Source organism: Corynebacterium sp. HMSC11E11 (assembly GCF_001807025.1).
GTDB classification, from domain to species: domain Bacteria; phylum Actinomycetota; class Actinomycetes; order Mycobacteriales; family Mycobacteriaceae; genus Corynebacterium; species Corynebacterium freneyi.
This window is the reverse complement of sequence record NZ_KV787131.1, coordinates 1-91,517: the sequence shown is the minus strand read 5'-3', so window position 1 is coordinate 91,517 and position 91,517 is coordinate 1. Positions and strand designations below refer to the sequence as shown.

Annotated in this window: 90 protein-coding genes and 1 pseudogene; 23 read left to right on the top strand and 68 right to left on the bottom strand. The window is 69.9% G+C overall.

What is annotated here, in order from left to right; all coding sequences use genetic code 11:
- The 4 genes from HMPREF3121_RS04760 to rimP all read right to left on the bottom strand — a co-directional run.
- Nucleotides 1–289 (bottom strand): translation initiation factor IF-2 N-terminal domain-containing protein (locus HMPREF3121_RS04760; protein WP_210387250.1); only part of this gene is annotated, 289 nt, incomplete at its 3' end.
- A gap of 125 nt (nucleotides 290–414) precedes the next feature.
- Complete coding sequence (locus tag HMPREF3121_RS04755) at nucleotides 415–774, bottom strand: YlxR family protein (protein WP_070520351.1); 360 nt, start codon at nucleotides 772–774, stop codon at nucleotides 415–417.
- Nucleotides 775–911: 137 nt separating this feature from the next.
- Nucleotides 912–1,898, bottom strand: a complete 987-nt coding sequence (gene nusA, locus HMPREF3121_RS04750; protein WP_070520349.1) for a transcription termination factor NusA — start codon at nucleotides 1,896–1,898, stop codon at nucleotides 912–914.
- Entirely contained in the window at nucleotides 1,895–2,470 is a 576-nt protein-coding gene (rimP, locus tag HMPREF3121_RS04745) for a ribosome maturation factor RimP (protein WP_070520346.1), read from the bottom strand. Before rimP ends, nusA begins: the two co-directional genes overlap by 4 nt.
- A gap of 42 nt (nucleotides 2,471–2,512) precedes the next feature.
- Between rimP and HMPREF3121_RS04740 the strand changes: the two genes are divergently transcribed.
- Nucleotides 2,513–3,460, top strand: a complete 948-nt coding sequence (locus HMPREF3121_RS04740) for a DUF4439 domain-containing protein (RefSeq protein ID WP_083291275.1) — start codon at nucleotides 2,513–2,515, stop codon at nucleotides 3,458–3,460.
- Here the strand turns inward: HMPREF3121_RS04740 and HMPREF3121_RS04735 are convergent.
- On the bottom strand, nucleotides 3,453–5,204 hold the full coding sequence (locus tag HMPREF3121_RS04735) for a proline--tRNA ligase (protein WP_070520341.1): 1,752 nt from the start codon (nucleotides 5,202–5,204) through the stop codon (nucleotides 3,453–3,455). The two genes, HMPREF3121_RS04740 and HMPREF3121_RS04735, sit on opposite strands and share 8 nt — an antisense overlap.
- Before the next feature lie 101 nt (nucleotides 5,205–5,305).
- Between HMPREF3121_RS04735 and HMPREF3121_RS04730 the strand changes: the two genes are divergently transcribed.
- The gene (locus HMPREF3121_RS04730) at nucleotides 5,306–6,037 is read left to right on the top strand and encodes a YaaA family protein (RefSeq protein WP_070520338.1); all 732 of its coding nucleotides are present in this window, start codon (nucleotides 5,306–5,308) and stop codon (nucleotides 6,035–6,037) included.
- On the opposite strand, the gene cobA is transcribed toward HMPREF3121_RS04730, so the two are convergent.
- The 7 genes from cobA to mqo all read right to left on the bottom strand — a co-directional run bounded on the left by cobA (nucleotide 6,034) and on the right by mqo (nucleotide 13,241).
- On the bottom strand, nucleotides 6,034–7,113 hold the full coding sequence (gene cobA / locus HMPREF3121_RS04725) for a uroporphyrinogen-III C-methyltransferase (RefSeq protein WP_070520335.1): 1,080 nt from the start codon (nucleotides 7,111–7,113) through the stop codon (nucleotides 6,034–6,036). The two genes, HMPREF3121_RS04730 and cobA, sit on opposite strands and share 4 nt — an antisense overlap.
- Before the next feature lie 44 nt (nucleotides 7,114–7,157).
- Complete coding sequence (locus tag HMPREF3121_RS04720; protein ID WP_070520333.1) at nucleotides 7,158–8,543, bottom strand: cobyrinic acid a,c-diamide synthase CobB; 1,386 nt, start codon at nucleotides 8,541–8,543, stop codon at nucleotides 7,158–7,160.
- Complete coding sequence (gene cobO / locus HMPREF3121_RS12360) at nucleotides 8,537–9,157, bottom strand: cob(I)yrinic acid a,c-diamide adenosyltransferase (RefSeq protein WP_070520389.1); 621 nt, start codon at nucleotides 9,155–9,157, stop codon at nucleotides 8,537–8,539. Before cobO ends, HMPREF3121_RS04720 begins: the two co-directional genes overlap by 7 nt.
- Before the next feature lie 33 nt (nucleotides 9,158–9,190).
- Nucleotides 9,191–9,820, bottom strand: coding sequence for a hypothetical protein (locus tag HMPREF3121_RS04710; RefSeq protein WP_070520330.1), 630 nt, complete (start codon nucleotides 9,818–9,820; stop codon nucleotides 9,191–9,193).
- Nucleotides 9,817–10,515, bottom strand: coding sequence for a vWA domain-containing protein (locus HMPREF3121_RS04705; RefSeq protein WP_141742970.1), 699 nt, complete (start codon nucleotides 10,513–10,515; stop codon nucleotides 9,817–9,819). The genes HMPREF3121_RS04710 and HMPREF3121_RS04705 overlap by 4 nt, the downstream gene beginning before the upstream one ends.
- 49 nt (nucleotides 10,516–10,564) lie before the next feature.
- A complete protein-coding gene (locus tag HMPREF3121_RS04700; RefSeq protein ID WP_070520327.1) occupies nucleotides 10,565–11,638 on the bottom strand; it encodes a magnesium chelatase ATPase subunit I in 1,074 nt (357 codons plus the stop codon).
- A 94-nt stretch (nucleotides 11,639–11,732) separates the two neighbouring features.
- On the bottom strand, nucleotides 11,733–13,241 hold the full coding sequence (gene mqo / locus HMPREF3121_RS04695) for a malate dehydrogenase (quinone) (RefSeq protein ID WP_371327320.1): 1,509 nt from the start codon (nucleotides 13,239–13,241) through the stop codon (nucleotides 11,733–11,735).
- Between the two features lie 117 nt (nucleotides 13,242–13,358).
- On the opposite strand from mqo, the gene HMPREF3121_RS04690 reads away from it, so the two are divergent.
- Together HMPREF3121_RS04690 and mtr are read left to right on the top strand one after the other, a co-directional pair.
- The gene (locus tag HMPREF3121_RS04690) at nucleotides 13,359–14,378 is read left to right on the top strand and encodes an alpha/beta hydrolase (RefSeq protein WP_224371871.1); all 1,020 of its coding nucleotides are present in this window, start codon (nucleotides 13,359–13,361) and stop codon (nucleotides 14,376–14,378) included.
- Between the two features lie 37 nt (nucleotides 14,379–14,415).
- Nucleotides 14,416–15,822, top strand: coding sequence for a mycothione reductase (gene mtr, locus HMPREF3121_RS04685; protein ID WP_070520321.1), 1,407 nt, complete (start codon nucleotides 14,416–14,418; stop codon nucleotides 15,820–15,822).
- A 10-nt stretch (nucleotides 15,823–15,832) separates the two neighbouring features.
- On the opposite strand, the gene HMPREF3121_RS04680 is transcribed toward mtr, so the two are convergent.
- The 6 genes from HMPREF3121_RS04680 to dxr all read right to left on the bottom strand — a co-directional run bounded on the left by HMPREF3121_RS04680 (nucleotide 15,833) and on the right by dxr (nucleotide 23,868).
- Nucleotides 15,833–17,317, bottom strand: coding sequence for a cobyric acid synthase (locus HMPREF3121_RS04680; protein WP_070520318.1), 1,485 nt, complete (start codon nucleotides 17,315–17,317; stop codon nucleotides 15,833–15,835).
- A gap of 4 nt (nucleotides 17,318–17,321) precedes the next feature.
- Complete coding sequence (gene map / locus HMPREF3121_RS04675) at nucleotides 17,322–18,230, bottom strand: type I methionyl aminopeptidase (protein ID WP_070520380.1); 909 nt, start codon at nucleotides 18,228–18,230, stop codon at nucleotides 17,322–17,324.
- Nucleotides 18,231–18,261: 31 nt separating this feature from the next.
- A complete protein-coding gene (locus HMPREF3121_RS04670) occupies nucleotides 18,262–20,112 on the bottom strand; it encodes a penicillin-binding transpeptidase domain-containing protein (protein ID WP_070520315.1) in 1,851 nt (616 codons plus the stop codon).
- Nucleotides 20,113–20,217: 105 nt separating this feature from the next.
- Complete coding sequence (gene ispG, locus HMPREF3121_RS04665) at nucleotides 20,218–21,378, bottom strand: flavodoxin-dependent (E)-4-hydroxy-3-methylbut-2-enyl-diphosphate synthase (protein ID WP_141742969.1); 1,161 nt, start codon at nucleotides 21,376–21,378, stop codon at nucleotides 20,218–20,220.
- An 82-nt stretch (nucleotides 21,379–21,460) separates the two neighbouring features.
- Nucleotides 21,461–22,693 (bottom strand): M50 family metallopeptidase, encoded by a 1,233-nt coding sequence (locus HMPREF3121_RS04660; protein WP_070520309.1) that lies wholly within the window; start codon nucleotides 22,691–22,693, stop codon nucleotides 21,461–21,463.
- Nucleotides 22,690–23,868 (bottom strand): 1-deoxy-D-xylulose-5-phosphate reductoisomerase, encoded by a 1,179-nt coding sequence (gene dxr, locus HMPREF3121_RS04655; RefSeq protein WP_070520306.1) that lies wholly within the window; start codon nucleotides 23,866–23,868, stop codon nucleotides 22,690–22,692. The genes HMPREF3121_RS04660 and dxr overlap by 4 nt, the downstream gene beginning before the upstream one ends.
- A gap of 129 nt (nucleotides 23,869–23,997) precedes the next feature.
- Between dxr and HMPREF3121_RS04650 the strand changes: the two genes are divergently transcribed.
- On the top strand, nucleotides 23,998–24,471 hold the full coding sequence (locus HMPREF3121_RS04650; protein ID WP_070520304.1) for a DUF2631 domain-containing protein: 474 nt from the start codon (nucleotides 23,998–24,000) through the stop codon (nucleotides 24,469–24,471).
- A 91-nt stretch (nucleotides 24,472–24,562) separates the two neighbouring features.
- Here HMPREF3121_RS04650 and rlmN read toward each other — a convergent pair whose 3' ends face one another.
- Entirely contained in the window at nucleotides 24,563–25,660 is a 1,098-nt protein-coding gene (rlmN, locus tag HMPREF3121_RS04645; protein ID WP_070520379.1) for a dual-specificity RNA methyltransferase RlmN, read from the bottom strand.
- Nucleotides 25,661–25,726: 66 nt separating this feature from the next.
- Here rlmN and HMPREF3121_RS04640 point away from each other — a divergent pair, with 66 nt between their 5' ends.
- Nucleotides 25,727–26,152, top strand: coding sequence for a LapA family protein (locus HMPREF3121_RS04640; RefSeq protein WP_224371859.1), 426 nt, complete (start codon nucleotides 25,727–25,729; stop codon nucleotides 26,150–26,152).
- A gap of 36 nt (nucleotides 26,153–26,188) precedes the next feature.
- Here the strand turns inward: HMPREF3121_RS04640 and HMPREF3121_RS04635 are convergent, their stop codons facing one another.
- The 5 genes from HMPREF3121_RS04635 to rpsB all read right to left on the bottom strand — a co-directional run bounded on the left by HMPREF3121_RS04635 (nucleotide 26,189) and on the right by rpsB (nucleotide 30,340).
- Nucleotides 26,189–26,986, bottom strand: coding sequence for a phosphatidate cytidylyltransferase (locus HMPREF3121_RS04635; RefSeq protein ID WP_083291282.1), 798 nt, complete (start codon nucleotides 26,984–26,986; stop codon nucleotides 26,189–26,191).
- A 141-nt stretch (nucleotides 26,987–27,127) separates the two neighbouring features.
- The gene (gene frr, locus HMPREF3121_RS04630; RefSeq protein WP_035120830.1) at nucleotides 27,128–27,685 is read right to left on the bottom strand and encodes a ribosome recycling factor; all 558 of its coding nucleotides are present in this window, start codon (nucleotides 27,683–27,685) and stop codon (nucleotides 27,128–27,130) included.
- 65 nt (nucleotides 27,686–27,750) lie between these two features.
- Entirely contained in the window at nucleotides 27,751–28,485 is a 735-nt protein-coding gene (gene pyrH, locus HMPREF3121_RS04625; protein WP_070520296.1) for a UMP kinase, read from the bottom strand.
- 112 nt (nucleotides 28,486–28,597) lie between these two features.
- On the bottom strand, nucleotides 28,598–29,425 hold the full coding sequence (gene tsf, locus HMPREF3121_RS04620) for a translation elongation factor Ts (RefSeq protein WP_070520295.1): 828 nt from the start codon (nucleotides 29,423–29,425) through the stop codon (nucleotides 28,598–28,600).
- Between the two features lie 111 nt (nucleotides 29,426–29,536).
- Nucleotides 29,537–30,340, bottom strand: a complete 804-nt coding sequence (rpsB, locus tag HMPREF3121_RS04615; RefSeq protein ID WP_070520292.1) for a 30S ribosomal protein S2 — start codon at nucleotides 30,338–30,340, stop codon at nucleotides 29,537–29,539.
- 354 nt (nucleotides 30,341–30,694) lie between these two features.
- On the opposite strand from rpsB, the gene HMPREF3121_RS04610 reads away from it, so the two are divergent.
- A complete protein-coding gene (locus HMPREF3121_RS04610) occupies nucleotides 30,695–31,231 on the top strand; it encodes a peptidoglycan DD-metalloendopeptidase family protein (RefSeq protein ID WP_141742968.1) in 537 nt (178 codons plus the stop codon).
- Nucleotides 31,232–31,252: 21 nt separating this feature from the next.
- Here HMPREF3121_RS04610 and HMPREF3121_RS04605 read toward each other — a convergent pair whose 3' ends face one another.
- The 8 genes from HMPREF3121_RS04605 to rplS all read right to left on the bottom strand — a co-directional run bounded on the left by HMPREF3121_RS04605 (nucleotide 31,253) and on the right by rplS (nucleotide 37,938).
- On the bottom strand, nucleotides 31,253–32,248 hold the full coding sequence (locus HMPREF3121_RS04605) for a tyrosine recombinase XerC (protein ID WP_083291273.1): 996 nt from the start codon (nucleotides 32,246–32,248) through the stop codon (nucleotides 31,253–31,255).
- Between the two features lie 196 nt (nucleotides 32,249–32,444).
- Complete coding sequence (gene dprA / locus HMPREF3121_RS04600; protein WP_070520290.1) at nucleotides 32,445–33,599, bottom strand: DNA-processing protein DprA; 1,155 nt, start codon at nucleotides 33,597–33,599, stop codon at nucleotides 32,445–32,447.
- On the bottom strand, nucleotides 33,596–35,137 hold the full coding sequence (locus HMPREF3121_RS04595; protein ID WP_070520288.1) for a YifB family Mg chelatase-like AAA ATPase: 1,542 nt from the start codon (nucleotides 35,135–35,137) through the stop codon (nucleotides 33,596–33,598). Before HMPREF3121_RS04595 ends, dprA begins: the two co-directional genes overlap by 4 nt.
- On the bottom strand, nucleotides 35,138–35,515 hold the full coding sequence (locus HMPREF3121_RS04590) for a YraN family protein (protein ID WP_070520287.1): 378 nt from the start codon (nucleotides 35,513–35,515) through the stop codon (nucleotides 35,138–35,140).
- Between the two features lie 122 nt (nucleotides 35,516–35,637).
- Complete coding sequence (locus HMPREF3121_RS04585; protein WP_035120814.1) at nucleotides 35,638–35,943, bottom strand: DUF2469 domain-containing protein; 306 nt, start codon at nucleotides 35,941–35,943, stop codon at nucleotides 35,638–35,640.
- Between the two features lie 34 nt (nucleotides 35,944–35,977).
- Nucleotides 35,978–36,622, bottom strand: a complete 645-nt coding sequence (locus HMPREF3121_RS04580; RefSeq protein ID WP_070520371.1) for a ribonuclease HII — start codon at nucleotides 36,620–36,622, stop codon at nucleotides 35,978–35,980.
- A 40-nt stretch (nucleotides 36,623–36,662) separates the two neighbouring features.
- The gene (gene lepB, locus HMPREF3121_RS04575) at nucleotides 36,663–37,496 is read right to left on the bottom strand and encodes a signal peptidase I (protein WP_070520285.1); all 834 of its coding nucleotides are present in this window, start codon (nucleotides 37,494–37,496) and stop codon (nucleotides 36,663–36,665) included.
- A 100-nt stretch (nucleotides 37,497–37,596) separates the two neighbouring features.
- Nucleotides 37,597–37,938, bottom strand: a complete 342-nt coding sequence (gene rplS / locus HMPREF3121_RS04570; protein ID WP_035120812.1) for a 50S ribosomal protein L19 — start codon at nucleotides 37,936–37,938, stop codon at nucleotides 37,597–37,599.
- Between the two features lie 211 nt (nucleotides 37,939–38,149).
- Between rplS and HMPREF3121_RS04565 the strand changes: the two genes are divergently transcribed.
- Nucleotides 38,150–39,142 (top strand): DUF1648 domain-containing protein, encoded by a 993-nt coding sequence (locus HMPREF3121_RS04565; RefSeq protein ID WP_083291272.1) that lies wholly within the window; start codon nucleotides 38,150–38,152, stop codon nucleotides 39,140–39,142.
- Nucleotides 39,143–39,148: 6 nt separating this feature from the next.
- On the opposite strand, the gene HMPREF3121_RS04560 is transcribed toward HMPREF3121_RS04565, so the two are convergent.
- The 3 genes from HMPREF3121_RS04560 to HMPREF3121_RS04550 all read right to left on the bottom strand — a co-directional run bounded on the left by HMPREF3121_RS04560 (nucleotide 39,149) and on the right by HMPREF3121_RS04550 (nucleotide 43,729).
- Nucleotides 39,149–40,804 (bottom strand): HNH endonuclease signature motif containing protein, encoded by a 1,656-nt coding sequence (locus tag HMPREF3121_RS04560; RefSeq protein WP_070520279.1) that lies wholly within the window; start codon nucleotides 40,802–40,804, stop codon nucleotides 39,149–39,151.
- Between the two features lie 263 nt (nucleotides 40,805–41,067).
- Nucleotides 41,068–41,418, bottom strand: a complete 351-nt coding sequence (locus HMPREF3121_RS04555; RefSeq protein WP_070520276.1) for a hypothetical protein — start codon at nucleotides 41,416–41,418, stop codon at nucleotides 41,068–41,070.
- Nucleotides 41,419–41,437: 19 nt separating this feature from the next.
- Nucleotides 41,438–43,729, bottom strand: a complete 2,292-nt coding sequence (locus HMPREF3121_RS04550) for a Tex family protein (protein ID WP_070520273.1) — start codon at nucleotides 43,727–43,729, stop codon at nucleotides 41,438–41,440.
- 79 nt (nucleotides 43,730–43,808) lie between these two features.
- On the opposite strand from HMPREF3121_RS04550, the gene HMPREF3121_RS04545 reads away from it, so the two are divergent.
- From HMPREF3121_RS04545 to HMPREF3121_RS04530, 4 genes are read left to right on the top strand one after another with little or no spacing between them, the layout of a single operon-like run.
- Nucleotides 43,809–44,897, top strand: coding sequence for an ATP-binding cassette domain-containing protein (locus HMPREF3121_RS04545; RefSeq protein WP_070520270.1), 1,089 nt, complete (start codon nucleotides 43,809–43,811; stop codon nucleotides 44,895–44,897).
- The gene (locus HMPREF3121_RS04540) at nucleotides 44,894–45,664 is read left to right on the top strand and encodes a hypothetical protein (protein ID WP_070520268.1); all 771 of its coding nucleotides are present in this window, start codon (nucleotides 44,894–44,896) and stop codon (nucleotides 45,662–45,664) included. The genes HMPREF3121_RS04545 and HMPREF3121_RS04540 overlap by 4 nt, the downstream gene beginning before the upstream one ends.
- Before the next feature lie 6 nt (nucleotides 45,665–45,670).
- Nucleotides 45,671–46,042, top strand: coding sequence for a GntR family transcriptional regulator (locus HMPREF3121_RS04535; RefSeq protein ID WP_070520267.1), 372 nt, complete (start codon nucleotides 45,671–45,673; stop codon nucleotides 46,040–46,042).
- 1 nt (nucleotide 46,043) lies between these two features.
- Complete coding sequence (locus HMPREF3121_RS04530; protein ID WP_070520264.1) at nucleotides 46,044–47,021, top strand: DUF1648 domain-containing protein; 978 nt, start codon at nucleotides 46,044–46,046, stop codon at nucleotides 47,019–47,021.
- On the opposite strand, the gene HMPREF3121_RS04525 is transcribed toward HMPREF3121_RS04530, so the two are convergent.
- The gene (locus HMPREF3121_RS04525) at nucleotides 46,954–47,664 is read right to left on the bottom strand and encodes a phosphatase PAP2 family protein (RefSeq protein WP_083291271.1); all 711 of its coding nucleotides are present in this window, start codon (nucleotides 47,662–47,664) and stop codon (nucleotides 46,954–46,956) included. The genes HMPREF3121_RS04530 and HMPREF3121_RS04525 overlap by 68 nt on opposite strands.
- Nucleotides 47,661–48,005: a hypothetical protein gene (locus HMPREF3121_RS04520; RefSeq protein ID WP_070520258.1), complete on the bottom strand. Its 345-nt coding sequence runs from the start codon at nucleotides 48,003–48,005 to the stop codon at nucleotides 47,661–47,663. Before HMPREF3121_RS04520 ends, HMPREF3121_RS04525 begins: the two co-directional genes overlap by 4 nt.
- Before the next feature lie 99 nt (nucleotides 48,006–48,104).
- On the opposite strand from HMPREF3121_RS04520, the gene HMPREF3121_RS04515 reads away from it, so the two are divergent.
- The gene (locus HMPREF3121_RS04515; RefSeq protein ID WP_070520252.1) at nucleotides 48,105–48,431 is read left to right on the top strand and encodes a cupin domain-containing protein; all 327 of its coding nucleotides are present in this window, start codon (nucleotides 48,105–48,107) and stop codon (nucleotides 48,429–48,431) included.
- Between the two features lie 24 nt (nucleotides 48,432–48,455).
- Here HMPREF3121_RS04515 and trmD read toward each other — a convergent pair whose 3' ends face one another.
- From trmD to rpsP, 3 genes are all read right to left on the bottom strand, one after another.
- Nucleotides 48,456–49,328 carry a tRNA (guanosine(37)-N1)-methyltransferase TrmD gene (gene trmD / locus HMPREF3121_RS04510; protein WP_070520368.1) on the bottom strand — a complete coding sequence of 291 codons (873 nt, stop codon included), beginning with the start codon at nucleotides 49,326–49,328 and terminating at the stop codon, nucleotides 48,456–48,458.
- A 5-nt stretch (nucleotides 49,329–49,333) separates the two neighbouring features.
- Nucleotides 49,334–49,885 carry a ribosome maturation factor RimM gene (gene rimM / locus HMPREF3121_RS04505; RefSeq protein WP_035120921.1) on the bottom strand — a complete coding sequence of 184 codons (552 nt, stop codon included), beginning with the start codon at nucleotides 49,883–49,885 and terminating at the stop codon, nucleotides 49,334–49,336.
- Between the two features lie 229 nt (nucleotides 49,886–50,114).
- Complete coding sequence (rpsP, locus tag HMPREF3121_RS04500) at nucleotides 50,115–50,612, bottom strand: 30S ribosomal protein S16 (RefSeq protein ID WP_070520250.1); 498 nt, start codon at nucleotides 50,610–50,612, stop codon at nucleotides 50,115–50,117.
- Nucleotides 50,613–50,888: 276 nt separating this feature from the next.
- On the opposite strand from rpsP, the gene HMPREF3121_RS04495 reads away from it, so the two are divergent.
- Together HMPREF3121_RS04495 and HMPREF3121_RS12700 are read left to right on the top strand one after the other, a co-directional pair.
- A complete protein-coding gene (locus HMPREF3121_RS04495) occupies nucleotides 50,889–53,018 on the top strand; it encodes an acyltransferase family protein (RefSeq protein WP_070520247.1) in 2,130 nt (709 codons plus the stop codon).
- Nucleotides 53,015–55,171: an acyltransferase family protein gene (locus HMPREF3121_RS12700; protein ID WP_070520244.1), complete on the top strand. Its 2,157-nt coding sequence runs from the start codon at nucleotides 53,015–53,017 to the stop codon at nucleotides 55,169–55,171. Before HMPREF3121_RS04495 ends, HMPREF3121_RS12700 begins: the two co-directional genes overlap by 4 nt.
- A gap of 21 nt (nucleotides 55,172–55,192) precedes the next feature.
- On the opposite strand, the gene ffh is transcribed toward HMPREF3121_RS12700, so the two are convergent.
- The 7 genes and pseudogenes from ffh to smc form a co-directional block, all read right to left on the bottom strand.
- A complete protein-coding gene (gene ffh / locus HMPREF3121_RS04485; RefSeq protein ID WP_070520238.1) occupies nucleotides 55,193–56,800 on the bottom strand; it encodes a signal recognition particle protein in 1,608 nt (535 codons plus the stop codon).
- A 71-nt stretch (nucleotides 56,801–56,871) separates the two neighbouring features.
- Nucleotides 56,872–57,212 (bottom strand): annotated as a pseudogene (locus HMPREF3121_RS04480) (P-II family nitrogen regulator).
- Between the two features lie 53 nt (nucleotides 57,213–57,265).
- Nucleotides 57,266–58,606: an ammonium transporter gene (locus HMPREF3121_RS04475; protein WP_070520234.1), complete on the bottom strand. Its 1,341-nt coding sequence runs from the start codon at nucleotides 58,604–58,606 to the stop codon at nucleotides 57,266–57,268.
- A gap of 123 nt (nucleotides 58,607–58,729) precedes the next feature.
- The gene (gene ftsY / locus HMPREF3121_RS04470) at nucleotides 58,730–60,238 is read right to left on the bottom strand and encodes a signal recognition particle-docking protein FtsY (protein WP_070520231.1); all 1,509 of its coding nucleotides are present in this window, start codon (nucleotides 60,236–60,238) and stop codon (nucleotides 58,730–58,732) included.
- Between the two features lie 27 nt (nucleotides 60,239–60,265).
- Nucleotides 60,266–61,351, bottom strand: a complete 1,086-nt coding sequence (locus tag HMPREF3121_RS04465) for an ABC transporter permease (protein ID WP_070520223.1) — start codon at nucleotides 61,349–61,351, stop codon at nucleotides 60,266–60,268.
- Nucleotides 61,348–62,265: an ABC transporter ATP-binding protein gene (locus tag HMPREF3121_RS04460; RefSeq protein ID WP_070520220.1), complete on the bottom strand. Its 918-nt coding sequence runs from the start codon at nucleotides 62,263–62,265 to the stop codon at nucleotides 61,348–61,350. The genes HMPREF3121_RS04465 and HMPREF3121_RS04460 overlap by 4 nt, the downstream gene beginning before the upstream one ends.
- 29 nt (nucleotides 62,266–62,294) lie before the next feature.
- The gene (smc, locus tag HMPREF3121_RS04455; RefSeq protein WP_070520218.1) at nucleotides 62,295–65,786 is read right to left on the bottom strand and encodes a chromosome segregation protein SMC; all 3,492 of its coding nucleotides are present in this window, start codon (nucleotides 65,784–65,786) and stop codon (nucleotides 62,295–62,297) included.
- Between the two features lie 74 nt (nucleotides 65,787–65,860).
- On the opposite strand from smc, the gene HMPREF3121_RS04450 reads away from it, so the two are divergent.
- On the top strand, nucleotides 65,861–66,370 hold the full coding sequence (locus tag HMPREF3121_RS04450; protein ID WP_070520215.1) for a hypothetical protein: 510 nt from the start codon (nucleotides 65,861–65,863) through the stop codon (nucleotides 66,368–66,370).
- Nucleotides 66,371–66,383: 13 nt separating this feature from the next.
- Here the strand turns inward: HMPREF3121_RS04450 and HMPREF3121_RS04445 are convergent, their stop codons facing one another.
- From HMPREF3121_RS04445 to HMPREF3121_RS04380, 14 genes are all read right to left on the bottom strand, one after another.
- A complete protein-coding gene (locus HMPREF3121_RS04445; protein ID WP_070520213.1) occupies nucleotides 66,384–66,665 on the bottom strand; it encodes an acylphosphatase in 282 nt (93 codons plus the stop codon).
- Complete coding sequence (locus HMPREF3121_RS04440; RefSeq protein WP_070520365.1) at nucleotides 66,662–68,140, bottom strand: alanine/glycine:cation symporter family protein; 1,479 nt, start codon at nucleotides 68,138–68,140, stop codon at nucleotides 66,662–66,664. The genes HMPREF3121_RS04445 and HMPREF3121_RS04440 overlap by 4 nt, the downstream gene beginning before the upstream one ends.
- 5 nt (nucleotides 68,141–68,145) lie before the next feature.
- Nucleotides 68,146–69,417, bottom strand: a complete 1,272-nt coding sequence (locus tag HMPREF3121_RS04435) for a glycosyltransferase 87 family protein (RefSeq protein WP_083291269.1) — start codon at nucleotides 69,415–69,417, stop codon at nucleotides 68,146–68,148.
- A complete protein-coding gene (gene mutM / locus HMPREF3121_RS04430) occupies nucleotides 69,414–70,262 on the bottom strand; it encodes a bifunctional DNA-formamidopyrimidine glycosylase/DNA-(apurinic or apyrimidinic site) lyase (RefSeq protein WP_070520211.1) in 849 nt (282 codons plus the stop codon). The genes HMPREF3121_RS04435 and mutM overlap by 4 nt, the downstream gene beginning before the upstream one ends.
- A 9-nt stretch (nucleotides 70,263–70,271) precedes the next feature.
- Entirely contained in the window at nucleotides 70,272–71,000 is a 729-nt protein-coding gene (rnc, locus tag HMPREF3121_RS04425; RefSeq protein ID WP_070520209.1) for a ribonuclease III, read from the bottom strand.
- The gene (locus tag HMPREF3121_RS04420) at nucleotides 70,997–71,590 is read right to left on the bottom strand and encodes a YceD family protein (protein ID WP_070520207.1); all 594 of its coding nucleotides are present in this window, start codon (nucleotides 71,588–71,590) and stop codon (nucleotides 70,997–70,999) included. Before HMPREF3121_RS04420 ends, rnc begins: the two co-directional genes overlap by 4 nt.
- A 50-nt stretch (nucleotides 71,591–71,640) precedes the next feature.
- Nucleotides 71,641–72,417 carry a DivIVA domain-containing protein gene (locus HMPREF3121_RS04415; protein ID WP_070520205.1) on the bottom strand — a complete coding sequence of 259 codons (777 nt, stop codon included), beginning with the start codon at nucleotides 72,415–72,417 and terminating at the stop codon, nucleotides 71,641–71,643.
- Between the two features lie 74 nt (nucleotides 72,418–72,491).
- A complete protein-coding gene (coaD, locus tag HMPREF3121_RS04410) occupies nucleotides 72,492–72,965 on the bottom strand; it encodes a pantetheine-phosphate adenylyltransferase (protein WP_035122160.1) in 474 nt (157 codons plus the stop codon).
- Complete coding sequence (rsmD, locus tag HMPREF3121_RS04405; RefSeq protein ID WP_070520203.1) at nucleotides 72,962–73,540, bottom strand: 16S rRNA (guanine(966)-N(2))-methyltransferase RsmD; 579 nt, start codon at nucleotides 73,538–73,540, stop codon at nucleotides 72,962–72,964. Before rsmD ends, coaD begins: the two co-directional genes overlap by 4 nt.
- A complete protein-coding gene (locus tag HMPREF3121_RS04400; RefSeq protein ID WP_083291279.1) occupies nucleotides 73,537–73,791 on the bottom strand; it encodes a biotin/lipoyl-containing protein in 255 nt (84 codons plus the stop codon). Before HMPREF3121_RS04400 ends, rsmD begins: the two co-directional genes overlap by 4 nt.
- 44 nt (nucleotides 73,792–73,835) lie before the next feature.
- On the bottom strand, nucleotides 73,836–76,001 hold the full coding sequence (locus tag HMPREF3121_RS04395; protein WP_070520201.1) for an ATP-dependent DNA helicase RecG: 2,166 nt from the start codon (nucleotides 75,999–76,001) through the stop codon (nucleotides 73,836–73,838).
- A gap of 12 nt (nucleotides 76,002–76,013) precedes the next feature.
- Nucleotides 76,014–77,603, bottom strand: a complete 1,590-nt coding sequence (locus tag HMPREF3121_RS04390) for a DAK2 domain-containing protein (protein WP_083291278.1) — start codon at nucleotides 77,601–77,603, stop codon at nucleotides 76,014–76,016.
- A gap of 10 nt (nucleotides 77,604–77,613) precedes the next feature.
- Nucleotides 77,614–78,300, bottom strand: coding sequence for a uracil-DNA glycosylase (locus HMPREF3121_RS04385; RefSeq protein ID WP_070520197.1), 687 nt, complete (start codon nucleotides 78,298–78,300; stop codon nucleotides 77,614–77,616).
- Nucleotides 78,300–79,250: a thiamine-phosphate kinase gene (locus HMPREF3121_RS04380; protein WP_070520195.1), complete on the bottom strand. Its 951-nt coding sequence runs from the start codon at nucleotides 79,248–79,250 to the stop codon at nucleotides 78,300–78,302. Before HMPREF3121_RS04380 ends, HMPREF3121_RS04385 begins: the two co-directional genes overlap by 1 nt.
- Nucleotides 79,251–79,348: 98 nt before the next feature.
- Here HMPREF3121_RS04380 and HMPREF3121_RS04375 point away from each other — a divergent pair, with 98 nt between their 5' ends.
- Entirely contained in the window at nucleotides 79,349–80,293 is a 945-nt protein-coding gene (locus HMPREF3121_RS04375) for a DUF3515 domain-containing protein (protein ID WP_070520194.1), read from the top strand.
- 2 nt (nucleotides 80,294–80,295) lie between these two features.
- On the opposite strand, the gene HMPREF3121_RS04370 is transcribed toward HMPREF3121_RS04375, so the two are convergent.
- Both HMPREF3121_RS04370 and HMPREF3121_RS04365 read right to left on the bottom strand, forming a co-directional pair.
- On the bottom strand, nucleotides 80,296–81,411 hold the full coding sequence (locus HMPREF3121_RS04370) for a D-alanine--D-alanine ligase family protein (RefSeq protein WP_070520192.1): 1,116 nt from the start codon (nucleotides 81,409–81,411) through the stop codon (nucleotides 80,296–80,298).
- Between the two features lie 76 nt (nucleotides 81,412–81,487).
- Nucleotides 81,488–82,486 carry an NAD(P)H-dependent glycerol-3-phosphate dehydrogenase gene (locus HMPREF3121_RS04365; protein WP_070520357.1) on the bottom strand — a complete coding sequence of 333 codons (999 nt, stop codon included), beginning with the start codon at nucleotides 82,484–82,486 and terminating at the stop codon, nucleotides 81,488–81,490.
- A 173-nt stretch (nucleotides 82,487–82,659) separates the two neighbouring features.
- Here HMPREF3121_RS04365 and HMPREF3121_RS04360 point away from each other — a divergent pair, with 173 nt between their 5' ends.
- Nucleotides 82,660–83,637: an NUDIX hydrolase gene (locus tag HMPREF3121_RS04360; protein WP_083291277.1), complete on the top strand. Its 978-nt coding sequence runs from the start codon at nucleotides 82,660–82,662 to the stop codon at nucleotides 83,635–83,637.
- A 9-nt stretch (nucleotides 83,638–83,646) separates the two neighbouring features.
- On the opposite strand, the gene HMPREF3121_RS04355 is transcribed toward HMPREF3121_RS04360, so the two are convergent.
- From HMPREF3121_RS04355 to leuC, 3 genes are all read right to left on the bottom strand, one after another.
- Nucleotides 83,647–83,985, bottom strand: a complete 339-nt coding sequence (locus HMPREF3121_RS04355) for an HU family DNA-binding protein (RefSeq protein WP_070520189.1) — start codon at nucleotides 83,983–83,985, stop codon at nucleotides 83,647–83,649.
- A gap of 184 nt (nucleotides 83,986–84,169) precedes the next feature.
- On the bottom strand, nucleotides 84,170–84,763 hold the full coding sequence (gene leuD, locus HMPREF3121_RS04350; RefSeq protein ID WP_070520187.1) for a 3-isopropylmalate dehydratase small subunit: 594 nt from the start codon (nucleotides 84,761–84,763) through the stop codon (nucleotides 84,170–84,172).
- A 40-nt stretch (nucleotides 84,764–84,803) separates the two neighbouring features.
- The gene (gene leuC / locus HMPREF3121_RS04345; protein ID WP_070520354.1) at nucleotides 84,804–86,234 is read right to left on the bottom strand and encodes a 3-isopropylmalate dehydratase large subunit; all 1,431 of its coding nucleotides are present in this window, start codon (nucleotides 86,232–86,234) and stop codon (nucleotides 84,804–84,806) included.
- Between the two features lie 114 nt (nucleotides 86,235–86,348).
- On the opposite strand from leuC, the gene HMPREF3121_RS04340 reads away from it, so the two are divergent.
- From HMPREF3121_RS04340 to HMPREF3121_RS04330, 3 genes are read left to right on the top strand one after another with little or no spacing between them, the layout of a single operon-like run.
- A complete protein-coding gene (locus tag HMPREF3121_RS04340; RefSeq protein ID WP_070520185.1) occupies nucleotides 86,349–87,074 on the top strand; it encodes an IclR family transcriptional regulator in 726 nt (241 codons plus the stop codon).
- Nucleotides 87,074–88,333, top strand: a complete 1,260-nt coding sequence (locus tag HMPREF3121_RS04335) for an MFS transporter (RefSeq protein ID WP_070520184.1) — start codon at nucleotides 87,074–87,076, stop codon at nucleotides 88,331–88,333. Before HMPREF3121_RS04340 ends, HMPREF3121_RS04335 begins: the two co-directional genes overlap by 1 nt.
- A gap of 28 nt (nucleotides 88,334–88,361) precedes the next feature.
- Nucleotides 88,362–89,045, top strand: coding sequence for a metal-dependent transcriptional regulator (locus HMPREF3121_RS04330; protein ID WP_070520182.1), 684 nt, complete (start codon nucleotides 88,362–88,364; stop codon nucleotides 89,043–89,045).
- A 3-nt stretch (nucleotides 89,046–89,048) separates the two neighbouring features.
- Here HMPREF3121_RS04330 and HMPREF3121_RS04325 read toward each other — a convergent pair whose 3' ends face one another.
- The gene (locus HMPREF3121_RS04325; protein WP_070520180.1) at nucleotides 89,049–89,546 is read right to left on the bottom strand and encodes a flavin reductase family protein; all 498 of its coding nucleotides are present in this window, start codon (nucleotides 89,544–89,546) and stop codon (nucleotides 89,049–89,051) included.
- Nucleotides 89,543–89,950 (bottom strand): pyridoxamine 5'-phosphate oxidase family protein, encoded by a 408-nt coding sequence (locus HMPREF3121_RS04320; RefSeq protein WP_035122131.1) that lies wholly within the window; start codon nucleotides 89,948–89,950, stop codon nucleotides 89,543–89,545. Before HMPREF3121_RS04320 ends, HMPREF3121_RS04325 begins: the two co-directional genes overlap by 4 nt.
- A gap of 104 nt (nucleotides 89,951–90,054) precedes the next feature.
- Between HMPREF3121_RS04320 and nrdI the strand changes: the two genes are divergently transcribed.
- Nucleotides 90,055–90,504 (top strand): class Ib ribonucleoside-diphosphate reductase assembly flavoprotein NrdI, encoded by a 450-nt coding sequence (gene nrdI / locus HMPREF3121_RS04315; RefSeq protein WP_035122129.1) that lies wholly within the window; start codon nucleotides 90,055–90,057, stop codon nucleotides 90,502–90,504.
- A complete protein-coding gene (nrdF, locus tag HMPREF3121_RS04310; RefSeq protein ID WP_070520179.1) occupies nucleotides 90,501–91,490 on the top strand; it encodes a class 1b ribonucleoside-diphosphate reductase subunit beta in 990 nt (329 codons plus the stop codon). Before nrdI ends, nrdF begins: the two co-directional genes overlap by 4 nt.
- Nucleotides 91,491–91,517: the final 27 nt, after the last annotated feature.

The following is a 91,517-nucleotide window of genomic DNA, read 5'->3' as shown; positions in this document are numbered from 1 at the left end:
CCTTCGGGGCGGGCTTGGGGCCCGGCTTGGCCGCACCCGGCTTCGGGCCCGGCTTGGCGGCGGCACCCGGCTTCGGGCCGGGCTTGCCGGTAGCCGGCTTCGCGTCGCCGTCGGCTGGCTTGGCCTCCTTGGCCGCGTAGAGCTGCTTCATGCGCCTGACGACGGGGGGTTCCACCGTCGACGACGCGGTCTTGACGAATTCGCCCTGCTCCTTGAGCTGGGCGAGAAGTTCCTTGCTGGTGACCCCGAGCTGCTTTGCGAGCTCATGGACACGGAGCTTTCCGGACACTTTTCTCCTCACTTGCGGAGTCGAACAGTGCCGGGCGGGTTCGTTTCCCCGCGCATTGGCCTACTGCCGACTCCCGTTATCGGTTGCCGTTCATCGCTGATGCTTCATCGTGCGCTCATCAGTGTTCAGGTCTTTCCGTTGGTCGGTTCCCGGTCGCCGGATCCGAGGCGTGCGGCATCGGTTTGCGCCTCGAGGGTTTCGAGGTACTCGCGGACCGGGTTCGCGTCCGCGTTGGCGGACACCTTCAATGCGCGGCCGAACGCGCGGCGCTTGTCGGCCACCGCCCATGCGTCGAGCGTGGGGGTGATCCAGGCACCTCGTCCCGACATTCGTCGTCGGGGATCGGGGACGACGCGGGTGGCGTCGCCGTCACGGCGGGCCACCATCCGCAGCAGTCGCCCTTCGGGCAGCTTGGTGCGGGTGGCGATGCAGGTTCGTTCGCGTTCGACGGAGTGCGGGGCGTGGTCGTCCCGGATCGTCGTCATGCGCAAACGCACCTGTCCTTTCACCGTCTCGTCTTCGTTGGCCGTCTTACAGCCTAACCCGAAACGGGCCCCGAATCCCAACCCCGGGGTTTTCCGGCGCGGCGGGACGGTCGCTTTACGACGGCCCGCCGGGGCGCTTATTCGGCGTCGGAGTGGATGTCGATGCGCCAGCCCGTCAGTCGCGCGGCGAGGCGGGCGTTTTGGCCTTCGCGGCCGATGGCGAGGGAGAGCTGGTAGTCGGGGACGACGACCCGGGCCTGCCGCTCCTCCTCGTCGAGGATCTCGACGGAGACGACCTTGGCCGGGGCCAGGGCGTTGCCGACGAACTTCGCGGGGTCCTCGTCGTAGTCGATGATGTCGATCTTCTCGCCGCCGAGTTCGTTCATGATGGCGCTGACGCGCTGGCCGCGCGGGCCGATGCAGGCGCCCTTGGCGTTGAGTCCCTTGACGGTGGCGCGGACGGCGACCTTGGAGCGGTGGCCGGCTTCGCGGGCGATGGAGACCAGCTCGACGGCCTCGTCGGCGACCTCGGGCACCTCGAGTTCGAACAGCTTGCGCACGAGCTCGGGGTGGGTGCGCGACAGGTTGATGGCCACGCCGCGCGGGGTCTTGTTGACGCCGACGACGTAGCACTTGGTGCGGTCGCCGTGTTCGAGGGTTTCGCCCGGCAGCTGTTCGGCCGGCAGGAGGATGCCGTCGCGGCCGTTGGCCTCGGAGCCGATGTGGACGATGACGATGCCCTTGTCGTTGGCGCGGACGTCGCGCTGGACCACGCCGGAGACGATCTGGTTTTCCAGGTCAGCGTACTCGCCGAAGACCTTGTCGCTTTCGGCGTCGCGCAGCCGCTGGAGGATGGTCTGCCGCACGGGGTAGGCGGCGATGCGCCCGAAGTCCTCGGGGGTGTCGTCCCATTCGGCGACGAGGTTGCCCTCTTCGTCGCGTTCCTGGGCGAAGACCGTGACCTCGCCGGTGTCGTAATCGATGTCGACTCGCGCGTACTCAGCCGGCGAGTCGGTGCCCCGGTAGGCCTCCCGCAGCGCGCGGCCGAGCAGGCCCATCATTTCGCCGAACGGGATGTTGCGTTCCTTTTCCAGCGTGCGCAGGGCGGCGAGTTCGATCTTCACTTGTCCAGTTCCTCCAGCCGGGTCACGGCGTCGTCGAAATCCAGTCCGGCCAGGTCGAGCTCGACCGCCGGTGCCTTAGAGAACTCAATTTCTACCACCGCCTGCGCGACCATGGCCAACTCGAGAATCGCGCCGGTCGCCTTGGGGCGGCCCTTGGGTCCGGTGGAGGTGACGATGATCACCCGGTCGCCGTCTTCGTCGAACGCGCCGATGCGGCCGACCAGCTGGCCGCCGTCGTCGAGCCGGATGCGGACCAGGCGGTTGCGGTTGCGGCGCCAGTGCCGCGGGGCGGTCAGCGGCGCCGACACTCCGGGCGTGCTCACTTCGAGGGTGTATTCCTTCTCGCCGAAGTCGATCTCGCCGGCCGCCTCGGCTTCGTCGAGGGCCGCGGAGATGTCGCGGGTGACGGCTTCGATGGCGTCGAGGTCGGGGGCGTCGTCGCCGTCGACGAGCACGGTGACCCGCGACATGCGTCCGGCGCCGGTGACCTTCAGGTCCTCGATGTCGAGGCCGCGGGCGGCGGCTGCGGGGCGGATGACGTCGGCGATTGCTTCTGCGGGGGGAAAGGCCATGCCGTGCAGTCTAGCCCCCGCCGACCGTGGCACGATGGACGCGTGATTGACCCGACTGCTCCCCTGCCCCGCCGCGCGTTCCTCGCGGGTGCCGCGGGCCTCGGCGGTGCGTTGACGCTGGCCGCCGCGGGCTGCTCCCCCATTTCCGGCCCTTCCGCGGATCCCGTGGTGGAGGCGGCGTGGGCGCTGGCCCTGCGCGACGTCGACGTCCTCGGCGACGCGGCACCGGCTGCCGCGGATGTGCGCCGCACCCAGGCCGATGCGTTGGCCGCGGAGGTCACCCGCGCGTGCGGAGTCCTCGACGACGGCACTTCCCCGGAGGAGTGCGTCGCCGCCCCGTCTCCCCTGCCGGCGGCTCCGGCCCCGGCCGATGCGGAGTCGGTTCTGCGCGATTCCCGCGGCTCGTCTTTGCTTTACGACGCCCTGTCGTCCGGCCGTGCGCTGCGCGACCCGTACGAGGCGGCGTTGGTCTCCGCCGTCGACGGCGGCGTGGTGCTGTCGCTGCGGGGACTGGACGTCGGCTGGCGTGACCTCGTGCCCGAACACGCCGACGAAGAGGGAATCGACGGCGACGACGCCGCAGCCTTCGCCGACGCCCTCATCGCCGAATACGCGCTGGTCTACGGCATGGGCGTGGCGGCTCCCCGCATCGCACCGGAGTTGCGCGAATCGACGGCGACCAGCGCCGACCGCCACCGCATGCTGCGCGATCGGGTCATCTCGATGCTCGAGGACGCCGACGTGGCCGTGCCGGTCGCCGAACCCGGGTACTCCGTCGTCGACGGCGCCCCCGACCCGGAGCGGGACGCCGCCGGGTTCGCCGCGGCACTCGAGGATTCCTGCGCCGAGGCCTGGCGGCGCGCGCTCATGGAGGCGAAAGAACCCGCCGCCCGCGCGTTTGCGCTGCAGGCGGCGGGTCTGTGCCACGCCGGTGGTGCGGTCTTCCGCGGCGACGGAGCCGCCGCACTGCCGGGCCTGTCGGCTACTTGATCAGGGCCAGCACCGAGTCCACGGCGTCGTCGTAGTCGATCTCGGCGGTCTCGCCGCCCATGCGGTCGCGCAGCTCCACCTTGTGGTCGGCGAAGCCGCGGCCGACGACGACCACGACGGGCATGCCCAGCAGCTCGGAATCCTTGAACTTCACGCCCGGGCTGACCTTGGGGCGGTCGTCGAAAAGCACGGACACGCCGGCGGCGTCGAGCTGCTCGGCCAGCTTCTCCGCCGCCTCCGCCGCCGCGGCATCCTTGTTCGCGATGACGACGTGCGCCTGGAACGGCGCCACCGACGCCGGCCAGCGCAGGCCGCGGTCGTCGTGAAGCTGCTCGGCCAGCACCGCCACCAGACGCGACACGCCGATGCCGTAGGAACCCATCGTCGGACGGGAACGCTTGCCGTTGACGTCGAGGATGTCGACCTCGAAGGCATCGGTGTACTTGCGGCCCAGCTGGAAAATGTGGCCGATCTCGATGCCGCGCCGCAGCGTCAGCGTGCCCTCGCCATCCGGCGCGGCGTCGCCCTCGCGGACCTCGGCGGCCTCGATGGTGCCCGTCGGGTGGAAATCGCGGCCGCAGACCAGATCGACGACGTGGCGGTTGGCTTCGTCGGCGCCGGTGATCCAGGCGGTGCCCTCCACGACGCGGGGGTCGACGTACAGCGGGACCTCGTTGGCCGCCAGACCACGCGGGCCGATGTAGCCCTTGACCAGGAAGGGGTTCGCCGCGAAGTCCTTGTCCTCCAGCAGCCGCACCTCGGCGGGCTCCAGGCCGGCCTCGACGCGCTTCATGTCCACCTCGCGGTCGCCGGGCACGCCGATGCCGGCCAGCTCCCACTCGCCGCCCGGCTGGCGGATGGCGACCATGACGCACTTGAGGGTGTCGGCGGCGGTGACCTCGCGGCCCAGGCCCGCCTCCTCGGAGTTCGCCCACTCGACCAGGGCGTCGATGGTGGTGGCTTCCGGGGTGACGTGGACGACGGCCTCCGGCTTGCCCTCGATGGGCTCGGCCGGCGGGGCCGGGGTGGTCACGGCTTCGACGTTGGCGGCGTAGTCGGAGGCGGTGGAGCGCACGAACGTGTCCTCGCCGGACTCCGACACCGCCAGGAACTCCTCCGACGCCGAACCGCCCATCGCGCCGGACGTCGCCGAGCAAATGACGTACTCCAGGCCCAGACGGTCGAAGATGCGCCGGTAGGCGCCGCGGTGCAGCTGGTACGACTCCTCCAGGCCCTCGTCGTCCATGTCGAAGGAGTAGGAGTCCTTCATGATGAACTCGCGGCCGCGCAGGATGCCGGCGCGCGGGCGGGCCTCGTCGCGGTACTTGGTCTGCACCTGGTACAGGGTGACCGGGAAATCCTTGTAGGAGCTGTACAGGTCCTTGACGGCCTGGGCGAACATCTCCTCGTGCGTCGGGCCGAGCAGGTAGTCGGCCTTCTTGCGGTCCTTGAGGCGGAACAGGTCGTCGCCGTACTCGGTCCACCGGTTGGACACCTCGTACGCCTCGCGCGGCAGCAGCGCCGGGAACGCGATCTCCTGGGCACCGATGCCGTCCATCTCCTCGCGGATGACGGTCTCGATGTTGCGCAGCACCTTCAGGCCGAGCGGCAACCAGGAGTAGATGCCGGGGGCGTGGCGCCGGATGTAGCCGGCGCGGACGAGAAGCTTGTGGCTGGGCACTTCGGCATCGGCCGGGTCGTCCCGCAGCGTGCGCAGGAACAGCCGAGACATACGCGTGATCATGGCGGCTACTCTACCGCCCGCGGCATACGGCGGCGGGCATGGGGCGGCCCGTGCGTCGGCGGTCGTCGGGCACGGAATCGGGACGGTTAAAGTCGGTGTCCATGTTGATCCTTTTGCCGCCGTCCGAGTCGAAGTCGACCGGCGGTTCGGGCGCACCCCTGGATCTGGCGGGCCTGTCGTGGCCGGAGCTGACCGACGTGCGCCGGACCATCGCCGACGACCTCGTCGCCCTGTCCGCCGACCGCGACGCCGCCATGGCCGCGCTGAAGCTCGGGCCGAAGCTGGTCGGGGAAGTCGACGCCAATGCCGCGTTGTTCACGTCCCCGACCATGCCCGCCTTGGATCGGTACACGGGCGTGCTTTACGACGCACTCGACGCGGAAACCCTCTCCTCGGCCGCCCGGAGCCGGCTGGCCGTCGGTTCGGCGTTGTTCGGCGTCGTGGGAGGCGAAGACATGATCCCCGCGTACCGGCTGTCGGGCGGCTCGAAGCTGCCCGGTGCCGACGGGGCCGCCCCCACCATGCGCGCCCGCTGGGGCACGGCCATCACCGAGGCGCTGACCGGCGGCGACCACGGGCTCATCGTCGACCTGCGGTCGGGCGCCTACATGAACCTGGGCAAGGTCCCCGGTGCGGTGACGGCCACGGTGCTCACAACGGAGGGCAAGGTCGTCTCGCATTTCAACAAGCACCACAAGGGTCTGCTCGCCCGCGCCCTGGCGGAGGCGGCGGGACCGGTCGACTCGCTCGACGACGCCGTCGCCGTGGCCCGCGACGCCGGACTCGATGCGAAGGCCGACGACGGCGGGATCGTCGTGACCGTGCCCGCCTAACGGCCCAGGGCCACCACGTCACCGATGATGATGACGGCCGGGGGCTTGACCTCCCGCCCGACGAGGGTCTCGCCGAGGGTGCCCAGATCGCAGTGCAGCACGCGCTGGTTTTCGGTCGTGCCCTCCTGGATGATCGCGGCGGGCGCGTCGGCGGCGCGGCCGGCGGCGATGAGCGCCTCGGCGATCTTCGGGCCGTTCTTCACGCCCATGATCACCGCGAGCGTGCCCTTGAGCTGCCCCAGCGCTTCCCAGTTGACCAGCGACGTCGGGTGCCCCGGCGGCACGTGGCCGGAGACGATGGTGAAGTCGTGGTTGACGCCGCGCTGGGTGACTGGGATGCCCGCGGCGGCCGGCACGGAAATCGCCGAGCTGATGCCGGGCACCTCGGTGACGGGGATGCCGGCCTCGCGCAGGGCCGACAGTTCCTCGAACCCGCGGCCGAACAGGTACGGGTCGCCGCCCTTGAGGCGCACGACGAACAGGCCCTGCCGCGCGCGGTCGATGAGCAGTTCGTTGATGCGCTCCTGCGCCATCGCACGGCCGTAGGGCAGCTTCGCGGCGTCGATGATCTCGACGTCGACGTCCAGCTCCCCCAGCAGAGACAGCGGGCCGAGGTGGTCGGCGAGGACGACGTCGGCCAGGCGCAGCAGGCGACGCCCCTCCACCGTGATGAGGCCGGGGTCGCCCGGCCCGCCGCCGACGAGGGCGACGGTGCCGGCGAGGTGACCGGCCCGGGAGGCCCGGCGGCCCTTGAACGCCTGGGCGTGCTGGGCGGCGCCGTCGGTGGCGTCGTCGACGAGCACGCCGTGCAGGTTGGACTGCACCATGACCTCGCGCAGCAGATCCGGGTCGGTGACGACGACCATCCGCTTGCCCCACAGCATCGCGGGCGTGAACGGCGTGCGCCACAGCTGGATGCGGCCCCGTTCCGCCCACCCCTCGATGGCCGGCGAAATCTCGCCGCCCTCGCACACGATGACCTCGGCGCCCCCGCCGACCAGTCCCGGGATGACCCGTTCGGCCGTGGTGGACGCGCCGACGACGAGGACGCGGCTGCCCTTCAACATCAATGTCATGAGGGGATCTTATCGCCCGGCGCCCGGTCCCCGCGCATCGGCCCTCAGCGGCAGGCGTCGACGAAACTGCGCAACACCGACGGCGCACCGGCGGGGTGAACGTGCAGGTAAGACGCGTGTACGCGGCCGTTCGGGGAGACGAAACCCTCGGTGACGGTCTCTCCGCCCCAGCCGCGCCAGCCCCACGCGCGGGTCCATCCGGCGGCGTGGGCGGCCCGTTCGGTGCCGGGGTCGAGGCGGGTTTTGTGAAACTCGTGGCCGGTGACCCTCCCGCCGACGCCGCCGAGCGGAGAGTCCGACAGCATCGTCGCGGTGCGGTAGCCGAGGCTGAGCCTGCCCATCGACGCGGAGCCGGGAATGACGCCGCACATGGCGTGCCCGCCCAGCGATTCCAGCAACCACAGCAGTCCGGCGCATTCGGCGTGGACGGCGGCGCCGTCGGCGACCAACGCGCGCACCGCCGCCGCCAGGTCGTCGCGCGCGGCGAGACCGGCGGCGTGTTCTTCCGGGAAACCGCCCGGCACGACGAGCCCGTCGGCGTCGGGAAGATCGTCGACCAGCGGGTCGAACACCTCGACCCGGGCGCCCGCGGCGGCCAGCAGCTCGGAGTGTTCGGCGTACGCGAAGGTGAAGGCGGGCCCTCCGGCCAGCGCGATGCGGGGGCCGTCGCCGTGCGCCGCTTCGCCGCCGATCGCCTCAGCCGGGTCCCACGGTTCGGACCCCGGCCGCACGTCGGCCAGGGACACGACGGCGTCGAGGTCGACGTGCTTTTCGACGAGGTCGGCCATCATCGCCACCGCCGCACGGGCCTCTGCACCGCCTTCCGCGGCCGTGACCAGGCCCAGATGACGCGAGGGCACCTCGATGCCGTCGACGCGCGGAATCGCCCCCAACACCGGAACCCCGACGGCCTCCACGGCATCGCGGACGACGGTTTCGTGACGGTCGGAGCCCACCCGGTTGATGATCGCCCCGGCGACGTGGACCCGGTCGTCCATCGTCGCAAAGCCATGGACCAGGGCCGCGGCGGATTGGCTCATGTGCCGCGCATCGACGACGAGGATGACCGGCATGCCCAGCAGCCGCGCGATTTCGGCCGTCGAGGCGCTCGCGTCGAGGGGATCGCCGCCGATGCGGCCGTCGAACAGCCCCATGACGCCCTCGACGACGCCGACGTCCAATCCCCTCGCACCGTGGGCGTACAACGGGCGGATCGCGTCGGCGCCGCACATGACGGAATCGAGGTTGCGGCCCGGCCGGCCCGCGGCGATGGCGTGATAACCCGGATCGATGTAGTCGGGGCCCACCTTGAACGGCGCCACGGACATCCGGCGGGCCAACGCGGCGATGAGGCCGGTGGCGATGGTCGTCTTGCCGGTGCCCGACGCGGGCGCCGCGATGACGACGCCCGGGGCGAGCCGATCTACCACTCGATGCCCTTCTGCCCCTTGCGGCCGACGTCCATCGGATGCTTGTGCTTGGTCATCTCCGTGACCAGATCCGCGACCTCGATGAGCTTCGGGTCGGCGTCGCGGCCCGTGATGACGACGTGCTGGCGGCCCGGACGATTGGCCAGCGTCTCGGCGACGTCGTCGACGTCGACCCACCCCCACTTGATCGGGTACGTGAACTCGTCGAGGACGTAGAAGTCGTGCTCCTCCGCGGCCAGGCGGCGCTTGATCTCCGCCCACCCCTCGGCGGCGGCGCGGGCGTGGTCCTCCTCGGTGCCCTTCTTGCGGGACCAGGACCAGCCCTCGCCCATCTTGTGCCACTGCACCGCGCCGCCTTCGCCGGTGTCGTCGTGAAGCTCGCCGAGGCGCTTGAACACGGACTCCTCGCCGACCTTCCACTTCGCCGACTTCACGAACTGGAACACGCCGATGTCGAGCCCCTGGTTCCACGCGCGCAACGCCATGCCGAACGCTGCGGTCGACTTGCCCTTGCCATGACCGGTGTGGACCGCGGTGATGGGCAGCTGGCGGCGCTGCCGCGTCGTCAGCCCGTCGTCGGGAATGTTCTTCGGATCAACCTGTCCCTGTGCCATGGCCGACATGGTAGCCGGGGTCGGCGCGGCCGGTCAGCGGGCCCGCCCCTCGTCGGCCAACCACCCCGAACGAGCTTCGTCGAAGGCCGCCCGGGACCGCATCTGGATGCTCGTCACCTCAGGCGCGGGCCCGCGACCGGCGGCGACCAGACCGCGCAGCCGCCCCACGGCCGCGGCGACGTCGGGGGCGAGGTCGGCGCCCTTGGCCATCGTCGCGGCGGGAAGTTCGATGACGTGGCGCACGTCGCCGAAGGGCACGTGGTCGGGGTTCGCCCCGTCGTAGTCCAGCTCGGACTCCCCCACCCCGGCCTGCGCCAGGCCGTCGAGCGCGTCGAGGATGATCGCCAGCGTCTCGTCCTCGTCGGCGGTGTCCGCGTCATCGTCGCCGGCGCCCTTCGGCTCTCCCGTGAACCAGGCGACGACCGTGTGCAGCCCCTTGTCCGCCGACGGCCGCACACCGGCGTTGAGCTGGCGCCACTGGTCGACGAGGTCCCAGTCGTCGTCTTCGGCGTCGGTGACGGAAAAACCCGCGTCGACGCCGCCCAGGCGCGCCCCGATGGCCAGACCGAGCCGCCCGAGCAGCAGGTCCGCCCGCCACCGCTCGGCGAAGACGGTGATCTCGACGACGTTGACGACGACGGTGTCCGGTTGCGGGTCGCTCATGACCGCGAGACTACCGCCGCCTTCACCACGCCCGCGACGGCGTCGGCGTCGAGGTCCTCGATGCGCACGCACGGCGCGCCGAGCTTCGTCGCCAATTCCTTGGCCAGCCCCAACCGCACGCGCCCGGATTCGCAATCCACGACGATGGACCCGGCGACTCCCCGGCGGCGGAACGCATCGGCGGCCAGCCCCGCCGCCTCGCGCCCGCCGGCCGACGTCGCCCGCCCATCCGACAGGACGACGAGCATCGCGCGCCGCGACGGATCCCGCCGGTGTTCGCGCTCGATCAGCTTCCGGGCCGTCTCCAGCCCCGACGCCAACGGCGTGCGGCCGCCCGTCGACACGTCCTCGAGCCGTCTGCTGGCGGCCACCGTCGACCGGGTCGGCGGCAGCTCCACCGTCGCGTCGTCGCCCCGGAACGTCACCACGGCCACGCGGTCGCGGCGCTGGTAGGCGTCGCGAAGCAACGACTGCACCGCCCCCGTGACCGCCTCGAGCCGGTCGCGGGCCGCCATGGACCCGGAGGCGTCGACGAGGAACACGATGAGGTTCGACTCGCGCCCCTCGCGCTCGGCTCCCCGCAGGTCGGTGCCGATGAGCGGCACCATCGCCCCGTCGACGCGCGCGCCACGCTCCGCCGCCGCCAAGACCGTGCCCGGCACGTGCACGCCCCGGCCGCCCCGCACGGCGCGGATGTCCCGGCCCCGGGGTCCCGTGGCCCGGCCGCGGCGACCGTCGCCGCCCTCACCGATGCCGTCGAGAACCAGCGTCCTGGCCGCGAAAGGGGTCGCCCAATCGGGCAGTACCTCCCGTCGGTGCGGGGCCCTCCTGCTGCTCCTGCGACTCGTCGTCGTGTGACGGCTGCGGCGGCTCCTCGGCGTGGTCCCGTTCGTCGGGGTACCGCTCCTCCGCCCGGTCGAGCGCGTCGTCGAGATCGCCCTGGTCGACGCCGGGCTCGTCGAAGGGATCGCGGCGGCGACGGTGCGGCAAAGCCAGCTCGGCGGCGACGCGAATGTCCTCCGAATCGATCTCCTCGGCACCGCGCCAGGCCGCGTGGGCGCGGGCGGTGCGTGCGATGACCAGGTCGGCGCGCATGCCGTCGACGTCGAAATCCGCGCACAGCGACGCGATGCGCGCCAAATGAACGTCATCGAGCGGAATCTGCCCGACCAACCCGCGGGCGCGGGTGAGACGATCCCGCAATTCGCCGTCGGCCTGCGCCCATCGGGCGGCGAAGCCGTGGGGGTCGGACTCGTAGGCCAGGCGGCGGCGCATGACCTCCACCCGCACCTCCGGGTCCCGCGAGGCGACGACGTCGACGGCCAGGCCGAACCGGTCGAGCAGCTGCGGACGCAGCTCCCCCTCCTCCGGGTTCATCGTGCCCACCAGCACGAACGACGTCTCCTCCACGTGGGACACCCCGTCACGCTCGACGGTGACGCGACCAGTCGCGGCGGCGTCGAGAAGCACGTCGACCAGGTGATCGGCGAGCAGATTGACCTCGTCGACGTAGAGCACTCCCCCATCGGCCTTCGACAGCAGCCCCGGACGGAACTCCGCGTGGCCGGTGGTCAACACCGACTCCACGTCGATCGACCCGACCACGCGGTCCTCCGTGGCGCCCAGCGGGAGGTCCACCACCGTGCCCTTCGGCAGCAGCGGCCCCAGCGCGCGCACGGCCGTGGTCTTCGCCGTGCCCTTCTCGCCGCGCACCACCACCCCGCCGATGCCCGGCGACACCGCCGTCAACAGCAGCGCCAGCCGAAGGCGCTCCTGGCCGACGATCGCGGAAAACGGAAAACCCGGAAAGGCAGACATGAGCCCACTTATACCCTGTACCGAAAAAATCGACGGCGGCGGCCCCCGCGAATCCGCGGGAACCGCCGCCGTGCGCGACAGTGCGAAACCGGGGTCAGCGCTCCAGCTTCAGGGCCTTCTGCGAGGCGTCCCACACCTCCTTGTACAGGGCGGTGTCCTCGGCCAGCGAGGTGCCGTAGGAGGGCACGAGCTCCTTGAGCTTCGGGGTCCAGGCGCTCATCTTGTCGCCGAAGCAACGCTCCAGCAGCTCGATCATCACGGCCGGGGCGATGGAGGCGCCCGGGGACGCGCCCATCAGGCCGGCGATGGAACCGTCGGCGGAGTTGATGACGGCGGTGCCGAACTCCAGGGTGCCGAAGGTCGGGGCCTTGGCCGGCTTGATCACCTGCACGCGCTGACCGGCGTGGACGATCTCCCAGTCCTCGTCGCGGGCGTTGGGCACGTACTCGCGCAGCGACTCGACGCGGGCGGCGTGGTTCTTGAGCACCTCGGTGATGAGGTACTTGGTCAGGCCCATCTCGTGGACGCCGACGCCGAGCATGGTGGCCAGGTTGTGCGGGCGCAGCGACATCGGCAGGTCGGTGATCTTGCCCTGCTTCAGGAACTTCGGGGTCCAGCCGGCGTAGGGGCCGAACAGCAGGCCCTTCTTGCCGTCGATGATGCGGGTGTCCAGGTGCGGCACGGACATCGGCGGGGTGCCGACGGACGCCTTGCCGTAGACCTTCGCGTTGTGCTGGGCGATGACCTCTTCGTTGGTGCAGCGCAGCCACTGGCCGCCGACGGGGAAGCCGCCGTAGCCCTTGATCTCGGGGATACCGGACTTCTGCAGCAGCGGCAGGGCGTTGCCGCCGGCGCCGACGAACACGAAGTTCGCGCGGACGGTGCGGGTGTCGCCGGTGTGCATGTTCTTCACCGTGACGACCCACTTGGCGCCCTCGCGGGTGATGTTCTTGACCTCGTGGCCGTAGCGGATTTCGGTGCCGCGGTCGGACAGGGCCGCCAGGTACTGCTTGGTCAGCGCGCCGAAGTTGACGTCGGTGCCGTTGGGGTTGCGGATGGCGGACACCGGGGTGGAGAAGTCGCGGCCCTCGGCCATCAGCGGCAGGTACTCGGCGAAGCGGTCCTGGTCCTCGATGAGCTCCTGGTCGTGGAACAGGGGCTGCTTGTCGAGGGCCTCGAAGCGGCGGCGCATGAACGCGATCTGCTCGGGGCCCTGGGCGAAGGTGGTGTGGTCGACGGCGTTGATGAACGCGCTCGGGTCGGTGATGACGCCGTCTTCGACCAGGTTGGTCCACAGCTGGCGGGAGACCTGGAACTGCTCGTTGATCTTCAGCGCCTTGTCGACGTTGACCACGCCGTTGGACTCGGGCGTGTAGTTGAGCTCGCACAGCGCCGCGTGGCCGGTGCCGGCGTTGTTCCACGGGGAGGACGATTCCTCGGCGGGCTGGTCAAGGCGCTCGAAGATGAGCTGGGACCAGCCGGGTTCGAGCTCCGTGAGCAGGACGCCGAGGGTGGCGCTCATGACGCCCGCACCGATCAGGACAACGTCGACTTCATCACCGACGGTGGCGGGAAGATTGTTTTCAGACACTGCGGTCAACATCCTTCATGACTAGGTAATCGGGCGGCGCACGCACGTCCCCCGGACTGACACACTGTTCCCGTCCATTGTGGCACAACCCCGGGTGCACCCCCATAATGTGCCGCTAGGCTGTGGGCCGTGACCTTCAATGACATGACGTCCCCCACCCCCGAATGGAAGCCCGGTTCGTTGGGCGCCGACTTCCCCGAAACCGTCGCCGACCTGGGCCCGGACCCGGATGGTGAGGGCGAAGTCGTCGCCACCGTGATCAAGTACGCGCCCCCCGGCGCCGACGGGGCCGACTTCACTTCGCGCCCGGCGGTGCTGTGGATCCACGGGATGAGCGACTACTTCTTCCAGGATCACGTGGCCCGGGAGCTCCATGAGGCCGGCTACGCCTTTTACGCGGTGGATCTGCGCAAGTGCGGTCGGTCGCGGCGCGAGGGGCAGCGGTGGCATCACATCACCGATTTGTCGCTTTACGACGCCGACCTGGACGCAGCCGCGGACCTGATCCTCGGTGCCGGCCATCCCACCGTCGTCCCGCTGGCCCACTCGACGGGCGGTCTCATCGCCGCGTTGTGGCTCGACGGGTTGCGTGAGCGTCGCCCCGACGTCCACGCGCGGGTGGCCGGGGCGGTGCTCAACAGCCCCTGGCTGGATCTGCAGTTCCCGCCCATGCAGCGCGCCGTCGTCAAGCTCGCGGCCACCGTCATGGCGCGCCGCGCGCCCGACCGCCTGACCCCCGACAAGGGCCTGGGCGGCTACGGCCAATCGATCCACCGCAGCGCCAAGGGCGAGTGGGACTTCGACACGACCTTCAAGCCCATCGCCGGCCACGTGAAGTCCTGGTCGTGGCTCAACGCCGTGCTCGTCGCCCAGCGTCGCCTGCACCGCGGCATCGAGGTCGGAGTGCCCTGCCTGGTGCTGCACTCGGACCGTTCGGCCGTGAACCAGAAGTGGTCGCCGTCGCTGGACACCGCCGACGCGGTGCTCGACGTGGAACAGATCGCCCGCCGCACGCGTTGTCTGGGAAGCGGGGCGCGCCACCGGACCATCCCCGGCGCCCGCCACGACGTCTATTTGTCCAAGGACCATGCGCGCGCCCAGGCGATGAGGGAGACGATCCTGTTCCTGGATTCCGTCAACGGCCGCTGACCCCCGCGCACACGACCCCAACCACCGAGGAGATGCTTTGACCAGCGACAACGCCCGTCATTACGACCTGATCATCATCGGCACCGGATCGGGCAACTCGATCCCGTCCCCCGCCTTCGATGACGTGCGCATCGCGCTGGTCGAGGAGGGCCGTTTCGGCGGCACGTGCCTCAACGTCGGGTGCATCCCCACGAAGATGTACGTGCTCGCCGCCGACGCCGCCCGCACCGTGTCCGAGGCGGCCCGACTGGGGGTTCACGCCCACGTCGATTCGATCGACTGGGATTCCATCAAGGAGCGGGTGTTCGCCGACCGCATCGACGCCATCGCCGACGGCGGCGAGGCGTACCGCCGCGGCCCGGAGACGCCGAACATCGACGTCTACGACCGCCACGCCGTCTTCGTCGGGCCCCGCCGCATCCGCACCGGCCAGGGCGACGAGGAGATGGAGATCACCGCCGACCAGATCATCATCGCCGCCGGCTCGCGCACGACGATCCCGGGCTTCGTCACCGAATCCGGCGTGCGGTACCGCACGAACGCCGACATCATGCGCATCGACCGGCTGCCGGAGGAGATGATCATCCTCGGCGGCGGGTTCATCGCCACCGAGTTCGCGCACGTCTTCTCGTCGCTGGGCGTCAAGGTCCACGTCATCGTCCGTTCCGGCGCCCTCAACCGCCAGTCCGACGCCGACGTGTCGGCCCGGTTCACCGAGGTCGCCTCCCGGGATTGGGACGTGCGCCTCAACACGACCATCGAATCGCTGCGCGAGGAGGACGGCGTCGTCGTCGCGAAGCTTTCCGACGGCACCGAGGTCCGAGGCGGCGAATTCCTCGTCGCCACCGGGCGGACCCCCAACGGCGATCTGATGGAACTCGCCGCCGGCGGGGTGGACATGACCGCCGACGGCCGCATCGCCGTCGACGAGCACGGCCGCACCTCCGCCGAGGGCGTGTGGGCCCTGGGCGACGTGTCCAGCCCGCATCAGCTGAAGCACATCGCCAACCATGAGGCGAAGGTGGTCTTCCACAACGTCCTCAACCCCGGCGACCTGCGGTCCTTCGACCACCGGCACATTCCGTCGGCGATTTTCTCGCACCCCCAGATCGGCCAGGTCGGCATGACCGAGGACGAGGCGCTGCAGTGGGCGCGGGACAACGGCACCGAGATCACCGTGAAGGTGCAGAACTACGGCGACGTGGCCTACGGCTGGGCGCTGGAGGATCGCGACGGCTTCGCCAAGCTCATCGCCGACAAGCGCACCGGCCGTCTGCTCGGCGCCCACTTCATCGGCGAGCAGGCCGCCACCCTGGTGCAGCAGTGCATCCAGATGATGGCGTTCGACCTGGACGTCCGCGAGGTCGTGGCCGCACAGCACTGGATCCACCCGGCGCTGCCGGAGCTCATCGAGAACGCGATCCTCGGCCTCGAGTTCGACTAAGCGCCGGGGATCACCCCAGTTCCGGCACGCCGGTCGCCGCGGCCAGCGCGGGCCCCGCGAGGTGTGCCTCGATCGCGTCGGCGATGAGGTCCAGTTGGCGCAGCCGCTCGGCGCGGAAATCGGTGTCGGGGGCGACGACGAAACCGTCCAGTCCGGCGGCGTCGGCGACCGATCGCAGGTACCGGCGGCGCAGGTCGTCGTTTTCCAGCAGGCCGTGCCGGTGGGTGCCTGCGACGGCGCCGCGCACGGCCCCCTCGCCATGGGGCCACGTCTCTTCGCCGCTTCTGGTCACGCGGCCGTTGTGCACCTCGTAGGAGCCGTCGTCGTGGCGGGCGAGGACCTTCGGTTCGGCGAAGCCGATGTCGGCGTCGAAGATGCCCAGACCGTCGACGCGCACCGGGGCGGCCCCGTCACCGGCCTCCACCTCGTCGACGATGGACGCGCACATCATCTGGAATCCCCCGCAGATGCCCAGCGTCGGCGCTCCGCGGGCGGCCCGCCGGATCAGGGCGTCGTCGAGCCCCCGGTCCCGCAACCAGCCGAGGTCGTGCACCGTGGCCTTCGTGCCGGGCAGCACCACCAGGTCGGCGCGGGCGACGGTGCTCGGGTCGACGGTCCACTCGACGCGCACGCCCGGCTCGGCGGCCAGGGCCTCGACGTCGGTGGCGTTGGACACCCGCGGCAGTCGGATGGCGGCGACGGTGAGCGTCTCTTCCCCCAGTGGCCGCGTGGCCGGTCCGATGGACGTCGCGGCGACGGTGCCCAGCGAATCCTCCGCGTCGATCCACAGGCCGGAAATGAACGGGACGACGCCGAGCACCGGCACGCCCGTGCGCTGCGTGACGACGTCGAGTCCCGGCGTGAGCAGTTCCACCGCCCCGCGGAATTTGTTCACCACGAAGCCCGTGATCCGGCGGCGGTCGGACTCCCCGAGGATCGCGTGCGTGCCCACGAAATGCGCCAGCACCCCACCGCGGTCGATGTCGCCGACGACGAGCACCGGCAGGTCGGCGGCTTCCGCCAAGCCCATGTTGGCGATGTCCGATTCCCGCAGGTTGACCTCCGCGGGCGACCCCGCTCCCTCGCACACCACGACGTCGTACCGCGCGCGCAGATCGGCCAGGCAGTCGACGGTGACGGACCGCAGTGCTTTACGACGCTCCCGGTAGGTCAGCGCCGACACGGTGCCCTCCGCCCGGCCGCGCACCACGACCTGGCTCGTCTGGTCGGAGCCCGGTTTGAGCAGCACGGGGTTGAAGTCGACGCTGGGTTCCAGGCCGCACGCCAACGCCTGCAGCGCCTGGGCGCGGCCGATTTCCCCGCCGTCGGGCGTCACCGCGCAGTTGTTGGACATGTTCTGCGCCTTGAACGGCGCCACCGACACGCCCCGGCGCACCAGCAGCCGACACAGGCCGGCGACCAGCACCGACTTGCCCGCATCGGACGTGCAGCCGGCGACGAGAAACGCGGTGCCCCGGGGCGACGACCCGGTCATCGGATCAGGCGCCCGGCTTCCAGCCGGTGAGGAACTGCCCCTCGACGACCTCGTCCGGCAGGGTGAGGATCTCCACGCCCGAATCGGTCACCAGCACCGTGTGCTCGAACTGGGCGGTCCACTTGCGGTCGGTGTTCTGGACGGTCCAACCGTCATCCCAGATCTCGTAGTCCAACCCGCCGAGGTTGATCATCGGCTCCACCGTCAGCGTCATGCCCGGCTCGAGCACGGTGGTCTGCGACGGCTCGTCGTAATGCAGCACCACCAGGCCGTTGTGGAACGTCGTGCCGACGCCGTGGCCGGTGAAATCGCGGACCGTGTTGTAGCCGAAACGCCGCGCGTACGCCTCGATGACGCGGCCGATGACGTTGATCTCGCGGCCCGGCTTGATGGCCTTGATGCCGCGCATCGTCGCGTTGTAGGTGCGCTCCACCAGCAGACGGTGCTCCTCGGACACGTTGCCGGCGAAGAACGTGGCGTTGGTGTCGCCGTGCACGCCATTCTTGTAGCCCGTCACGTCGACGTTGACGATGTCGCCGTCCTCGATGACCTGCGGGCCCGGAATGCCGTGGCACACGATCTCGTTGAGCGACACGCAGCAGCTCTTGGTGAAGCCCCGATAGCCCAACGGCGACGGGTACGTGTCGTGGTCCATCAGGTACTCGTGGACCACCCGGTCGACGTCGTCCGTCGTCGCCCCCGGCACGCAGGCCTTCCCCGCCTCCACCAACGCGTTGGCGGCGATGCGGGACACCTCCCGCATGGCCTCGATGTCCTCCGGTGATTGGACCAGCGGCTCGCCGACTCCCTCGGCGACCTCGTCCTTCCACGCGTACTCCGGCCGCTCGATGTGGGCGGGCACGGTGCGTGACGGGGTGGGCTCCTGCATGGTCAACGGTGCGCGATCGGTCATGGCGAACACGATACCCCCGCCGCCGGATCGATCAGTCGACGGGCGCGGCGTCCGCCTGCTCGTCGAGGTTGGCCAGGAATGCGTCGGTCACCGCCACCGCATGCTCCGAGCCGCCGCCGTGGACGATGAGCGTGGCGAAGGCGATGTCATCGCGCCAGCCGGTGAACCACGCGTGCGAACCGCCCGTGACCTCGGCCTCGCCGGTCTTTCCGTACACCTCGCCGCGACCGGCGATCGCCGTGGCCGTGCCCGACGTGACCACCGAACGCATGACGCTGCGCAGCTTCTGGACGGTCTCCGGGTTCAGCGGCTCCGGCTGCGTCGACGCCCATGTTCCGGCCTGGGGCACCAGGGTCGGGGTGGGCACGCGGCCCGCCGCCACCGTCGCCGAGACCATCGCCATGCCGAAGGGGCTGGCCAAGTCGAAGCCCTGGCCGTAGCCGGCGTCGATGCGCTCGGCCTCGTCGGTGCCGTCGGACACCGAACCGGTGATCGTGTCCAGGCCCGCGATGCGGTAGTCCACGCCGATGCCGAAGCGCTCGGCCTCCGACTGCAGCCGACCGGGCTCCAGGCGGTACGAGATGTCGGCGAAGGTGGTGTTGCACGACCGCGCGAAGGCGTCGTTGAGCGAGGTGTCGCCCACGCCGGAGCCGTTGTAGTTGGTCACCACGCGCGGCCCCAACGTCATCGTGCCCGGGCACGGCACCGTCGACCCCGGGTCCAAGTCGAGATGGTCCATCCCGGCGGCCGCGGTGACGATCTTGAACGTCGACCCCGGCGGGAACTGCCCCATCAGCGCCAGGTCACCCTTTTCGTCGGCCTTGCCCGTCTGCGCCACGGCCAGCACCTCGCCCGACGACGGACGCACCGCCACGAGCATGACCTCGGCATCCGGCCGCAGATCCACCGCCCGCTGCGCGGCGTCCTGCACCGTCTTGCTCACCGACGCGCGGATGGCCGGACGCACCTCCGGATCCACCGAATGCAGCGACGCCAGCACGCCCCCGTCCGGGTTGGCCGCCACGATGCTCCACCCGTCGTCGCCGGTGACGTCGTCGGAGACGATCCGCTCCACGCGGCTCATCAGATCCGGCGCGAACCCCGGATCCGGCCGCACCATCGCCGCCTCGTCGTTGACCGTCACACCCGGCAGCGAGGCGAGCTCGTCGCGCATCTCGACCGGCGAATCCGCCGGCAGCACCACGACGGAATACGGCCCTTCTCCCCCGACGGCCTGCTTGCCCACGGCGCGGGCGTCCACGCTCGCCGCCCGACGCCCCTCGTCATCGGCGGGCATGCCGTTGTTGACGACCGTGGCGATGCGGTTGACCGCCCCCTGCACGTCCGACACCGCCGACCGGTCGAGCACCACCCGGTGCACCGTCCCCGGTTCCAGCAGCGGCGCACCATCGGAGCCGACCACCGACGCCCGCGGCGCCGGGACGCGCCGCAACTCCGGATGCTGATTGTTGCCCAGCCGCGGATGCAGCGCCGACGGGCTCCACCGCACCGCCCACCGGCTGTCCGACCGGGTCAGGTGGAACGTCGTGTCGTACGACCACTCGCGGTCGCCCGCCAGATCCCAATTCATGGTCACCTGCGCGGTGGTTCGTCCCCCGTCGCCGCGCACGTCCCCGATCTCCGTCTCCAGCGACTCGGCGGACAGACCGTTCCACGCCGCGTCGAGATCCGCCCGGGCCGTCGACTCGTGGTCGGTCAGCTCCGCGGCGCCGACGACGTCACCGGCCGACAACGCCTCGAAGAAGTCCTCCAGGACGTCTTCCCCGGTGTCCGGGCGCGGGGTGCACGCCACCGTCGTGGCGGCCATCGCGACGGCCGTGAACAGCGCGGCGATGCGCCGGCGCGGGGAACTGGGGCTCATGCCGCAGACGCTATCACCGGGCACCCCGGCGCCCCCGTACGGCACGCCGAAAAGCCCCAAGATCGGCCGTCGTCAAGCCCGAAACCTTGCCCCGGACGCGCGCCGCTAGGCGCCGGTGATCTTGACCTCCGGCGCACCGGTGACGGTGCCCGCGTCCTCGCCCATCTCGGCGGCGATGCGCATGGCCTCCTCGATCAGGGTCTCCACGATCTGATCCTCCGGCACGGTCTTGATGACCTCGCCCTTGACGAAGATCTGCCCCTTGCCGTTGCCCGACGCCACGCCCAGGTCGGCGTCGCGCGCCTCGCCCGGACCATTGACGACGCAGCCCATCACGGCCACGCGCAACGGCACCTCCAGGCCCTCCAGGCCTGCGGTGACCCTGTCGGCCAACTCGTACACGTCGACCTGCGCGCGACCGCACGACGGGCACGACACGATGTCCAGCTTGCGCGGACGCAGATTCAGCGACTGGAGGATCTGGTCGCCGACCTTGATCTCCTCCTCCGGCGGAGCCGACAGCGACACGCGGATGGTGTCGCCGATGCCCTCCGCCAGCAGCGCTCCGAACGCCACGGCGGACTTCACGGTGCCCTGGAACGCCGGGCCGGCCTCCGTCACGCCGAGGTGCAGCGGGTAATCGCACTGCGCGGCCAGCTGACGGTAGGCCTCCACCATCACCACCGGGTCGTTGTGCTTGACGGAGATCTTGATGTCGCCGAAGCCGTGCTCCTCGAACAGGCTCGCCTCCCACAGCGCCGACTCCACCAGCGCCTCCGGGGTGGCCTTGCCGTACTTCTCCATGATCCGCTTGTCCAGCGAACCGGCGTTGACGCCGATGCGGATGGGAATGCCCGCGTCACCGGCGGCCTTGGCGACCTCCTTGACGCGTCCGTCGAACTCCTTGATGTTGCCCGGGTTCACGCGCACCGCCGCACATCCCGCGTCGATGGCGGCGAAGATGTACTTCGGCTGGAAGTGGATGTCCGCGATGACCGGGATCGGCGACTTCTTCGCGATGATCGGCAGCGCCTCCGCGTCGATCGTCTTCGGGCACGCGACGCGGACGATGTCGCAGCCCGACGCGGTCAGTTGCGCGATCTGCTGCAGCGTGGCGTTGATGTCGTGCGTCTTCGTGTTGGTCATCGACTGCACCGAGATCGGGTGGTCCGACCCGACCCCGACGCCGCCGACCATCAGCTGGCGGGTCTTGCGACGCGGCGCGAGGACGGCGGGGGTTTCGGGGATTCCGAGCGAGACGTTCACGGGAAGTGCTTCCTCATTCCTGGACGGTACGTGGATGGCGGTACGTGGATAGCCATGCCTGGATGGCGTCTACACATGGACGTTAGCCGAAAAGCCGGATCGGGTTGACGACGTCGGCTGCGATGACGATCACGCCGAACGTCAGCAGCACGGCGGTGAACGCCATCGTCACCGGCATCAGCTTGGTGTAATCCGCCGGGCCCAGGGCGGGCTTGCCGGCCAGGCGGCGGACGAAGTCGCGGAGCTTCTCGTAGACGACGACGGCGATGTGCCCGCCGTCGAGCGGCGGCAGCGGCACGAGGTTGAACAGCGCCAGGAAGAAGTTGAGGTTGGCGAGCATCATGAGGAACCCGCTCCACATGTCGTTTTCCACCATCTCGCCGCCGACGCGGCTGGCGCCGACGACGCTCATGGGGCTTTCCTGGTCGCGTTCGCCGCCGAAGATCGACGCGACGACGCCGGGCACCTTCGACGGGATGGACAGCAGGCCGTCCCACACGGCGCCGAACATGTCGACGGTGAACGTCAGCGCCCCGGGCACCGCGGTCAGCGGCGTGTACTCGTTGAGGGTGTTGTCCGGCCGTTGGAACAGCACGCCGACGGCGGGGGTTTCCACGACGGTGCCGTCGGCGGCGCGGCGTTCGACTACGTCGGGTTGCACCGTGATCGTTTCGATGGTGCCCGCCCGCTCGACGGTGAATTCGATGGGGCCGCTTTCCGACGACCCGACGGCCTCGATGACCTGCGGGTAGGTCTCCACCTCCCGGCCGTTGACCGACGTGATCACGTCGCCGGCCCGCAACCCCGCGTCTCCGGCGGGCCCGGTGCCGGAACACTCCGACAGGGTCCCGTCGGCGTGCTGGGTGGCGGGCACGCACTGGGTGGCCTGCACGCGCGGCGAATAGTCCGCGTTGAGGTTCGGCAGGCCCCACGCCACGGCGACGACGTAGATGAGGATGACGCCGACGACGAGGTTCATGGCCACGCCGCCGGAGAGCACCACGATGCGCTGCCACCAGGGGCGGCGCCACATGGCGTGTTCCTCTTCCTCCGGCGCCACCGGGTCCTGGGCGGTCATGCCCGCGATGTCGCAGAAACCGCCCAACGGCACGGCCTTGACGCCGTACTCGGTGAGATGGCCCCCGGCGCCAGCGTGGCGGCGGCTGGTGGACCACACCGTCGGTCCGAAGCCGATGAAGTAACGGCGCACGCGCATGCCGCATGCGCGGGCGGCCCGCATGTGGCCCCACTCGTGCAGGGCGATGGTCACCGCGATGCCGAGCGCGAAAAGGACGACCCCGAGAAGAAAACTCACCGCGCCAGCCTATCCGCCAACTCGGTGGACAGCGCCCGGGCCCGGCCCTCGACTTCGAGGACGTCGGCGATGTCGCGCGGCTGCGCCGTCGCGTCGATGGCGTCGAGGGTCTCCCCGACGGTGTCGACGATGTGCGGGAAGGCGATGCGGCCTGCGAGGAACGCCTCCGCGGCCTCTTCGTTGGCGGCGTTGTACACCGCCGGGGTGCAACCGCCGACCGTCACCGACTCGCGCGCCAGGCGCACGGCCGGGAAGACGTCGTCGTCGAGGGGTTCGAAACGCCAATCCATCGCGTCGCGGAAGTCCAGCGCCGGCTGGGCGTCGGCGACGCGGTCCGGCCACCCCATGGCCAGGGCGATGGGCAGCTTCATCGACGGCGGCGACGCCTGCGCGATGGTCGCCCCGTCGATGAAGGTCACCATGGAATGGATGATCGACTGCGGGTGCACGGTGACGTCGATGCGATCGGCCGGAACGTCGAAAAGCAGGGATGCCTCGATGAGTTCCAGACCCTTGTTCACCAGCGACGCCGAGTTGAGGGTGTTCATGGGGCCCATCGACCACGTCGGGTGCGCGCCCGCCTGCTCGGGGGTGGCGGTCATCAGCTGCTCGCGGGTCCAACCGCGGAACGGGCCGCCGGAGGCCGTGAGCACGAGCCGGTCGACCTCGTCCAGGGTGCCCGACCGCAGACACTGGGCCATGGCGGAATGCTCCGAATCGACCGGCACCAGCTGGCCCGGCCGCGCGGTGCGCAGGACCAGCGAACCACCGGCCACGAGGGATTCCTTGTTCGCCAGCGCCAGACGCGCCCCGGACTCCAGGGCGGCGAGGGTCGCCCCGAGCCCCATGGAACCGACCAGCGCATTGAGCACGACGTCCGCCTCGACCTCGCGAACCAGACGCTCGGCGGCGTCGGGGCCGTGGAGGACGGATGCGTCGATGGACGCCGCGGCGGCCGGATCGGCGCAGGCGACATGATCGAACGACACGCCGTGGGCCTTCGCCTGGGCGGCGAGCAATTCCGGGTTCCCCCCGCCCGCGGCCAGTCCGACCACGGCAAACCGTTCCGGATTGTCGGCGATCACCTCCAGCGCCTGCGTGCCGATGGAACCGGTGCTGCCGAGAACGAGAATCCTGGTCTTCACTGGGGTATTGTTACACCCGATACTCAACATTCGCTGAGAGTGTGCCAAAATGCACGTTAGCGGGACCGCCGCGGATGCGACGGTGACGAACACCGTGACGAGCACAAGCAACACCAGGCACTGCGGCGGCGAAGGTACGGCGCAAACAGGAGGATTACCGTGGCCCACGGACAGAAGAAGGAAGAATTCTACAACGGCGTCAGCAATCTCGACGTCCCCGCCGCCAAGTGGGGTTGGAGCGCCCTGAGCGAGGCGACCCTGCAGAAGGCCGGCTGGATCTCCGTGATCTTCCTGATCGCGATGCTCTGGGGCAACCACCCGGGCAAGGTCGAGAACATCTGGCTGATCGGCATCGCCGCGCTCTTCACCATCGGCCTGCTGCTGCGCGCCTTCTCGCCGAAGGGCAAGCAGGTCCGCACCGTCACCGCCCACAACAAGCCGCTCGGCCACGTCGAGCCGCAGTGGACCAGCGACCAGCTCAACGGCACCGGCGTCTACGCCGAGCTCACCGAGTCCCAGATGCGCGCCTGGAACCACACCCCGGAGACCTACGGCAAGAACAAGGCCCAGGCCCCGGTGACCGCCGGCATTCCGGCGACCGACGAGGACAAGGGCAAGACCCTCCAGGCCTAATCCTCACTGGAGGTCCCCCGGGACGACGACGCCCGCACCGTGTTCGCACGGCGCGGGCGTTTTTCGCGTCCGCGTGGGACGACCGTGTGGGTCAGGCGCCCTCGGCCGCGAGCTGACCACAGGCCGCGGCGATCTCGTTACCGCGGGTGTCGCGCACGGTGCAGGGCACGCCCTGTTCGCGGACGCGGCGGACGAACTCGTCCTGCTGCTCCTTCGGCGACGCGTCCCACTTCGACCCCGGCGTCGGGTTGAGCGGGATGAGATTGACGTGCACGCGCGAGCCGAGGGCCTTGTGCAGCTTCTTGCCCAGCATGTCGGCGCGCCAACCCTGGTCGTTGATGTCGCGGATGAGCGCGTACTCGATGGACACCCGACGGCCGGACTTGTCGGCGTAGTACCGGGCGGCGTCGAGAACCTCGGCGACGGTGAACCGATTGTTGATGGGCACCAGGGTGTCGCGCAGCTCGTCGTCCGGCGTGTGCAGGCTCACCGCCAACGTCACCGACAGGTCCTCGTCGGCAAGCTTGCGGATCGCCGGCGCCAACCCCACCGTCGACACCGTGACGTTGCGCTGCGAAATGCCGAAACCATCCGGCACCGGGTCCGTGATCCGGCGCACCGCGGCGACGACGCGCTTGTAATTGGCCAGGGGCTCGCCCATGCCCATGAAGACGATGTTCGTCAACCGACCGCCCTCGTCGCGCATGGTGGCTGCGGCCTCGCGGACCTGGTCGATGATCTCCGCGGTCGACAGATTGCGCTGCAGACCGCCCTGGCCGGTCGCGCAGAACGGGCACGCCATGCCGCAACCGGCCTGCGACGAAATGCACAGCGTCGCACGATCCGGGTACTTCATCAGCACCGACTCCAGCAACGTGCCGTCGCCGGCCTTCCACAGGGTCTTGCGGGTCTCGCCGTCATCGCAGGAAATGTGCCGCACCGGCTCCAGAAGAGGCGGGAACAACGCGTCCTTGACCTTGCCGCGGGCGGCGGCGGGCAGGTCCGTCATGGTCTCCGGGTCCGCCTCGAGGCGGCCGTAGTAATGGCGGGCGATCTGATTGGCGCGGAACGCCGGCAGGCCGAGATCCTTCACCGCTTCCTTGAGGGCCGGACCATCCAGGTCCGCGAGGTGGGGGTCGGGCATGCCGCGCCGGGGCGCCTTGAAGACGAGCGGAAGTTGCTTGGTCATGATGGCCTCATCATCGCATGCTGCGACCATTGGCGGCGAACCGCACGGCAAGGTTGAATGGTGTGCATGACTGAAAACGACCTTCCCGCCGCCTCCGGGCGCTCCCGCGACGACTACCCCCTGCCCGCAGAGAACGCAGCGGACCTCCCTCCCGCCCCGGGCAGCGACGACACCGCGATCGCCCCGGCGACGGAAAAGGCCCCCACCCCCTTCCACGACGACAAGCCCGCCAAGCCCGCCAAACCCGCCAAGCAGGGCACCGCGGCGTCGAGTACGTGGGTCGCCCTCATCGTCGGCGCCCTGCTGCTGATCCTGCTGCTGGTGTTCATCATGCAGAACCAGCAGTCCGTTGAGCTCAACCTGTTCGCGTGGACGTGGAACTTCCCGCTCGGCGTGGGTCTCCTGCTGGCCTCCATCATCGGCGGCCTCATCATGGCCTGCGCCGGCATCTGGAAGATGTTCGAGATGAAGCGCAACCACAAGCGCGGCTGACCCGCCGGCCCCTCCCCCGCCCCCGGGGCCCGGCCGTCACAGGCCGAAGATCGTCAACATCATCCAGGCCATGGCCGCCGCCGGCAACATGCCGTCCAGGCGGTCCATCAGGCCACCGTGGGCCGGGATCAGGTCGGACATGTCCTTGATCCCCAGATCCCGCTTGAACTGCGACTCAACGAGATCGCCGAGGGTGGCGGCGACGACGAGCACCATGCCGAGCACCATGCCGAACCACCACGGGGCGTCGAGAAGCAGAACCGCCGACGCCGCACCAACCGCGGAGCCGAAGGCCACCGAGCCCGCGAAACCCTCCCACGATTTCTTCGGGCTCACCGCCGGCGCCATCGGATGCTTGCCGAAGAACACCCCGGCCACGTAGCCGCCGACGTCATTGGCGACCACGCACAACATGAAGGTGACGATCACCCACACCGGATTCACGTCGCCCGGAGTGGGCATGTGCGCCAGGCTCGCGGCGAACGCCAGGCACAGCGGGATCCACATGATCACCAAACAGCCCACGCCGACGTCGCGAAGCCAGTTCCGCGGCGCCTCGTTCGCGCCGTACAAGAACAACCGGCTGACCAGCAACGCCATCAACGTGGCCAACAGGCCCACGGCGATGCCCGACACCCCCATCGGCCACGACAGCCAAATCATCGCCTGCCCGCCGAGGATCAGCACCGGCCGCGGCAACATCCAATCGGACTCCCGCAACCGCTGCGCCACCTCCCACGTGGCCGCCGCCGCGGCCACCGCGACGAGGACGTACCACGCCACCGGGCCGAGCAGCAGCGAACCGATGACCAGGGCACCCAGCAACACGCCCATGCCGATGGCGACGGGCACGTTGCGCCCCGCGGAATTGCGCGGCTTGGGAAGGCGGAGCTCCTCGATGAGGCGCTCGGAATTCGGCGAGGGCACGTCAGCTCCGGTTCGTGAAAAAAGGGGGCATACGGGAAAGCGGAGGTCCTAGACCTCCATCAGCTCGGCTTCCTTGCGCTCGACGAGCGCATCGACCTGCTCGACGTACTTCTTGGTGACGCCGTCGAGCTCCTTCTCGGCGGTCTGCACCTCGTCCTCGCCCGCGTCGCCGTCCTTCTGGATCTTCTTCAGGGCCTCCATGCCCTTGCGGCGCACGTTGCGGATGGCGATCTTCGCGTCCTCGCCCTTGCCCTTGGCGATCTTCGTCATCTCGCGGCGACGCTCCTCCGTCAACTGCGGCACCGTGACGCGCAGAACCTGGCCGTCGTTGGTCGGGTTGACGCCCAGATCCGAGTTGCGGATGGCATCTTCGATGTCCTGCATGACCGACGGCTCGTACGGCTTGATGATGAGCATCCGCGGCTCCGGCACCGAGATGGTGGACATCTGGGTGATCGGGGTCGGCGCGCCGTAATACTCGGCGATGACGCCGTTGAACATCGCGGGATTCGCGCGGCCGGTGCGGATGTGGGTCAACTCCTCGCGGCAGTGCTCCACGGAGTTGGCCATCTTCTCTTCTGCATCGAGCAGCGTCTCGTCGATCATCGTCGCCTCTTCTATCTGGGACCTGTCGGTCTCGTCCCCTGCGGGTGTTACGGGTCTTTAATCTATCAGCTGCGCACGAGCGTGCCGATGTGCTCGCCCGCCACGGCGCGGGCGATGTTGCCGTCCGTGAGCAGATTGAACACCAGGATCGGCATGTCGTTGTCCATGCACAGCGAAAAGGCCGTCGCATCGGCGACGCGCAGCTCGCGCTCGATGACCTCGCGGTGGGTGATGTGGTCGAACATCTCGGCGTCCGGGTTCTCGCGCGGATCGTCGGAGTACACCCCGTCGACCGCCTTGGCCATCAGCAGCACGTCGCACCCGATCTCCAGGGCTCGCTGGGCGGCGGTGGTGTCCGTCGAGAAGTACGGCATGCCCATGCCGGCGCCGAAAATGACGACGCGGCCCTTCTCCAGGTGACGCTTGGCGCGCAGCGGCAAGTACGGCTCGGCGACCTGCGTCATCTGAATGGCCGTCTGCACCCGCGAGTCCACGCCCTGCTGCTCCAGGAAGTCCTGCAGCGCAAGGCAGTTCATGACGGTGCCCAGCATGCCCATGTAGTCGGAGCGCGCGCGATCCATGCCGCGCTGCTGCAGCTGCGCGCCGCGGAAGAAGTTGCCGCCGCCGATGACGACGCACACCTCGGTGCCCGCGCGGGCGACCTCGGCGATCTGGCGGGCGACGTTTTCGACCACGTTGGGGTCGACGCCCACGGAGCCGCCACCGAACATTTCACCGCCCAGCTTCAGCATCACTCGCCGGAAACCGGTGCGGGCGTCCTTTTCGGTGGTGTCGGTCATGACCCTTCTTTCTGTGCGGGGTAATCGGCTATCGCAGATGGTACACGCGCAAAGGGGCGGGCCCCGAACCGACGAAGGTCCGGGGCCCGCCCCTGCGCTGTCGCGGCGGCCTTTAGTGCTGGCCGACCTCGAAGCGGGCGAAACCGGTCAGCGTGACGCCGGCCTCGTCCATCAGCTGCTTGACGGTCTTCTTGGAGTCGGCGACGGACGCCTGGTCCAGGAGGACGATGTCCTTGAAGAAGCCGTTGAGGCGACCCTCGACGATCTTCGGCAGGGCGGCCTCCGGCTTGCCCTCCTCGCGGGTGATGTTCTCCAGGACGGTGCGCTCGGCCTCGACGCGCTCGGCCGGGACGTCCTCGCGGGTGAGGTACTGCGCCTTGAGCGCGGCGACCTGCATGGCGGCGACGTGGGCGGCCTGCTGGGCCTCCTCGCCGGAGCCGGTGTAGGCGACGAGCACGCCGACGCTGGCGGGCAGGTCGGCGGAGCGACGGTGCAGGTACACGGCGACGTCGTCGCCCTCGAGGGTCACGGCGCGACGCAGCTCGAGCTTCTCGCCGATCTTGGCGGACAGCTCCTGGGTGGCGTCGGCGGCGGTCTGGCCGTCGAGGTCGGCGGCGGCGAGCTCCTCCTGGGAGTTGGCCTTGACCTTGGCGGCGGCCTCCGCGACCTTGTTGGCGAACTCGATGAACTCGGCGTTCTTGGCCACGAAGTCGGTCTCGGAGTTGACCTCGACCATGGTGTTGCCGGAGACGGCGATGAGGCCCTCGGCGGCGGTGCGCTCGGCACGCTTGCCCACGTCCTTGGCGCCCTTGATGCGCAGGATCTCGACGGCCTTGTCGAAGTCACCCTCGGTCTCGACCAGGGCGTCCTTGCAGGCCTTCATGCCGGAGCCGGTGAGCTCGCGGAGCTTCTTGACGTCGGCGGCGGTGAAATTCGCCATGTGCGGCGATCCTCCTTGGTGTCGTTTGTCGGATGGGCCGTCGGGATGCGGCCCGGAAAGACTGTCCGTGCGGACAGTCTCCCACATCGACGGTTTCCCGTCCCCGCGAAATTACTCGGCGGCCGGGGTCTCGGCCTGCTCGGCCGGAGCCTCGGTGGCCTCGGCGGCGGGAGCCTCGACCGGGGCGTCACCGGCGGCCTCGCGGTTGGCGGCGGTCTCGCGCTCGGCGCGGACGCGGCGGCCCTCCTCCACGGCGGAGGAGATGATGCGGGTCAGGACGGTGGCGGAGCGGATGGCGTCGTCGTTGCCCGGGATCGGGTAGTCGACGTCGTCCGGGTCGCAGTTGGTGTCCAGGATGGCGACGACCGGGATGTTGAGCTTCTTCGCCTCGGAGACGGCGATGTGCTCCTTGTTGGTGTCGACGATCCACAGGGCCGAGGGGACCTTGGCCATGTCGCGGATGCCGCCCAGGGTGCGCTCCAGCTTGGTGCGCTCGCGGGTCAGCATGAGGATTTCCTTCTTGGTGCGACCCTCGTAGCCGTTCTCGGCGGCGTCCATGGCCTGAAGCTCCTTCAGGCGGGCCAGACGCTTGGAGACGGTGGAGAAGTTGGTGAGCATGCCGCCGAGCCAACGGTGGTTGACGTAGGGCATGTCGACGCGCTCGGCCTCGTTCTGCACGGCCTCCTGGGCCTGCTTCTTGGTGCCGACGAAAAGGATGTTGCCGCCGTGGGCGACGGTCTCCTTGACGAACTCGTAGGCCTCATCGATGTAGGTCAGCGTCTGCTGCAGGTCGATGATGTAGATGCCGTTGCGGTCGGTGAAGATGAAGCGCTTCATCTTGGGGTTCCAGCGACGCGTCTGGTGTCCGAAGTGGACGCCGGCGTCGAGGAGTTCGCGCATGGAAACGACAGCCATGTGAATTCAGGGAAGGCCTCTCGTCCGGTCTGACTAGGACCGCGGCTGCTTCCCTTCCTCGCTTTCTGATTGATGTTCGGTTGATGTCGCGTGCGGGTTTTCTCCGCACCCTGGCGCCGCTGGAACCTGCGTCGCCTCCCGGTTGTGACCGGGCACCCGGCGACGTGGGCTGCGATGTGCGGCGCGCGAAGTCAGCGTGCCCGGGTCGTCCGGGCACACTGCGGGGGGTAGTTTAGCGCAACGCCGCTGGTGGCGCCAACGGGCTCATCCACAGGTCGACTTTTATCCACAATCGGGCGTCGGGGCCGGGCTTTTTCGCTTGACGACGGCCGACCTTCACGGTCATCTGAGGCCGTGACCGCGCCCCTCCAACATACGGCCATTCGATCGCTGGCCCGGTGTCTGTGCATTGTCCTGTGCTGCTCGCTCTTTGCCTGCATTTCCGTCATTCCGGAATCCACGGTGGCCGATGCCGCCCCTCGCTCCGGCGGCATCTCCGCGATAGAGCACGCCAAACCGGTGCCGGGCGACGTCGTCACTCCCTACGATCCGCCGGCCCAACGCTGGCTGCCCGGACACCGGGGCGTGGATCTGGCGGCGCCGATCGGATCGGCCGTGCGAGCCTCGGGTGACGGTGTCGTGCACTTCGCCGGGATGGTGGCGGGGACGCCGACGGTGTCGGTGATGCACGCCGACGGCATCCGCACCACCTATCAGCCGGTGCGGTGGTCGGTGCGTCGCGGTGATCGGGTGCGCCGGGGTGACGTGATCGGGACGTTGGAGGCCGGCCAGGACCCCGGCCTGCATTGGGGCGCGCTGCGGGGTCGGGATTACCTCAATCCGCTGGATTTGCTGTGGCTCAGGCCGATCGTGTTGAAACCCGTGGAGTGAGGGGCTGAGGGAAGGGCCCGCTCACGCCCGGGGGTGGGCCCGGCGGTGCGCCTCGCGCAGCCGGTCGGTGGAGACGTGGGTGTAAATCTGCGTCGTGCCCAGCGACGCGTGGCCGAGCATCTCCTGCACGACGCGCAGATCGGCGCCACCTTCGACCATGTGCGTGGCTGCGGTGTGGCGCAGCCCGTGCGGGGACAGGTCCGCCCCGGCCTCCGACGTCGCCGCGTGGACGATGCGGCGGGCCTGACGGGGATCCAGCCGCCCGCCGCGGGCCCCGAGGAACAGGGCCGGGTTCTCTCCGGCGGCCACCTCGTCGCGGGCGCCGATCCAGTTCTCGATGGCGCGGGCCGCAGGTTCGCCGAAGGGGACGGTGCGCTGCTTGTCGCCTTTGCCCGTGACGGTGAGGGTGCCGCGGGCGAGATCGACGTCGTCGAGGTCGAGCGCGCACAACTCGCCCACGCGGATACCGGCCGCGTAAAGGATCTCCATCAACGCCCGGTCCCGCAGGGCCAGCGCCCGCCGTGCGGGAGTGGCGTTTTCGCCGGAAGCGACCTCTCCCTCTCCCCCCTTCCCGTCGAGCATGGCGTCGGCTTGGTCGACGGTGAGGATCTCGGGAAGGTGGCGATGCGGGCGGGGTCCGGTCACGCGGGCGGCGGGGTCGACGTCGAGAAGCCCCGCCGAGACCGCCCAGGCCCCGAACCGGCGGATGGAGGTCACGGCCCGGGCCAGGGACGAACGAGCCGCACCCGCCCGATGCTTGGCGCCGAGGTGGGCCCGGATGACGCGAACGTCGAGTTCGCCGATGTCGTCGATGCCCGCGAGCAAGGGCACGAGGTCGGCCCGGTACGCGCGGATGGTGCGCGGCGCGAGTCCCCGGACATGTTCGAGGTGGTCGAGGAAGTCTCCCAGCACCGCCTCGAGGTTCGGGGACAATGCGTCGGAGAGCGGCGACGACGGCCCCCGGCGGTCCGCGTGATCCGCGGGCCCTCCGGAAGCCGTCGTCAGTGCCTCACCCATGATGCAAGACCCTACCCCGGTGAGCCGGGTGGCCGTCGCGACCCCTGAAGACACGACGCCCTCGTCCGGCCCACCGTTAGCGGGAAGAGTGGCCGACACCAGCCCGTATCGGCCCCTCCCTTAGGCTTGCCTGCCCTATTCTACATAGCCTTACGGAAGTCGCAACCCCCAATTTTCTCCCGATTTTCGAAGGCCCCTACCTCGCCCTTCGCCACGTACTCCCCTCACGGACCACCAGGCCCTTTCCCTCCAGGGCCAGCAGCAGATGCATGGTCAACGGCAACGTCAGCGCCGCCTCTGCCGCGATGGCCGCCGTATCGGCACCCCGGCCTTCCCCGACCCCGGCCATCGGGGTGGCGTCGTAGACCCGCAGTTCGTTGCGGCCCAGCGCCTGCACGGGATCGGCGGCCCAATCCAACTCCAGCTGCGCGTCCTCGTCGACGGCGCCGACGCCCCGGTACAGGCCGAGAATGTGCTCCGGACTGGTCACCAGCACCGCGTCCCCCTGCCGAATCGCATCGTGGCAACCCGTGGACGACGCCGCCGTCGCCGGCCCCGGAACCGCCCCGACCGGACGGTTCATGCTTCTGGCCCACCCGGCGGTGTTGCGCGCCCCCGAGCGCCACCCCGCCTCCACCAGCACCGTCGCCCCGGTCAGCCCGGCCACCAAACGGTTGCGGGTGAGGAACCTGTGCCGGGCCGGCCTGACCCCCGGCGGGTACTCGGTGACGATCGCCCCGTGTTTCGCCGTCGCCCCGATCCGCCGGAACAGGTCCACGTGCGACACCGGGTAGTCGACCCCCGGACCGCATGCGGCGACCACGACTGTCCGACCGCCGGCTTCCAGCGCCGTCCGGTGCGCCACCGCGTCGATGCCGAGCGCCCCGCCGCTGACGATCGTCGCCCCCGCACGGGCCACGCCCGCCGCCAATCGCTCGGTCATCCGGGTGCCGTAGGACGTGGCGGCCCGGGTGCCGACCATCGCCACGGAGTCGTCGAAAAGCGAACCCAACTCGCCGCCCCGCACCCACAACGCATGCGGTGGCGCGGCCTCCGGCCCCGTGGCGGTCGACCCGAGGAATTGTTGGATCGCGTCTACGGGCCATTCGTCGTCTTCGGGGGTGACCAGACGGAACCCGTGCCGCTCGGCGGCGGCCAGGTCCTCGTCCGATTGATCCCGGTGGTACCGGGTTTCCGTCGCCCCCGCCAGATCCCGCGGCAACCCGACCCGTCGTTTGACGCGTTCGGCGGCCTCCTCCGGCCCGACTTCTCCCAACAACACGTTCAGCGACGGATGCGGCCCCTCGACCGTCCGCGCCAGATACGCCCACGCCCGGCGCGCCCGCGTCATGCCGCCACCTCGCCGTCGGTCGGGGCATGCAGGTCACACGCCGCGGCCACGTCCTCGAGGGTCGGCCGCTCCCGTCCGTCGAGGTCCGCGAGCGTCCAGGCGACCCGCAGCGCCCTGTCGACGCCGCGTTGGGTGACCGTGCGGTCCGCCAGGCGGCATTCCAGGTACGCCATCCCCGCATCGTCGGCCGGTGCGTTTCTGCGCAGCACCGGTCCGGGCACCGAGGAATTCGCCCCCGCCGCCTCGATGCCCATCGCCGTCCATCGTGCGCGCGCCCGGTCCCGCGCCGCGATCACCCGCTCGCGGATCGCCGCCGATTCCTCGCCCGGCTCCGGCCTCACGACGGAATGCCGCGGGTGGATGGACAGCTGCACGTCGATGCGGTCGCGCAGCGGCCCCGACACCGCGGCCATGTGCCGACGCCGCGCCCCGGGCGGACACGTGCACTCCCCCGGCTCGGCGGCACCGCAGGGACAGGGGTTGGCGGCCATCACCAGTTGCACGCGGCAGGGGTACCGCACCTGGTGTCGCGATCGCAGCAGCGTGACTTCCCCGCGCTCCAGCGGGGTGCGCAGCGCGTCGAGCACCCGGGCGGGCATGAGCGTCACCTCATCGAGGAACAGCACCCCGCCATGCGCGAGGCTCATCGCCCCGGGTTTCGGCACGCCCGATCCTCCGCCGAGCAGCGCCGCCGCAGTCACCGTATGATGCGGCGCCACGAACGGCGGCCGGGTGATCAGCCCGCCTTCGTGCGCCCCGATGCGCCCCGACACCGAATGCACGGCCGTCACCTCCAGTGCCTCGGCCTCCGCCAGCGGCGGCAGGATCCCCGGCAGCCGCGCCGCGAGCATCGATTTGCCGGTTCCGGGCGGCCCCGTCAGGAACACGTGGTGCCCGCCGGCCGCGACGACCTCCAGCGCCCGGCGCGCCTCGGCTTGGCCGTGGATGTCCCGCATGTCCGGCAGTTCTTGCGTGACGACGGCCCGCCGCCCCTCACCGGGCGCATCCACCCCGTCACCCGTGAGCGCCCACCGCCACAACTGCGCCAGGGTGGACACCCCTCCCACGGCGATTCCCCCGACCAACGCCGCCTCGTCGAGATTGCCGGCGGGCACGACCACCCACCGCAGTCCCGCGTCCCGGGCGGCGATGACGGCGGGCAGGATTCCCTGCACCGGCCGCACCGTCCCGTCGAGCCCGACTTCCCCGAGCAGCGCCGTGCGTTCGAGCCGACCGCGCGCCTCGTCGCCGTCGTCGAGCCCGGAGGACAGCACCGCGCACACGATGGACAGGTCGAACGCCGACCCGTGCTTGCGCAGGCTGGCCGGCGACATCGACACCACCACCTTGGTCCGCGGCCACGTCAACCCCGAGTTCACCGCCGCGGTGCGCACGCGATCCCGCGCCTCGGCCACGGCGGCGTCCCCCAATCCGCCGATGTGCATACCGGGCAATCCCGGGCCCACGTCGGCCTCCACCGCGACGACGACCCCGTCGAGCCCCTGCAACGCCACCGACACCGACCTGCCGACGCTCATCTACGCCACGCCCCGGAACCACTCGAGGGTCAATTCCCCGCCGGCGGGCCTGACGTCGACGACGTCGAAACGCACGTGATCGCAGTCCCTCCCCGTCTCCCGCAGCCATCGGGCGACGCCCCGGCGCAGCGAACGCATCTTCCGCCCGGTCACCGCCGCCAGACCGTCGCCCATCATGGCCGTCGACCGGGTCTTCACCTCGACGACGACCACCGCATCACCGTCCAGGAACACCGCATCGAGTTCGTCCCGGCCCACCCGGACATTGGTCCCGATCAGCGTCAGCCCCCGCCCTTTCAGGAACCCCACCGCCGCGGTCTCTCCCGCCGCGCCGAGTCGTCGCCGCTCCGCTTGTTTTTTCCGTCCTGCTCGCGTCATGCCCCGACCATGCGGCGGGGACGGCAAAAAGGCCCGCCGGCCGGTGCCCCGGCGGGCGGGTTTTGTGGATGGATCGCGTCCTGTGGACAACGCGCGCCCACCCCTGGTCCGGCAGGCGCAGATCAGTCCGGCAGGCGCAGATCCGGCTTGTCCAGCTCCTCGATGTTGACGTCCTTGAACGTGATCACGCGGACGTAGCGCACGAAACGCGCCGGGCGGTACATGTCCCACACCCACGCGTCGGACATGCGCAGCTCGAAGTAGACCTCGCCACCGGAGTTGTGCGGGATCAGTTCGACGGCGTTGGCCAGGTAGAACCGCCGCTCCGTCTCGACGACGTAGGCGAACTGGCTGACCACGTCGCGGTATTCCTTGTAGAGGGACAGCTCGACTTCGGCTTCGTAGTTGTCCAGATCTTCGGCGCTCACGTCAGCGTCTCCCCTCGGTAGCGGTGCGGTCGTCTCATGCATCTTGTCGGCGGTGGCGCCGGTGCGCCGCCGCCACGTTGGCGTAACTCATCCGGTGTTCCCGGCTCGCGCCGAGCATCTCCACCGCGGCCATGTGCGCGGCGGTGCCGTAGCCCTTGTGCCCGGCCAGACCGTAACCCGGCAGTTGCGCATCGAGCTCAAACATAATGCGATCCCTCGTCACTTTTGCGACGACACTCGCGGCGGCGATGCATCGGGCCGCCGCGTCGCCCCCGATCATCGGCAAATGGGGCGATTCCAGCCCGGGCACGGTCATCGCGTCGGTGAGCACGTACCCCGGGCGCACCGGGAGCTTTGCGACGGCCCGCCGCATCCCCGAAATGTTCGCGTGCTGGATGCCCCGGGCGTCGATTTCCCCGGCGGAGATGACGACGGTGGACGTGGCCGTCGCAAAGCGTCGGATGATCGGGAACAGGCGCTCGCGGGCCGCGGGCGACAGTGCCTTGGAATCGGTGAGAGCCGCCAGCTCCGGGATGGTGCGGCGCGGCAACACGCAGGCGGCGATGACGATCGGGCCGGCGCAGGCGCCCCGCCCCGCTTCGTCGACCCCGGCGACCGGACCGAACCCGCGCTTGTCCAGGGCCACCTCGTACATCCGGTCCTGGGCGAGCCTGCGCAGCGTCGGCCGCGGCAGATCGTCGACGAGCGCGGGACGAAGGCTACTGGCCCTGGATGTCCGGGTCATCGACGCCGCCGATGCGGCTGAACGGCAGGATGATCGCCTGCACCTTGCCGACGACGAACTCCACCGGCACGCTGCCCTGGTATTCGTCGCCGAGGTGGTAGCGGGAATCCAGCGAGTTGGTGCGGTTGTCGCCCATCATCCACAGGTGATCGTCGGGAATGGTGATCGGCCCGAAGTACGGGCCACCGCAGGCCTCGGAACCGACGGTCGGGTCGATCGGGTTCTGCGGCGGGGCCAGCGTGAACGACTCGTCGACGAGCTTGCCGTCGACCATGATCCCCGGATCGTCCTCGCGGCATTGGACGGTCTGCCCGCCCGTGGCGATGACGCGCTTGACCAGAGCGTTCTCGTTCGGCGCGACGACGCCGATCCAGCTGCCCAACGTCTGCATCGAGTTGATCACCGGATTCGTGGAACGCGGGTTGACGAACGTGTCGTCCCACGACGGCGGGCCGTTGAACACCAGCACGTCGCCCGGCTCGGGTTCGGAGAACCGGTACGACAACTTGTCCACCCAAATGCGGTCGCCGGTGCACCCCTCGCAGCCGTGCAGCGTCGGCTGCATCGACTCCGACGGGATGAGGTACACGCGCCCGACGAACGTCTGCACGCCCACGGAAATCAGCAGGGCGATGACGATGATGATCGGAATCTCGATCCACCACGGCGTCCGCACGCCCCGGTCGTCGTCGCCGTCACGGTCGGTGGTGTCGGCGGCATCGGCATCGGCGGTGTCGCGGTGCCCGGAGGGCCTCCAGCTCTTCCCGGTGGGGCTGGTTTCGCCGGCGGTGGGATCGTCCTCGGTCATGCTTCGCGACTATACGCGCCGACCACCGGCCCGAAAACGCCGACGGCGCCGACTCCACCGAATCGGTGGAACCGGCGCCGTCGCAAAGCACGGACGGTGCTCAGCGCTTCTCCTTGATGCGGGCGGCCTTGCCGCGCAGGTTGCGCAGGTAGTACAGCTTGGCGCGACGGACGTCACCGCGGAACACGACGTTGATGGAGTCGATGTTCGGGGAGTGGACCGGGAAGGTGCGCTCGACGCCGATGCCGAACGAGATCTTGCGGACGGTGAAGGTCTCGCGGACGCCGCCGCCCTGGCGGCGAATGACGACACCCTTGAACATCTGGATGCGCTCGGTCTTGCCCTCGACGATCTTCACGTTGACCTCGACCGTGTCACCGGCGCGGAAGTCGGGAATGTCGTCGCGGAGCGACGCGGCATCAACCTTGTCGAGAATGTTCATGGAATTGGTTTCCTATCTACTGTGCTGGACAGAGGACCCTGGCGGCTCTTCCCGTTGGGCGCTCGGCCGGTTCGTGCCCGAAACATGTTCAGCCGTCGCGACGCTCCCCGCTGCCTCGTTGGGCAACGGCGGACCCGCGATCAACCGGGACAGTATGTCATGAAGCCCAGGTCGGAGCCAAATCTGACGGCGCCATGGCAGTGTTGGGGGCATGAATGGCTTGACGACGTCCCGGCGCCCCGACCCGCACGGCCGTTGGGATGGTGCCGCCCTGGCCGGTTTCGTGGCGTTTCCCCTGATCGTGGTGGTCGGCGTCGTGTGGTGGGCTGCGTCCGTGCGGGGGCGGCTGCCCGACCCCGTCGCCGTGCACTTCGGCGCGGGCGGCGGGGCCGATGGTTTCGGCTCGCTGACGACGCTGCTGGTGGTGCTGGTGGTGGTGACCGTGCCGATTGTGCTGGTGATGGGCCTGCTCGGTTCGGCGCGGCGCTACCCCCGCATTCTTCGGCGCACCCTTGGGCCCGTGGCGACCACGTTCGCCGGGTTCATGGCGGGGATGGTCCCGGATCTCGTGATGCCGCAGCTGGATCGGGCGACGGCAGAGGGAGTCGTGATCGGGGAAGTCTGGACCATCGGCGGCACTGTGGCGGGGTTGCTCGTCGGCGTGGCCGTTGCGGCAGTGTTGCGGGAGCCGACGGCCGTCGCCGCGCAGGAAGCGCCGGATCCGGCGCTCCCCCGCGGACAGCATTCCGAAGAGGTGCGCACGGGAGCCGCTACGGGCATGAAGGTGTTGCTGGCGGTGTGGGTGGTGGCCTCCGCCGCGTCCGCGTTGATTTCGCCGGGTTTGGCCGTTCTGCTGTTCTTGTGCGTGCCGTTGTTGGCGCAGACGATGGTCGTGCGGCTGCGCGTCGACGACGACGCGGTGCGGTTGCGGGCCCTGATCTGGGAAACGATTCCCCTGGAGACCATCACCGCCGCCCGCCCGTCCCGCTACGACTGGGGCGATTCGGGCGGGGTCGGCATTCGCGTCGTCGATTATTCGGGGCCGAGCAGCGACAGGGGCAAGCGCATCGCCGTGGCGTCGCGGTCCGGCGAGGCCATCGACATCGACACGACCACCACGAACTGGACGATCGTCGTTCCCGACGGGACCGCCGACGCCATCGCCGGCGACATCAACGCTCGCCTGGATCGCCTCCACGGGTAGCTCGGGTTACCTCTCCTTCGCCGCCCCCTCCCAACGAAGATTGCCCGGGTTCATGCGGAGGGCGGGATCGATCTTGCACAACCGCTCCATCGCCTGGGGGTCGTTGTCCTCCGGGCAGTGGTCCCACGGGCCGGCCCATTCGTCCCACGCATCCGGGTCATCCGCCTCATCGGGATAACCGCCCGCCTTCCAGTCGTCCCACTCGTCCGAGTCGTCCCAGGCCTCCCGCTCATTCCACTCGCCCCACTCGTCGCTCTTCTTCGCGGGCGAGTTCAGCCACAGGTCGTCGAGGTACGCCTCCCGGGCGGCATCGGTTTCAGAGTTGTGCGGCTGGTTCTCCGCCTGTCCCGCAGCGAAGTCCGAGACTGCGGCAGCCCGCATCTTCGCGTGGTTGGCGGCCCGGATGGTTCTGGTCAGCCGCGTAGCGCGCTGATCGAAGGTCTGCCGCTTGATGTGGGCGATCGGCCCATGTGGCACGGTCGTCGCGAACACTTCACCGGTGTGATCCGCCCAGGTCACCGTCCCGTCGGGGTGGATCTCCGCGTGCCAGTGCCTGCTGGTCTTCAGATTGTGGTGGTGCTGGCACAGGCACTGCAGATTCCACGTGTCGGTCTCGCCCGGGCCGTAGTTGATGACGTGATCGAGCTGGCACCTGTGCGCCGGCACCTCGCACCCGGGAAACCTGCACCCGCCGTCACGGCCCCGCACCCGCGCCTTCTGCGCATCGGTGGGAACGTAACCTTCGGTGCGGGAATCGGCGGACAAGCGGACGTTGTCGGCCCGCTCCAACCACTCGCGGGTGAGGTACTTCGACAACCACCCGGCCCCGTCAAGCCAGAGCCGGAGTTCGTTGTCGTCGGCGTTGCCGTCCGCGTAGACGTTCAGCGTCACCGTCGCCCCGGCGAAATCGCCGCGGCACATCGCCATCAGCGCGTCCGCCAAGGAACACTCGTATCCGGCCTTGATCTTCGAATCGCGGATGGCGCGAACCGTGGCGTCGAACTCCGCCATTCGGTCCTTGCGCAGGATCGCCCGGAGCTCGCCGTATTCACCGGGGTATCCGTTGTCGGTCCCATATGACTCACCCGTGGCCGGATGATGTTCGTCCTCATCCGGCGGCGTGGACACCGGTTCGACGGACTCGACGATGCGGCGCAATTCGCGGGCGAAGACCCGGATTCCGGGCAGCGCCTGGAAATCCCGGCGCGGTGTGAGGTAGTCGAGGATCCGGTCCTCGACGTCGGGCAGATGCTCAGCGGAGACGGCCACGATGGCATCGGCGATCTTGGTCAAATGCCACAACGGCCACGCTCCCGACCGGCACGGTTCCAGGAGCTTCGGCATGTGCCGCAACATGAGTCCCACGTCGCAGTAGTCCATCGCACGCGCTTTGCCGCCTCCGATCCGCATCGCCACCGATGCGGCATGGGAAGCGACATCGACATCGCCTTCCGGCGTGACGGCAATGGCCAATTCCAGCTCGTTGAGATTGCGGGCCCGGGCCAGGTTGGTCGCCGGTTCGTCGCGCTCGGTGGCCCACCGTTTCCGCGGCGGAGGCTGCTCGGCGCAGTCGTCGCGACCGGCACGGGCGTCGCGGCCCATGTCGTTGGTGTCGTGGTTGGTGTCGTGATGATTGCCGGTCGCTCCCATATCGAACGCCATATCGATTCCCCCGGTGCCGAATGCACTGCTTGATGACGGTATTCAACGTGATCGCCGAATCTGATCTGCTCCGATGCGGAGCCTCCCCTGCCCCGCCTTCACCACTCATGATACATACGTTCGACTCAATTCCATCGAAAACAGAATAACGATTCGAACTCTTTTCACACCATCAGCCACATGCGCATCGCACAGAGCGGCGCCACGCGGGGCCGAACGCCCACCGACGGGCCGTCGTCAAGCAAAACCGACCCCAACCGACGCTAATCCGTGCCGACGGTCGTCCCGTACCAGCTGGTTCCCTCGGGCAACGCGCCGACCAGCGCCTTCGTGATCGCCCGATCCGCCTCCACCCCGACGAGCCCGCCCAACGGCTCCCCCGACGACCGGACGCGGATCAGGTGAATCTCCTCGACCGTCGGCGGCGCCTCGTGCGTGGCCAAATGCTGGTCGAGGAGCATGTTGTCCTCCTCGCAGTAGTTGCGCTGAATGCGCACGTCGATGCCGTCGTTCCACAACCCCGCATCCGCCAGGGCCGCACGCATGTGCTTTTCGACGTCCCCCCACCGCGACGCATCCAGCAACGCGGTGAGGTGAGTGGTGAAAGAAGCCATGCCCCGAGGCTACGCCCGCTTAACCGCCGAAACCCGCGCGCTTCAGGGCATCCGCCATCGAACCGCCGCCCGCGCCGCCCGAACCGGAGCCACGGGAATTACGGGACTTGCGGGGCTTGCCGCCGCGACTCCGATTGCCGCCGCGCCCGCCACGCTGCGGCTTCTCGCCCGGCTCGTCGTCGAGACGCAGGGACAGGCCGATGCGCTGACGGTCGACGTCGACGTCCATCACCTTCACCGTGACCACCTGGCCCGACTTGACCACCTCATGCGGGTCGGAGACGAAGCCCTTGCTCATCGCCGAGACGTGGATCAGGCCATCCTGGTGCACTCCGACGTCGACGAACGCACCGAACGCGGCGACGTTGGTGACCGTGCCCTCCAGGATCAAGCCCGGAGTCAAGTCCGATACCTTCTCCACGCCCTCCTTGAACGTCGCCGTCTTAAACTCCGGACGCGGGTCCCGGCCCGGCTTGTCCAGCTCGGCGATGATGTCGGTGACCGTGGGCACGCCGACGCCGGCGGCCTCGTCGACGAAATCCCGCGGGTCCAACGCCTGCAGCACCCGCGTATTGCCGATCAACTCCGCCACGCCCAGACCCGTCGCCGCCGCAATGCGGTCGACCACGCCATAGGACTCGGGGTGCACGGCCGAGGCGTCCAACGGATTGTCCGCGCCCCGCACCCGGAGGAAGCCCGCGCACTGCTCGAAGGCCTTCGGCCCCAGGCGCGGCACCTTCAGCAGCTCCTTGCGGGACGAAAAGGCGCCGTGCTCGTCGCGGTAGGCGACGATGTTGTCCGCCACCGTCGAGCTCACGCCGGCCACGCGACCCAGCAGCGGCGCCGACGCGGTGTTGACCTCCACGCCCACCGCGTTGACCGCATCCTCCACGACCGCATCGAGGGTGTGCGCCAGCTTCGTCTGCGACACGTCGTGCTGGTACTGGCCGACGCCGATGGACTTCGGGTCGATCTTCACCAGCTCCGCCAGCGGATCCTGCAGTCGGCGCGCGATGGACACCGCACCTCGCAGGGACACGTCCATGTCGGGGAACTCCGCCGCGGCCAGCGCCGACGCCGAGTACACCGAAGCGCCGGATTCCGACACGGTCACCGGCTCGGGGCGCGCTCCCCCGGCCTTGACCAGCAGGTCGGCGACCTCGCGGGCGAGCTGCTCGGTCTCGCGCGAGGCGGTGCCGTTGCCCACGGCCATCAACTCGACGCGGTGGGTGGCGCACAGGGTGGCCAGGGCGTCGCGGGCGGCGCCCCACTTGTTCTGCGGCTGATGCGGGTACACGATCGCGGTGTCGAGCACCTTGCCGGTGCCATCGACCACCGCGCACTTGACGCCGTTGCGGAACCCCGGGTCCAGGCCGAGCGTCGCGCGCTGGCCGGCGGGCGCGGCCAGCAGCAGGTCGCGCAGGTTGCGGGCGAAGACCTCGACGGCCTCGGCCTCGGCGCGCTCCTTCAGGCGCATGCGGGCGTCCAGCGCCGCCGACACCTCGAGCTTGGTGCGCCACCCGAACCGGATGGCCTGGTCGACCCACTCGGATTCGGGCAGGTCGAAGGCGCGGCGGACCATGCCCTCGTACACCGCGTCGTCGCCGGCGTCGATGCCCAGCTGCAGGATGCCCTCGGACTCGCCGCGCAGCACCGCGAGCACGCGGTGGCCCGGCATGGTCTCCAGCGGCTCGACGTGGTCGAAGTAGTCGCGGTACTTCGCGCCGGCCTGCTCCTTGCCCTCGACGACGCTCGCCGCCGCGGATCCGGTGGACCACACCCGCTCGCGCACGTCGCCGACCAGGTCGGCGTCGGTGGAGAACGACTCGACGAGGATCGCCCGCGCACCGGCCAGCGCGTCCTTCGGTTCGGCGAATCCCTCGGTGACGTATCCGGCCGCCACCTGCGCCGGGTCGGCGGACGGGTCGCGCAGCAGGTCGTCGAGAAGCGGCTCGAGTCCGGCCTCGCGGGCGATGTCGGCCTTGGTGCGGCGCTTCTTCTTGAACGGCAGGTAGAGGTCCTCCAACCGCGCCTTCGTGTCGCACGCCTGGATCAGGGCGCGCAGGTCGTCGGTGAGCTTGCCCTGCTCGTCGATGGCCTTGAGCACCACGGTCTTGCGGTCCTCGAGTTCACGCAGGTAGGTGAGGCGTTCTTCGACGGTGCGCAGCTGCCCGTCGTCGAGGCCGCCGGTGGCCTCCTTGCGGTAGCGGGCGATGAAGGGCACGGTGTTGCCCTCGTCGAGGAGCTTCACGGCGGTGGCGACGTGCGCCTGGTCCACCCCGAGTTCGCGGGCGATGGTGGTCTCGATCATTCCGGCGAGTCTAGTGGCCCGGCCCCGCATGCTTGACGACGGCCCGCCAACGAAGCAATGTGCTAGTGTAGATAGCACTATGGCCACTTTGAACGAATTCCGGGACCTGCCGCAGGGCCTCCAGGTGGCCCTGGGGGCCATTGCCGCCGTGCAGGTCATCCTCATCGTCGCTGCGCTCGCCGTCCTGGCGACTACGCCGCGGGAACGGGTGAAGCTCCTGCCCCCGTGGGCATGGACGCTGGTCATTCTGCTGGCCAACGGCATCGGGCCGATCATCTTCTTCGCCGTCGGCCGGGAATGGGGCGAGCGGCGCGACGACGGCCCAACGGTGCGGCCCGGCACGACGCTTCTGGCCAGGTACGAGGGCCGGGCCCCCTCGCCCGGTCCAGCCATCGAATTCGACGGGGTGAGCAAGAGCTACGGGGATCACGTGGTCCTCGACGACGTTTCACTCACGGTGCCGCACGGGTCGGTCTTCGGTTTCCTCGGGCCGAATGGCTCGGGCAAGACGACGGCGGTGCGCATTCTCATGGGCCTGGCCCGTGCGGACGCGGGCGTCGTGAAGCTCGACGGAAAGGCCGGGTATCTTCCCGACGTCCCCGCCTTCGACCCGTGGCTGACCCCAGCGGAGTATTTGCGGCTGTCCGCGCGCCTGGAGGGGTTCGAGGGCGACGAGCTCGACGAGCGCGTCGCCGAAGCTCTGGAGGTGTCGGGGTTGCAGTCGGTGCACAGGCCTATTTCGGGACTGTCGCGCGGCATGCGGCAGCGGCTGGGAATTGCGCAGGCCCTCATCGCGACGCCGGGAATCGTGGTGCTCGACGAGCCGACGTCGGCGCTCGATCCGATCGCCCGCCGCGAGGTGCTAGACGTCATCGCATCGCTGCGCGGCAGGGCGACGGTGTGCTTCTCCACCCATTCCATGGCCGACGTCGAGGCGGTGTGCGACCGGGCGGCGTTCCTCGGGCGCGGCCGAATACTCGCCACGGGCACATTGACGGAATTGGTCGCGCGCTTTGGGGATCCCGAGCGCGTCACCGCAACGTTCCGGGCGCCCGCCGGCACTGACATCAAGGGCACGTTGGCGGATGCCGGTTTCGATCACGTCAGGGTCACACCCGGCGGCGCCCTCGACGATGCCTTCACCACCGCGATGGGAGGTGCACGATGAGCACCACGACCATGGTGGTCCTCCTCGGCCGACAATTCCGCGCTCTGCGCGCCTCGTGGGCGACGTGGGCTCTGGTCGGCGCCGCAGTGTTCTTCGCGGTGCTCTCCCCCGTCACCGCGCGGTACCTGCCGGAGATCCTAGGCGGCATTATCGGCGGTGATCAAATGATTCCCATCGACGTGTCCGCACTGCCGGACCCAACACCCGCCGACGCGTGGGCTCAATGGGCGTCGAACCTCACGCAGCTGATCATCGTCATCGTGGCAGTCGTCGCCGCCTCGGCCGTGTCCGCCGACGTCGCCCGTGGCACGGCGGCGCCAATCCTCGCCCGGGGCGTTTCTCGCACGGGGTTGTGGGCGTCGGCGTTCACGGCAGTGGCGGTAACCGTATGCATCGTCGCCGTCGCCTCCACGGCTCTCGTCATTGCCGTCACCTCCCTGCTTTTCGACGGCATCTCCGCATCCGGCATCGCCGCCCCCGTGACCGGCACCGCGCTGTGGCTGCTGTTCGCACTGTCCGTCATCGCCGTGACCATGGCTGCGTCGGGGGCGGGCGCGTCGTCGCTCGGTGCTGCCGCGGCGGGCATCGCGTACTTCGCGATGATGGCCGTCGCCGGCATGTGGCCGCCCCTGATGGAGTGGAGCCCGGCAGGAGTGCTCGCCGCCAAGGATGCCTCGGCCGAACCGGGCGCGATCGGGGTCACCATCGCGGTCATCGCGGCGGCCATCGCCCTCGGCATCGCATCATTCAACCGAAAGGAATTGTGATCCCGGATGCTCATCCACCTCGACTCCGCGTCGACGACGCCGCTGTGGGCGCAGCTCGTCGCGGCGCTGCGCAGATCGATCCACGACGGCGACGTCGCAATCGGGGAAAAGCTGCCCAGCGCCGGCGACCTCGCGGACTCCCTGGACCTCAACAAAAACACCGTCCTGCGCGCGTACCGGCAATTGCGCGACGACGGAATAGTCGAATTGCGCCGGGGCCGCGGCGCCACCGTCATCGCCGGCGCCGCCTCCGACGCCGAGATCGCCGGGCACGGGGCGGTGGAAACGGCCCTCGATCGTCTCGCCGCCGCGGCACGCGACGCATCCGTGCCCATGTCGGACCTCATCGCCGGCCTCACCGTCCGGGGGGTGCGCTGACATGACCGACGCAACCACCGCCCGCCTCCGGTTCACCGCGGCGATGATCGCGGGGCCCCTTCTGCTCACCTTCGCCGCGGCCGTCTGGGGACTGTGGGTGCTGCCCCGACTGCCCGACCCCATGGCCACGCACTTTTCGTTCGACGGGCGGGCCGATGGCTTCATCTCCCCCGGCACGTTCATCGCGGCGACCGTCGGCGCCGCCGTCGCCACCGCCGTGGTGTTCGGCGCCCTGACCATGACCGGCGTCTCCTCCACTCGCACCGGCCGGATCGTGTCGGGGGTGGGCGCCGGATCGATCGCGCTGGCCCCGCTGCTGATGGTGGCCGTCGCCCACCCGCAAACGGGCATGTCCGACGCATCGGAGGCGACGCTGCCCATGCCGGGCACGATCGCGGCCTTCGTCGCCTGCATCGTCGTGGGCGTGCTCGTCGCGACGTTCATCCACCCGCCCGCCGAACCGGAGGGCACCGTCCCCGCCGCCGCGCCCGTGGAGGTCACCGAATCGACGCACGCGGCCTGGTTCGGCCGTGGCCGGGCCTCGTCGACGATGCTTCTCATTCTCGCTCTCGCGGTGGCCGTCACCGCCATACCCGCGGCATTCGCCATCCGCGGCGGTGAAACCGACCTGGCCATCGTGCTGGGCGCATCGGCCGCACTGGTCGCCCTGGCGACGTGGATCTTCGCCGTCGTCCGCGTCCGCATCGACGCCACGGGCGTGCGGTGGTCGCTCGGTCCCGGCCTCCCGCGCGGCCACGTCCCCATCGACGACATCCGTTCGGTGACCGCGGTCGAGCTCAAGGCCGCGGACTGGGGCGGCTGGGGTTACCGCCTCGGCGGCGAAGGCACCGCGATCCTCCTGCGCGGAGGACAGGGCCTGCGCATCGACAGGGCGACGGGAAAGGCGCTTTTCATCGGCGTCGACGACGCAGCCCGGGGAGCGGAATTGGCGCAGGCGTACCTGCGGCGCCTGCAGTGATCCGCCGTACCGGAGCCGACCGCATGATCAGCAACGCGATGATCAGGCCCACCACACCGGCCGCCAATCCGCCGGCGACGTCGGAAAGCCAATGAGCCCCCACCCACACGCGGCTCAACGCGACGACGCCGATCAAGGCGACGACCGCCCACTTCAACGCGACGGCCAGGCCACGGCGCACCATCGGGGCGAGCACCTGGATGAGCGCCATGCCGGTGGCCGTGACACCCGCGACGTGCGCCGACGGGAAGGCGCCGTCGTGCAGCGCCGGCAACTCCGACAGGCGCAACGGGCCAGCGGGACGATCCCGGTCGAGCAGCCACTTCATCACGTACGTCATGGCGATCGACGCCGCGAACGCCAACGGCACCAGCAGCGCCATCGCCCGCAGGCGCCGCCACAGGAAAAACGCCGCCACCAGCGTCGCCGGGGCGACGAACAGCGGGCGGAACACCTCGGTCACGCCCATGAACGCGCCGTCGAGATCACCGTCGAGCGCCCCGGCCCGCAGATCGCGCACCCACTCGGCGAAACGCACGTCCATCTCCGCCCCCGTCGACGTCGACGCGAACCAGGCCAACGCCACCAACGCGGTGACCCACCCGACGACGTGCGACGGCCGGGCCACGGACACGCGGCTCATTCGATCACCGTGGTCTCGCCCACCCACGGGGTCGACTCGCCGAGACCGCGGCCGACCGCCTCGGTGACCTCCGACTCAAGGGCCGCCGGGCCGTCGGCCACGATGTGCAGCGCATGGAGCTTCTCGACGGTCGGCGGCTGCGACCTCATCGACAACCACCGGTCCATGAGCGACTCCGCCTGGGCGTCGACCGCGCCGTCCTCCCCCGCCAACGGCATGACCACGCGGTTTTTCACCACGGTCAGGTTCAGGGACGCGAACTCGGCGAGGATGCGCTCGCCGATGGCCGGGAGATCCTCCGGGTCGAACAGCGCGCGCGTGATGGTCTGGTATCGGGTCATGGGAACTGTCTAGCACGTCGCCCGGATCCCACCTATTGTAGTATCTGCCATTCCACTTAAGGCTCGAGGATCCGCACCGAGCCCTCCCCCGGAGCACCCATGACCGACACTCCCGAAACCTTCATCGACGTCCTCGACGCCGCCCCCGAAGCCAAGGACGGCGACTTCCCCGCCGCCACACGCGTCCTGACCGCCGACGGCGCGACGATGGTGGTGTTCACCTTCGCCAAGGGACAACGCCTCGACGACCACCACGCACCCCACCCGCTGACCGTGCAGGTCATCGAGGGCTGCCTGACGTTCACCGTCGAAGACCGCGACCATCACCTCAAGCCGGGCCGCGTCCTCCACGTGCCCGAGGGCGTCGTCCACTCGGTCCACGCCGACCACCGCGACGCGATCTTCCTGCTCATGTTGTCGACCTAGCGGCGCACCCCACCGGCCCGGGCGCTACTCCTCCGGGCTGACGCCGTCGTCAAGCGTCTTGCGGTCCCGGGCCGACAGGTCCACGTCGTCGAGCAGCTCGGGCCGACGGGCCGCGGTGCGCAGCAACGCCTGATCCCGCCGCCACCGGTCGACCTTCGCATGATTGCCCGACAGCAGCACCGGCGGCACCTCCAGGCCCCGCCACACCCGCGGCTTTGTGTAGCCCGGGCCCTCCAGCAGGCCGTCGGAGAAGCTGTCCTCCTCGTGGCTGCGCCGGTTGCCCAGCACCCCCGGCACCAGACGCACGACGGCCTCGGCCATCACCAGCACCGCGACCTCGCCGCCGATGAGCACGTAATCGCCGATGGAGACCTCCTCCACCCGGTAGCGGTGCGCGGCATCGTCGACGACGCGCTGGTCGATGCCCTCGTAGCGCCCGCACGCGAACACGATGTGCTCCTCGTGCGACCAGCGCCGCGCCATGTCCTGCGTGAACGGGGCGCCCGCCGGGGTCGGCACGACGAGCAGGGGCTTTGCGACGTCCTCGCCCGCGCCCGCGGCCTCCGGGTACGACGACGTCTCCGGCAGACCGGCCAGCTCGTCGTGCCGGGCCTGCCCGCGGTGCGGCATCGCCGAATCGAGGGCCTCCGCGCGCGCGGCCGGACCGGTGCCGGCGGCGACGTCGTCGAGCGCCGGGCCCCACACGTCGGGTTTCATGACCATGCCGGGGCCACCACCGTACGGCGAATCGTCGACGGCCTGATGCACGCCGGTCGCCCACTGGCGCAGGTCGTGCACCCCCACTTCGAGGATGCCCTTCTCGATCGCCTTGCCCAGCAGAGCGTGGCGCAGCGGGTCGAGGTAGTCCGGGAAGATGGTCACCACGTCCAGGCGCATGGCGGTCACAGCTCCAGCAGTCCTTCCGGCGGGGTGATGACGACCGCGCCGTTGTCCACGTCGACGATCGGCACCAGCGCGTGGACGAAGGGCACGTACACGTCGCGGCCGTCGTCGTCCAGCCGCACCTCGAGCAGACGCTGGGCGGGGTTGCGGATGACGCCGACGATCTCGCCGATGTCCTCCGGCTCCGGCAGCTGGCCCTCGTACGCGCGGGCGTTGGCGGTGTCCTCGTCGACGTCGCCGACGTCGAGCACCCGCAGTCCGATGAGCTCGTGGTCGTAGTAGGCCTCATCGTCGTCGAACACGGGCGCCGCGAAAAAGCGCATGCCGCGCAGCGTTTCGGCGTCGTTGCGGTTCGGGATCTCGTCGAAGAAGACGAGCAGACGCCCCTGGTGGGGGCGCATGGACTTCACGGTCAGCTCGCGCTCGCGTCCGGCTTGCTTGCCGACGAGCACCGCCCCGACCGCGAAGCGGCCCTCCGGATCGTCGGTGGTCGCGTCGACGACGACCTCGCCGCGCACGCCGTGGGGCTTGATGACCCGGCCGATCTGCACGAGGTCGCCACCGGCGCCGCCCTGGTTTCCCGAATTCTTCTGGCTCACGCGCCCCAGACTATCGCGCCGGGGTCAAAGATCCGTCACGCGGCCACCGTCGACGGACACCGTTCGGGTGCGCGCTCGCCGACCAGCAGCGACGGCAACGTGCCGGGGCCATGGGCGAAAATGCTACCCCGGACATGCGAAAACGCCGCCACCCGATGGGTGACGGCGTCAAGCAACCGAATTACTCGGCGGCCTCCTCGGCCGGAGCGTCCTCGGCGGCCTCGGCCTCGGCGGCCTCCTTCGCGGCGGCTTCCTCGGCCTCCTTCGCGGCCTTGGCCTCGGCGGCCTCCTTGGCGGCGCGGCGCTTCTCGGTGATGGCCTCCGCGGTCGGGCCCTCGTTGGCCTCGGCCAGAGCCTGGTTGAACAGGTCCAGCTTCGACGGCTTCTCCTCGGCCACCTTCAGGGTGCCCTCGGCGCCCGGCAGGCCCTTGAACTTCTGCCAGTCACCGGTGACCTTCAGCAGGGCCAGAACCGGCTCGGTCGGCTGGGCGCCGACGGACAGCCAGTACTGGGCGCGCTCGGAGTCGATCTTGATGACGGACGGCTCGGACTTCGGCTCGTAGATGCCGATGTTCTCGATGACGCGACCCGAACGACGGGTGCGGGCGTCGGCGACGATGACGCGGTAGTGCGGGGTGCGGATCTTGCCGATGCGCTGAAGCTTGATCTTGACGGCCATGTGGCGTCTTCCTCTCGGTCACGGGGCAATTCTTGTGACACCCCCGCATTCGCGGCGGGGGCCGGTTTTGCCCTTGGATTGATCTGCGGGTGACCATCGGTCGACCGTGGTCGGGTCCGACGAACCGCAGCGTGCCCACGCGGCGCGCGGACAACCCCGAAGACGATACCAGCGGCGGCACGCACCTCCAAAAAGCGGCCGGTCCGACGCCCACCTACATCGAATTGTTATCCTGCCAGCGTCACCGACCAGCCCGAACATCCGCAGAGGTGCCAACTGAACACGCCCGACCGCGCCAGCGCGTACCGCCATGACCTCGACGGTCTGCGCGGTTTGGCGATCGCGCTGGTCGTGCTGTTCCACGTGTTCGGCGGCACCGTCTCCGGCGGCGTCGACGTGTTCCTGCTGCTGTCGGGCTTCTTCTTCCTCGGCGCGCAGATCCGCAACGCCGACCGGCCCGGCCAATCGATCAACCCGCTGCATTCCCTGTGGCGCACCGCCCGCCGCCTCCTGCCCGCGTTGATCGTCGTTCTCGCCGCCACCACGGCCGCCGCGATCGCCTGGTTCCCCCAGCTGCAATCGCCGTCGATGGCCGGCCAGTTGTCGGCCTCCGTCCTGTACCGGCAGAACATCGTCCTCGCCCGCCAGGCGGAGGACTACGCCGTCGCCGGGTCGACGGTGTCCCCGCTGCAGCACCTGTGGTCGATGTCGGTGCAGGGGCAGTTCTACCTCGGCGCCGTCCTGCTGGTGTCCGCCATCGCGTTCGTGCTGCGCAGGCGCAATTCCCCTCGCACCGTCCGCTCCGTGATGCCGCCCATCCTCCTGGTCGCCACCGTCGCCTCCTTCGGCTACGCCACGTGGCTCCACGGGACGTCGCAGGGCCTGAACTACTACTCCACCTGGTCGCGAATCTGGGAAATCGCCGCCGGCGGTTTGCTCATCTACGTCACCGCCGCCATGCCGATCCCCGCGAAGCTCAAGCCCTGGCTGCCCGCCATCGGCGTGGCCATGATCGTCGCCACCGGGTTCTTCCTCGACGGCGCCGCACTGTTCCCCGGCCCCTGGGCGCTGTGGCCCCTGCTGGGCGCCGCACTGGTGGTCCTGGGCGGCGGCACGGGCGTCGTCTCCGCGTGGCTGGCCTCGCGCCCCATGCGCCGACTCGGCGACATCGCCTACGCCCTCTACCTCTGGCACTGGCCGCTGCTCATCCTCGGTTTGCTCGCCGTCGGCGCCGACGCCCCCGGCAAAAAGCTCGGCTCCGCCGTCATCGCCGCCTCTCTGGTGCTGGCGTGGCTGACCCACCGCTTCGTCGAAAAGCCCCTCATGATGAAGGGCAAGCGACCGAAGATCGGCGACCACCCGGTCCGCCGGGCGCGAGCCGACCTGCGCACCGAGCCCGCAGCCCGACGCCGCGCGCTGGCGGGTGCCGCGCTGGGACTGCTCGCCCTGACGATGCTCGCCGCTTTCCCCGTGCAGAAGCACCGCATCGAACTCGCCCGCGCCGAAGTCCTCGACCCCGCCGCCTACCCCGGCGCCCGGGCCGTCACCGACGGCGCACCCGTGCCCGACGACGTGCCCTACCGCCCCGGCCAGGACCTGATCAACAACATGTGGCCGTTGCCCGCCCAGGAAGGCTGCCTGTCCGAATCCGGCGACGACGCCGACCACATCGAAACCGTCAAACGCTACACCGACGAGTCCCCCTGCGTCTACGGCGACGTCGACTCCGACAAATCGATCGTCCTCGTCGGCGGCTCCCACTCCGAACAGTGGTTCTCCCCTCTCGAAGAAGTCGCCCGCGACAACGGTTACCGACTCGAGGTCATCCTCCGGCCCGGCTGCGCCACGTTCCTGTCGCCCGTGTGGGACATGAGCGACCGGTGCGCCGACTGGTCGCATGCCGTCGTCGCCCACCTCGCCGACGTTCGCCCCGACCTGGTGGTCACCACCTCCAGTCGCCCCGGGTTCGAAAACACCGACTACACCCCCGACGGCTACGTCGACTTCTGGCGGGCGCTGACCGACATGTCCATCCCCGTCGTCGGCATCCGCGACACCCCGTGGCTCATCGACGACGCGGACGGCCCGTACCGCGCCACCGACTGCGTCGCCGCCGGCGGAGACCCCGTCACGTGCGGACCGCTGCGCGAACGGGTGCTCTCCCCCGGCGACCCGGCTCACGGCATCCTCGAAAGCCTGCCCGGCGGGTACCCCCTCGACTTCTCCGACGTCCTGTGCGGCCCCGTCCACTGTCCGGCGGTCATCGGCAACATCTACGTCTACCGCGACGACAATCACCTGTCCGACCAGTTCGCGCAGACGATGTCCGCCGAAATGAAGCGCCGCATGGCCCCGATCCTCGACGACATCGAACGCACCGGCCGCACCAGGGAGGACTCCGAATGACCACGGCCAATGCATCGACGGGCGCGTACCGTCACGACCTCGACGGGCTGCGCGGCCTGGCCATCGCCCTCGTGGTGGTCTTTCACGTGTTCGACGGCCGGGTCTCCGGCGGCGTCGACGTGTTCCTGCTGTTGTCGGGGTTCTTCTTCCTCGGCTCGCAGATGCGCAACGCCGATCGCGGTGACCGGTCGATCAACGTCTGGCATTCGCTGTGGCGGACCATCCGCAGGCTGCTGCCGTCGCTCATCGTCGTCGTCGCCGCCACCACCGCCGGAGTCCTGGCCTTCGCGCCGGCGCTGATCAACGGCGAAATCGCCGCCCAGCTGCCGGCGTCGCTGCTGTACGTGCAAAACATCGTGCTGGCCGCCCAGGGCGCCGATTACGCCGCGGCGTCGGCGCAGGTCTCGCCGCTGCAGCACCTGTGGTCGATGTCGGTGCAGGGGCAGTTCTACCTGTTCGGCATCCTCATCGTGTCCACCATCGCGTTCGTGCTGCGCGCCACCCACGCCCGCCCGCGCGTCGCCACGGTGATGGCGCCGCTGCTGGTCGCGGCCACCGTCGCGTCCTTCTGGTACGCCACCGTCCTGCACGGTCAGGACCAGGGCCAGAACTACTACTCCACCTGGTCGCGCATGTGGGAGCTCGCCGCCGGCGGTCTGCTGGCGTTGGCGGTCGCCCGCTTTGCGACGCCCCGCCTCATCGCCCCCGCCCTGCCCGTCCTGGGCGTGGCCATGATCGTGTCCACCGGATTCCTCTTCGACGGCGCCGCAGAGTTCCCCGGGCCGTGGACGCTGTGGCCCCTGGGCGGCGCGGCACTGGTCATCCTCGGCGGAGGCGCCGGCTTCATGTCCCGGTTCCTGGAATCCGGATTCATGACGACGCTCGGCGACCTCGCCTACGCCCTGTACCTGTGGCACTGGCCGTTGCTGATCATCTCCATGTCGGCGCTGGGACTCGACGAGGTCGATGCGGGCATCGGCACCGCCGTCATCGCCGCGTCCCTCGGACTGGCGTGGCTCACGCACCGCTTCGTCGAAAAGCCCCTGATGCAGAAGGCCCTGCGGCCGCTCGTCGGGGAACGGCGGCTCCGCGCGGGCCTGCGCTCCCTGGCGACCGGCCCCGGAGCCACTCGCGCCGTCGCCGCCGTCGTGCTGGTGGCGATGTACGGGTCGCTGCTCGGCCTCGGCCAGGAATACACCCGCCGCGCCGAAGCCTCCGCCGCGACCCACCTCGACCCCATCGCCTACCCCGGCGCCCGCGCGCTCAGCGACGGTTACCCGGTCCCCCGCGGCCTCGAACCCAGGCCCGCCCCCGAATACGTCGGCGACGCCTACCCGATCACGGCGGAAGAAGGCTGCATGACCTACGCCGACGAAGAACCGACGCACATGGCCGACGGCAAACGCTTCGGCCCCGGCGCCGGCCAACCCTGCGTCTACGGCGACCCGCACGGGAAGAGGACCATGTTCCTCATCGGCAGCTCCCACTCCGAACAGTGGAGCAGCGTCCTCGACCGCATCGCCCGCGACCGCGGCTGGCGGCTCATCCCCGTCACCCGTCAGGGCTGCGTGATCACCCTCGACACTCCCCTGCACGGCTCCGACGACGACTGCATCGAATGGTCGAAGAACGTCCTCGGACGCATCGCGTTCGAACGGCCCGACCTGGTCGTGACCACCTCGACCCGCGCCAGGGGCGACTGGGGCGAAGGCACCGACGAACTCGCGCCCGGCATGGCCGCGGCCTTCCGATTCCTCGACGACGAGGGCATCCCGATGGTGGGACTGCGCAGCAACCCCTGGCTCGTCGACGACGACGGCACCCCCACCAACGCCCCCGAATGCCTCGCCGAACGCAAGGTCAACTGGCGCGACGACGCCGACGCCGCGGAGGCCGCCAAGGCCTGCGGCATCGCCCGCGACGAGGGCCTGGCCGACCGCGACCCCGCCGCACGCCTGCTGGACGGCTTCGACCACGGCTGGTCCATCGACATGTCGGACGCCATCTGCCTGCCCGACCACTGCCCCGCCGTGGTCGGCAACATCATCGTCTACCGCGACTCCAACCACCTCAGCGTGGCCTACGCGGATTCCCTCCAGCCGCTGCTGGCCCGCGAGCTCGAGCCGATCTTCGACGAACTCGAGCGCCGCTGACCGCCGGGCGGCCGGGGGCTTCTACTTCCGGCCCCCGCCGCCCTGGCCGAAGTCCAGGTTGTCCAGGTCGATGCCCTCCATGCCCGGGGGCATCTGGTTCTTCATCATCTTCTGCAGCTCGGACATGTCCGGCATTCCGCCGCCGCCCATGCCCGGCATTCCGGGCATGCCGGGCATTCCGGGCATGCCGCCCTGACGCATCGCCTTCGGCGGCGTCGGACCGCGGCCCCGGCCCTTCTTGCCCTTGCGGCCCTTCTTGTTCCTGCGATTCGACGGACGGCCGCCGGGCATGCCGAACCGGCCGGCCATCTGGGCCATCATCTTGCGGGCCTCGAAGAAACGGTCGACCAGCTGGTTGACCTCGCTGACCGACACACCGGAACCGGCGGCGATGCGCTTGCGGCGCGACGCGTTGAGGATCTTCGGGTCGTTGCGCTCGGCCGGGGTCATGCCGCGGATGATCGCCTGCATGCGGTCCAGGTGCTTTTCGTCGACCATGTCGGCCATCTCCGACATTTGGGCGCCGCCGGGCAGCATCTTCAGGATGTTGCCGATCGGCCCCATCTTGCGGACCATGAGCATCTGCTCGAGGAAGTCCTCCAGCGTCAGCTCGCCGGAGCCCATCTTGGCGGCGGTCTTCTCCGCTTCCTTCTGGTCGAAGACCTGCTCGGCCTGCTCGATGAGGCTGAGCATGTCGCCCATGCCCAGGATGCGGCTGGCCATGCGCTCCGGGTGGAAGACGTCGAAGTCCTCCAGCTTTTCGCCGGTGGAGGCGAACATGATCGGCTTGCCGGTGACCTCGCGGATCGACAGGGCCGCGCCACCGCGGGCGTCGCCGTCGAGCTTGGTCAGCACCACGCCGGTGAAGTCGACGCCGTCGCGGAAGGCTTCGGCGGTGACGACGGCGTCCTGGCCGATCATCGCGTCGATGACGAAGAGGACTTCGTCCGGGTTGATGGCGTCGCGGATGTCGCGGGCCTGGGTCATCAGGGTCTCGTCGATGCCCAGGCGGCCGGCGGTGTCCACGATGACCACGTCGTGCTGGATGCGCTTGGCTTCCTCGATGCCGGCCTGGGCGACGGCCACGGGGTCGCCGTGGGAGGTGCCCATCTCGTGGTCGTGGGAATCCATCGACGTGCCGGGGTCCGGCGCGAAGGTGGGCACGCCGGCGCGTTCGCCGACGATCTGCAACTGCTGGACGGCGCCCGGGCGCTGGAGGTCGCAAGCCACCAGCATCGGGGTGTGTCCCTGGCCGGCCAGGTGCTTGGCCAGCTTGCCGGCCAGCGTGGTCTTGCCGGCGCCCTGGAGGCCGGCGAGCATGATCACCGTCGGCGGGTTCTTCGCCAGGCGCAGCCGCTGGGTGTCGCCGCCGAGGATCTGGATCAGTTCCTCGTTGACGATCTTGATGACCTGCTGCGCCGGGTTCAGCGCCTGGGAGACCTCCGCGCCCGCGGCGCGCTCCTTGATGCGCTTGATGAAGGCGCGCACCACGGGCAGGGAGACGTCGGCTTCGAGGAGGGCGAGTCGGATCTCGCGGGCGGTGGCGTTGATGTCCGCCTCGGACAGACGCCCCTTGCCCCGAAGATCCTTCAGTGCCCCTGTGAGCCGTTCGGAGAGTGATTCAAACACGGGTGGTCGATCTCCCTGATGGTGTCGGTGTCATGGACATGGCTTTCCCACCATACCCGCCGACCGGCCGATCACCGCAGGGCGGCCTCGCCGCGTTCGCCGGTGCGCACCCGCACCGCGCCGGTGACCTCGGTGGCCCAGGCCTTGCCGTCGCCGATGGAGCCCGTGCGGGCCGCCTCGGCGACCGCGTCGAGGGCGGCCTCGGCCAGGTCATCGGGCACGACCACGTCCAGGCGGAGCTTTTCGACGAAGTCGACCAGGTACTCCGTTCCGCGGTAGACCTCGACCTGGCCCTTTTGGCGCCGAAGCCGCGGACCTCCGCGACCGTGAGGCCGGAGACGCCCAGTTCCTCCAGCGCCGCCCGGACGTCCTCGAGCGTGGTGGGCTTGATGATCGCCGTGATGAGCCTCATGTCGGTGATTTCCTTTTCCCCCGCGTTTCTCCGCGGGTCGGAGGGTCGGTGGATCAGCGGGTCAGGGTGACGGGGATGGCGGTGGAACCGTCGTAGGCGGTTTCGCGGTGCTCGGCGTCGTCGACGCCGCCGCGTTCGTCGTCCTCGTCGATGCGCCAGCCCATCGTCACCTTCAGGCCGAGGGCGATGACGACGGTGACGATGCCGCTGAAGGCCATCGCGACCACCGCGACGATCACCTGGATGGCGAAGAGCTTCAGGCCGTAAACGCCGCCGCCGGTGAGCAGTCCCTCGCCGGAGGCCAGCAGGCCGACGCCGACGGTGCCCCACAGGCCGGCGACCAGGTGGACGCCGACGACGTCGAGCGAGTCGTCGAAACCGAAGCGGTACTTCAGCGACACGCCCAGGCACGCCAGCGCACCGCCCACGGCACCGAGGATCAGGGAGGTCACCGGCGTCAGCGCACCGGCGGCCGGGGTGATGGCGACCAGACCGGCGACGACGCCCGACGCCGCGCCGAGCGAGGTGAAGTGGCCGTAGCGGACGCGTTCGACGACGAGCCAGCCGAGCATCGCCGCGGCGGTGGCCGCGGTGGTGTTGAGCCACGCCAGGCCGGCGAGACCGTCGGCGGCGAAGGCGGAGCCGCCGTTGAAACCGAACCAGCCGAACCACAGCAGGGCCGCGCCGCTCATGACCAGCGGCAGGTTGTGCGGCCGGTGCGCCTCACGGCCGAATCCGTGGCCGCGGCCGACGACCAGGGCGAGCACCAGGGCGGCCATGCCGGCGTTGATGTGGACGACGGTGCCGCCGGCGAAGTCGATCGGCGCGACGGCCGCGACGGTCTCACCGCCTTCGGTGACGGTGCCGAAGAGCATCGCCGACAGCGAAGACGCGGATTCTCCGAGCAAACCGCCGCCCCACACCATGTGGGCCATCGGGAAGTAGGCGAACGTCGCCCAAAGGCCGCTGAACACCAGCCACGTGCCGAACTTCACGCGCCCCGCCAGCGCGCCGGAGATCAGCGCGGTAGAGATGACGGCGAACGTCAGCTGGAAGCCGATGTCGATGACGTTGGCGTACCCGTTGGCGCCTTCGATGTATCGGCCGGCATCATCGGTGATCTGCCCGGCCAAGCCGAACTGCTCGAACGGGTCGGCCACGATGCCGGCCCACGACGTCGGTCCGTAGGACATCGACCAGCCCCACAGCACGTAGACGACGCCGACCACGCCGAGCGCCCCGAAGGACATCATCATCATGTTGAGCACTGCGCGACGGCCGGTCATGCCTCCGTAGAACATGGCCAGGGCCGGCGTCATCAGCAGCACGAGCGAAGCGGAAACGAGCATCCATGCCGCGTTTCCGGAGTTGAGCGCAACCGTATCCGGTGTCATCACGTCTCCTTTGATCCTTGTCGGTGTCGGGAACGAGATGATGATCCAACGGCCGTGTTACGACGGAACCCGCCGACCGGTTACGTTTCCGTCACCGATCGGCGGGTTCATGTTTCGCGGATGTTACCCCAGCAGCGCGTCGACGAAGCCCTCGGGTTCGAAGGGCGCCAGGTGGTCGGCGCCCTCGCCGAGGCCGACGAGCTTGACCGGCACGCCGAGTTCGCGCTGGACCTGGAAGACGATGCCGCCCTTGGCGGTGCCGTCGAGCTTGGTCAGCACCACGCCGGTGATGTCGACGACGTCGCGGAACGTGCGGGCCTGCATCAGGCCGTTCTGGCCGACGGTGGCGTCGAGGACCAGGAGCACCTCGTCGACGGCGGCCTTCTTCTCCACGACGCGCTTGACCTTGCCCAGCTGATCCATCAGGCCGGTCTTGGTGTGCAGGCGGCCGGCGGTGTCGATGAGGACGACGTCGGCCTGGTCGTCGATGCCCTTGGCCACCGCGTCGAACGCGATGGACGCCGGGTCGGCGCCCTCGGGTCCGCGGACGGTGGTGGCGCCGACGCGGCGGCCCCAGGTCTCCAGCTGGTCGGCGGCGGCGGCGCGGAACGTGTCGGCCGCGCCGAGCAGAACATCGTGGCCCTGCGCGACGAGCACGCGGGCGAGCTTGCCGGTGGTGGTGGTCTTGCCCGTGCCGTTGACGCCGACGACGAGCACGACGGCCGGCTTGCCCTCGTGCGGCAGGGCGCGAATGGAACGGTCCATGTCGGGGCCGCACTCTTCGATGAGCACCTCGCGCAGCAGGGCGCGGGCCTCGGCCTCGGAACCGACGCCGCGGGAGGCGATGCGCTCGCGCAGCTTGTCCACCACGTTCATCGTCGCGGCGGTGCCGAGGTCCGCCATGATCAGCGTGTCCTCGATCTCCTCCCACGCGTCCTCGTCGAGATCGCCGGCGCCGAGGATGCCCAGCACCGACTGGCCGATGGCGTTTTGCGAACGGGACAGACGACCGCGCAGGCGGGAAATGCGGCCCTCGGTCGGCTCGATGTCGTCGAGCTTCTGCTCCGGCTCGACCGGCGCGACCGCCTCGGTCTCCTCGTCGGGAACGTCGGCGGGACGATCCTCCACGGGGGCGGTGTCGGCGACCGGCTCGCGGACGACCTCCGGTTCCGGTTCGGGCTCGGGCTCGGGCTCCGGTTCGATGACCTCGGTCTCGACGGGCTCGACTTCGGGTTCCGGCTCGGGCTCCGGTTCCGGTTCCGGCTCCGGTTCGGCGACCGGTTCAGGCGTGGGCTCCGGCTCCGGCTCGGGCTCGGGCTCCGGTTCCTCCAGACGCGGCGGCACCGGCGGGGTCGGCGGCGTCGGCTTCGCCGGCGGGGTGCCCAGCTCCTGGCCGGGAAGCAGGTCCGGCTGCTTCTCCGGCTTCGTCGTCGGCGTGGCCGGGGCGAAGTTGAAACCACCCTGGGCCTGGTAATTGCCGGACTTTTCCTGCTGAGTCAGCTGTTCGGGAGCCTTCTTCTCCTCGAACGAGATGGTGTTCTTCTTCCGGCGGGCCAGGCCCACCAGAAGCAGAATCACCAGCAGCAGCACCACGACAACCGCGGCGAGAATGATCCATTGCGTAACCGTCATGACCCCAGTCTTGCAGGTTCGCGCCCGTCAGGCGATGCGCACTCCCTTGGGCAGCTCGCCCGCGGGCACCTTCAACCGCCGGTGCGCCACGGCGACGCCGGCCCCGCCGAGCAGCAGGTTGACCGCCAAACCCGGCCCCCACTTCCAGCCCGGCGCGCCGTTGCCGGGATCCGACGCCGGTTGGAGGATCGGGTCGCCGCCCGACTCCCGCATCGATTCGGCAAGCTCGGCGCACGTCTCCGGCTGCCTCTCGGGCGCCCGGAAGGACCGGTCCACGACGTTGCGCACGATGTTGGTCACCCCCGGGGCGTCTCCGGAATGGGGCAAGGCGTCGGAAAGCACGACGACGGGATTGGGCAGGAGCAGCCATGCGATGGAACGGGTGTCCATCGTCGACACCGGGGTGACCTCCTCGCGGCACCAGCTGGCCGGGTCGTCGAGGTCGAGATTGTCGTCGTACCTGGTCAGGTAGGCGACCTGGCGGGTTTCGCGGTGCTCGGTCAGCGGCATCGACAGCGCGAACACCAGGGGCAGGCCGACCGTGAGCACCGCCACGATGAGATAGGACAGCATCGTCGACGACGCGGTCCGCGGCGTCAGCGCCGACAAGCCCAACCCCATGCCGGACACCGCCAGCAACAGCAGCGCCACCACGGCCACGCCCAGCAGCAGCGCCCACCATGTCAGGCCACCGCGGATCACCGTCCACACGAGCACCGGCAGCGACACCAGCAGGAAGGCCAGCGACGCCAGCCAGGCGGCCAGGAGCTTGCCGACGGCCACCGCCCAGGTCGACACGGGCGCCGCCTGGACGAGGGCGAGCACCCCGTCGCGGCGGTCTCCGTTGATGGACGTCGCCGTCTGCGCGGGCGCCACCAGCAGGCCCACCAGCAGCACGAACAGCAGCGTGCCGGTGGCGATGGCCTCCGCCGACGACCGGGTCCACGTGGATTCGTCGCCCATCACGCCCGGGCCCACCGAATCGAAGAACAGCGTCTGCAGCACCACCGTGCCCACGAGCACGACGAACCAGGCGACCAGCAGCACCCGCCATCTCGTCGACCGGGCCCGCTGCGTCAATTCGAGGGACAGCACCTCTCGCATCGCGTTCATCGTCGCGCACCCCATTCCAGGTATCGGGATTCCAACGTTCTGCGGCCGAAGGACGCCACCACCACTCCGGCGGCCAGCGCGCGGGCCAACGCCGCCGACGCTTCCTGCGGTTCGGCGGAGAAATCCGCCCACTCCATTCCCGGCCCGTCGCCGGGGTCCGAGCCACCCAGCACGATGCCGAGCGCAGGGTCTTCGGTGTCGGCCCAGCCGCGCAGCGCCTCGCCCGGCCCGGCGACGGCCAACCGCCACAGGGGCGCCCGGGCGTCGGAGTCGGCCGGCACGGTGCGGCCGTCGCGCATCATGATGACGTCGTCGACCATCTCCTCCAGCTCCGGCAGGAGGTGGGAACTGACGATGATCGCCGCCCCCGCATCCGCCCGACGCCGCAAAATGCGCCGCAGCGCCACCCGCGAATCGGGGTCGAGCCCGGAGGCCGGTTCGTCGAGAAGCAGCACCGCCGGATCATGGACGAGGGCCCGGGCCAGCGACAGCCGCTGCTTCTGGCCGCGCGACAACACGCGCACGCGCGCCCCGGCGAACTCCGACAACCCAACCTCGGCGAGCAACTCGATGGCCCGCGCATCGGCATCGCCGCGCGACAGACCGTAGAGGCGGCCGAAGCTCGCGACGATCTCGTGCGACGTCAGGGTCTCCCACGTGCCCACCTGATCGGGCATCCACCCGATGCGGGCCCGGGCCCCCGGACCGTCGACGGAGGGATCGGCGCCGGCGACCTCCACGCTGCCCGCATCCGGCGCCAGCAGGCCGGCGAGGACCAGCAGCAACGTCGTCTTGCCGCTGCCGTTGGGGCCGATCAAACCGGTGATCCGGCCCGGCGCAACGTCGACGTCGGCGTGGTCGACGGCCACGTGGTCGCCGAATTTCCTGCGCACGTCCCGGGCGATGATGCTCATGCCCCAACCGTATACCCGGACGGCTCCCGCTAGCTGTGCGAATCCGGCGACATCCGCTGCGAAATCACCCGCGTCACGCCATCGCCGCGCATGGTCACGCCGTAGAGCACGTTGGCCACGTCCATCGTCGGCTTCTGGTGCGTGATGACGATGAGCTGCGACGATTCGCGCAATTCCTCCAGCAGGGCGATGAGGCGCCGCAGGTTGACGTCGTCAAGCGCGGCTTCGACCTCGTCGAGGACGTAAAACGGGCTCGGCCGGGCGCGGAAGATGGCCACGAGCATCGCCAGCGCCGTCAGCGACTTCTCGCCGCCGGACAGCAGCGACAGGCGCTTGACCTTCTTGCCCGGCGGGCGTGCCTCCACCTCGATGCCGGTGGTCAGCATGTCGTCGGGTTCGGTGAGGACCAGCCGCCCCTCGCCGCCGGGGAACAGCGTGTCGAACACCTTCGGGAACTCCCGCTCCACGTCGAGCCAGGCCTCGGTGAACAGGCGCAGGATGGTGTCGTCGACTTCCTCCACGACGTCGAGCAGGTCCGCGCGGGCGCGGCGGACGTCGTCGAGCTGGGTGGCCAGGAAGTCGTGGCGTTCCTCCATCGCCTTGAATTCCTCCAGCGCCAGCGGGTTGACGCGGCCGAGCACCCGGAGGTCCTTCTCGGCGCGTTTGAGACGGGCCTCGGCTTCGGCGCGGTCGAAGTCCTCCCCCGGCGCGTGGGATTCGAGCAGGTCGGCGACGGGCACCCCGAGCTGATCGACGATGGTCTCCTCCGCCTGGTCGACGCGCAGCTGCGCTTCGGCGCGGGCGATGTCGCCGCGGTGGGCGCCGTCGGTGAGTTCGGCGACGCGTTTGGCGGCGGCCGAGGCGTCGGCGCGGGCCTTGTTCAACTCGGCGCCGATGGCCTTGCGGGCGGCGTCGAGTTCGTCGCGGTCGGCGGCGGCGCGTTCCAGCGACACCGACACCTGCTGTGCGACGTCGCCGGACAACTCGGCGACGGTCGCGGCCAGCAGGCGGGAGCGTTCCCGGCGCACCTGGGCAGCTTCGTGGCGGGCGCGGGCCTGGCGTTCCGACATTGCTTGACGACGAAGCCGTTCGGCCTTGCCCCGCACTCCGCCCGAGCGTTCCTCCGCCGTGCGCAACGCCAGCCGGGCCTCGGTTTCCATCGCGCGGGCCTGGGCGAGCGCCGCGGCGGCGTGGTCGCGTTCCTCCGTGGAGGGCTCGCCCTCGGCCGGATCGTCGTCGACGCGGGCCAGACGGTCGGAAACCTCGTCGAGTTCGGCGCGCAGGGTCACCAGCCGGGACTCGGCCTCTTCGCGGCGGGCGGCGGCGCGCTCGGCGTCGTGGTCGACCCCCGCCAACTGCGACTGGGCGCGGGTGCGGGCGTCCTTCAGCGCCTTCAGGCCGCGCTCGTGTTCGCGCAGGGCGGCGCGGGCCGCTGCGGCGTCGGTGCGGCGATCCTCCTCCTCGGCGGCCGCACCGGACAGTACGCCGGCCAGATCGGCGAGATCGGCGCGGGCGGCGGCCAATTCCTCTTCCGCCGCCGCGATGACCGCGCCGATCTCCACGCTGGACCGCGCGCCGCCGGCACCGCCGGACACCCACCCCGGCCCATGGAGACGTCCGTCGGCGGTGGCGGCGCGCAACCGGTTGTCCTCGTCGACCACGCGGCGGGCGGTGGCGGCGTCGGGGCACAGCACCACGTCGACGAGCAGCGCCGACAACGCGGCCGCCAGCTCCGCCGGATGGTCGACGACGTCGAGCGCCCACGTGCACCCCGGAGGGACGTCGACGTCGAGGCGCCACCCCTCGCCCGCCCGGGGTTCCAAGATGGTGGCGTGGCCGGCTTCGGCGTCGGCGAGCTGGGAGATCAAGTCGTCGGCCGAGTGATCCGGCGCGCCCTCGTCGCCGGCGACCAGGGCTTCCGCGGCGGGGCCGAGGGCGGCGGCGATGGCGGAATCCCACCCGCCCGTGACGTGCAGGGCACCGGACAACGGCGGCAGGCCGTGGGTGTCGCGCAACCACCCCGCGCCGTCGGTGGCGGCGGCCCGGCGCGAAGCGTCGAGCGCCTCGATGCGGGCGGACAGGCCCGACACGGTCTTTTCCAGCGTCCGCTCCCGGTCACGCAATTCCTTCACCCGCGCGGTGGCGGCGGCGGACTCGGCGTCGGCGCGCTCGTGGGCGCGGGCGAGCTCGGGACCGGCGGTTTCGGCTTCGGCCAACGCTTCGGCGGCGTCGTCGAGGGCGTCGGCGGCGTCGTCACGGCGCTGCCCGGCCTCGGCGACGTGCTCGGCCAGACGCGCGGATTCGGCTTCGGCCGACTCGATGCGTGCACGCAGCGATTCCTCGGCGGCGACGAGGCGCACGACGCCCTCACGCCGGTCGGCCAACGCCCGGACCTGCGCCATGTGCTCGGATTCGGCGGCGCGGAAGGCGTCCTCGGCCTCGCCCAGCACGTCCCGGACCGACTCGAGTCGTTCGCGGGCCTCCGCTTCCGCCTCCGCCAGCTCCTCTTCCTCGGCGGCGGCGCGCTCGGCGCGGGCCTCCAACTCCTCCGGATCCTGCCCCGTCCACGGCACGGGCCCCGCATCGGCGGCACGGTCGGCGGCGATGCGGCGGGTCGCCCCCACCCGCTCGGCCAACGCGGACAAACGGAACCACAGGTCGCGGGCGGCGTCGGCGCGCGGGACCAGGTCCTCCAACTCCGCCTCGAGCTCATCGCGCCGTTCGGCCGCGGCTTCGGCCACCTGCTCCTCGGCCGTCACCTTCGCGGCGACCATTCTGGCCTGCTCGGCGGCGTCGTCAAGCGCTTCCCGCAACGCGACGAGATCGGCCGCCGCCAACGCCAACTTCGCCTCCCGCAGATCCGCCTGCACGGTCTGCGCGCGACGGGCGGCCTCCGCCTGCCGGGCCAGGGGCTTGAGCTGACGACGCAACTCGCCGACCAGATCCTCGAGCCGATCGAGATTGCCCTGCATCGACTGCAGCTTGCGCTGGGCCTTTTCCTTGCGACGCCGGTGCTTGAGCACGCCGGCGGCTTCCTCGATGAACGCGCGGCGCTCCTCCGGCCGCGACTCCAGGATCTGGGACAGCCGTCCCTGACCGACGATGACGTGCATCTCCCGGCCGATGCCGGAATCGCTGAGCAACTCCTGGACATCCATGAGCCGACAGCGCGAACCGTTGATCTCGTACTCGCTGGCGCCGTCGCGGAACATGCGGCGCGTCACCGACACCTCGGAATAACCGATCGGCAGGGCTCCGTCGGCATTGTCGATGGTCAGCGTCACCTCGGCGCGGCCCAACGGCTTGCGGCCCGACGTGCCGGCGAAGATGACGTCCTCCATCTTCCCGCCGCGCAGCGTCTTCGCGCCCTGCTCGCCCATCACCCACGCCAGGGCGTCGACGACGTTGGACTTGCCGGAGCCGTTCGGGCCGACGACCGCGCAGATGCCCGGCTCGAACTTCAGCGTGGTCGCCGACGCGAAGGACTTGAATCCTTTGAGGGTCAGCGATTTGAGGTGCACGGCTGATCATTGTGCCATGTCGCGGGCCTTTATTGCACCGCGCGCGCCACCCGTGGCCGGGATATCATGCCCGCATGAGCATCCACGTGACCGATCCGGATGAGGGGCTGTCCCCGCGCACCAGCCATCCCCGGTTCGTCGAACTCGCGCCCGAGCGCTTCTACTCCGAGATCGACGAGTTCGCCCCCTTCGGCAACGACTCCGGCGCCGACGTCCTGGTCGTCCTCGAGGAATTGGCCGAATCCGACGGTGACGCCGTCGACGCTCTCGTCGCGCTCCATGAACTCCTGTCCGACTGGGACTTCGGCATCGCCCCGGAGTTGTTCGGCGCCGGCGACGACGACGTGCGGGCCTGGGTCGCGCAGAACCCGGCGGAGGTGCATGCGCTGGCCGCCGAAGCCCAGGCCCGCATCGCCGCCGCCATCGGATGGGTCAAGATCACCGGCACCGCCGACGAGCGGCTCCTCAGCGTCGGCGAGCAGGGCGCCCGCGTCCTCCGCGTCCTCGATCCCGGGGAACATCGGGAGGATCATCTCGCCGCCGTCGCGGAGATTCGCGAGTTCCTCGCGGCCGCGGCGTCGTAGGCGGACGGCGCCCCTACTTTCTGGCGAATCCCTCGTAACCGCCCCGGGCGGCGCCGACGTCGGCGACGACCGTCGACACCGAGCCCGGGGCGGCCGGGCCCTCCAGCCAGGCGATCAACTCATCGCAGGCTGCGGCGGGCCCTTCCGCGATGACCAGCACCCGGCCATCCGGGTAGTTCTTCGCGTAACCGGTCAGGCCCAGCTCCAGGGCGCGCACGCGGGCGGCCCACCGGAACCCGACGCCCTGCACGTGCCCGTGGACCCAGGCGGTAAGGCGAACGGGTGCGTCGGTCATCGGGTGACCTCGGCGGAACCACCGGCGTCGGCGCGCACGGTCATGGGGTCGGAGCCGTCCCAGCATTCGATGTTGGCGTGACCCCGGATGCCCGGCAGATCGTCCCGGTGGAACACGGGGTTGAGTCCCTTGGCCTTCTGCGCCGCAAAATTGCCCAGCAGCGCGACGGCCACCCCGCCCAGCGGCAGGATCGCGGCGAGGTTGATGGTCGCCATCACCGCGGAGAACACGTCGGCCAGGGCCCAGACCAGCGGCACCGAGCCCAACGCCCCGCCGAGCACGCACAGCATGATCAACGCGCGCACGACGTTGAGCACCGTCTTGCTTCCGTTGAGGAAGGGCACGTTGGCCTCGGCGTAGTAGTAGTTGCCGATGATCGACGAAAACGCCAGGAAGAAGATGATCACCGTCACCGCGTGAATCGCCCACCCGCCGACTTGCGCGGCCAGCGCCGCCTGCGTCAGCGCCGTGCCTTCCGCGTCCGTTCCGTACTCCGGGTTCGACAGCAGGATGATGACGGCGGTGACGGTGCAGACGATGATCGTGTCGAAGTACACGCCGAGGGTCTGGATCAGACCCTGCTTGCACGGGTGCGACACCGACGACGTCGCCGCGGCGTTCGGGGTGGAGCCCATGCCGGCCTCGTTGGAGAACAGACCGCGGCGCATGCCCTGCATGATCGCCGTACCCACGGCCGCACCGGCGATCTCCCGGATCCCCAGGGCGTGCTCGACGATGAGCGCCAGCATCCCCGGCACCTCGCGCCAGTTGATGGCCAGCACGATCAGGCCCAGGGCGATGTAGGCGACGGCCATGACGGGCACGACGACCTGCGTGAACTTCGAGATGCGCTGCACGCCGCCGAAGATGATCACGCCCGTCGCCGCGGCGAGCACCAGGCCGATGGCGGTCTTCATGCCGGTCGAATCCCGCCCGGTGGATTCGGCGACGGCGGCGGTGATGGAGTTCGACTGCACGGCGTTGAACACGAAGCCGTAGGTCACGGTGATGGCCAGGGCGAAGAGGACGGCCAGCCACCGGAACTTCTCGCCCAGGCCACGGGTGATGTAGTACGCCGGACCGCCCCGGTAGGAATCCCGGTCCTTCACCTTGTACAGCTGCGCCAGCGTCGACTCCACGAAACTGGTCGCGCCGCCGATGATGGCCAGCAGCCACATCCAGAACACCGCACCGGGGCCGCCGGTGGAAATGGCCACCGCCACGCCGGCGACGTTGCCGGTGCCCACGCGCGACGCCGCGGAAATGGTGAACGCCTTGAAGCTGGAGATTCCCTTGACGCCCTCGGAAATCTCCGACGGCTTTTCGCCGATGGCGCGGAACATGTCCGGCAGGTAGCGGATCTGCACCACAAACGTCCTGGCGCAGAAGTACAGGCCCGTCGCGACGAGCAATCCGATCATGAACAGCCAGTACTTGTCGTTCCAGGCCGTCACCGCGCTCGTGGCGCTTTCCATCCAGGTCATGGATGGAACTCTAGACCCCCGTCGACGGCGGGTAAACGCCTTGACAGGAACCGGAGCATCACCGTCGCGGCGATCGCCCACCACAGGTACGAGTTGCCGGCCACGTGCCAGAACATGCTCCAGTCCAGTTCACGGCCTTGTTCGGCGGGGGCCAACGCCTGGGGTTCGAGGGCGAAGCACACCAACCCGGAGGCCACGAAAACCCACGGCAGAACCCCGACATCCGTCCCGCGCAACGCCAGGACGGCCACGGCGACGAGCATCACCGGCACCCACACCCAGTGGTGGGACCACGACACGGGCGAGGCCAGCAGACCGAACAGCGCGTTGGCGCAAGCCGCGAGAAACGGGTGCCCGTCGTGAAGCAAACGCACCATGACGGCGACCGTGGCCAGAAACGCAACCAGCACCAGCGCCAGCCACAATCCCGAACCGCCGTCGTCGGTGTGCAGGCCCAGGCGCCACAACTCGGCGTCGATGGACTGGTTCGAGGCGTACATCGGCCCGCCGATGCGGCCGGTGTCGGCCAGCGTGTCCAGCCAATACTTCGTGGAATCGGCCGGCACGACCAGGTGCCCGAGGAGCGTCAGCCCGCCGGCCGACGCCGCGATGCGCGCGATGCCGGCCCAGTCCCGTCGCAGCAGGAACCACAGACCGAACACCGCCGGCGTCAGCTTGATCGCGATCGCAGCACCGGTGAGCAGCCCCCGGAAGCGGGGCGGGACGACGAGGACGTCGATGGTCACGAGCATCATCAAGATGACGTTGATCTGGCCGAACCCGATGGTCGTGTGCACCGGCCCGAACCACAGCAGGGCGGCGGTCAACGCCAGCGCAAGCCATCCCGCGTCGACGACGCGCAGGCCCCCGAGCTTGACGACGACCACCCGCAGCACCCACCACAGCGACGCCATCGATGCGGCCGCGACGAGCAGAAACGTCAGCTGCAGCGGGATCATCGCAAGCGGCGCGAAAAGCACCGCGGCAACCGGCGGGTACGTGAACGGCAACCAGACGTCCGTGGACGTCGGGAAGGCGCCGTCGTACAGCGGCAAACCGTCGAGGAGGCGACGCCCGCCCACCGCGTAGACGTCGGCGTCGAGGAAATAACGAGGCCGCCCGGAATAATCGATGAGCTTCGTCGCCGCCAACGCCGCAAACGCGACGACGATGACGGCGCGGACCCAACCGTGCCGGACGAACCCGGCGATGCGGTCGAGGGGCGCGTGCGCGGACTCTGCCGCGGAATCGGTGACGTGGTGAATCATGCGGCCTTTCGGGGGAGCCGCTGGCAACGCGGACAGAAGAAACTGGAACGGTTCATGAACGTCGCGCGCACGATGGGAGCGCCGCAGCGACCGCACGGCTCACCCTCGCGGCCGTAGGCCTCCAGGTCCCGGGCAAAGTACCCGGACTCGCCGTTGACGTTGACGTACAGGGCGTCGAAGCTGGTGCCGCCGACCACGATCGCCCGCCCCATCACCTCGCGCCCGGCGCGCAGCAGCTTGGCCAGGGTGCGCACCGACACCTCGTCGGCCGGAGTTTCCCCGTGGACCCGGGCCGCCCACAACATCTCGTCGGCGTAGATGTTGCCGATGCCCGAGACCACCTCCTGGTTGAGCAGCACCCGCTTGATGCCGCTGGTGCGCCGCCGGATGACGTGCGCCAGGGCCACCGGATCGACGCGCGGATCCATCAGATCGCGGGCGATGTGCGACGCCGGAACCGGAACACCGTCGGCGTCGGCGTCGCAGGCCCACACCCACCCGAAGGTGCGCTGATCGCGGAACTGCAGCGTCGCGCCATCGAGTTCCACCACAGTCCGGACATGCGGCGACGGCGGCGTATCGGGCCCGGGAATGATGAGTTGACCGCTCATCCCCAAATGGATGAGCAACGTCGACTCGTCGTCAAGCGACAGCCACAAAAACTTGCCGCGCCGCCCCGTACCCGTGATCGTGCGGCCCACCAGGCGCGCGGCGAACTCGCCTTCGCCACCGGGCTGGCGGCGCACCGCACGGTCGCGCAGCACCCGCGCCCCGGTGATGCGACGACCGCGGACGTGGGGATCGAGACCCAGGCGGATGGTCTCCACCTCGGGAAGTTCGGGCACCCCGCTCCCCTAACCCAGCGCCGTATGCGCTTCGTGCGCGGCGAGCATCTCGGCTTCCTTCTTCGTCGCGCCCGTCCCCCGGCCGCGCACGACGCCATCGACGAGCAGCTCCACGGAATACGTCCGGGCATGATCCGGGCCCTCCGAACTGACCACGTACTCGGCGGCCGGCAGCTTCTTCGCCGACAGCCGCTCCTGCAGCAGCGTCTTCCAGTCCCGGCCGCGCGACTGCGTCGGGGCCTCGTCGATCATCGCGTCGAACAACCGCAACACCGTCGCCTTCGACGTCTCGAAACCATGCTGCAGGTAGATCGCGCCGAGCAGCGCCTCCACCGTGTCCGCCAGAATCGAATGCTTGTCGGCGCCACCCGTGGCCTTCTCGCCGCGGCCCAGCAGAATGTGCGGGCCCAGCTCGATGCGCCGCGCCAGATCGGCCAGGGCGTACATGTTCACCACGCCGGCGCGCATCTTCGAAATGTCCTGCTCCGCCCGGTCCGGGAAACGCCGGTACAGCTCCTCGGCGACGCACATGCCCAGCACCGCGTCACCCAGGAACTCCAGGCGCTCGTTGTTGGACAGGTTGCCGTTTTCGTTGGCGAAGCTGCGATGCGTCAACGCCAGGCACAGGCGATCGTCCTCGAGCTCGACCCCCAGACGCTCCAGCAACGGGGCATGGTCGACCGACGTGAACGCCGCCTGCCGCGCCGCCTCACCGCTCAGGCGCCGCTTCCTGCTCACTTGCCCTCCCCGGCATCCGCAGCATCGTCGGAGCGCAGGTCACCGAATTTCTCGGCCAGACCCGCCCACCGCGGATCGGGAGCGTTTTCCTGCTCACCGGATACTCCATCGGGCGCGGGCACCCCGGTCTCGTCGCCGCAGCACGGGCGATCCTCGATCGTCTCGCACGTCGGGTTGAACGGCAGCGACAGCACCACCTCGTCGATGACGGCCTGCGTGATGTCCGCCAGGTCGCCCACGAGCGCGGGAACGTCGTCGGCGACATCCTCGTCGTCGTCTTCGCCATCGGAGACGACGAACCCCTCGCCCGCCGAAAAGACGGTGGACACGTGGATGTCGAGTTCATCGGACAGATCGCCGAGGCACCGCACGCACTGGCCCGTCAGCGGAGCCCGGACATCGGCGTCGACGAGCACGCCACCGCCGAGCGGGGTGATCACGCCGTCGAGACGGACCTCGGTCCCCGGCTGCACCGCGATCATCTCGGCGCCGATGCGCTCGGGGGAATCGCCGACACGGGAAAAGGGCTCGGGGGCGCCTTCGCGCAGCACCCGGCCCACGTCAAACACGAAAGGGGAATCGGCACTCATAATGCCGTCATCCTACCTCCCCCGCCGGGTTCCCACCCCGGCGGTCGGAGTCAGCGTCGGTAGTCGCCGCCGTGATCGTACTGGCGGTCCGAACCGTAGTCGTCGCGGCCATCGCGACCCTCGCGGTCGCCCATCGCACCGGAGGCGCCGGCGCCCTTGCGCAGCGCGGCGCGATCGCGGCCGACCGAACGCAGGGTCTCCGACAGCGACGCCTCGAACTCGGCGAGCTTGTCGTCGACGTACACGTCGCATTCGCCGCGCAGACGCTTCGAATCGGCGTAGGCGGACTCGATGACCCGGCGGGCCTCCTCGTTGGCCTCGTGGACCACCGTCGACTCCGACACCAGGCGCTCCTGCTCGGCCAGGCCGTCCTGGACGGAACGGTCGTAGGCCGCGTTGCCGGACGCGATCAGACGGTCGGCCTCCGCAGCGGCGCGCTCGGTGACCTGGTGGTACTCGCGGTCGGCGTCCTCGCGGCGACGGGCCGCCTCCTCCTGGGCCTCGGCGACGGTGGCGTGAGCGCGATTCTCGGCGTCCTCCACCATGCGGCGGGCCCGGTCCTCGGCCTCGTCCATGATCCGGCGGGCCTCCTCCTCGGCCGCCGCAATCGACTCGGCGGCCGACGCCTCGGCGTCGCCGATGATGACGTCGCGCTGATCGAGCACGTCCTGGGCGTCGTCCAGCTCCGCGGGGAAGGCGTTGCGCAGTTCGTCGAGAAGCACCAGCACATCGCGCCGCGGCACCATGCAGTTGGCCGTCATCGGAACGCCATAGGCCTCCTCGACGGTCTGGACAAGTTCATCGAGGGATTCGAAAACGCGGTACATGCCGCCCAGGTTACGCGATGACCTGCATGTTCGCGGTGATTGCAGGCCACGGCGTTTTGCGCTACGAGCTCCCCCTAGGTCAGGCGCGCCCGAAGCGCCTTCTGCACCGGCTCCGGCACGAGCCCCTCGACGGAGCCGCCGTAGCGCACGACCTCCTTCATCAGGGTCGACGACACGTGGCCGTATTTCGGATCCGCCTCGATGAACAGCGTGTCCACGCCGGACATGCGGCGGTTCATCTGCGCCATGGGTACCTCGTACTCGTAGTCCATGGCCGAACGCAGACCCTTGACCAACGTCGCGATGCCGCGCTCGGTGGTGTAGTCCACCAGCAGCTTCGACCACGAATCGACGCGGACGTTGTCCAAGTGGGCGGTGCACTCCTCGATCAGGCGCATCCGCTCCTCCGGGGTGAACATCCCCTGCTTGTTCGGATTGTGGGTGACCAGGACGGTGACCTCGTCGAAAAGCGCGGCGGCGCGCTGGATGACGTCGAGGTGGCCGTTGGTCAGCGGGTCGTACGAACCGGGGCAACAGGCATGGGTCATCGGTCTTCCCCTCGTCGGTAGATCGCGGTGTCGAAGCGGGCCAGGCCGTGGATCCGGCGTTTGAGCTTCTGCTCCAGGATGCCGTATCCCGCCGGCCAGACGGTTTCGTCGTCGGCGGAGTGACGCTCGACGGTGACCACGGCGCCGTCGCGCAACGCCGGACGCAGCACCTCCAGCATCTCCGTCACCGCCTCCCCCGCCAGCTCATAGGGCGGGTCGGCGATGACCCGGTCGAAATGATCGGCCGGGGCGCCGGCCAGGTACGTCGACGCCTTCATCTCCGCCACGCTCACCCGGGGATGGCCGACGGTTTCGATGTTGCGCCGGATCGCCCGGCACGCGGCGGCATCGGACTCGACCAGGACGACCTCGTCCGCGCCGCGCGACGCCGCCTCCAGGCCCAGCGCACCGGAGCCGGCGAACAAGTCCAGCACGGTGGTGCCCTCGATGCCGAAGCGCGACGACCACGACGAGAAGATCGCCTCCCGCGCCCGGTCCGACGTCGGCCGGGTGCCGTCGCCCTTCGGGGTCACCAGCCTCCGGCCGCGCGCGACGCCGGCGATGATGCGGGTCATCGGCCGTCGCCCTTCGGCGTCAGCGTCACCAGCGGGTCGCCGCCGGAGACGTCGGAAAAGTCCTCCACCAGCACCGACGCCACCGTCGCGGGGCAGGGCGCGGGCACGGGGGCCTCCAGCTTCACGGCCTCGACCACCGCGACCGGCACCCCGGCGGTCACGTCGTCGCCCTCGGCGACCTGCAGCCGCGCCACGCCCGCGAAGGGGGCGCACACGACCACGGCGCCGTCGTCACCGTTCGTTTCGCTCATGGCCACGAGTCTACGGACGCGGCGCGGCATGGCGCGGATCCGGGTCAACTCCGCTCCAGGTACCCGGCCTGTTCGTCGGTGATGTCGTAGGTCAACCGCCGCGCGTAGTCGGGCATCTCGGCGGCCAGTTTGGCGGCGTCCTTCCGCGCCCGCTCGATGATGCGGCCATCCTCGCCGAGGTCGAGCAGCCCCAGGCCCGCGGCCAGACCCGACTGTCCCTCGCCCAGCACGTCGCCGTGTTTGCGGGTGCGCACGTCGATTTCGGCGAGCCGGAAACCGTCGTTGGTCTCCGCGATGGCGTCGAGCCTGGCCCGCTCCGGCGTGCCCTGCCACGTTTCGGTGCACAGGAAGCAGATGCCCTCCAGGTCGCCGCGGCTGATGCGTCCGCGCAGCTGGTGGAGCTGGGAGACGCCGTAGCTTTCGGCGCGGCGGATCATCATCACCGTCGCCTCGGGGACGTCGACGCCGACTTCGATCACCGTCGTCGCCACCAGCACCGACGTGCGACCGGTCACGAAGTCCGCCATCGCCGCGGCCTTCTCCTCCGGCGTCATCCGCCCATGCAGGAATCCGACGTCGACGCCCGGCAGGTTGCGGCGCGCCAGGTCGAAATTGTCCTCCACCGATTCGCCCTCGCCGAGGATGCGCGGCGACACGATGAACGCCCGGTGCCCCAACGCGGCCTGCTCGCGGATGACCTCCCAGGCGCGCGCCTCCCATGTTGGCTTTTCGACGCTCGGCACCACCACCGTGGTCACCTGCCGCCGCTGCCCCGGCAACTCGGCCAGCTCGGAGACGTCGAGATCGCCGAAGACGGTCATGGCCAGGGTGCGCGGGATGGGAGTCGCGGTCATCACCAGCACATGCGGCGTCATGCCGTCTCGCCCCCGCTCGCGCAGCCGGTCGCGCTGGCGCACGCCGAACCGGTGCTGCTCGTCGATGACCACCAGCCCCAGGTCGAAGAAATCCACGCCCTCGCTCAGCAACGCATGCGTGCCTACGATGATCCCCGCTTCACCGGTGACGATGTCCAGCAGCGTCGCCCGCTTCTCCCCGACCGACATCGAGCCCGTCAACAGGGCGACCCGCGCGTCCACGCCGGCGTCGTCAAGCAACCCCCGAATGGTGCGGGCATGCTGCGCCGCCAGGACCTCCGTCGGGGCGAGCAGCACGCTCTGGCGGCCGGCATCGAGGACCTGGAGCATCGCCAGCAGGGACACCACCGTCTTGCCGGAGCCGACCTCGCCCTGCAGCAAACGGTTCATGGGCACCGGGCGCGCCAAGTCCGCGGAGACGTCGGCGAACACGGCCTCCTGGCCGCGGGTGAGCTCGAAGGGCAGATTCGCGGCGAGACGGGAAACGCGGCCATCGTCGACCTCCGTCGGCGGGCACTCCGGCGCCACCCGGTCTGCGTTGCCTGCGCGGCGCAGGGCCAGGGCCAGCTGCAACTCCAGGGCCTCGTCGTACTTGAGTCGGTTCAACGCCGCCAACGGGCCGTCGACGCCCGGGAAATGCGCCTCCCGCAGGGCCTCGTCGAACCCCGGCAGCGCCGACGGAAACTCCGGCAACGGCTCGGCCTGGCGCGGCAACCACTGCAGCACCCGCCGGATGTACAGCGCCAACAGGATGCCCGACAGGCCCTTGCGACCCCGGTGAATCGGCAGGTAGGGCCGCGCCAGCAGACCCCTGAGCTCCGCCATCCCGTCGGCGTCGTCGATGAGCTTCTTCAGCTTCCCCGTCGCCGCCCCCGGCTTGCCGTCCGCGCCGATGACCAGGATGTCCGCGTTGGTGATCTGCGGCTGCCCCCGGAACTCGCCGAGCGTGCCCAGCACCAGCAGCCGCGTGCCGGAATGCAGCACCTTGCCCAACCACGCCTGGCCGAAAATGGGCATGGGCATGGTGCGCACGCCATCGGTGACCATGATCCGCAACGGTTGGCGGGGCCTGCCCCTCGGGGTCAGCTGCGACTGGTCACCGGAGTCCGGCGTGACGACGCCGACCACCTCCACCACGGCCGTGATCGACTCCCCGACCTGCGCGTAATCGACGTTGAGACTGTGCCCCTGCGTCGCGTAGCGCTGGGGCAGGCGGCGAAGCAATTCGCCCACCGACGTGTCGCCGAGGGCGTCCTTCACCTTCTTCGCGGCCTTCGCGCCCAGGACCTCCCGCAACGGCGTCATGGCCGTCGCCGTCGACAACCAGCCCAGCATTCCCGACGCCCGCTACTCGACGCCGATCTGGGCGAGCTCGACCATGCCGTCGGCGGCGTAGGCCGTGACATCGACGCCCGGCGCGACGTCCTCCAGGCGCAGACGCAGGGCCGTGGCCGCCTCGGGGTCGACGCCGGTGCCCAGCAACACCGTGACCAGTTCGCCGCCGGAGCGCAGCATCAGCTCGACGGTGCGGGTCAGGGCGTCGGCGACGGTGTCGCCCACGACGAGGATGTCCCCGCCGACGGTGGCGAGCACGTCGCCCTTCGCGCACGGGCCGGCGGCGGTGAGCCCGGCGCTCGGTGCCTCGCCGAGGGTGGCGGTGCGCATGCCCGCCGACGCCTCGCTCATGGCGTAGGCGTCGACGGCCAGCGGAATCGTCGGGTCGTGCACGGCGACGGCGGCCAGCCCGTTGGCCAGCGTCGCCGTCGGCAGGATGGTGATCGAATGCCCGCCGGCCTGGGCCGCCAGCTCCACCTGGATGAGCTCCCGGTTGCCGACCAACCCGTTGGGCAGCAGTAGGACGTCGCCGTCGCCGCGCAGACCCGCGATGGCGCCGAGGATCGAACCGACGACGTCGCCGTCCGGCCCCACCGGCGTCGCGCCCGCCGAGGCGAACAGCTCGGAAATCGGACCCGTCGGCGCCACGGCCAGCAGCGACCGCGACGGCGCGGCCCCGTGACCGGCACCGTCGTCGATGACCTCGATGCGGATGTTCTCCGGGCGGCCGTAATCCAGGACGGCCTCGATGACCGCGCCGGCGTCGGTGGAGTGGATGTGCATCATGTGCCGGTCGCCGCCCTCGCCGGCGATGACCAGCGAATTGCCCAGCGAATGCATGGTGGCGCGGAACTCGTCCAGCCGGTCGGCGGCGACGTCGACGAGCAGCATCACCTCCAGCTCGGGGCCCTCCGGCGTGGATGGGGTGACGTGCAGATCGGGTTCTTCGGGGGCCTCGCCGGACACTTCGTCGACGAGCGCGTCGAGAAGCAACACCAGTCCCGCCCCGCCGGCGTCGACGACCCCCGCCTCACGCAGGGCCGGCAGCTGCGACGGCGTGCGCTCGAGGGCCCGGCGAGCGGCGTCGGCCGCGGCGACGATGACGCCGACGAGGTCGTCGGGATTCTCCCGCCCCGCCGCGGCGGAGGCCTGGCGCAGGACCGTGAGAATGGTTCCCTCCACCGGATCGGCGATGGCCCGGTCGACGTGTTCGACTGCGGTGCTCAGGGCCTTCTGCACGTGTTCGCCCCCGAAGCCGCCGGGGGCCGCCGCCTCCGCCAGGGCCCGCAGGACCTGCGACAGGACGGTGCCCGAGTTGCCGCGCGCGCCGCGCACCGCGCCGGTGGCCAGAGCGATGGCGATGTCATGCGCATCGAGGCGCTGATCAGAGGAGCCTTCCGCCGCGGACTCCGCTTCGGCGAGCGCCGCGGACATGGTGGCGGCCATGTTGGAGCCCGTGTCGGAATCGGGGACGGGGAAAACGTTGAGTTCGTTGATTTCCTCGCGGCGCCGGTCCAGGACGGCGACGCAGCGACGCGCCCAGTCGAGCAGGGACGTCCCATCGATGCGGGTGGGCCGGGCGGGCCGGGCGGACGAGGACATGGCGCGCATATTACAGCGTCCAGTCCACCGGCTCGGCTCCCATCGACCGCAGCGCGTCATTGGCGCGGGAAAACGGGCGCGACCCGAAAAAGCCGCGGGACGCGCTCAAGGGCGACGGGTGCGGGGAGCAGATGCACGGCACGTCGCCGAGGAGCCGCTGCGCCGTTTGAGCGTCGCGGCCCCACAGGATCGCCACCAGCGGGGCGTCGCGGCGGGCCAGGGCGCGAATCGCTTCGGCGGTGACCTCCTCCCACCCCTTGCCCCGATGCGAGGCGGGCTTGCCCGGCTGGACGGTGAGGACCCTGTTGAACAAGGCCACCCCGTTGTCCGTCCAGCGCGACAGGTCGCCGTGCTCGGGCGGCGTCAGCCCCAGGTCGGACTCGTATTCGCGGTAGATGTTCGCCAGCGACCGCGGCAACGGCCGCACGTCCGGGTGCACGGAGAAACTCAGCCCCATCGCATGCCCGGGCGTGGGATACGGATCCTGGCCGACGATGAGGACGCGGACGTCGTCGAAAGGCTTGGTGAACGCCCGCAGCACATCCTCGCCCGCCGGCAGGTAACCCCGCCCGGCGGCGTTTTCCGCACGGAGGAAGTCGCCCATCGCATGGATGCGGTCGGCGACGGGCTCCAACGCACGGGCCCACCCGGCCTCCACGGGCAGGGGACGCTGATGCCGATCGGTGACGTCGCCCATCAGAAGCTCACCCATCCCCCGCGCAACCACGGCTCGCGGCCGTCGACGGACACCGGCAGCCCCCGGTCACGGTGGACCGTGCCGATGCGACGGAATCCCGTCGGCGGCTCCCCCGGCGTCGTGCCCAGCAGCGTGTGATCCTCCCCGCCGGCGAGCACCCAGCGCCACGGGTCGGTGTCGAGGCAATCGGCGGCGGCCATGAGCAATTCCGACGGGGCGACGGCGGTTTCGTCGACGTCGATGGTGACGTTCGACGCCTCCGCGATCGCGGTCAGGTCGACGACGAGGCCATCCGAGTTATCGGTCAGGGCGTTGACGCCTGCGGCACGCGCCACCGGGCCCCGCCCGTAGGCGAAATCGGGGACCAGGTGGGCGTCGACGAGCTCCCGGAACTTCTCCGGCACCGCCGACGGCGACCCGTACCGCTTCAACATGTCCAGGCCCGCGCCGGAATGCCCGATGCGGCCGGCGGCGATGACCGCATCACCGGGACGCGCCGCCGAGCGCACCAGGGGCCGGCCGGGGCCGCCGAGCTCGCCCATCGCGGTGATGGAGATGACCAGCGACGAGCCGCCGACGACATCGCCGCCGACGAGTTCCGCGGCGCACTTGCGCCCCTGCTCCCGCAGTCCCCGCGCGATGCCGCGCACCACGTCGAGGTGCGTGTCCTCCGGGACCGACAGGCTCATGAGGATCGCCGTCGGGCGTGCCCCCATCGCCTCGATGTCGGCGAAATTCTGCACGGCGGCCTTCGCCCCCACCTGCTCGGGGGTGGACCAGTCCAGGGAGAAGTGACGGCCCTCGACGAGCATGTCCGTCGACGCGATGTACCGGGCGTTGGGGGTCGTCATGGACAGCACCGCGGCATCGTCGCCGTTTCGGGCCGAAGGCGCGGCTTCCCGGATGGCGGCGATGACGGCGTGCTCGCCGGCCTCTCCAACTGTCGTCATGGTTTGGGGTCACCGTTCCTTCCGCGGCGCCCTGATCCGCCGGGGAGGCCGCGGGGCGGCGCATCGCCCGGGGCGGGGGCGAAGTAGACTTTTCCCACATGGGAGAAAACGTTCAGGCTCAGGGTAACCGGCGCCGTGCGGGCATCGCACTGGCCCTCGCGGTACTGCTCACTTTCGGCGTGATCATCGGGGCGAAACTGTTCCAGGATGACCAGGCCCGCAACCCGGTGCTGCTGTCGTCGCTGGAGATGCCGGACAACGATTCCCCAAGGTGCGCTGAGCTTCTTGATCGTCTTCCGGATCGCCTCGACGGCCTGGTGCGCGCCGAACTCGCCGACCCCGCCCCCAAGGGCGCGGCGGTGTGGCGCAACACCGCGGACGAGCGGGTGACGCTGCGCTGCGGCGCGGACGTGCCGGTGCAGTACACCGAGCTGTCGGTGACCGAAGAGGTCGACGGCGTGAAGTGGATCCGCGTCGACGACGCCACCGCCGGCTCCGACCTGGCTACGTGGTTTTCCGTGGGCCGCACGCCCGTCGTCGCCGTGACGGCCAACTCCGATCGCGCCGACGCCATCGACGACCTGTCGAAGGCGCTGCTCCCCGACTCCGAGGTCGGCGGCGCCCACGAACCGAATCCCGTGCCCCTGACCGACCTGGCCGCCGACGAGGCCGACGAGCGCTGCTCCGCCCTGCTGGCGGCCCTGCCGACGAAGATCGGCGAACGCACCCGCGTCGACGACGCCGACCTGCCGGCCGGATCGATGGTGTGGGTCGACGACCGCGGCAGCATCGTGTCGCTGCGCTGCGGCGTCGGCGAGCCGGAGGGCTACGCCGACACCGAGGAGCAGCTGACCCAGATCAACGACATCGTGTGGTTCGCGGAGCCGTCGATGTCCTTCGGCGACGTGGGCACCTGGTACGCGATGGGCCGCGAGCGGTTCGTCGCCGTCCACCTTCCGGTCGCCGAGGCGTCGGGCGTGCTGCCCGCCTTCTCCGACATGATCGCGGCGAACCTGGAGAACACCTCGCCCAGCGAAGAGTAGGGCTACCTCCGGGCGACGAGGGCGCGCCGGACGAGGGTGTCCAGCAGCTCCGCGTAGGCGACGCCGGATGCGGCGAACATCTGCGGGTACATGGAGATCGGCGTGAACCCGGGCATGGTGTTGACCTCGTTGAGCACCGGCCCGTCGGCGGTGACGAAGAAGTCGACGCGGGTCAGGCCGTCGCAGCCCAGCGAACGGAACACCTGCTTCGACAACGTCTGCAGCTGCTCGATGGTCTCGGCGGGAAGCTGGGCGGGGATCTGCGCGGTGACGACGTCGTCGAGGTACTTGGTGTCGAAGCCGTAGAAACCCTCGTCGGAGTCTTCGGTGCCGGCCAGCAGCGCCGGGACCGACGCCACCAGCTCGCCGTCGGGCCGCTGCAGCACGCCGCATTCGACCTCGGCGCCGACGATGCCCTTTTCCACGAGCACCTTCGCGTCGTGGGCGCGGGCCAGCTCCAGCGCCGCGTCGAACTCGTCCCACGAATCGACCTTGGAAATGCCGATCGACGATCCGCCGCGCGCCGGCTTGACGAACACCGGCAGCCCCAGACGGTCGCGGTCGGCCTCGCCCAGTTCCTCGCCGTCGAGGAGCACGACCTGCTCGCCGACGGGAATGCCGCCGGCGACGGCGAGGTTCTTGGTGCGTTCCTTGTCCATGCCCGCCGCCGACGCCAGCACGCCGGGCCCGACGAACGGGATGCGCGACAGTTCGAGCAGGCCCTGGATGGTGCCGTCCTCGCCATTGGGTCCGTGGAGCACGGGGAACACCACGTCGACGACGTCGTGAAGCTCGCCCGCGCGCGGCCCCGCGACGTGGCGCAACTCGCCGGCGCGCTTCGGGTCGGCGGACAGCTGCAGCTCGTCGCCGCCCTCGGCGACGTCGGGGACCTGCGGCAACTCGCGGCCGTGCTTGCTCAGCGCCTCCGGATCCGACGTGCCCGGGGTCCACGTGCCGTCGCGGGTGATGCCGACGGGAACGATGCGGTACGTGGCGGCGTCGAGGTGCGCCATGATGGCACCGGCCGACACGCAGGACACGTTGTGTTCGGGGCTCGCGCCGCCGTAGAGGACGGCGACGGCAATGCGGTCATCGGTGCGCTGTGCGGGCGAAGTCATGGTTTCGCATCCTACCCCCGGGCCCGGATGCGTCCGCCTTCGCGGCACGGATTGCTTGACGACGCCGACGCGGAGGTCATTCCGCCTTGCGGGATCGTCCCATCAACGCGCGAATCATCTCTTCGACGGACTGGCCGCGGTGGCAGACTGCGTGGACGGCTTCGGTGATGGGCATCTCCACCCCGTGTTCGTGGGCGAGCTCGCGGACCGACATCGACGAGATGACGCCCTCGGCGACCTGGCCGCGGGTGGCGTGCTGGGCCTCTTCCACCGTGTCGCCGCGGCCCATGCGCTCGCCGAAGGTGCGGTTGCGCGACAGCGGCGACGAACACGTGGCCACCAGGTCGCCGAGGCCGGCCAGACCGGAGAAGGTCTTCTGCTGCGCGCCGGCGGCGACGCCCAGGCGGGTGATCTCCGCCAGGCCGCGGGTGATGATCGTCGCCAGGGTGTTCTCCCCCAGCCCCTGCCCGGTGGCCATGCCGCAGGCCAACGCGATGACGTTCTTGCAGGCGCCGCCGATCTCGCAGCCGACGACGTCGGGGTTGGTGTACGGGCGGAAGTAGCCGGTGGCCACCGCCGCCTGGACGAGCTGGGCGCGGGTGACGTCGGTGCACGCGATGACGGTCGCGGCGGGCTGACCCGCGGCGATCTCACGCGCCAGGTTCGGCCCCGACAGCACCGCGACCCGTTCCTCGGGGACCTCGGCGACCTCGGTGATGACCTCGCTCATGCGCTTGTGGGACTCGCGCTCGATGCCCTTGGCCAAACTCAGCAACGTCGCCTGCGGGTCGATGAGATCGCGCCACACCGCCAGGTTGCCGCGCAGCGTCTGCGACGGCACGCCCAACACCACGATGTCGGCGCCGTCGAGCGTGGCCGCGGCGTCGTCGGAGGCCGCGATGTTCTCCGGCAACACCACCCCGGGCAGGTAATCGGAGTTTTCGCGCGTGGCCTGGATCCGCTCGGCCTGCTCGCCGCGGCGGGCCCACAACCGCACCGGGTTGCCCGCGTCGGCGAAGACCTTGGCCAGAGTCGTTCCCCACGAACCAGCGCCCATCACGGCAACGCTCACCATCGTCGGCTCCTTCCCCATCGTTTCGCGCGGGTCGATCCCGGGCACCCGCCGTCGTCGTAAAGCCTAGCCATGCCGGACGGCGATCGCGTTCGGGAGGTGAGCCACCTGGGCCGGGGTTATGCTTGATCGACAGCAATCCCCGTCCGCCGCACAGGAGTCGCAGCCCCATGACGATGCACGAAAACGACAAGGACAAGGTCAACGACCAGAGCCTGACGGGGCGACTGCGCGAGATCGGCGTCGAACCCGGCGAAGGCGTGCCCAAGCCGACCTACGCCGCCGGCGCCGTGCTGTGGCGCGGAGACGCGGCGAACCCCGAAATCGGCATCATCCACCGCCCCGGCTACGACGACTGGTCGCTGCCCAAGGGCAAGCTCGACCCGGGCGAAAACCTGCCCATGACCGCCGAACGCGAAATCCGCGAGGAAACCGGCTACACCGTGCGCCTGGGCAAGCTGCTGGGCAACGTCAGCTACCCGGTCACCGGCCGCACGAAACTCGTCTGGTACTGGACCGCGGAAGTCCTCGACGGCGAGTTCGAACCGAATGCCGAGGTCGACGAACTGCGCTGGGTGAGCTTCGACGACGCCGCCGACCTGCTGACCTACGATCTCGACGTCGACGTGCTCAACAAGGCCCGCAAGCGCCTGGGCACCGAACCCGACACCCGCATCATCTACGTCCGCCACGGCCGCGCCCACAACCGCAAGAACTGGGCCGGCGACGACAACCTGCGCCCCCTCGACAAGAAGGGCCGCCGCCAGGCGGAACTGCTCGTGCCCGGACTGCTGCCCTTCCGCCCCGAGCGCGTGTACTCGGCCGAACCGGTGCGCTGCATCCACACCGTCGAGCCCCTGGCGTCGGAAATGGGCGTCGACGTCGTCGTCGACGAACTCTTCGGCGACAATGCCTCCATTGCCCGCATGGTCGACGCGCAGCGCCGCTTCATGGACGTCGTCGCCGAGGGCGGCGTGTCCGTGATTTGCGCCCAGGGCACCGTCATCCCCGACACCATCGCGTGGCTGTCGGCCAAGGGCACCCTGCCCATCGAGGACATCCCCTGCAAGAAGGGCTCCGCCTGGGTGCTGGGCTTCAACGACGGCGTGCTGACCACCGCCGACTACTACGCCAGCGCGCTGCCGGTGAAGTAACGCTGCGGGTCAGCCGCGGAAGCCCGTGTGCGAGGAGGTGCGGCGCACGGAGATGCCGGCGTCGTCGGTGAGGCCCTCCTTGACCACGGCGCGGAAGTAATTGCCGGGCCGAAACGCGGGGCTGCGCGTCGCCGGGACCTCGATGGTCTCGCCCGTGTGCGGGTTGCGAGCGGTACGCGGGGCGCGCTGACGCGATTCGAAGGTGCCGAAGCCCATGATGGTGACGGATTCACCCTGCGCCACCGACCGCACGATGATGTCGAGGGTGCCCTCGATCGCCGCGGCGGCGTCGGCCTGGTTGATGTCGAGCTTGTCTGCCAGTTCGGCGACGAGGTCGGCCTTGTTCATCGCGGATGACCTCCGGTGGCTTCGAGGTGGGCATGCGGGCGCGGGCATCGACGTTCGGAAAATCATCGGCTCATGGTGCTGCCGTGATTGCGTTTCCGGGCCGTGATTCCCTCCTCAACTTAACCGCGCATGCGAAAGGGCGCCACGCGAGCGTGGCGCCCTCACCCCGTCCCGACCAGGGGATTTACTGCAGCGTACGAGGCTTGTGAGAGGGGCGGGATTCCTCAAAAGCGTTAATCTCGGCCTCATTTCGCAGAGTCAGCGAAATGTCGTCGAGGCCCTCGCGAAGACGCCAACGGGTGTAGTCGTCGACGTCGAACGGCAGCACCGTGTCGCCGGCGGTGACCGTGCGCGCCTCGAGGTCGACGGTGAGCTCCAGCCCGGGTTCCTCCTCGAGCTTCTTCCACAGCAGCTCGACGTCGGACTGCTCCATCTGCGCGGCCAGCAGACCGGCCTTGCCGGCGTTGCCGCGGAAGATGTCGGCGAAACGCGACGAGATGACCACGCGGAAGCCGTAGTCCATCAGCGCCCAGACGGCGTGCTCGCGCGACGACCCGGTGCCGAAGTCCGGGCCCGCGACCAGCACGGAACCCTTGGCGTACACGGGGCGGTTGAGCACGAACTCGGGCTCGTTGTTGCGCCAGTTGCTGAACAGGCCGTCTTCGAAGCCCGTGCGCGTCACGCGCTTGAGGTAGACCGCCGGGATGATCTGGTCGGTGTCGACGTTGGAGCGCCGCAGCGGCACGCCGACACCGGTGTGGGTGGTGAACTTCTCCATTTTCGCGGTTCCTTTCGGAGTACGTGTCGGTGTGCGTGCGTCAGAGATCTTCCGGCGACGCCAGATGACCGGCGACGGCGGAGGCGGCGGCGACGGCCGGGCTGACCAGGTGGGTGCGGCCGCCCTTGCCCTGGCGGCCCTCGAAGTTGCGGTTCGAGGTGGACGCGCAGCGCTGGCCCGGCTCGAGCTGGTCGGGGTTCATGCCCAGGCACATGGAGCAGCCCGGCTGACGCCACTCGGCGCCGGCGGCGGTGAACACGGCGTCGAGGCCCTCGGCCTCGGCGAGCTCGCGGACTCGGGCGGAGCCCGGCACGATGAGCATCTGGACGCCGTCGGCAACCTTACGGTCCTTCAGCACGTCGGCGACGGCGCGCATGTCCTCGATGCGTCCGTTGGTGCAGGAGCCGACGAAGACGACGTCGACGGGAACCTCGCGCATCGGCGTGCCGGGCTCGAGGTCCATGTACTCCAGGGCGCGCTCGGCGGCGAGGCGCTCGTCCTCGTCGGAGATGAGCTCCGGGTCCGGCACGGCCTCGCCCAGGGGGACGCCCTGCCCGGGGTTGGTGCCCCAGGTGACGAACGGGGTCAGGGCGGAGCCGTCGATGTCGACGACGGTGTCGAACTCGGCGTCGACATCGGTGACCAGCGAGTCCCAGTACTCGACGGCGGCGTCCCACTCCTCGCCCTGCGGGGCGTGGGGGCGGCCCTTGAGGTACTCGTACGTGGTGGCGTCGGGGGCGATCATGCCCGCGCGGGCGCCGGCCTCGATGGACATGTTGCAAATGGTCATGCGGGCTTCCATCGACAGTTTCTCGATGGCCTCGCCGCGGTACTCGATGACGTGGCCCTGCCCGCCGCCGGTGCCGATCTTGGCGATGATCGCCAGGATCAGGTCCTTGGCGGTCACCCCCGGGCGCAGCTCGCCGGAGACGTTGACGGCCATGGTCTTGAACGGCTTGAGCGGCAGCGTCTGGGTGGCCAGGACGTGCTCGACCTCGGAGGTGCCGATGCCGAACGCCATGGCACCGAACGCGCCGTGGGTTGCGGTGTGCGAGTCGCCGCAGACGACGGTGGTGCCCGGCTGGGTCAGGCCCAGCTGGGGGCCGACGACGTGGACGATGCCCTGCTCACGGTCGCCCATCGGGTGGAGGCGAATGCCGAACTCCTCGGCGTTCTTGCGCAGCGTCGCGATCTGCGTGCGCGACGTCGGCTCCTTGATGAGCTCGATCGCGCCGCCGCCGGCGCCGTCGGTGGGCACGTTATGGTCTTCGGTGGCGATGGTGAGGTCCGGGCGGCGGACCTTGCGGCCGGCCAGGCGCAGGCCGTCGAAGGCCTGGGGCGACGTCACCTCGTGGACGAGGTGCAGGTCGATGTAGATGAGGTCGGGTTCACCGTTTTCGCCCGGCTTGACGACATGGTCGCGCCACACCTTCTCGGCGAGCGTCTTCGGGCTGGCGTCCGTGGTGCTCATGGTCACCTCTCGGGTCGTGATTGGGCTGCTGTGTCATCCTCGGATCCGGGTCACCGGGCCGGGGTGGCGGCTCCGATCCTTACGTCCCAGATCGTGGGATGTTAATATCATGGCATGGGACAGACTAGCACAGCCGACGTGGCCCCGATGAGCGGGATCAAGGTCCTCGACCGGTCCGTTCTCATCCTCACAACGGTCGCCGCAGGCCCCTGCACGCTCGCCGAGTTGTGCGAGCGCACCGACCTTCCGCGGGCCACCGCACACCGCCTGGCCACCGCACTCGAGGTGCACCGCCTGGTCACCCGCACGCCCGACGGCCGCTGGACCACGGGCCCGGGACTGACGGACCTGACGCCGGTCACCTCCGACCTGCTCGCCGACGCCGCCGCCCACGTCCTTCCCCGGCTCATGGAGACCACGGGCGAATCCGTGCAGCTCTACCGTCTCACGGGCGACACCCGCACCTGCATCGCCTCCCTCGAACCGCCGACGGGCCTGCGCAACACGGTGCCGGTCGGTTCGCGCATGCCGCTGTCGGCCGGTTCGGCGGCGAAGATCCTCCTGGCCTACGGCCCCGCCGGTTTGGCCGAACGCGTGTTGCCCGAGGCGGACTTCGATGCGGAGGAGTTGGCGGACGTCGCAAAGCAGGGATGGGCCGAGTCCATGGGCGAGCGCGACCCTGCCCTGGCCAGCGTCTCCGCCCCCGTCCGCGACGGCACCGGCGAGATCGTGGCAGTGCTGTCCATTTCGGGTCCCGTCGAGCGCCTGTCGCCGTCGCCGTACGCGGCGTGGGGCCGCGAGGTGCTCGCCGCTGCGGCCGACATGGAGAAGCGGCTGTAGTGTCCGCCTCCCCCGCGTACCGGCATTTCGTCCTCGGCTTGTCGACGTTGGCCGCCGTCGGCTCCTCCGTCGTCCACATGGGCACGCCGTTTCTCATTCCGGCGCTGACGGCATCGGGCCTGTCGCTGCCCGCTGCGGGGTTGATCGCGGCGATGCCGGCGGCGGGCATCGTGTTCACGCTCATCGCGTGGGGCTGGTTCGTCGACGTCTTCGGCGAGCGCGCCGCCCTGTCGTTGGGCCTGGGGTCGACGGCCGCGATGACCGGCGTTGCCGCGTGGGCCTCCGGCGGCGGTCCCGCGTTGCTCGCCGGTGCCCTGTTCCTCGCCGGTTGCGCCGCGGCGTCGGTGAACTCGGCGTCGGGGCGCGTGGTGTCGGGCTGGTACCCGCCGTCGCAGCGCGGCACGGCGATGGGCATCCGGCAGATGGCGCAGCCGCTGGGCTCGGCCCTGTCTGCCGTGACGCTGCCGGTGTTGGCCGCCGCCCACGGCATCCGCGCCGCGCTGATCTTCGCAGCCGTGCTGTGCGGGGTGCTGGCGGTGGCCTGTCTGCTGGGCATCAAGGATCCGCCGCGCCCGGAGTCGGGTTCGGCCGACCATGCGGCGGCCGCGGTGAGCCCGTACCGGGGTTCGGGGTACCTGGTGCGCATTCACGTCGCCTCGGCGCTGTTGTCGTGGCCGCAGTCGATGATGGGGTCGTTCATCTTGGTGTGGCTCATCGCGCGGGGCCATTCGGAGGTGTCCGCGGGCGTCATCGTCATGGTGGCGCAGTTGTGCGGGGCGGGGTCGCGTGCCGCGATGGGCTTCATTTCCGACCGGGCGCGGTCGCGTCTGCGTCCGTACCGGCACGTCGCCTGCGTCACGCTGGGCTTGCTGGTGCTCATGTCGCTTTTCGACGGCTTGGGCGCGGGCTGGACGGCCGGGGCCTCCGAGACGTCCGGCGCGGATGCGTTCGCCGCTTCCCCCCTGGGCATCATGGCGACGATCGTCATCGGCGCCGTGGCCGTCGCATCGGTGTCGCCGAATGGCCTGGCTTTCACGGCCGTGGCCGAGTACGCCGGTCCCCTGTGGTCCGGCCGCGCCCTGGGCACGCAGAACACGTTCCAGAACATCATCTACGCCGCCACTCCCCCAGCCGCCGGCGCGATCGTCGCGGCGGTGGGTTTTCCCGCGCTGTTCGCGGTCACGGCGCTGTTCCCGGCCGCGGCGCTGGCGGTGGCGCCGCGTGACGACGAGAACCGCCACGTGACCCTCGACCCCTGACGCGCGCCCCCGGATTAGGCTGAACGCCATGGAGCTCACGGACCTCAGCGACAGCGCGCAGAATTACCTGAAGACCCTGTGGACGCTGTCCGAATGGTCGGGCGCGCCGGTGCCGCCGTCCGAGGTGGCGGCCCACCTGGGGCTGCGCCCGTCGTCGGTGTCGGACCAGATCCGGCGCCTGCGGGAACAGTCACTCGTCGAGCACGCGCCCTACGGCGCCGTGTCGCTCACCCCGGAGGGCCGGCGGTTGGCGCTGCAGATGGTGCGCCGGCACCGGCTCGTGGAGACGTTCCTCGCCGAAGTGCTCTGCTACCCCTGGGACGAAGTCCACGAGGACGCCGACCGGCTCGAGCACGCCGTCTCCGACCGCATGCTGGAACGCCTCAACGAATACCTGGGGTCGCCCGCCCACGACCCCCACGGGGACCCCATCCCCGGGCCCGACGGCGACCTGGGCGATCGCGGTGATCGCCCGCTGACGTCGTCGCGGATCGGCGAGGCCATCGAGATCACGCGGATCAGGGACGCCGACCCCGCCCTGCTGCGCCATCTGGGCGCGCGGGGCGTGGTGCCCGGGGCGGGGTTCACGATCTCCGACGACGGGGCGTCGTCGGGCGTCATCGCCCTGGAACCGGCCTCGCCGGAGGGCGGCGCCGTCGCGGTGTCCGTCGACGTGGCGGAATCCATCCGCATCGCCGCGCCGCGCGGCTGACCCTCAGGCGGGCATGGTCGCCCAGTACGCGCGGTCGTGATGGACCAGCGGCGGGCGGCGGTTGCCCGGGATGTGGGTCTCGGTGGCCCTGCACAGCAGCAGCCTCGACTCCCCGACCGGGACGATCGTGAGGATTTCCGCGCTCATCCAGCCGTTGGAGCCCTCGATCAGCGGCAGGCCGTCCGCCGTCGGCCTCCAGTTCACGCCGCGGAAACGGTCGACGCCGGAGGTCGAGAAGAGGCGTGCCACGGCTTGCTGGCCGGAGGACAGCGCATGGACGATGAGCCGCCCGGTCGCATCCACGGCGGGCCACGATGATGAGCCCGCCTGCATGGAGATGGTGAACACCGCCGGATCGAGGGACACCGACGCGACGGACGACGCGGTGAAGCCCACCGGCCGCCCATCGGGGTCGACCGTGGTGATCACCCACACCCCGGCCGCGCAGCCGCGGAAGAACGTTCGCAGCCCCTCGCCGAAATGATTGGTTTCCGGGTTCATCGCCCTCCAGCCACCCGGGTCCCGGCCTTCGGCCCGGAACGCAGGGAATGCACTTCCTCGATGTGGATGACCACCGCGTGCTTCGGTTCGCCCATGCCGTTGGCCGCGGCGAACGCCAGGCAATCGTCCCACGCCGGGCCGTCGTCATGCAGTTCCGCGCGGCCGAGGAAGCGGTAGCCGTCGAGGTTCGGGCGGTCGATGACCGCCACCGCGACGGGCGAACCGGCCCTGATGTTCTCCAGGTGCTGCCCGCCGGTGTTCTCGTTGTAGATCAGGGCATCGTCGCCGTACGCGCGCAGCGATCGCTTCGGCCCGACGTTGGGCCGCTCGCCGTCGGTGACGGTCGCCAGGATGGGCAGCTGCTCGGACAGCATTTCTCGCATGCTCTCGTCGATGAGCGCCATGTGACTACTCCTTCTCCCGCTCGAGCGGGATTGATTGATCGGTGCACCACACTCTAAACTACGGTGCTACGTACTTCAATATTCGGCCTACCAGAAAGGGATGAATGGGACTCATCGTCTACTTCTCATCCGCATCGGAGAACACGCGGCGCTTCGTCGAGAAAGTGGGGCTCGAGGCAGTGCGCATACCGCTCGCCCCGAAAGACCCGCCACTGCGCGTCAGGCGCCCGTACGTCCTGATCACCCCGACCTACGGGGGCGGCGCACTGCGGCACGCGGTGCCGAAACAGGTGATCCGGTTCCTCAACGACCCGGACAATCGCGCGCTCATCCGCGGCGTCATCACCTCCGGCAACACCAACTTCGGCGAGGCGTTCTGCTGCGCCGGCCCGATCATCTCCGCGAAATGCGGGGTCCCGGAGCTCTTCCACTTCGAGCTGCTGGGCACCGACCACGACGTTGACGTCGTCCGCGCGGGCCTCGCCGACTTCTGGGCCACCGCAGCCCGCACCCACCCGACCAACGACCACACGAAGGACCACGCGACCCCATGATCGACATCACCCCGCCGGAATGGCGCCCCGGAGACACCCGCCCGCTGCGCCCGATCAACTGGAACCGGCTGCAGGACGACAAGGATCTGGAGATCTGGCAGCGCCTGACCGCCAACTTCTGGCTGCCGGAAAAGGTGCCGCTATCCAACGACCTCCCGAAATGGCGGCAGATGGAGCAGCGCGAGCGGGACCTGACCGTCCGCGTCTTCACCGGGCTGACCCTGTTGGACACGGTGCAGGCGACCGTCGGCGAAGTCAGCCAGATCCCCGACGCCCGCACGGAGCACGAGCAGGCCGTCTACGCGAACATCGCGTTCATGCAGGCCGTCCACGCGCGGAGCTACTCATCGGTGTTCTCCACCATGTGCTCGACGGCCGAAATCGACGACGCCTACGCATGGGCCACCGCCAATCCCCTGCTCCAGGTCCGTGCGACGGCGGTGATGGCCCACTACCGCGGGCCCGACCCGCTGAAGCGCAAGGCGGCCGCGACGCTGCTGTCGTCACTGCTGCTGTACGCGGGCTTCTACCTGCCGTTGCGTTTCTCCTCGAGGGGCGTGATGATGAACACCGCCGACATGATCCGCCTGATCCTGCGCGACAAGGCCGTCCACGGTTACTACTCCGGCTACAAGTACCAGCGCGGCCTGGAGGCTCATCCGGAGCGGCGGGCGGAAATGGAGGATTTCACCTTGGGCCTCGTGGAAGAACTGCTCGCCATGGAGAAGGCCTATTCTTCCGAGCTTTACGACGGCTTCGAGATGATCGACGGAGTCATGGCATTCGTCCATTACAACGCCGACAAGGCCCTGATGAACCTCGGGTACCGCCCCCAGTACGAGGTCGAGGCCGCGAAGGTGGAACCGGAAATTCTCGCCGCTCTCGCGCCGGATTCGGCGGAAACCCATGACTTCTTCTCGGGCTCGGGCTCGTCGTACGTGATCGGCCGGGCCGAGGAGACCGACGACGGCGACTGGGCCTTCTAGGTGTACCCGGCCATCAGGTTGGTAGCA

What these genes read in the sequence shown, in the direction of transcription:
- HMPREF3121_RS04755 (WP_070520351.1), bottom strand. Translation starts at nt 774, where the DNA reads ATGACGACGATCCGGGACGACCACGCCCCGCACTCCGTCGAACGCGAA.
- rimP (WP_070520346.1), bottom strand. Translation starts at nt 2,470, where the DNA reads ATGGCCTTTCCCCCCGCAGAAGCAATCGCCGACGTCATCCGCCCCGCA.
- HMPREF3121_RS04735 (WP_070520341.1), bottom strand. Translation starts at nt 5,204, where the DNA reads ATGATCACGCGTATGTCTCGGCTGTTCCTGCGCACGCTGCGGGACGAC.
- HMPREF3121_RS04730 (WP_070520338.1), top strand. Translation starts at nt 5,306, where the DNA reads ATGTTGATCCTTTTGCCGCCGTCCGAGTCGAAGTCGACCGGCGGTTCG.
- cobA (WP_070520335.1), bottom strand. Translation starts at nt 7,113, where the DNA reads ATGACATTGATGTTGAAGGGCAGCCGCGTCCTCGTCGTCGGCGCGTCC.
- cobO (WP_070520389.1), bottom strand. Translation starts at nt 9,157, where the DNA reads ATGGCACAGGGACAGGTTGATCCGAAGAACATTCCCGACGACGGGCTG.
- HMPREF3121_RS04710 (WP_070520330.1), bottom strand. Translation starts at nt 9,820, where the DNA reads ATGAGCGACCCGCAACCGGACACCGTCGTCGTCAACGTCGTCGAGATC.
- HMPREF3121_RS04700 (WP_070520327.1), bottom strand. Translation starts at nt 11,638, where the DNA reads ATGTCTGCCTTTCCGGGTTTTCCGTTTTCCGCGATCGTCGGCCAGGAG.
- mqo (WP_371327320.1), bottom strand. Translation starts at nt 13,241, where the DNA reads ATGTTGACCGCAGTGTCTGAAAACAATCTTCCCGCCACCGTCGGTGAT.
- HMPREF3121_RS04680 (WP_070520318.1), bottom strand. Translation starts at nt 17,317, where the DNA reads ATGACCGGGTCGTCGCCCCGGGGCACCGCGTTTCTCGTCGCCGGCTGC.
- map (WP_070520380.1), bottom strand. Translation starts at nt 18,230, where the DNA reads ATGACCGATCGCGCACCGTTGACCATGCAGGAGCCCACCCCGTCACGC.
- HMPREF3121_RS04670 (WP_070520315.1), bottom strand. Translation starts at nt 20,112, where the DNA reads ATGAGCCCCAGTTCCCCGCGCCGGCGCATCGCCGCGCTGTTCACGGCC.
- dxr (WP_070520306.1), bottom strand. Translation starts at nt 23,868, where the DNA reads ATGTTGAGTATCGGGTGTAACAATACCCCAGTGAAGACCAGGATTCTC.
- rlmN (WP_070520379.1), bottom strand. Translation starts at nt 25,660, where the DNA reads ATGACCAAGCAACTTCCGCTCGTCTTCAAGGCGCCCCGGCGCGGCATG.
- HMPREF3121_RS04640 (WP_224371859.1), top strand. Translation starts at nt 25,727, where the DNA reads ATGACTGAAAACGACCTTCCCGCCGCCTCCGGGCGCTCCCGCGACGAC.
- HMPREF3121_RS04635 (WP_083291282.1), bottom strand. Translation starts at nt 26,986, where the DNA reads ATGGGCGTGTTGCTGGGTGCCCTGGTCATCGGTTCGCTGCTGCTCGGC.
- frr (WP_035120830.1), bottom strand. Translation starts at nt 27,685, where the DNA reads ATGATCGACGAGACGCTGCTCGATGCAGAAGAGAAGATGGCCAACTCC.
- pyrH (WP_070520296.1), bottom strand. Translation starts at nt 28,485, where the DNA reads ATGACCGACACCACCGAAAAGGACGCCCGCACCGGTTTCCGGCGAGTG.
- tsf (WP_070520295.1), bottom strand. Translation starts at nt 29,425, where the DNA reads ATGGCGAATTTCACCGCCGCCGACGTCAAGAAGCTCCGCGAGCTCACC.
- rpsB (WP_070520292.1), bottom strand. Translation starts at nt 30,340, where the DNA reads ATGGCTGTCGTTTCCATGCGCGAACTCCTCGACGCCGGCGTCCACTTC.
- HMPREF3121_RS04605 (WP_083291273.1), bottom strand. Translation starts at nt 32,248, where the DNA reads ATGGGTGAGGCACTGACGACGGCTTCCGGAGGGCCCGCGGATCACGCG.
- dprA (WP_070520290.1), bottom strand. Translation starts at nt 33,599, where the DNA reads ATGACGCGGGCGCGCCGGGCGTGGGCGTATCTGGCGCGGACGGTCGAG.
- HMPREF3121_RS04595 (WP_070520288.1), bottom strand. Translation starts at nt 35,137, where the DNA reads ATGAGCGTCGGCAGGTCGGTGTCGGTGGCGTTGCAGGGGCTCGACGGG.
- HMPREF3121_RS04590 (WP_070520287.1), bottom strand. Translation starts at nt 35,515, where the DNA reads ATGACGCGAGCAGGACGGAAAAAACAAGCGGAGCGGCGACGACTCGGC.
- lepB (WP_070520285.1), bottom strand. Translation starts at nt 37,496, where the DNA reads ATGACCGAGGACGATCCCACCGCCGGCGAAACCAGCCCCACCGGGAAG.
- rplS (WP_035120812.1), bottom strand. Translation starts at nt 37,938, where the DNA reads ATGAACATTCTCGACAAGGTTGATGCCGCGTCGCTCCGCGACGACATT.
- HMPREF3121_RS04565 (WP_083291272.1), top strand. Translation starts at nt 38,150, where the DNA reads ATGAATGGCTTGACGACGTCCCGGCGCCCCGACCCGCACGGCCGTTGG.
- HMPREF3121_RS04560 (WP_070520279.1), bottom strand. Translation starts at nt 40,804, where the DNA reads ATGGCGTTCGATATGGGAGCGACCGGCAATCATCACGACACCAACCAC.
- HMPREF3121_RS04555 (WP_070520276.1), bottom strand. Translation starts at nt 41,418, where the DNA reads ATGGCTTCTTTCACCACTCACCTCACCGCGTTGCTGGATGCGTCGCGG.
- HMPREF3121_RS04550 (WP_070520273.1), bottom strand. Translation starts at nt 43,729, where the DNA reads ATGATCGAGACCACCATCGCCCGCGAACTCGGGGTGGACCAGGCGCAC.
- HMPREF3121_RS04545 (WP_070520270.1), top strand. Translation starts at nt 43,809, where the DNA reads ATGGCCACTTTGAACGAATTCCGGGACCTGCCGCAGGGCCTCCAGGTG.
- HMPREF3121_RS04540 (WP_070520268.1), top strand. Translation starts at nt 44,894, where the DNA reads ATGAGCACCACGACCATGGTGGTCCTCCTCGGCCGACAATTCCGCGCT.
- HMPREF3121_RS04535 (WP_070520267.1), top strand. Translation starts at nt 45,671, where the DNA reads ATGCTCATCCACCTCGACTCCGCGTCGACGACGCCGCTGTGGGCGCAG.
- HMPREF3121_RS04530 (WP_070520264.1), top strand. Translation starts at nt 46,044, where the DNA reads ATGACCGACGCAACCACCGCCCGCCTCCGGTTCACCGCGGCGATGATC.
- HMPREF3121_RS04525 (WP_083291271.1), bottom strand. Translation starts at nt 47,664, where the DNA reads ATGAGCCGCGTGTCCGTGGCCCGGCCGTCGCACGTCGTCGGGTGGGTC.
- HMPREF3121_RS04520 (WP_070520258.1), bottom strand. Translation starts at nt 48,005, where the DNA reads ATGACCCGATACCAGACCATCACGCGCGCGCTGTTCGACCCGGAGGAT.
- HMPREF3121_RS04515 (WP_070520252.1), top strand. Translation starts at nt 48,105, where the DNA reads ATGACCGACACTCCCGAAACCTTCATCGACGTCCTCGACGCCGCCCCC.
- trmD (WP_070520368.1), bottom strand. Translation starts at nt 49,328, where the DNA reads ATGCGCCTGGACGTGGTGACCATCTTCCCGGACTACCTCGACCCGCTG.
- rpsP (WP_070520250.1), bottom strand. Translation starts at nt 50,612, where the DNA reads ATGGCCGTCAAGATCAAGCTTCAGCGCATCGGCAAGATCCGCACCCCG.
- HMPREF3121_RS12700 (WP_070520244.1), top strand. Translation starts at nt 53,015, where the DNA reads ATGACCACGGCCAATGCATCGACGGGCGCGTACCGTCACGACCTCGAC.
- HMPREF3121_RS04475 (WP_070520234.1), bottom strand. Translation starts at nt 58,606, where the DNA reads ATGACACCGGATACGGTTGCGCTCAACTCCGGAAACGCGGCATGGATG.
- ftsY (WP_070520231.1), bottom strand. Translation starts at nt 60,238, where the DNA reads ATGACGGTTACGCAATGGATCATTCTCGCCGCGGTTGTCGTGGTGCTG.
- HMPREF3121_RS04465 (WP_070520223.1), bottom strand. Translation starts at nt 61,351, where the DNA reads ATGAACGCGATGCGAGAGGTGCTGTCCCTCGAATTGACGCAGCGGGCC.
- HMPREF3121_RS04460 (WP_070520220.1), bottom strand. Translation starts at nt 62,265, where the DNA reads ATGAGCATCATCGCCCGGGACGTGCGCAGGAAATTCGGCGACCACGTG.
- HMPREF3121_RS04450 (WP_070520215.1), top strand. Translation starts at nt 65,861, where the DNA reads ATGAGCATCCACGTGACCGATCCGGATGAGGGGCTGTCCCCGCGCACC.
- HMPREF3121_RS04445 (WP_070520213.1), bottom strand. Translation starts at nt 66,665, where the DNA reads ATGACCGACGCACCCGTTCGCCTTACCGCCTGGGTCCACGGGCACGTG.
- HMPREF3121_RS04440 (WP_070520365.1), bottom strand. Translation starts at nt 68,140, where the DNA reads ATGGAAAGCGCCACGAGCGCGGTGACGGCCTGGAACGACAAGTACTGG.
- HMPREF3121_RS04435 (WP_083291269.1), bottom strand. Translation starts at nt 69,417, where the DNA reads ATGATTCACCACGTCACCGATTCCGCGGCAGAGTCCGCGCACGCGCCC.
- HMPREF3121_RS04420 (WP_070520207.1), bottom strand. Translation starts at nt 71,590, where the DNA reads ATGAGTGCCGATTCCCCTTTCGTGTTTGACGTGGGCCGGGTGCTGCGC.
- HMPREF3121_RS04415 (WP_070520205.1), bottom strand. Translation starts at nt 72,417, where the DNA reads ATGTACCGCGTTTTCGAATCCCTCGATGAACTTGTCCAGACCGTCGAG.
- coaD (WP_035122160.1), bottom strand. Translation starts at nt 72,965, where the DNA reads ATGACCCATGCCTGTTGCCCCGGTTCGTACGACCCGCTGACCAACGGC.
- rsmD (WP_070520203.1), bottom strand. Translation starts at nt 73,540, where the DNA reads ATGACCCGCATCATCGCCGGCGTCGCGCGCGGCCGGAGGCTGGTGACC.
- HMPREF3121_RS04400 (WP_083291279.1), bottom strand. Translation starts at nt 73,791, where the DNA reads ATGAGCGAAACGAACGGTGACGACGGCGCCGTGGTCGTGTGCGCCCCC.
- HMPREF3121_RS04395 (WP_070520201.1), bottom strand. Translation starts at nt 76,001, where the DNA reads ATGCTGGGCTGGTTGTCGACGGCGACGGCCATGACGCCGTTGCGGGAG.
- HMPREF3121_RS04390 (WP_083291278.1), bottom strand. Translation starts at nt 77,603, where the DNA reads ATGTCCTCGTCCGCCCGGCCCGCCCGGCCCACCCGCATCGATGGGACG.
- HMPREF3121_RS04385 (WP_070520197.1), bottom strand. Translation starts at nt 78,300, where the DNA reads ATGGGCGACGTCACCGATCGGCATCAGCGTCCCCTGCCCGTGGAGGCC.
- HMPREF3121_RS04380 (WP_070520195.1), bottom strand. Translation starts at nt 79,250, where the DNA reads ATGACGACAGTTGGAGAGGCCGGCGAGCACGCCGTCATCGCCGCCATC.
- HMPREF3121_RS04375 (WP_070520194.1), top strand. Translation starts at nt 79,349, where the DNA reads ATGGGAGAAAACGTTCAGGCTCAGGGTAACCGGCGCCGTGCGGGCATC.
- HMPREF3121_RS04370 (WP_070520192.1), bottom strand. Translation starts at nt 81,411, where the DNA reads ATGACTTCGCCCGCACAGCGCACCGATGACCGCATTGCCGTCGCCGTC.
- HMPREF3121_RS04365 (WP_070520357.1), bottom strand. Translation starts at nt 82,486, where the DNA reads ATGGTGAGCGTTGCCGTGATGGGCGCTGGTTCGTGGGGAACGACTCTG.
- HMPREF3121_RS04360 (WP_083291277.1), top strand. Translation starts at nt 82,660, where the DNA reads ATGCACGAAAACGACAAGGACAAGGTCAACGACCAGAGCCTGACGGGG.
- HMPREF3121_RS04355 (WP_070520189.1), bottom strand. Translation starts at nt 83,985, where the DNA reads ATGAACAAGGCCGACCTCGTCGCCGAACTGGCAGACAAGCTCGACATC.
- leuD (WP_070520187.1), bottom strand. Translation starts at nt 84,763, where the DNA reads ATGGAGAAGTTCACCACCCACACCGGTGTCGGCGTGCCGCTGCGGCGC.
- leuC (WP_070520354.1), bottom strand. Translation starts at nt 86,234, where the DNA reads ATGAGCACCACGGACGCCAGCCCGAAGACGCTCGCCGAGAAGGTGTGG.
- HMPREF3121_RS04340 (WP_070520185.1), top strand. Translation starts at nt 86,349, where the DNA reads ATGGGACAGACTAGCACAGCCGACGTGGCCCCGATGAGCGGGATCAAG.
- HMPREF3121_RS04330 (WP_070520182.1), top strand. Translation starts at nt 88,362, where the DNA reads ATGGAGCTCACGGACCTCAGCGACAGCGCGCAGAATTACCTGAAGACC.
- HMPREF3121_RS04325 (WP_070520180.1), bottom strand. Translation starts at nt 89,546, where the DNA reads ATGAACCCGGAAACCAATCATTTCGGCGAGGGGCTGCGAACGTTCTTC.
- HMPREF3121_RS04320 (WP_035122131.1), bottom strand. Translation starts at nt 89,950, where the DNA reads ATGGCGCTCATCGACGAGAGCATGCGAGAAATGCTGTCCGAGCAGCTG.
- nrdI (WP_035122129.1), top strand. Translation starts at nt 90,055, where the DNA reads ATGGGACTCATCGTCTACTTCTCATCCGCATCGGAGAACACGCGGCGC.
- nrdF (WP_070520179.1), top strand. Translation starts at nt 90,501, where the DNA reads ATGATCGACATCACCCCGCCGGAATGGCGCCCCGGAGACACCCGCCCG.